The sequence below is a fragment of the Acinetobacter sp. SwsAc6 genome (assembly GCF_013391565.1).
In the GTDB taxonomy this organism is placed as follows: Bacteria; Pseudomonadota; Gammaproteobacteria; order Pseudomonadales; family Moraxellaceae; genus Acinetobacter; species Acinetobacter cumulans.
Map to the genome: position 1 here is coordinate 1 of NZ_JACAXE010000010.1, position 104742 is coordinate 104742.

Sequence of the window (104742 nt, forward strand, 5' to 3'; positions counted from 1 at the left end):
AGGCTGTTTTGGAAGCAGGAATATCAACACAAAAGCATTGAATAATTTTTTTAATCTTGTAGTGACTTAATTTACTGTTTTCTATCATGATTCTAGACTAACATAATCATTTTGCTAGTCTAGAGCCATATGTATTATGGTGATACTGTCCCCGGCCGGCTTTCCAGAGCACCCGCATACAGGATTTGAAACCATTACCTTGGTAGAGCAAGGCTTTGTCGATCACTTCGACTCTTTGGGCAATGGTGGGCGTTATGGCGCTGGCGATGTACAGTGGCTCAGTACAGGCAATGGCGTTGAACACTGCGAAATGTTTCCGCTACTCAATGAAGACCGAGACAATCCCTTTGAATTATTTCAAATTTGGTTTAATTCTTCACCCGAGCAAAAACAACAACCTGCAGACTATAAAATGTTTTGGCGCGAGCATATTCCGCATGTAAGCGCAAAAGATGACCAAGGCCGAGACACTGATATTCGTGTCATATCTGGGCAATACCAAGGTACTGAAGCGATTTCACGACCACCACACTCATGGGCAGCAGCACCAGAAAACAAAGTGAATATTTATCTCATTACCCTTGCCCCGCATGCCACATTAACCATTCCAGCAACAACAGCAACCGCTACGCGATTTGCCTATTTCTATCAAGGCGATACCCTCGAATTAGCCAAGACCCAAATTCAGCATAAACATTTGGCTGAACTAAAACCCGATGTGAATATTCAACTCCAAGCAGGCGAAGTTGAAGCACGGATTTTATGGCTTGAAGGTGAACCTATTGGTGCACCTGTCGCAATGCGTGGCCCATTTGTACTAAATACAAATCAGGAGTTAGATGACGCATTTCGTCGCTACCGCGCAACACATTTTGGTGAATGGCCTTGGCCTAGCCCAGCACCTGTTTTTTCACGTGAGCAAGCTCGCTTTGCCAGTTATGATGGTGGCCAACGCAAAGAGTTTCCAGAACAATCTTAAGCTTGAATTGGAATCACGACACCTAAATTACAGGCTTTGTCTTGACCTCTGGCGCGTACGATATCCTGCTTAAAGCGCTGTTTGGCAAATTTATACTGTTTGGGCAAAAATAGACTGATTCGGGTTTTATTTTGCCCCAAACCTTCAACCAAGGTTTTTTGTAGAAATTCACCATGCTCAGTTTTAGCAAATAATGTACCCAACTCAATCTCTTGTTCTAAGCGATTATCTGTAAATACCAAGGCTTGATCAGTACTAAACGCCACACAGCGTTGGTAAGCCTGTTTTAAATTAAAGTAGACTTGTAAGTAAGGCATGTCTAACTCAGTACTGAGCCCATTATCGTAAGCATTGGCCACCAACGATGCTTCGGTTGGATAATTAGGTTTCGTTACATACCGCACTGTTTGACATGCACTCAAAAAAGTACAAATAATCAATAAAAATAAAGCTTTATAACAATATGTTTTCATATTTTTATTCTATTTTTTAATAGTAAATTCTGCATTAATATATCCCAAATGACCATAATGCAGAAAAAAACATCACATCCCGTATCTGAGCACCAGTTATGCGCCGCTGATTGTAAGTTCAAACTGAATACTTGCACCTGCGTTTAAGCATTGTTTTGCCGATGCCATTTGACCACATTCAATACATACAAAATCACGCCATGCCTCATCTGCAACATCGGCCATGCGTTTTGCTTTGTCCACCCAAGGATTCCAAATTACTGCACTTTGCGCGGTACTTTGTATATTGATATAAGTTTGCGGACTTTGTTCTAATACAAAATTCATCTTCGTTAAAGGATAAACTCGATCTAATTCTGCATCAAACTTAATGGCATGTTCAGTTTGATGCTTTATCTGATTCTGATCCAACTGATCAATATAAAATTGTCCTTCAAGACCCGTAATTCTGGCCCCAGTGATCTGTGCAGGGAAATAACTATGCCATGCGAACGCAAAATCAAAGGCCTGATGATCTAAATTCTGTAATTTAAACTCGAGTCTTAATACCTCTTCGCAATGGATCACCATTTGCAAGTTAAACGCATAATTCCAGTATTTTCTACTCTGTTCACTATCACTTAGCTGCAAAGTAATATGATGACCAAAGTCATCCATCACAATATCTTGACACTGCCATGTTAAATTTCGAGCAAAACCATGTGCAGGAAAGTCCTGTTCAGTTTCATGTGCACCAAACCATGGAAAACAGAGTGGAATCCCACCTCGAATGGCTTTCGCAACAACATATTGATTCAGCTCAGACAACCACAACAAGTGGCGTTGCTGCATTTTTGAATAAAACTCAAGAATCTGTCCACCTTGCAATGCAATTTTTGCCTCACAAAATGCATTAGATACCTGAATATAATGCAGCTCACTCTGTGCAAATTGCCGATATTCAATTCCTTCAAGCTGTTGCATGGCGACTCTTTTAGTTATCATCTGTGTTCTATCTATTGTAATAGATAGCGAATACGTTAAGTCACCACTTTCTAAATGAATTTTACGAAGATTGTGTCTATACGGTTGGCATGATTTAATTATTTTTTGTTCATGGCTAAAGTACGATTCGATGCAACTGATTATTTTTACGGGTGTACAAGCAGCAGGTAAATCGAGTTTCTATTTACTAAATTTAGCCCATAGCCATTTGCGTATTAACTTGGATATGCTGAAAACACGGCATCGAGAAAATATCATTTTTGAAGCTGGTTTAGCCTCTCAAACCCAAATGGTCATTGATAATACCAACCCAACCAAAACAGACCGGGCACGTTATATTCAACGGGCCAAAGATGCTGGCTTTGAAGTGATTTCTTATTATTTTGAAACCGATTTAAACAGCACTTTAGAACGTAATCGCCACCGCGAAGGTAAAGCCAATATTCCTGAAGTTGGCGTTCGAGCAACTTATAAGAAGCTTGAAATACCCAAACTCGATGAAGGCTTTAGTCAAATTTTTAAGTTGAAGATTATTGGCAATGGTGAATTTTCAGTAATACCTATGTTTGATTAATCAACTTTTTGGCTACCCTGCCAAATTTTATATGCACTTTGCATAGCATAACGCTCATACGGTTTCGCTAAACGGCTTTCCATATTGCTGAAATCGCCTTTGTAGGCCTGCTCAATCATTCGCTTTGCCAATTCCTGAATACTGACACGACCACGGTGTTCATAAGCTTGTATTTCATCTTGGTTCAAAACTAAATCCCAACAAGACACTACGGAGCTCATATCCATCGCAATACTGAGATAATAGCGTTCATCATCTCGATACAGTTCCCAACTTTGAGCTTCATACGCAATCAAATTCATACTGTGCTACTTAGATGCTAAATAATTGACCGAACATACTCCAATTATTGCATAAAATATATGCAACTTTAGCCATAAAAAATAACCTTAAAGCTTTAGATAAACATTTAATTTATAGCAAAAAAAACCGCCCTTTCGGACGGTTTCTTCAATCTCAAACTGCGTCTTATTGAGCGCGGTTTTTGATTTTGCGGATTGTTTCCAACTGAGCAGCAGTTTCTGCAAGAGCAGCCAAAGCAGCAGCAGCGTCCAAATCGCTCTTTTGATTTGCTAGCAAGTTTTCAGCGTTTTTACGCGCTTCAAGAATTGCAGCTTCATCTAAGTTGTCGGCACGGATTGCAGTATCTGCAAGAACCGTAACAACGTGCGGTTGAACTTCTAGAACACCACCAGATACATAGATTAACTCTTCTGTACCATTCTCAAGCAGAACGCGGATCGCGCCCGGCTTAAGTAAAGTTACTAGTGGCGCATGGCCAGGCATAATACCTAACTCACCACCAGCACCTTTAGCAATTAGCATCGTTACAGTGCCAGAGTACAAAGACTCTTGAACACTTACAACATCACACTGCATAGTCGCCATGAGAATCTCCTAAATTAGGTCACTAATTAAAGTTTCTCAGCTTTAGCAATAACTTCGTCAATACCACCAACCATGTAGAACGCTTGTTCTGGGATATGGTCGTATTCACCAGCTAAAAGACCTTTAAAGCCACGGATTGTGTCTTTAAGAGATACTAATTTACCAGGCGCGCCAGTAAATACTTCAGCTACGTGGAACGGTTGAGAGAAGAAACGTTGGATCTTACGTGCACGGTATACAGTAAGTTTGTCTTCTTCTGCCAATTCGTCCATACCAAGAATTGCGATAATGTCTTTCAATTCTTTATAACGTTGAAGAACGTTTTGAACTGAACGAGCGATTTCGTAATGCTCTTGGCCAACTACAAGTGGATCTAACTGACGTGAAGTTGAGTCAAGTGGATCGATCGCTGGGTAAATACCAGAAGATGCGATGTCACGGCTCAATACTACAGTTGCGTCCAAGTGAGCGAAGGTAGTCGCAGGCGATGGATCTGTTAAGTCATCGGCAGGTACGTATACCGCTTGAATTGACGTAATAGAACCAGACTTAGTAGAAGTAATACGTTCTTGTAGAACACCCATCTCTTCTGCAAGAGTTGGTTGGTAACCTACAGCAGACGGCATACGACCTAACAATGCTGATACTTCAGTACCCGCAAGTGTATAACGGTAGATGTTGTCTACGAACAATAATACGTCACGGCCTTTACCGTTTTCGTCTTTCTCATCACGGAAGTACTCAGCCATAGTAAGACCAGTCAACGCTACGCGTAAACGGTTACCTGGTGGCTCGTTCATCTGACCGTAGACCATTGCTACTTTGTCTAGAACGTTAGAGTCTTTCATTTCGTGATAGAAGTCATTACCTTCACGAGTACGCTCACCAACACCAGCAAACACAGATAAACCTGAGTGAGCTTTCGCGATGTTGTTGATCAACTCCATCATGTTTACAGTTTTACCAACACCGGCACCACCGAACAGACCAACTTTACCACCTTTAGCGAACGGGCAAAGTAAGTCAATTACTTTAATACCAGTTTCTAAAAGGTCAGTAGAAGCCGCTTGTTCTGCATAAGAAGGCGCTTGACGGTGAATTGGTAAACGCGCTTCAGTCGCAACAGGACCAGCTTCGTCGATCGGGCGACCAAGAACGTCCATGATACGGCCAAGAGTCGCTGTACCAACTGGTACAGAGATAGGCGCGTTAGTATTCGTTACGTTCAAACCACGCTTAAGGCCTTCAGTAGAACCCATTGCAATAGTACGAACTACGCCATCACCAAGTTGTTGCTGAACTTCTAATGTAGTTTCAGTGCCATCAACTTGTAGAGCGTCATAGATCTTAGGAACGCTGTTGCGTTCAAACTCGACGTCGATTACCGCGCCGATGATCTGAATGATACGACCGCCAGTCATTGCTGTCTCCTCAATTCAAAATAATGTTAAACGGCAGCGGCACCACCAACGATCTCAGAAATTTCCTGAGTAATCGCGGCTTGACGCAGCTTGTTATAAATAAGTTGTAGGCTCTTGATGATTTCACCAGCGTTATCAGTTGCAGCTTTCATTGCAACCATACGAGCAGACTGCTCACACGCGATGTTTTCAATCACACCTTGATACACCACAGACTCAATGTAACGAACCAACAAGCCATTTAAAAGCTCTTCAGCTTCTGGCTCGTATAAGTAATCCCAACCGTATTGACGGTTAAGAGTCTTGTCTTCTTCAGCAGCAGCTAAAGGAACAAGTTGTTCGATTTTTTGGTTTTGAGTCATGGCGTTGACAAAGCCGTTAGACACTAGATAAATACGATCTAACTCGCCTTTATCAAATGCATCTAACATCACCTGTACAGAACCAGATAACTGTTCAAGACTCGGTGTATCGCCTACATTCGTAGTCGCACCAAGCACTTTACCGCCGTAGTTTTTAAAAAACGAAACCGCTTTTTGACCAATCAAAGCAAATTGAACTTCAATTGACTGCTCTTGTTGCTGTTGTACGTGTTTTACCACTTTTTTGAACAAGTTAATGTTCAAACCACCAGCAAGGCCGCGATCTGATGACACAATGATATAGCCAACGCGCTTAACTGGGCGTTCAACCATATAACGGTGTTTGTATTCAGGGTTCGCTTGTACCAAATGAGCAATTACACGGTGCATATTTTCGGCATACGGACGGCCTTGAGCCATGCGCTCTTGCGCACGACGCATCTTAGAAGCTGCTACCATTTGCATCGCGCGAGTAATTTTCTGCGTGCTTTTGATACTAGCTACTTTGGCGCGAATTTCTTTTAAATTTGCCATACGCTTAACCTAGTATTCGAAGGCCCTTTCGAGCCCTCGAAGGTTGATTCCGTGAACCAAACCAGAACTAAATCCAACTCAGTTGAATATTAGTAAGTTTGAGTCGCTTTGAACTTCTCAATACCTGCTTTAAATTCAGCTTCGATGTCTTTGTTGTAATCACCAGTTTCATCGATTTTTTGCATTAACGCAGCATGTTCTGAACGGAAGTAAGAAATAAGCGCAGCGTCAAAGTCTACGATTTTCTTAACGTCAACGTCAGTCATATAACCTTCGTTAGATGCATATACTGATACAGCTTGGTCAGCGATTGAGTAAGGAGCATATTGTTTTTGCTTCATTAACTCAGTAACACGTTGACCGTGTTCTAATTGCTTACGAGTTGCTTCGTCAAGGTCAGAAGCGAACTGAGCAAACGCTGCCAATTCACGGTATTGTGCAAGTGCAGTACGGATACCGCCAGACAATTTTTTGATGATCTTAGTTTGCGCAGAACCACCAACACGAGATACAGAGATACCCGCGTTCACAGCAGGACGAATACCTGCGTTGAATAATGATGTTTCAAGGAAGATCTGACCATCAGTAATCGAAATTACGTTCGTTGGTACGAATGCAGATACGTCACCCGCTTGAGTTTCAATGATTGGCAATGCAGTCAAAGAACCAGTTTGGCCTTTAACTTCACCATTCGTGAATTTCTCAACGTAGTCAGCAGAAACGCGCGAAGCACGTTCAAGAAGACGAGAGTGAAGATAGAATACGTCACCTGGGTACGCTTCACGACCTGGTGGACGACGTAATAACAATGAAATTTGACGGTAAGCAACTGCTTGCTTAGACAAATCATCGTAAATGATAAGTGCGTCTTCACCGCGGTCACGGAAGTATTCGCCCATTGTACAGCCTGAGTAAGGAGCAAGGAAAAGCATTGCTGCTGGATCCGCTGCCGCTGCTGCTACAACAGTTGTATACGCCATAGCGCCAGTTTCTTCTAGCTTACGTACAACGTTAGCGATAGTTGATTGTTTTTGACCAACTGCTACGTATACACATTTAATGCCAGAGTTTTTCTGAGCGATGATCGCATCGATCGCCATAGCTGTTTTACCAGTTTGACGGTCACCAATGATCAACTCACGCTGACCACGGCCTACTGGAATCATTGTATCTACTGATTTATAACCAGTTTGTACAGGTTCATCCACTGATTGACGCCAAATTACGCCTGGTGCTACTTTTTCAACAGCATCAGTAAGTTTTGCATCAATTGGGCCTTTACCGTCAATTGGGTTACCCAAAGCATCTACTACACGGCCTAAAAGTTCTGGACCAACCGGAACTTCTAATACACGACCTGTGCAACGAGCTTTTTGACCTTCTTGAAGGCTTAAGTAGTTACCTAAAACAACGACGCCCACTGAATCCTGTTCTAGGTTCAGTGCCATACCGTAAAGGCCGCCGTCGAATTCGATCATTTCACCGTACATTGCATCAGCAAGACCGTGAATGCGCACAATACCGTCAGATACCATAACAATGGTACCTTCGTTTTTAGCGGTTGCGCTGGTGTCCAGATCGCCGATACGCTGTTTAATGAGCGCACTGATCTCGGATGGATTCAGTTGTTGCATTGCGCTATACCTCAATCTTTATGTAAGTTCAGTCTTCTTACGCAGTAATTTTTAAAATAATTACGCTAGAAGACGAGTCCGCATTTTTTCAAGCTTATTAAGCGCAGAATCATCTATCACTTGGTCGCCTGCACGAATAACTACACCAGCAATTAACTCTGGTTTCACTTCAACAGTCACATTTACAGCTGCTTCGAATTTCTTCTCTAATGCATGTGTAAGTAATTGTTCCTGTACAGAAGTCAATGGGAATGCTGATTCAATCACAACATCCACAGTATTGTTATTCTGTGATTTGAGCTGTTCAAATTCCGCAGCAATCTCAGGAAGAAGTACCAAACGGTTGTTTTCAGCAAGCAATGTCAAAAAGTTTGACACTGCTGCAGTTTGGTCTTCACCTAAAACTTTTGCCAAAACAGACACCTGCTGTGCAGGAGTAAGCTCAGGACGATTTAAGTAAGCTGAAAATGCTTCGTCTTGTACTGTAGCACTGAGCAATTCAAGCGCAGTTGACCATGAGTCAGCTGCATTTTGCTCAGATGCGTAAGCAAATGCTGCTTTTGCATATGGGCGTGCCAACGTCAAGAGTTCAGCCATAATCTGCCTCTCTTAAAGTTTAGCAGCCAGCTGAGTCAGCATGGCATTGTGAGCTTCTGCATCAACTTGTTGGTTCAGAATTTTCTCTGCACCAGTAACTGCAAGAGCAGCAACATGTTGACGTAATTCTTCGCGTGCAGCATTGATATCTGTATCAACAGCTTCTTTCGCTTGTTGACGAATACGTTCACCTTCAGCAGATGCTTGAGTGCGAGCTTCTTCTACCAATTGTGCAGCGCGACGGTTCGCTTGTTCGATCAATTGAGCCGCTTGTGCTTTAGCAGCGTCTAATTCAGCTTTCACTTGAGCTTGCGCATCCGCAAGGTCAGCTTTTGCTTTTTCAGCCGCGTTTAAGCCATCAGCGATTTTACGCTGACGCTCACTAATCGCATTGATTAGTGGTGGCCATACAAACTTCATGCAGAATGCGACAAAAATCGCAAATGCAATCGCTTGGCCAATCAATGTGAGGTTGATATTCATTGCTATTCCTCAATAGTTTAATTTAGGAATTAAGCTGATTAACCTACAAATGGATTAGCGAAGATGAAGAACAAGCCAATACCAACACCGATCATAGGCACAGCATCAAGAAGACCCGCGATTAAGAACATACGAGTTTGAAGTTGTGGAGCCAATTCTGGTTGACGAGCAACAGCTTCTAAGAAACGGCCGCCTAGAAGACCAAAACCAATCGCAGTACCTAAAGCACCGAAAGCGATCAAGATAGCAGATGCAATTGCAACTAGACCTAAAGTGAGTTCCATGATAATTCCTCAGAGGTTAGGTTTATACCAAATTAAATTAAAAAATTGTGCGCCCAACTATCTTCGATAGTCAGGCAATACCATTAATGCTTTTCGCTAGCCATACTCATATATACGATAGTCAACATCATGAAAATGAATGCTTGTAACGTAATAACGAGAATATGGAAGATCGCCCAAGGCACAGACAACGCCCACTGGATCCAGAACGGTAGTAATGCGATTAAGATGAAGATTAACTCACCTGCATACATGTTACCGAACAGTCGAAGAGCCAATGAGATTGGACGTGCAATAAAAGTTACCAATTCAAGTAAAATGTTTACTGGAATCAGGATAGCTTTTAAAACTGGGTTACTTGGGTTAAATGGGTTAAGCGCAAATTCTGCACCAAATCCGACTAGACCTTTTTCACGGATACTATAGAAAATAGTTAACGCAAATACTGATAATGCCATACCAAGGGTAATGTTAGGATCAGTAGATGGAACGATTTTGAAGTAAACGTGGTGAGGGTCCATACCAAACACATTCGCGCCGATCAGTTGAGCTGTATAAGGAATCCAGTCAACAGGGATCAAGTCCATCAAGTTCATGAGGAAAATCCACACGAAGATGGTCAAAGCTAAAGGCGCAATCAAACGTGATTTGCCATGGAATGTGTCGCGGACACTTGAGTCAACAAACTCGATAATCATTTCGATTGCAGACTGGAACTTGGTTGGAACACCAGCGTTTGCAGCTTTCGCTACAATCCAGAACAACAAACAGAAAATAATACCAAGGCCGATCGACCAACCCATTGAATCCAAGTGAATAGCAGTGAACCCCATCTGTTGAGCTTCAGCGCCAGTCTCAGCCAACTTCCATGTACCGTCTGGCATTTTGCCATAGGTCATATTGGTCAAGTGGTGCTTGATATACTCGGTCGAAGTAAGGGCATGTTCTTCAGCAGCCATAAATCACACCTGGTCAATGTCAAAAAACTAATGGAAGTAACGAATATCGCGTGCTGCTTGATATCTCGTTAATTCCTGAAAAAACTTTTCAATTTCTACTGCGCTTAAACTCGTTTCTGTAGACGTGACGCCCAAAAAGGCGCAACCCACGACATGGCTTGAACGAGGATAAAACCACAAAACAATGCGGCCGGTGACAGTGGCTTTACATTGCTCAAAATCAAAATGAATCCAACAATCACTATTGCAAACTTGCCCATCATGCCACGATACATGTTGGACAGCACCTGCTTGGTTGCGCGGGCGCCAGCAGCTCTAAAAGACTGCCACGTAAAGTAGCAGCTAGCCAGCCAGCAGACCAGTGCACCCAAGGCTGCACTCAATGCCGCAGTAGAGTCTTTGAGGACCCACCCAATCAAGGCTGAAACAGGAATCATTACTGCTTGTAAGATGACTAAAGCTTTCGCTAATCGTCGATCAATCAAGCGACTAGTTCGGCTCATTTTTTGTACACTCACAGCAATTATGCTTGACAAGTTTAGCTGATGATTATTTTTAATCGCAGGCATTATAGAGTTACACCCTTGAACATGCAATCTTTTCCCGACCTAAGTCTGGTTTTTTTCAATCAATAATCCGCTTTTAATCTAATCAATAACTGATTATTTTTTGCATCATTTTCGTGCATTTAGCACACAATTTTGTGTTTGTTCTGCAAGTTGCTTCCAGGCGAGCAAGAAATCATTCTGACCAGCCATGCTTTCATCTACAGCCTCAAACACTGTCGCACCCAGCTTTTGGTATTGATTTTTACTGGCATGGCCTTCCGCTAGTAAGCACATTTTGCTTTGTGGTCGGCTATCGTTTAGAAATTTGATTTGTGCAAGTGTTGGCGCAATATGTGGATCATCGGTCATTGCACCCGAAAATTTTAAATTGAGTGAACGTTCGAGGTATTGATAAGCATCATGATAGGCCCAATACGGTTGAGCCTTAGCACTTTTGTTTAAACGTTGCGCATTCAAAAGCATTTCATGTGCAAAATTACGGGCATTGGCCCAATATTTTTCACGATTGGCAGGCTTCTGCTGTGAACGTAGTGCCGCAATAAAAAAGCCGATACGTACAGCGTTATTTGGCTCTAACCATACATGCGTATCAACCGTATTCGGCAATGCCTGTCCACGTGGATTTCGTAGCGGAAAAGTGGTGACTATGCCTGAATCGAGTATCGCAATACTTCGATCATTATTGGCAAGTAGTTTTTCTAAGGGCGCTTCATGTGCCTTACCTAACCAAAGCACCAATTCTGCATCTTGTACAATTTTACGGTGTGCTGGCGTTAAGCTGACATCATGACCTGTTTGGTTTTCTAATAATAAGGTTGGCTCCTCTACCCCTTGTGTGACTTCCTTTGCAATCAAATAAATTGGGTGTGTTGATACGACTAGGCCTTGAGCCCAGCTCATCGAACTAAAAAGTGCAACCGCACAAAATGCAAGGAAACGGGACATGAGGGAGACTACATAAAATCAGAAGTGTTATAATATAACAAAATTGTAAAAATACCTACGCCTGATCGTAAGTTGATGCGCTTCATGTTAAGATTTAATGTCTTTTTCAATTTTCAGTTTTGCACTTGAGGGTAGCTATGAGCACTTGTTCACACGAACATCACAATGCACTACATGGCGTTCATGACCACCATAACGTTGCACAACGTCTGGCTGAAGCTGAACAATTATGTGCTTCTACTGGTGCACGCCTCACCCCTTTGCGTAAGGAAGTGTTGGAACTGATTTTAAATGCGACTGCACCAATGGGCGCTTATGATTTATTGGCCAAAATAAAAAGTGAATCAGACCGGCCTGCTGCCCCACCAACGGTTTATCGCACCCTAGATTTTTTATTAGAAAAAGGCTTAATTCACCGTCTTACGTCAATTAATGCCTATATCCCCTGCTGTCATCCACGTGAAGGACATCAAGCTGCTTTTTTAATTTGCACCCAATGTAAAGTCGTTAAAGAAGCATCTGCTCAAGGTCTACTTCACCAATTAGAGCAATTGTCAGCATCGGACGAATTTACTGCTCACCACAGCATTATTGAAATTTCAGGACTTTGTCAGCAGTGTCGTCTTCAACATTAAGCCCAGCTATTCTGGCAGAGCTCAATCAAGTTTCTGTTCGCATTGATGAACGCGATATTTTAAAACATGTCGATTTCACCTTGCATCAGGGTGAAATTGTGACCTTAATTGGTCCCAATGGCGCAGGAAAATCGACCTTAATTAAAGTACTTTTAGGGATTATTCAACCGAACTCAGGCAAGATTCATACACAGCCCAAGTTAAAATTTTCCTATGTACCCCAAAAATTTAACCCCTCTCATAGCCTCCCCTTGCGTGTTTGCGACCTACTTGCTTTAGAAAAATGTGACGCTACCACCAAGCAAGAGATTATTCGGGATACAGGCATCGCCAAGTTACAACAGTCCAAAGTTCAACAGCTCTCAGGTGGTGAACGTCAACGGGTGTTACTCGCACGTGCGCTCTTACGTCGTCCTGATGTATTGGTTTTAGATGAACCGATGCAAGGCTTAGATATTCAATCCGAAGCAGAACTCTATGACTATGTACGGAGTTTACCTGCTAAATATGGCTGTGCAGTGTTAATGGTCTCTCATGACCTACAATGGGTGATGCAAGGAACACATCGAGTTGTATGTTTAAACAAGCATATTTGCTGTAGCGGTCTCCCTGAGAATGTGCAACAACATCCTGAATATCAAGCGATCTTTGGCAACAACCGTGTGTTCTATCAACATCATCATGATCACTGCGCCCATGGTGATGCAGCAACGCCTTGTCAGCATGATGCGCGCCCACATATTCACCCTGAACCTGAGGCATAACCCATGATGGAATGGCTACAACTGCTTTTACCCGCATGGATGATGGGCACGCTTTTGGTGTTTTTAACCGCACCACTCGGATGTTTGATGCTGTGGCGTCGTATGTCCTTTTTTGCAGACACGATGGCGCATGGCACTTTATTAGGTGTTGCCATTGCAGGTGCATTAAGTTTACCCCTTTGGGTTGGTGTGGCTTTATTGGCAATGATGTTGGTCGGAATTTTATGGGTTTTGCATGATCCGCGCTTACCCAATGATGCCCTACTCGCTCTATGTTCTGCGACACTACTTTGTTCGGGGCTTTTGTTCATTCAACACCTGCCGAGCTTACGTCCAGAATTACTCAGCTATTTATTTGGCGACCTACTGACCATTGGCTGGTCAGATTTACCTGTATTTGCAGTTGTGATTAGTTTGGCTTTGGTGGTGTTATTCAAGCATTGGCAAGCACAAATCCAAATTGCGATTGATCCAGACATGGCAGTCAGTGAAGGTGTTAATGCAAAATGGCAACGCCTGATTTTTATGTTGTTACTGGCTTTATTTACCGTATTGGCCTTACGTGCTGTCGGCTCGTTATTAATGGGAGCACTCTTGGTGATCCCTGCCCTTACGGCACGTTTACTCGCACACTCACCTAAACAGATGGTGATTTGGGCATTTGGAATAGCGCAAGTTGGGGTGACTGTCGGCTTATGGTCGAGTGCGGGTTTAAACATCTCAACAGGTCTGAGCATTGTGCTGACCATGTCGATATTATTTGCACTTATTTTTGCGATGCAGAAAATAAAAAAAATCGCCTAAGCTTAAATCTAAAAAAACTGCTTTCGGGCAGTTTTTTTATACCTATATAAAGGCTATAACTCTATTTATTCAAAATACAAACTTCACCGCTCATGGACATTACTGATTTTCAGTTACTTGCTCGCTATAACATTTGGGCCAACCAACGCTTATATGCCTGTTTAAATCACATATCAGATGATGACTTTTATAAAGATTGTGGCTTATTTTTTAAAAGTATTTTGGGAACATTAAATCATTTATTGGTTGGCGAGCACTATTTATGGTTTCCTCGCTTTCAAAATGGTTACTCGACTCAACTAGCGCTTCATCATATTGTGCATACAGAACGTCAGCCTCTTATTGATGAACTCAACTGGCGTGCTGAAAATTGGCTTCATTTTTTAGACCAGTTGGACCCTTTACGCCTGAGTAGTCAATTAAATTACATAAGCTCAGCCGGACATTCGATCTGCCTACCTTTTGCACCCACTTTGCAACATGTGTTTAATCATAGTACACATCACCGTGGACAAATAACTGCCGCGCTTACCAGCATGGGATATGGCTGCCCTGAATTAGATTTGATTTATATGCTACTTGAAGAATCAAAAAATGACGCATGAGCATGATTGTATTAAAGGCTATTTTTTAATTTATAGAAGCGAAATTCTGGATTAAACAACCCAATCAAAAATAAGATGGAAAAGCCTATCCAAAAGAACCATGCCATCATAATCACTTGGTCTTTGCTCCATTCTTCAGATTGAGAGGAGCTAAAGAAAAACCATGTTTTCCAGCCCTGAATATAGGCTGCACCGCCCCACGATATAATCCATTTTGTCAGGATGCAATATAAAATATAAATTAAGATCCAAAGTCCTGTAGACATTGTTTTTTCTACTTATTTTATTCAATAAACCTCAAATATATCAGCTCAATCTATACAGTAACAAGACCTTATCTTTAAAGCATAGGCGTATAAATCATTGATGTACCAAGCTGAGTAAACTAGCTGCGCAGCTAAACAACACAGCAAAAGTCCGATTCATATACTTTTGTTGCTTGGGTGATTTTAAGAGTCTTAATACTTTGGCAGCTAAACCGGTATAGCCAGCCATCACGATCAAATCGATACTAATCATGGTCATGGCCATAATGCTATATTGTGGCCACTGCGGTTGGGTTAAATCGATAAATTGAGGTAAAACTGCCAATAAAAAAACAATCGCTTTAGGATTGCTCATATTGACAAAGAAACCGTATAACACCAATTTACCGCGTGATTTATTGGGTAAATCATTTTGAATATCAATAGACTGTGTAGGTGCAGTCCACTGTAGATAAGCCAAATACAGCAAATATAAAACACCAAACCATTTCACAAGCAAAAATGCCCAAGGTGTAGTTGCAAAAAGTACCCCTGCCCCTGCAGCCACAATGCCTATTTGCACTAATAACGCAACTTGCAAGCCCAGCGCATTCCAATAGCCATGTTTAAAGCCATAGTTTAGACCGCTCGACATAGATGCGATTGCACCCGCGCCAGGAGAAATACTAATCACCCAACATGCCAGCATAAAAGCCAGCCAGATTTGGAAGGACATTGTTGATGTACTGTTTTTAAAAGTGAAACAATTATATGATATTTACAGTTTTATGGGCCGATAATCGAGCAATAAAAATACGTGATTAGGCTACCCACTCTACGGTTGATAGGGCACAATAGAATGAGCTATGCAAAAATTCAAAATTTTAGGAGCCATGCATGACCGCTCAATCTGTTATTTTACCGCTACCCTCAGATCATGCGCGTTTTATCGTTCTTCGTTTAAATGATTTAAGCATTGAAGAATTAAAAGAAAAACTAAACGATTTATTTGATACACGTGACCGCCTGATCACGCAGCATCCTCAAGCAGAAATTAAAACAGCTGTCGCATTTGGTCCTGAGCTTTGGGCAAAGCTTTATACTGAAACACCAGTAGGTTTTAAACAATTAGATCCAATTGCTGGTTCATTTAATATGCCTGCTGCACCAGCAGATGTATTTATCCATATTGCAGCACAGCGTACAGATATTTGCTTTGCGCTGAGCCAAGCATTCTTTGATGGTATTCAAGATAAAGTTGAAGTACTGGATGAACGTGTGTGCTTCCGCAATTTTGATGGCCGTGATTTAACCGGCTTTATTGACGGAACTGAAAATCCGCAATTTCCAGATGATCGTGCTGAAACAGCATTGCTAGCTGAAGATGCTGGCGTATTTGCCAATGGCTCTTTTATTTTTGCACAGCGTTATGCGCATAATTTGGATAAATGGAAAAAGCTGAAAGTCGATGCGCAAGAGCATGTAATTGGCCGTACTAAACTTGAGTCTATTGAGTTAGATGAAGATGAACAGCCTGAAAACTCGCATGTGTCACGTACAGTTGTAGAAGATGGTGAAGGTGAAGAAATGGCAATTTTGCGTCATTCACTCCCTTATGGCGATGGCCGTGGCGATCAAGGCTTGTTCTTTGTGGCATATACCAATGATTTAAGCATTATCGACAGCATGTTGGTCCGCATGTTTGGCACCAGTGGTGATGGCATTCATGACCGCTTACTTCACTTTGTGACACCAATGGATGGCGCTTATTACTTTGCACCGAGTGAAGATTTGCTAGAAGAAGTATTGGAAGGTTAAATAAATAAAGCCGACGAAAGTCGGCTTTATTATACCTCAAAATTTTAAATTTTATTGCATGCTCTTTTATTTATTAACGGTTTCAATTTCAGCTGAAGAAATCCCTATATTATCGCAACCTTGAGATGCTGCAATGCATTTTAAAGAATCATTTAATTCAACTTTGTACACTCCTAATTTCCCACTTCTAGCATATTTTATATTTGCCAAATAGGTATATGTTCCTTTTTTAGAGTTAAATATTAATTGATCACCTTGCAGTAAATCCAATTGTTTCCCAGTTAAATCACTTTCTGAATTCAAAACAGGAATAGTGGAAAATTTATTTAAATTTAAGTTGTAAATATAAGTATTAACCAAAAAACTTTTAAATGGATTTTTTATATAATCAACAGTGCTATTATCTCGAACTCTAAAAACAACAACTTTCTTATCATGATATAGTAAATTAAAATCCACACTCGAATTCAAAGTAGTTGTTGTTTTAAACACATTATAAATATTTGATCCATTTAAGATCTGAACACCATAGTTTTTCAATGTATAATTATATCCTTTTTTGTTCTTCTCAATATCTCCAAAATCAACCAATTTAATTTTTTTATTAACACCGATTACAGTATACCTACCATAGGAATCTATAAAATCAACTGGAGATTTCATCTGAATAGAATCCTGTGATATATCACTCCAGCTATCATTTTTTTTTGCGTATGTATTTGTATAAATAAAACCAAATCCGAGAATTAAAATTAAAATTTTAAGAGCTCTCATAAATCACCTACAATTATTTTGAATATTAATATGTTAAATTTTCTTCAAAATTTAAATGGGCACATTTTACTATCATTAGCATGTTCTCCGTACTTTCTGTTACACCCAACACATCTATAGTATCAACTAGATTACTTGTATCTACATCACTAACTGAAAAATCATTTTAAGAATTATCGATCGTTTATTAAGACATATGTTTGCTATTAGCAGTGATGGCATTCATGACAATTTACTATTCTTCTTCACTCTTCTGAACAGTACTTACTACTTTGCACAGAGTGAATAGTTGCTCAAAAAAGTATTGGAAGATCCAATTAAAAGAAAAGCCGACCAACTTCATAATTCAATTTGCTCTTATATTTTAAATGATGATTAGAAACATCTGCTTTATGCTCAGATTTAATAACTTTTATATCTTTATTTGAGCCGCATGAAATCAAAAAAATAATAAGGATATATATAAATAATTTATTCACAATTTAATGCCTATCATGAGACCAGTGGGGTTTATCACTACTACCAAAACCAAACACATTAAATTCTCTACTAACAGGTACCAAATCTGCCAAAGTATTTACAATAATTTTTTTACTATATTAGCTAATCCAGTTTAAAATTCTTATTTTTTCCAGATTCATCTTTATAAAACAAATTAAAATTTTTATCGATTGAATAAAAACCACCTATGTTTTTAACATCAACATTTGGTTTAATTTTTAATAAATAAAAAAATGTATTAGAACCATTATCTGTATCTTGGTATTTTTCACCAATGAGGTATTGGGAACCACCAATATTTGGAAGAAACTTAACCCCATCTAAATTCAAGTTTTTAATTTTTTGGTTATTAAAAATTCCTACAATTTCAGGTGACATACTTTTTACATCATTTAGCATATAAACGTGATTTTCAATAGAACTCAACTTTTCACACTTACTAATTGAATTCATTTTCGAACATTTTGTAAAATAATCTGAAGATGTTGGCAATATTATTTCTTTAATATCTGTATTTTTATTTTTTGCAGAACCCCTATCTAAGAGCTTCGTAGATTTCAATTTAAAATTACCATTTTCATATTGATAACATACTTTAGATTTTCTATATGAATTTTGAAATTGGTTAATATTTCCACTCAAACAAAGTACATTATTATTGTTTTCAAAATCCACATTTTTTATACTCTTCAGTGACGTTACTGAAACTGGTAATGCATACACCTTATTTTTACTCAATTCAATAACAAAAAAATAAAAATTTCCATTATATTTAAAACTATCAATATATTTATCATTATAAAAATTGAATTTATTTTCTTTTAAAATTTTATTATATAATTCTAAATATTTTTTCTCACAAAAATCCACACTATCAAAATCAAATTTACAATCATTAACATCACTTGCTTTAATAACATTAGCATTACTAATTGAAAAAGCCCCAATTGATGCTATTAATAAAGAGCATATATAGACATTCAGACTTTTAAATAATTTCATTTTACACCTTTTTTTTATTTGCATGATACGATTGAATCTTTGTCAAGATTTCAATTACTTTTTTTGTGGATTCATCAGATGAGGAGTTTTGACCTTTTTTTTCGTAGTAAGATTTCTTACCATTCGAAATAGCTCCACTACCTATTGGCTTTCCTTTTGGGACAGCTACAGATGCCCATTCTTGCGCTGCATCATATTGAGCATCAGTTAAATTACCTTTTGCATTGCGAACAAATTCATATAAACTTTCGCTTGGCATAAACCTGCTCCACCATTGGAATCCACTGACTTCTAATATCGGCTTTTCAGCCTTAATTGAAATTATCTGCTTATTATTTTCTATAATAATACTTTGCTCTGCACTTTGATTTCCATCCAAATATAGATTAACTGGTTTACCACTTTTTCCTTTATGTTTTTTTGTCATATGTCAGCATAGTAAATATAGCATCACCTACATCTACTAGATTACTTGTATCTACATCACTAACTGACAAATGATTTTAAAAATTATCAGCTGTATGTTAAGACGTATGTTTGGCACCAGCGGCGATGGTATTCACAACCGTTTACTTCACTTTGTCACGCCTATGGATAGCGCGTATTACTTTGCGCCGAGTGAGGGGTTATTGGAAGAAGTGCTGGAAGGGTGATTAAATGAAGCCGACGAAAGTCGGCTTTTATATAAAAACTACTTAAACTGATATATGATTTTTTTAGAATTTTGATAATACGTCATTATTGAATTATTATCTATTTCTACTCTATTGTTTAAATATATAAATTTTTCATCAACTAACTTATTATTTTTAACTTGCATAACTCTTAAATTTGGTCCACTTTCATCTTCAAAAGGTGAAATTATTAATTGAAATCGACCTCTATCTAGAACCATACTTGGTCCATCCGATAGGTTTACGAAGTCATACTTTTTAAACAGTTCTTTTGTTTCTATTAAATTTAGACCAGAGCACTCTTTTATCTTTTTTGAAATACATTTCAAATGCACATCAGAATCATATTTTTTTGATACTATATTTTTTTCACCACCTATAATTTCAGGATCTTTTTTTATTTTTTTAAAACTATCATTTTCAAATATATAACATTCATTTTCAACATTTATATTGTTATCATCACTAGCATAAGTAGTTCCAGAAATACAAATTTCATTTGAGGATTTAGAGAACTTAATTTCAGGATTTTCATTACTTAAAACTTCCAACCTAGAATCCACAAAATTACCAACTATTTGTTGCAAAGGGTATATTTTTCCTTTTGATGAATCTATGACAACAATTGCTTTTACATTTCTACTGTCACCTTTACCGGTATATCTATCTTCATTTAATATTATAAGTATTTTGTCATTTGAAAAATTAGCTGTGCTAGCTAATTTTTGATTATAAATTTTTATTTTTTCATTAGTACAAAAATTTACTTTAATTTTTTCTACATTACATGAACTAACATTCTCAGATTTTAGACTATCTTTAATAAATGATGATTCCTCTCTCGAATAAGAACAACTAGAATTTAATAATCCAAAAATTAAGAAAAGGAACAATTTGGTTAATTTCATTTTTAAAACCTATTTTGATGAATGATATGCTTTAATTTTTTCAAAAATTTCTTTTACCTTAGCTGTTGAATGTGAATTAGCTCTATTTGTACCAGATTGGTGATAGCCTACCGAACCATCAGAAATAACGCCAAATTTATTCTTACTACCTTTAGGTAAAGCTATTGAAGCCCATTCTCTAGAGGCATCTATCATAGCTTTTTCAACTGTTGAGCTACCACTGTGTATAAGATTGTAAATTTCAGTTCGTCCTCTTAATAAATGTTCCTTAAAAACTCTTTCCTGCATATTCGCATCGTAAAGTTCATCACCAGTGAGATTCATTCTCTTTCTTGCAGCGTCTAATGTTGATGGAATTGTTTGATATTTTCCGGTTGCAAATCTTCGCCTATTGTCTTGCCAACTATAGTTTTTTGAAGCTAGTAACAATTGATTAATTGTTTTTCCTGTAATTGTGCCTGGTAAATCATTCATTTTCCCATATTTGACTCTTTTCCCTTCAGGTGCTCCTGCATTCCAAGCCTCATAACTTCCTTCACCACTAGCAATTGCATTTCCCAACTCCACAACCAATTCATCAATTGTTTTATCAGAAGTTTTTAAATTATTACTTGTCGCAGTTAATACACCTGAACAACTTAAAATCGATACTAAATTTATTTTTTTTACTAATTCAACTAATGGACCACCATTCAATTCTGCGACACTCTTTTTGAAAAAAAGGTCATTAAAATATGGCTGAGAGAACCTCGTAACATCATAGTGCACCCAAGTTGTTGCTCCAGAACCGCCGTTATTAAAAACTTTAGGTTCAAGATATATTTTATCAGTTTGTCTTTGCTCTGAAGCTCCCATCTTAATTTCCATTATATTTTTTCTAATGAATTCCATATCTAATAATTCTTTGGTTCTTACTCCGTCCTTCTTTATATGTATATCTAGTGCTAGCCCCATATGGTTGACACTCGTTCTTTTATGCTGCTTATTATTTTCAATACATCTATATCCTGATTCGATGTATGCCACTTCTAATCCACTTGATTTAAATTCATTTTTTAAATAAAAGTTTAAAGATTTTAATATCCAAATTAGAGATCTATGTATTCCTGGATATTCATTAGCAACATTACTACCAGAAGTAACTCCTTTACGATTATTACCATAACCAGAACATTTCCCACATTTACATGAAGCTTTTGCCATAAATCCTGCAACTGGATATTCTGTATAGAACTTATCTAAAGCCAATAATAAGCTTCCACAAATTTTCCCCGTTTCAGGAACCCCCATATAATCCCTCTGAAACTGTTTGATACAAGCTTCAGTTAAAGGAGTAAATTTATCAGTAGGTAAAGCACCGCCAAAGCCAGCTAAACGGATATTAATTTCCCGTATTAATTCACTTTGCCCACTTGAAATACATTGAGGCGATGACTTGCATAAATTTGATGTATCAGATTTGGGAGTACCTCCATCCTGACTTCTGTCCTCTTTCATTTCAATTTTAACAGCTTCAGTTAAAGCTTTTTTCCCATCCTCATACCATTCATTAAGCTTTTCCAATGCCTTATTTTTATAATCATCTAACTTAGATTCTGATGATTGATTAGCTTTCTTTTCATCATGTTTAGGTGGTGCTGATTTTTGAGACTTGGTCTTCTCTGGCTGCTTTTTAATCGGCTGCGGTTTCTTATCCTGACTGCTTTTATTGCCTGTTGCTGGCGTATTAACTGGCAATTTAATAATTTGGCCTATGCTAATTTTATTTTTATTTTCAAGGTTATTTAGAACGTCTAATGCCCTAACTGTAGTCTGATACTTTTGTGCAATCGAAGTTAAGGTGTCTCCTTTCTGAACTATATGCGTCTTGCGCTTATAACCACCTTGTTTACCATTATTTTCTAAAGTTTTTAAATCTATAAGCAATTTTGGACTAATTACCTTAACTAACATTCGATCTTTTGACAGAGTAAAAGATTTGACTTTTTTCATACCATCATCAAATAGATTTTTCACATATACATCTAAAACCGTTCCTTTGTCCCGCTGAATTTCATAAAAACAGCCCTTTGAATTAGTGATACCTTTTACAACATGCTGATCTGTTTTCTGATTTCTAACTTGATAGTGAATCTTAGGTATTGGGTTACCAAGAGCATCTAGAATTTGTACTGTTACTAAAGCTTTATTAGACATATTTTTATACCTTAATTATTATTTTGATCAATGAGTTCATCTACATCATAACCATCAATACTTAACCCCCATTCATCATCCATACCTACTAAGATTTGAAGCTTTGAAGGATCAGCCGTTGAAATCTTTCCAGTTCGACCATGCTCATCAATCCCACCGCTGATCACTGCGTTCGTCTCAGGTATAAAAGCTTTGAAACTAAGCTGGCTAAAATCACTCTGCCAAAATAAGTCATACACATCTAATCTATTACTATAAATCGAAGCATTCGGCAGCTGAGGCACTTCATAACTGACTTTACTTCCCCCCACAAAACAATGCTGCCCAGCCTTACTCTCAAATTTACCGCCTGTGGTAGTAAATATGCCATCGCCATTAATTTTTAACTGTGAACCGCCTGCCGTTAGCACAATCTCTTTCGGACTGGTCAATTCAATTTTATCTTCAGTGGAAATAAGCTTAATCACTTTACGGGCTATCGCCTCAATCGCATCATCCTGTGCCTGCAACTCTACTTTGCCCTTAGCCGCATAAGCACTTAGGCCTTTTTGCGCCGCAAATAGGCTTATTTTATCTTGCGCATGATGCACAATATTTTTTTGTGCACTCACATTCACTGAACCTTGTGCACTCTCAGCAATATCCTGCGATGCCTGCATGACAATATCTTCAGGTGTGGTCATTGCAATGCCGTTGGGTGAAGCCAATAACATTAAAGCTTGCCTAAACAGCTTGCCCTGTTCCTGCTGTTTTGGGTCTGAAGAACTTTCTAAATTTTGGCTATAGCTCTCCATAAAGCCTTTCACATGCGCTAAGGCCTTTGTTGGCGTAAAAATTTCTGGCTTGCCAAAGCCACCGCCAATGATCATTTCATCTGGATTGATCTTAATATCTTCAACAATTTTGCCAATTTCTTTCAACGATTTCAGTGGATCATCTTTGAGCTGTTTTTTAATTTGCGCGACCCGATCCTTCAGCTGATCGGCACCATGTTCTTCAAGCTTTTCAATCACGCCCTTCAAGTTATCAAAAGCTTCCTCAGCATCTTCAAAATAGGCTTTGAACTGCTTCACCGTGCCTTTCACATCTTTAGTAATCGCGCCGATATCTTGAATAAATCCTTTGCAGTTTTTTAAAGCATTCAGCGGATCTTCTGTCAGTTCATTTTTAAATAAACTCACGGTTGTCATTAAAGCTTCAGAAGTACTTTTAAGCTCTAAGGACTGAATCAGCTTGGGCAAACGGCCAATGACATTCAGCGCATCTGTTTGTTGCTTCACGGCAATACTGCTGAGCATTTTCATGCTTTCCTGACCTTGACTCAGCAACGCCTGCGCTTTGGCCGCTTCCAAGTGGTCCGCAATGGCATTTTCCTGCGCATAAGTACTAATCAACATGCCACGACCCGCTCGAACAGCGCCAAAGGCATCCGTGCGTAGTTCAAAACCTTCGCCACGACCATTGCTTTGTTCTTTATCTTTAGGATGACTCAGATTACCTAAATTCAGCTGTGTCGCTGCATGGCTACTTTGTAGCTGCGTACTAATTTGCCCAGTTGTGTCATCAAAGCGCAGTTGGTTAAAGCCACTACCGCCCACTTCTTGTGAACGGATACCACTGAGCTTTTTGGTATCTGGTAGCTGACCTTTGACATCAAACATGGTCTGGTGGCGCTCAGCTTCATGGATGCGTCCAACCACAAAAGGCCGATCGACATCTCCCTCAAAAAAGTCAATTACCACGATTTCCCCAATCCGTGGGTGAAAACGTGCACCATAACCCTCGCCCGCCCATGGCGTTAATACATCCACCCAAGCAGAGTCGGTATCATTGTCATTACTGCCCGCACCGCCGTCATGACTATGATCATCCGTTCGGGTAAAGTTGAAACGGACTTTAATACGTCCCCAAGCATCAACATGAATACTTTCCCCTTCAGGTCCAACCACTTTTGCACGTTGTGGATAAGCCATCGGGCGGTGTTGTAATGGATCATATTCAGGAACGACCGCAATCGTACGGCGCACCACATACAGTTCATTGGCTTGGCGTTCATCATTTTTCGCTTGCCAACGACTACGGCTTAATAAGCTTTCAAGCTGGATTGCGATATCTTTAGGTAAGTTGTTTTGGTTATAAAACTGTTTGCCTAAAATTAAAAACTCACAATCTGAGCCCTGATGCTGATCAATTTCGGGATGATCGGTTAAACGAAACCAATATCCCACCTGTGCATCACGCACACTGCTATGCGCAACAAAATATTTGGCCGTTAATGCTTGATATTGATTCAGTTGTACGTTGGTTTGTTCTAATTGTGCTGAGTTTGTTTGCGTGGCCTGATCTTCACCATTTAAATCAGTAGTCCATGCAGAACTCAACGTCCATGCCTGCTCTAAACTGAGGGTTTCATTGTCATGTTGTTCACTATAAACATGCGCACTCAAGAGTGGATGACTCTGATCTTGTGCTAAAGACTGTGCTTGCCAACGCTGTGTTTGTATGGCTGTCGATTGTAAATAACGCTGTGCGACAAAACTGGTCACCGTATCCATACGCTCTGTCGCATGACTGCGGTGAAAGCGAATTGATTGGCGTGCTAAAGCTGAAAAAATTTGATTATGGTCGATCAAACGTAAGACCTGTGCTTGCATTGGGCTGGCAGAAACTGGCACTGTCAGCTCTTTTTCATCAATGAGCCAATTAATGCCTTCACTACGCCAAAGTCGTGTAAGAAAAGCATAATCGCTTTCATTGGCTTGCATACTAAAAGGTCGTACGGCGTATTCACGACTAAGACCATCTAAATTTAAACTTAGGCTGGATGCAAATAAGGCACTTTTTTGTTGCCATTCACTAAACAAAATTTCCGTAATGTCACGTACGCTTTTATTCATAAACACACGGCTATTACGGCGCTTATGCCATAAAGCTGTCGCATCTTCTATAGTCAACTGATAGACCGTTAGAGCCCCATCACTCTGCCCTTGACTGGCTGCAGTAATCACGCCCGTCGTTCGGTAGAGTTGCCCCAAGTCTGTCACTTGATCTATTGCGACACGACTACCAATAAACTGCTTTAATGGAATTTGTGCATTGGTAGATAGGCAAAGTAAATTCGCACTAAGGCCTTGGTTAATACGATGTTCACCATCAATACGTTGGATAAAAACTTGGCTATTGAGTGTTTCATTCGAAAAATGAATATGGAGCGCTCGCTTTTGTACACTAAGGCCAAAATTCTCAATGAGGGAATAGATTGTTTTTAGCATTTTAATTTTTGAGTTCATTTTATTTATGCGCGCATTCTAAGAAATGTACTTTTTTTAGTCTAGTGATTTTTATATGACTTTGCATTTTTATGCAGTCATTCAACGACATTTCGTTGCATAAGATTATCTTTAATTCCGCTTTTAGCCATAGATGTAGACTGCTAAACTGAGCTATCTCATTATTTATCAATGTCATCGGCATGATCCAGATTGAATCCAAACTCCCTGCGCAGGGCGTTACTATTTTTAGTGTAATGAGTGCTTTGGCACAACGCTTAAATGCGCTCAACCTGTCACAAGGCTTTCCAGACTTTCCAGCCCCACTAGCACTCTTAGATGCTTTAAGTCAGGCCACGCAGGATGGATTTAATCAATATGCACCAGGTGACGGCCTTTTGGCCCTACGTGAGCAATTGGTCAACTTATTTCAGCAACGCGATCAAATCAGCTTAGACCCCATTACGGACATCACCATCACACCGGGTGCAACGATAGGCATTTTTAGTGCAATTCAAGCTGTTGTACATGCGGGCGATGAAGTGATTATTTTTGACCCTAGTTATGACAGTTATGCGCCAAGTGTAAAATTAGCAGGTGGTATACCAATTCACATCAACCTAAAAGCGCCAACCTTTGAGGTCGATTGGTCTGCTGTACGGCAAACGATTGGCCCCAAAACTCGTATGATTATTGTGAATACACCGCATAATCCTACAGGTGCAGTTTGGGCAAAGTCTGATTGGCTCGCCTTAATTGATTTGATTCAAGATACACAGATCATTGTGCTGTCGGATGAGGTCTACGAGCACCTGATTTATGATGGGCAACGGCATTATTCTGCACTGTCTTTTGCAGAATTACGTGAACGCAGTTTTGTAGTGGGCTCCTTTGGTAAGACTTTTCATGTCACGGGGTGGAAAACTGGCTATTGTGTTGCCTGCAAGAACTTAATGACTTTGTTTCGTCAGGTTTATCAATTTACCAATTTCTGCGGGGTTACCCCCATACAACTGGCATTGGCCAACTTTATGCAAACGCATCCTGAACATATTGCAGAACTTGCAAACTTTTATCAGGCCAAACGCGATTTATTTAATGCGGGTCTGCAAAACTCACGTTTTCAATGGCATCCCGCTGCGGGCACTTATTTTCAAAACCTCGATTACAGTGCCATTCGACCCGACCTGAATGACAGCGAAATGTGCCAATATTTGGCTGAACAACATAAAATTGTGGCGATTCCTGTTTCCGTGTTTTACCAACAGCCTCCTGAAGACTTACGTTTGATTCGTTTTTGCTTTGCTAAAAAGGATCAAACACTCCGCCAAGCAGGCGAGATTCTGAGCCAAGTATAAGCTTGGCTCCAATACTGCTGGTTGCAAAACAACAAATGAAATTATTTGATCAATAAGCTTTTTTTAATCCAGACCTGTTAAGGTTAGATCCGTAGTTTAAAAAAAATACAGCACAGGATTGCACATGTCCCAACATCGGCCCATCGACAGCCAACAGACCTTATGGAAATCTTTTTTATTTTTCCTAATTCCGCTGATTGCCACCAATATTTTACAAAACCTATCTGGCACAGTGAATACGGTCTTTGTTGGGCAAATGCTGGGCGTGCATGCCATTGCTGCCGTGTCGGTATTTTTCCCAATTTTGTTTTGTCTGATGGCTTTTGTAATTGGTCTTTCTTCTGGTGCGACGGTGTTGGTCGGTCAGGCATGGGGAGCAAATAATCTAGAAAAAGTCCAACGCGTTGTGGGTACCACGCTGTTTATGACTCTGACTGGTGGAACGTTGATTGCTATATTCGGGGTCGTGTGCGCGAAGTATATTTTACTTGCACTCGGTACTGCTCCCGATGTTTTGCATCTGTCGATTCCCTATGTACAGTGGATGCTGGCAGGAAGTCCATTGCTGTTTATTTATATTATTTACAGCTCTATTTTGCGTGGTGTTGGCGACAGTACAACTCCACTGATTGCTTCAGGCATGACCATTGGTACAGGCTTAATCATTACCCCTATTCTGATTGCAGGTAAATTCGGATTTCCTCAACTGGGAATTATCGCCCCTGCCATTGCAACCTCTATCGGCTTTTTGATTGCGCTAATTTTTTTATATATTTATTTAAACAAAAAGCAACATCCGCTACGTTTAGACGCATCCTTATTGCGACATATCCGCTATCAACCAGAACTGAGCAAAATTATTTTACGCTTAGGCATACCTACGGGCATTCAAATGGTCACCACTTCCGTCGCAGGCTTGGTGATTGTTGGTTTGGTCAACCGTTACGGCGCAGATGCCACAGCCGCTTATGGCGCAGTCAATCAGGTGCTCAATTATATTCAGTTCCCAGCGCTGTCTATTTCGATTGCAGCCTCTATATTTGCAGCCCAAGCCATTGGTGCTGGGCATGCCAATTTGCTCAATAAAGTCAAACGCACCGCATTATGGATGAACTTGTTTTTTACTGGCACTTTAGTGATTCTGGCCTATTTATTCTCTAAATATTTGATGGCGCTGTTTATTACCGATCCAAAGGTGGTGGTATTGGGCCAAGAGCTGCTATTTATTGTACTGTGGTCGATTATCTTCTTTGGTGCCAGTGCAATTTTTGCCTCAATCATGCGTGCCAGCGGTACGGTAACTGTTCCTATGATCATTAATATTGTGGCTATTATTGCGATTGAAGTGCCTTGTGCTTACTTATTTAGCGAATGGTGGGGCTTAAAAGGGATTTGGTATGCTTATGCGCTGGCCTTTGTGAGTCTTTGCATTCTACAAGGCCTGTATTATCAGCTGGTCTGGAAAAAGAAAGCGGTACAAAAGCTGGTATAACACGCCTACTCTATATGGATTTATTCTGACTAAAAAACTTGTGAATCCAGTGTTCAGCGCTTCATGCATATTCTTGATAAGGATTGAATTTTATCGTATTTATCACACTATAAATTCCTTGTTATAACCCCTTGTTATCAATAGATAGTAATAATAAGGGAAGTCGCATGACGCAACGAAAAATTAAACTGGGTGCTTTTATTCCAGCAACCTCACAACATGCTGCAGGCTGGCGACATCCGCAGTCCCGCCCGCAAGATCACCTAAGTCTTGATTATATAATTGAACTGACAAAAACCGCAGAACAGGGCTTATTTGACGCTTATTTTCTTGCAGATGGCCTTTCTGTCAACTGGAGCCACGGCGCATCCCAGCATAAAGGCAGCATTGGCTATACCGACAAAGCCGTAGGCTTTGAACCTGTGACTTTATTTGCAGCCTTGGCCGCGGTCACCCAACATATCGGCTTTATTGCCACTGCATCCACCACCTATGAAGAACCGTATCTACTGGCACGGAAATTTGCCTCTTTAGACCATATTAGCAAAGGCCGTGCAGCATGGAATGTAGTCACTACCATTTCGCCCGACACTGCCCGTAACTTTGGCACACATGCCCACCCAGATGCAGCCATCCGCTATGAACGTGCCGATGAATTTATTCAGGTCACGCAAAAATTATGGGATTCATGGGAAGATGATGCCTTCAAATATGACAAAACCAGCGGACAATTTTTTGATGCCAGTAAACTGCATGAACCTTTGCACAGTGGCAAATATTTTCAAGTTCAAGGCGCATTAAATGTCCCGCGCCCACCACAAGGCTATCCAGTTATTGTACAAGCTGGGCAGTCTGAAGATGGCCGAGAGCTGGCAGCCAAATATGCCGAAGTGATTTTTACCGCGCAACAAGACTTGAGCGATGCGCAAGCCTTCTACCGCGATGTGAAATCGCGTTTAGCCAAATACGGCCGCCATGCCGATGACTTGAAAATCATGCCAGGGGTTTCAGTATTTGTAGCCAAAACCGAACAGGAAGCGCAGGAAAAATATCAGCTTTTAAACAGTCTGATTCATCCCGATGTAGGCTTGGGACTGCTTTCTGGTCTAGCAGGCCATATTGATTTATCTCAATTCGATTTAGATGCGCCCTTCCCAGAACTCAAGCAAAGTGAAATTAACTTCACCAGCCGTCAGCAAATGATGATTGATATTGCGCATAAGCATCAGTTTAGCATTCGCCAGTTATATGAATACGTTGCCTCGGCACGTGGCCATTGGACTTTAATTGGTACACCTGAACAAGTGGTCGATCAGCTGCAGGAATGGTTTGAAAATGAGGCTGCAGATGGATTTAATGTTTTACCGCCGTCTACACCTGCAGGTTTAATTGATTTTGTGGAACTGATTGTGCCTGAGTTACAACGTCGTGGCTTATTCCGCACCGAATATGAAGGAAGCACCCTGCGAGAAAACTTGGGTTTGAAACGTCCTGAAAACCAACATGCGATACAGCATCAACAAGCGCAGGCATCCTAAGCCAGCGTAAAATATAAAAAACCAATCCTCGCTGTATTAAAAGCCCGCATATTGCGGGCTTTTAAATGTGCTATCGACGTTTGGAAGAGCTGCTTACCATGCCACTTTAAACTGCTCCAATTCATGTGGCAGATGCTGTGTAACATCTTGAAAGTCCCGTAGGATGTCATTTTTAATGGCCGCCAAACGGAAATCTTCACCTTTACGTGGACGCTCCAAATCGACATTAACAATACGCTTAATACGGCCTGGATGTGGCTCCATCACCACAACACGATCGCCAAGTAAAACCGCTTCTTCAACATCGTGTGTGACCAAAATACTGGTGATCTTTTCAGTCTGCCAAATTCGTTGCAGCTCTTGCTGTAAGTTGGCACGGGTTAATGCATCTAATGCACCAAAAGGCTCATCTAATAGTAAAATTTGCGGTCGATTAACCAGACTCCGTGCAATCGCAACACGTTGACTCATCCCGCCAGAAAGCTGGCTTGGATAGGCCTTTTTAAAGCCACTGAGCTGTACCAATTCCAGATGATAATCGATTAACTCTTGCTTTTCTGCCTTAGATAGAGTGCTCTTTTCTAGGGCCAATGCCACGTTCTGCTCGACATTCAGCCATGGAAATAAACGATGGTCTTGAAACACAATACCGCGTTCTAAGCTGGTCCCCTTAACTGGCTCGCCATCAATCAAAATTTTGCCCTGAAACTCAGCGTCCAGCCCAACCAACAAGCGGAGTAATGTTGATTTACCGCAGCCACTGCTGCCCACAATACTAATAAATTCGCCTGACTGAATATTTAAATTAATTTGTTCTAAAACTTGTAATTGCTCACCCTCTTTAGGGAAAAACTTGTTGAGCTGTTGGATCTGTACCTGACCTTTGACTGAGCTGGCTACTGGGTTGGAAAAATTAACGACTTGATTCATGTATCTATCCTCATTGTTTTATTTATTGGCATCCTGGCGCCAGCGTAGGTTGTAATTTTCAAAATATTGCGCAGCTTTAGAAAACAGTAGACCGACTGCTCCAATAATCAGCATGCCATACAGCACGACTTCCATTTGAAATAGGTTTTGGCCGTCTAAAATTGGATTCACTACCCCAGGCGCGGCGATAAAAAAGTATTCCGCCCCAACTGTGGCCACCCAAGAGAACACCAAGGCAATATTCAAACCTGCAAAAATACTCGGTGCGGCCACAGGTAAAATGACTTTTAAAAAGCGTTGTAGAGGGTTAAGTTTAAAAATGAGCGCGACTTCCTTCACTTTAGCGGGCACATTTTTCACCCCATCATAGGTATTAAAAAACACGGGATAAAACACCACCAATGCAATAAAAATCACTTTCGATTTTTCAGCATTGCCAAACCACATAATCATTAAGGGAATCCATGCAAAAATCGCCACATGCTTAATGGCATTTAAAGTGGGTGAAAATATGCGGTCTAACCAAATATTGAGCCCTAATAACAAACCCAACACAGCTCCGAGCACACCGCCAATCACAAATCCCGCCGTATTACGTAATAAACTCGACCCGACATTTTCATACAGCTCACCCGATTGGACAGCCTCAATCAATACAGCTAACACAGCTTTCGGTGCAGGTAAGAGCGCTGCATCCACCCAATTTAAAGCCGAGACCAATTGCCAAATCAGTAGCAAAGCCAATGGAATGACTGCACCACGATAATCAAACTTTCTCATGCATCATTCTCCATTTAACTTTGTTGATTCCATCCGCTGAACTGACGTTGCAGTAAGCGAATCAAGGCATCAAAAACGAATCCAACCAGACCAATGACAATCACTGTTGCCAATACAACATCTAACTGAAAAATCTGCCGTCCATACACCATTACGTAACCAATGCCTTCACTTGAAGCCAACAGCTCTACGGCCACCAAGGTGCCCCACGCACTGGCAAGGGATAAGCGTAAGCCACCAATAAAACTCAGAAATGCACCAGGTAAAACTAGGTTTTTGAATTTAGACCACGGGCTTAACTGGTACACTTCAGCAACTTCACTCAGCTGTGTCGGTATATTGCGTACGCCTTTAAATACATTAATGGTCATCGGTACGAGGGTAGCTTTGGCAATTAAAATAATTTTTAAGGCTTCATCAATCCCCACCAATAAAATGAGCAAGGGAATCCAACCCACCACAGGGACTAAATTAATAATTTTAAAAGTCGGCCAAATATAAGCTTCCGCTCGACGTGATAGCCCCATGGTTAGGCCTAAGACTAAAGCCACGATAATGCCCGCACTAAAACCATAACCAATACGGCTCAGGCTGACTTTTAAATTGCTCCACAGCTCTCCACTGCTGTATAAATCTTTGAGTGCAGTCCATATCAAATCAGGTGCAGGTAAGAGCAAGGGATTAACCCAGCTTTTTTCCACTGCGATTTGCCATAAAAACAGCAACAGCACAGGGAAAATCAACCCAATCACCCAACGTAAAGCACTACTATTTTTCACAAAACTGTACAGGTTTTTAAATGCAGGTGACGCCACCTGCTCAAGTCCAGTCTTGGATGCATCCAGTTCTATGTCCTTGAGCATCATTTTTTCTCCTTCACCCGCGGGGTGATCATTTACCCCATACGTTTTGCAGATTCAGGCTCTTGATCGCATTATTGACATACTTTGGTTCAACCCATGTATCCACATCAATGTTGCCTCGAATCAGTTTTAAGTCCTGACCCGCTTTGAGTTTTTGCTTAAGCAAGCTAATACTGGCAGCATCAATCACAGGATCGCTATGTTGCTTTAAATCGACACCTTCATTGGCACGTACAAAGGTGCTATAAGACAGACCCGATTTCGACCACAGCTTGAAGAGTGCCTCACGGTTTTTCTGCTCAGACTCCCACGCTGCCTGCTTTACCAGCACATTCACAACTCGTTGCACTGTTTCTGGATATTTTTGTTCGAACTTTGAACTCACCAAAACATAGCCTGAGCTTTGTAAATTGGTCGGCTCTTTTTTAGAGCTATAAATAATTTTGGCAATGCCACGGTCCACCACAGGAAATAAAGACTGATTACTAAAAATAGCGTCTAAATCTCCACTGGCCAAAGCAGCATAGCCCACCGCACCATCCACATTGACAAAGCGAAAGTCTTTTTCGGTCAAGCCATATTTTTTAATAATTTGATACAGCGCCAAATGCAAACTTGTACCACGGAAAAAGCCAATGCGTTTGCCTTTTAAGTCGGCCCAAGTTTTGGCTTGAGAACTTGGCGGCACCGCCAAATAGGTATTGTCATGTGTGCCACCAATCGCGATCAATTTGGTATCTAAACGGCTGGCTTTACCAATTAATGCTGGCAAATCGCCAAGCCAAGTAATATCTACTAAACCATTGGCATAAGATTCATTAATGGCAGGGCCTGCGCCTTTAAAGTTGTTCCACTGGACTTTTATGCCATCTTTTTGGAATTCTTTTTCTAGTAAACCTAAAGTTTGCGTCGTGGCATAGTAACTACCATAACCAACAGGACGGTTGCCTGAGCCTACTAAAGGCGAGGCAAGGCGGATTACCGTCGGTTTTGCTTCAGCAGCAAACACCTGTACTGCAGGCACCAGCGTCGCTACAGCAATCGCACTAGTAAATAAAATTTTAGACCACGTTTTCATAGAGATGATTCCTCATTATTTTTAAAAATTTAGAAGCCGTATTGGAGCTGTGCGACCAACTCGTTATAGGTTTTATTGCTAATTTCGTTATTTACATGATTCAAATTGATTTGGAATTTCGTGGTTTCTGCAAAAAATGCATTTAAACCTAAGCTATGAATATCAATGCTTTGATTGACGGCATTCTTATCACGGTCAATGCTGTCAAAACGGTAAAAGGCTTGATAAGACTTCGGCCACCAGTCGTCATAGCGCCCTTGGTTGCGAAAACCTTTAACAAATTGCTCACCAAAGTTCCAAAACAATGTGCCAGTATGTGATTCACTTTCGCGCTTATACACAGTTGCGGATTGTGGATTAAAGGTTTGATCTTCACCCTGCACATATTCGTAGGTCACCCCAAAAGGATGATGGTTGTAATAAAGATCAAAGCCTTTACGCAGTACATCGCCTTTACCTGCAAAGGCGGCTGAAGCACCTGTGGTGTCAAACAAGTTGCTCTTACCCTGATACCACGACACCCCGAAGCTCAGTTCACGCAACCATGAGTTGTACTCAGCAGGCAAGGTATAGCGCAGACGGCCAATAAAGTTTTTGTCATCGTTATCGTCTGATTTGTTTGCACCATTGCCATTCACTAAGCCAAAGGCATAACTCAACATTGGTGAACGGTAGTTATAGCCATAATCCACGGTTGGAAAGGCATCTCCACGCACAATCAGGCCCACTTCACGCAGTGCTAAACCATAGCCATAGCCCGGCAAGCTAAACAGCGCATTATTAATGGTTGGTTTTAAGTCTTCAGTCGCTTGCACTTCTTGGCCAAATGGCAGAAGTTGCTGGCCCAAAGTCACACTCAAACGACCCGTATCGGCACTTAAAGTCGGAAGCGCGTTATAAATTAACTGTGCATCCAGCAGATTCAGATAACTGTTGTTGGTGCCCGTTTGTGGCGACGTACCAAAGCGCAAATTAAAGTCGAGGTTTTTGCCTTGCTCATAGTCTTTAAACAGATTGCCTGCAAAGCCAATTTGCACCGCACCCAAGTCAAATGACGAACGGCGGTTATTGACCGCAGCGCCGGTATTTTGCCCTTGCGGTTGCACCAGTTGTGCTTCATCGCTATAAGATGCCTTAGCTTGTACAACGCCATTGATTAACAGCTGGCGAGTAGAAAGTGCGGTTTTGGTATCTCGGTCACGTTGCACTTGGTACTTAAAGTTTTCAATATCACTTTGCAGGCCTTGAAGCTCGGCTTGGGTCACAAAATTTTGTCCAGTGGCATCATCTTCTGCATTTGAATCATCTGTTGCACTCAGCTCATCTGCACCATCCGCGGAAACCGCTTTAGGCGTAGTAGCGCTCCCCCCTTGTATACGACCCAATTCTGATTTTAATTGTTTTAAAGATTGCTCTAACTGGGCAACCTGTTGTTGTAATTGACCAATATCAGTTTCGGCATGACTGATGCCAATGCTTGCACTTAAAAGCGTTAAAGCAAATGTACCTAAACGTATCGGTTGAATAATGGACTGGCTCATAAACGATGTTCACCTACAGTTTCGCAAGTGACACATCGGTCGACTTAATCAGCACAATCACTTGGCTACCGACTTGAAGATCTAATTCCGCGACAGAGCGCGTGGTAATTACTGAAGTAAACACACCCGATGCGGTCACCACATCGACTTCAGAAACGACATCTCCTTTTACAATTTCTTGAATCGTCCCTTTAATTTGGTTACGCACATTAATGGATTGAATAGTCATTTTAAATTCCTGTTGTTTTAGTTGGAATTTAATATGACCGATTTATTAAATAATAAAAAATAATTAAAATTGATTTTTATATCTTATTTTATAAAATATAAACTAAATCCAATTTACCTGTGATTTTAAATAACCATCATCTTTCACAATAATATTTTCATACTGCCAAAAAATCACCCCACGCTCAGAAAGTTGTTTAATTTCTTTATTAATCGTTTGCCGAGAAGAAGACAATAAATCGGCCAAATCGTGTTGCGATATTTTTAATTGAATTTCGGTGCCTAAGCGATGCGCCGTACCATACTGCTGCGACAGATCAATGATGATCTTACATACTTTTTGATGTAAATTAGCAACTTGCAAAAACTTCATTTGCTCTAGTAATTGTTGCATGCGCACGCTAATGATGCTCAAAGCATCATGCATTAAGTTATTGTTATTTTTAATTTCTTGTTCAAAAAATGCCATTGGAATTTGCAATACTTTCACCTGATTAAAAGCATAAAAATTATAATCAATGGCTTGCTGATTGATGCATACCGCCAAATTCATAGGGCTTTTTTCAGAGAAATAATTAAAGGCGTGAAAACGCCCCAATGGGCTTAAATATCCAATTTGGATAATCCCATCGAGTAAAATATAAATTGATTCTTTGCAGTTTTCTTTATTTAAAATTAAATCGCCTTTTTGATATCTCTTAATCACTGAATGTCGATTTATTTCATCAATTTTATATTCAGATAATGTTTTGAAATTATTTTTTAAAACATTATTTTTAATATTTTTATTTAAATCAGAATTAAGCATAAATTAATCCATCCAATATATTTTTATTCTATATTAGATGGATAACTTAAGCTTAGCGAATCACTAATTCTGTATTGTTTTGCATATTAAATGCAAAGTTTTACATGACAACAGCTTTCTTTATGAAGCTTTTTCATAAATACCGTTTTCACTGCTATAGCGCAGATTTGAAATATCTTCTTTCACGTCTTTACGCAGCACTTTACTTGGCTGGCCATCTACACCTACTGGCGTATCCCCTTCTAAAGTGACACGGCGCACCACACGATGCTGATCGCCATAATCATTAATTGCACGGTGCTGTGTTGCACGGTTATCCCAAATGGCAATATCACCTGCATCCCAACGCCAGCTCACAATATTTTCTAATTTTTCCACATAGCTTTGGAACAAATCATATAAACGACGCGATTCAGACGAACTATAGCCAACAAAGTTTTTAAAGAAACTGCCTAGCAATAGGGTTTTTTCACCTGTTTCAGGATGCACACGTACCAAAGGGTGCTCTGTTTCATATTCTGTCGAATTGAAATAGTTTTTATAACGTGCCAGTACTTCTGGTGGAATGCTGGCTTTTGCTGCATAGTCATAGCTATTACTATGCACCGTTCGTAAACTATCCGCTAAAATTTTCAGCTCAGCTGGCAAATCATCATAAGCGGTCGATGTATTGGCCCATACCGTATTGCCACCCACCTCAGGTGCGACCACACTACGTAAAATTGATGCTTTTGGATAAGCTTCAATAAAGCTGATGTCTGTATGCCATGCATCGGCACGTGCACCACGTGAATCAATTTCTAAAATATGTGCAGAACCATCTTTTACTGGCACAGTCGGATGATTGAGTGGCGTCCCCAAACGCGCTGCAAATGCTTCTTGTGACGCGTCATCTAAATGCTGTTGGCCTTTAAAGAAAATTGCTTTATGTTGCAGTAAAGCCTGATTAATTTCGTGCACAACGGCATCTTCAAGATCAGCCGAAAGTGTCACGCCTTCAATCACCGCGCCTATACGCCCATTAATGGGTTTAACTTGAATGTGTTGAAATTGGTAGCCCATGATCAGTTCCTCATTTATTAAAATTGTTAAGACTGCTTGTCTGTGAACTCATCATGAACAGTTTGCTTATTCCAATCTGTCAATTTTTTGACATTCTTATACTCGATTTCAGATAACTAAATTCCTGTACTGCGAAAGTGGCTACATTTATACCCTCTTTAAAAACCCAAAAGCCCTGCAATTGCAGGGCTTTTATACAACATAGACTGAAAACTGGGCTTATTTACCCTTGCCTATTTTGGTCGCCAAAGCGGTAATTTTTTGGTATCCCGTTGGTAAAATACGTTGAATTAAATCTAATGTTTTTGCATCGTTACCAATCAATAAACGACGTTTGTCTTTTTGCACGGCTTCTAAAATTTGACGCGCAGCTTCTTCAGGCGGGCAGCGCAATAATTTATTAAAAGATTTTGCAGACTTTTCAGGATTCATGCCCAAGCTCTTCAAACTGTCATTCATCTTGGCTGCATTGGCGATATTGGTACGAATACCCCCTGGATGTACACACAACGCGCTCACGCCACTATTTTCCATATCCAACTCTTGACGCAATGACTCAGTAAAACCACGCACTGCAAATTTAGTCGCGTTATATGCTGATTGCGTCGGTTGTGCTGTTAAGCCAAACAAGCTTGAAATATTAATGATGTGACCATCGCCTGTTTTCTTGATCAGCGGTAAAAATTCTTTGGTGCCATACACCACGCCCCAGAAGTTGATGTCTACAATCCATTCAAGTTCTTCATAACTCGCACCTTCAACGGTCGAGCCTAAAGCCACGCCTGCATTATTAAAAATCATGTTGACTGATCCATGATTTTGCACGGTGTCTTGTGCCCAAGCACGAACTTCATCCAGTTTAGCCACATTCACTTTTTTGGTGGTTACACGCACATTGCTGTCTTTAATTAATTCAAGTGTTGTTGCCAAGCCTTGCTCATTCACATCACTTAATGAAAGATGACAGCCCTGCTTTGCCAATAAAACTGCCAGTTGTTGCCCAATACCAGAACCTGCGCCTGTAATTGCTGCCACTTTGTTTTTAAAATTTTTCATGTGTTGTCCTTTTTTTCGTGCATGCGCATAACATGATGGGCCGAATGGCCTGATCTGTACCAATTTAAATTCAATATAGTTTTGACAATTTATATTGTCAATATCATATTGGGACGCGATAGACATTCAGATTGTAAACACCAGACCATAGGTCAAATGCCAATTTGTTGTTAAGATAGCGCCAGAATAGATTGAAAATGGGCGCATGTGGCCGATGACTGAAACAGAAAAACGGGTAGCAACACCAACCATAAAAAAGACCAAAGAACGTCAATTTAAAGGCCTATCCCTATCCGAACGCAAGCAACAGCGCCGTGAAAAACTGATTGAAGCTGGAATTGAAGCCTATGGTACACAGGGCTTTTTTTCAGTGACGGTCAAAGACATTTGTAATGAAGCCAAGCTGACTGAACGCTATTTTTATGAGTCATTTAAAAAAAGTGAAAATCTATTTCAAACTATTTTTTTACAATTGATCGATCAACTACAACAAAACGTTATGCAAGCGATTGTTCAGGCCTCCGCTGATCCCAAAAAAATGATCGAATCTGGACTGACTGCACTATTAACTACACTCAAAAATGATCCACGTATGGCACGTATTATTTATATCGACGCCATGTTGGTGCAAGAACTCCACAACCAAGCCACCATTCATGAAACCATGGCGCGCTTTGACCAAATGATTCAAGCCTTTGTGATGCTGAGCATGCCACATATTAAAAAAACTGAGGACGAAATTTCCTTAGTGGCCTCAGGCTTAAATGGTTATGTCACACAAATTGCCATTCGCTGGGTCATGAGTGGCTTTAAACAATCGATGGAACAAGTTTTATCATCTTGCAGCATTGTGTTTTTATCTTTATTCGATACTTTCTCTGCCGACAAAGAAGAAAATAGCGCCGAATCCATTGATATTTAAAATATTCGTGTGATTTACAACACCCATTTTTTAGCAAACGATTGCGATACATATCGCGTGAAATCTAGCAAAATTGTATAGAAAATTGTCACAATTCTTTGCAAAAACCAGCATTTTGGGCTTTCCTGCAATGATACTGTCATAATTAATCTTTGTAATAAGCCTGTCATAAATATAAGACGGTCAGCCGTTAACACACATGAAATAGGGTATTGCGCTGTGAAAGATGACTACATTTTAATTGTTGATGATGAACTCCCGATTCGGGAAATGATCCATACCTCTTTGGATATGGCAGGTTTTCAATGTCAGCAAGCTGAAGATGCCCGTCAAGCGCATCAGATGATTGTTGACCAACGTCCTGCACTGATTCTTTTGGATTGGATGATGCCTGGCGGTGTCAGCGGTGTCGACTTATGTCGTCGCTTAAAACGAGATGAAAACCTCTCTGAAATTCCCGTCATTATGCTCACTGCACGCAGTGAAGAAGACCATAAAGTTCAAGGTCTCGATGCAGGTGCAGACGATTACATGACCAAACCATTTTCAACGCGTGAATTGGTCTCACGCATTAAAGCAGTACTGCGTCGCTCGAATGCTTTAGGTGGAGAAAAAACCATTGATGCCAATGGTTTATTATTAGACCCAATGAGCCAGCGTGTAAGCTTTGGCAATAATATTTTAGAAATGGGCCCAACTGAATACCGCTTATTGGCATTTTTCATGACTCATCCAGAGCGCGCCTATACCCGTGCTCAACTTTTAGACCAAGTTTGGGGCGGAAATGTGTATATTGAAGACCGCACCATTGATGTTCATATTCGCCGTTTACGTAAAGTGCTTGAACCGTACAATGCAGACCGTTTTGTACAAACTGTCCGTGGCACAGGCTACCGTTTTTCTACCCGTGCGGATGCTGTTTTAGGTTAATTTAAATATATGTACGAACCCTACCCGGTCCCAGAGCTTGCTCAAGAACACAAAGCGTTTCGCTATAGCAGTCTGTGGACATTTGCCAAGCAAGACATGCGCTTGCTGGCATTTTTTCTGCTTATTGCAGCCTTAATTGGCTTTGGCATCGGATATTTTTGGATTTGTATTTCGCTCGCATTTGCACTGTTTTTTGCCCAGCAAATGCGTTCCTTATATTTAGTCAATGACTGGATTTCAAACCGCCCATACGATGTGCCACCCAACCTTCATGGAATTTGGGGTGCATTGTTGTTTAATGTCTATCGAGCACAGCGCCAAGAACGGATTGTACAAGCCGAAATGGTGGGCTTGATTGATCGTGCTCAATCGTCTTTGGTCGCTTTAGCAGAAGCGGTGGTGTTAATTGATGAAATGCACCAAATTGAATGGTGGAACCCCGCAGCCGAAAAACTATTGGGCATTCAAGGACTCGACCGTGGTCGCAATATTTTGACTATTTTGCGCCAGCCTAGCTTTATTGAATATTTTAATAATTTGGACTTGGCACCCGACGGTCTAAAAATGAAATCTTCGGTACTCGAAGACCATTATGTGCAAGTCAAACTCACCCGCTTTGGTGGGGAAAGTCGTTTACTGGTGGCCTATGACGTCACTCGTATGCACAATCTTGAACAAATGCGTAAAGACTTTGTCGACAATATTTCCCACGAGCTACGAACTCCCCTCACAGTGCTCAGTGGCTATATCGAAACTTTTAATGATCAAGAAGATTTAAATCCGCGTTGGAAGCGTGCCTTAGATTTAATGCAGGCACAAACCCGTCGTATGAATGCGTTGGTCAATGATTTACTGCTGTTATCACGTTTAGAAAACGAAAAGAAAATTGCTAAAAATCAGATTATTGAAATGCCAAGCTTAATGAGCCAGCTGTATGATGATGCGCATGCGTATAACGTCGATTATGGCCATACGCTCAATTTAGACATCGATAGCCACTGCGACTTGATCGGCTCCGACAGTGAACTGTCCAGCGCCTTTAGCAACCTCATTACCAACGCCATTAAGTACACTCCAAAAGGCGGTACGGTGACCATGGGCTGGCATGATGATGGTGAGCATGGTTATTTCACAGTGGAAGATACGGGTATCGGGATTGACCCTAAACACTTACCGCGTTTGACTGAACGTTTCTATCGAGTTGACAGTGCACGTAGCCGTCAAAGTGGTGGCACAGGATTAGGCTTAGCGATTGTAAAACACGTACTGATGCAACATCAGGCCTACCTCGAAATTGAATCTAAAGAAAACCAAGGTTCAATATTTAAAGTGGTGTTTCCCAAAGAACGTCTTTATCACGTTTCTTAATCATTCGGTATCGTATAACACGGGCAGATCTCAACATAAAAAAACGGGCAGATCGCCCATTTTTTATTTCTAAATGTCTACAGTTAAAGCTTACCTGATTGCTCTAAAGCACGTTCTTTTTGTAGTGCACGCTGATACGCTGGGCGCTGTTTTAAGCGCTCAACATAGGCTTGAATTTGAGGATAGCTTCGCCCTGTCCGCTCTTGTAATGCAATCAGCGGAAAGCTCATTTGAATATCGGCAAAGCTAAAATCATCTGCAAAATAATCATGTTGTGCTAAGTGCTGTTCCATAAATTCAATATGTGCAGGCAAACGCGCCCCCACAAAACCCGCTTTTACCCCTTCGCCAATTTTCTTGGCAATCGGTCGAATCGGCCAAGGTACATGTGTCGGCATTTTTTCCATCACCAAAGTCATGACCAATAAAGGCATCAGTGAGCCTTCTGCATAGTGCATCCAATAACGGTACTGTTGCTGTGCACTGAGTTCTGTAGGCTTGAAATTTGAGGCTGTATCAAACTGCGCTTGTACATGCTCTAAAATGACAGCGGATTCCGCAATCACCACGCCATCGTGCTCTAGCACTGGTGCTTTTCCCAAAGGATGGATTTTTTTTAATTCAGGTGAGCCTGAGTAATCGGCCTGCCGAGGATAATATTTTACTTGATAGTCGAGATTCAGCTCTTCCAAAGCCCACAAAATCCGAAATGAACGTGATTTTTCTAAATGATGCAGCCTCAACATTTCACTTACTCCTCTCTCTTTTTTATTGTTAATTAAAGCCGAAAACTGGTTGCACGCACATTGGGTGCAAATACCAGTCTTTTACCCGCCTTCCAGCTTAAAGCAATACGGTGTTGATCTCTACACTACGCAGTAAAGTTTTGGTTACAGGCGTTTTCGAGCTAATGGCCAATACTTTTTGCTGTAACTCTTCACTCAATGGTGTTTGAAAATGCAATTTACGTTCAATCCATTCCTTGCCTTCTTTATTGGCATGAAACTCGGCTTCGACACTAAACTCTCCAAGCTCCAATCCCTTATGCTGTGCATACATACGTAAGGTAATCATGGTGCATGAAATAAGGCCACTACAAATAAAATCATAGGGCGCCAAGCCCGTGTCGCCACCACCAAAAGATTCTGGCTTATCTGTGAGTAAAGTATGTTGAGTACTTGTAATTTGACCAGCCCATGGTGCTGTTAAAGTCTGAACTTTGGCGCTCGCAATTAATCCCATTGTTATTCTCCAGCTGTTTTATTTGTACAAAGCGAAAGGTTCAGCCCATAGGCTGAACCTCAACACAATCAATTCATTATTTTGAAGCACGCATTTTATCTGGGAAGACAGGTGCTTCGAGACGTGGGCCTTCATAGTCTGGAATTGTGCCAAAACGAGCATCGGCATTTATCCATTGTTCACGTGCAAGGCTCAGCTCTTCTTGGGTACGACCAACAAAATTCCACCACAGTAAAATAGGTGATTCAAACGGTTCACCACCCAATAGCAACACACGGCTGTTGGCATGAATTTCAATATCCACATGTTCTAAACCTGGCTCAAGCACCACCATGTTGTCTGCAGTTAATTCATGGCCATTAATGTGTGCCGTGCCTTCCAAAGCCATAAAGCCATATTCAAATTTTGGATTTAATGGCAAACGTGTGCGGCTATTGTCTTTGGCTTCTAAATCAACACCCAAAATCTCTGTATGTACCGCCACAGGCGACTTGGTCTTTAAAAACTCACCCACTAAGACCGTGATCGCAACATCATCATGATGCACAACAGGAAGTTCAGGATAGTGATCAAATTGTGGTGCCATATTGATTTTATCATCAGGCAAAGCAATCCATAACTGTGCGGCATGCATGTGAGTTTCGGTATCGGGCGCCACTTCAGTATGTGAAATGCCGTAGCCTGCTGTCATCAAATTGACCTGACGCGGGCGAATCAACTGCTTCGTTCCTAAACTGTCAGTATGCATCATGGTCCCTTCAATCATCCAAGTGAAGGTCTGTAAGCCAATATGTGGATGTGGCCCAACATCTAAGCCATCGCCTTGTGGAAACACCACTGGGCCAGCATGATCTAAGAAACACCACGCGCCAATCATGCGTTTATGACGACTTGGTAATGCACGCTTAATGACCGTACCTTGTCCAATTTCAGCACGACGTAATGGGAAATTTTGAATAAATTGATTTACATATTTTTCACAATCATCAGAGTGTGAAATTTCATCATAATTGCTATTGCTCATAGTTCTATCCTAAAACTTACCCATTCAGGTTCAAGCGATGGTTGATGTAGCTTATATTAATGACTTATGAATCGCTCAGCTACACTCCCATTAATATGCTGAATTTTATAAATAGGACAATCTTATTTTTGTGACATCACAATCGTCTCTGAGCACAGTTACTCAAGCAAGAAGTACAGCCGTCGCATTCAGTTATTCATATAAAAACATATTTAAATTAATGCTGTATTCGGATTAATGGTCATATTGGCTACTGATTTTTTTCAGTTTTTAGATTAATATTTATGCATATATTGTTAAAAACAAAATATAAATTCCCTATTTCTAGGGATACCTTTTATTTATTATTTTCCATAATAATCAATACATCTTGCCCCACGCAGGAATAATTATATGGTGGCAAAAGCAAGGCCTATGCTGAATGGGGCTTCTCAGCCCTACCCATCAACATTACATTTACTCAAACCAGAAGAACGTAATGCTGAGCATCGCAATGTCATTGAAATGGCGTTGAGGGATAAACACGCGCCTATTCCAGACTGCTTTCGCCGTGCATATTTAGACTATCAATATTATCAACAACGCCATTTTCTGATTCAAGCCAATTACATTGCTCAGCTTGTTTTCTTGCTGTATTACTTTGCCGATATGCTGGTGATTGCAGACATGCAACTGTATTCCGCAGGCTTTCGCTTAGGACTGGCATTTTTTGTAATGAGTGCATGTTTTTATTTAATTCGTGTTCGAAAAAATATTCAAATTGCAGATATGGTACTGCCGATTGGTACAGTGCTCAGTACGGCACTGTGGGTGTATATGTTGCTTCAATCCAATAGCCCGTGGAGCGACAATTACTTATATACCTCGGTAATTTTTGTATTGATTGCCAATATATGTATACAAGTCAGTTTTAAGCCCGCAATTTATTGTTCTATTTTCATTTGCATGATTGCAGGCTTTGGTGCACTTATGCTGATGTCTGCGCCACAAGCCATTATTTTTGCGCTCACCCTTGGTCCGATTTGTCTGTTTAGTCTTTATATTAGCTGGAACAATACGCTCAATGGTCGCCGTACTTTTTTAAGAACCTTATTAGACGAATGGTATCTGAATAATTTAAATGACCTTGCACACACAGATGAGCTGACACAGCTGTATAACCGCCGCCAATTTGTGTATGCCGCCGAGCACAAAATCCATGAATGGCCTACACCGGCAGGCACCTGCTTACTGATGTTTGATGTCGATCATTTTAAAAAAATCAATGATCAGCATGGCCATGATATTGGTGACCAAGTCCTACAGATTATTGCCAATACAGCGCGTAAAGAAATGCGTCATCATGATATTTTGGCACGCTTTGGCGGTGAGGAATTTATTGCACTGATCCCCGAAACACAAATTGACGACTGTTTAATGATTGCAGAGCGAATCCGTCTCAGCATCTCTCAAGCTCAGTTATATTTAAAACCCGATGTTAAACTTAAGTTCACTGTTTCTGTTGGGGTGGCTGAACTCAGATCACCTGAGCAAAGTTTAGATGAGCTCATTAAACAAGCCGATATTGCTCTCTATCAAGCCAAAGCCAACGGTCGAAATTGTATTGTTCGCTATGATGTATCTATGACTGAAAAACCTGATCAAACCCATAGCTTTCCAAATCCTGAAGCGATAGAACGAATTAAAGCATTGAAGAATGCAAAACATAACTTTGAATTAGCCGATACAAAATAAACTCAGGGCTTTTGCTTTATATTTTTAATTTTTTAATTACAATGAATGCAAAATTTTCACAAGTTTGTAATTGAGCTGTTCATGCAATCCGATTTACTCCCAACACCTTTTCTTCAACCAGCAAATCCAAAATTCGAATTTATAGATTTGTTTGCAGGTGTCGGTGGTTTCCGTATGGCATTACAAAATCTTGACGGACGTTGTGTTTTTACTAGTGAATGGAATCAACACGCAAAAGAAACATATTTTCAAAATTATGGTGAATATCCTGAGGGTGACATCACTTTAGACGAAACTAAAGCTAAAATTCCTGAACAATTTGACATTTTATGTGGTGGTTTTCCTTGTCAAGCCTTTTCTATTGCGGGTAATCAAAAAGGGTTTAATGAAACTCGTGGGACCTTATTTTTTGATATTGTCGATATTGCAAAGAAACATCAGCCCCGTGTAATTTTTTTAGAGAATGTTAAAAATTTAGTTTCTCACGATAAAGGCAATACCTTTGAAGTAATTAAAAACACTTTAAAGGAACTAGGTTATGCCGTTTATTTTCAAGTTTTAAATAGTATGATTCATGCCAATGTACCTCAAAATCGTGAACGTATTTTTATTGTGGCATTTCATGAAACTCTAGTTCCTAATCATGCTAATTTTCAATTTCCTGAAGCGATACCATTAACGAAGACGATTCATGATTTTTTAGAAACTGAGAAAGTAGATCAGAAGTATTATTACAAACAAGATCACATGTATTATCCAATATTAAGTGAAAGCATGACTTCTCGAGACACCTTGTATCAGTGGCGTCGTGTATATGTTCGTGAAAATAAAAGTAATGTTTGCCCGACTTTAACAGCAAATATGGGTGCAGGTGGTCATAACGTACCGTTGTTGCTTGATAATAATGGAATCCGTAAACTTACACCAAAAGAGTGCTTTGCGTTTCAAGGCTACCCCGTCAATCAAATGATTTTCCCTGAAAAAATGTCAAATAGTGCATTGTATATGCAAGCAGGAAATTCCGTCACTATGCCATTGATTCAACGAATTGGGGAACAGATTTTGGAAGTTTTAGTTCCTCAAAAATAACATCAATCATTTTAATTAATTGTCGGTGGATATCCGGTATTTTCTGACTTAAATCCACCGTATAAAAATAAAGAGGAACCCCTAACATTTTTACACTCATTTCAAAATTTTCATCAACTAGAGGATAAAGTAGCATTCCAGCATAATGACTATCTGGGTCTGCAATTTTATAGCTCATTGTATAGGTATAAATTTGGCGGATATATTCACTACTAATTTGTCTTTTACCATTCCTTTCATTTTTAAGCATATCTGTAAATTTTGTATCAATAATCAATCCAAAATCTTTCGATTTTGTTTGAATCATCATATCAAGATACATATGTGGAAAGCATTTATAAACACCTCCATAAGGATTTTCTAAATCTAGATCAACTTTAGAACCTTGCTCAGAAATAAACCTATATTTTCCTTTGTCTAGATTTAATTTAAAGAATCCAGCAATCCCCTTTTCAAAGATTTTTCTTATTTTTTCATTCGTTAACATCAATTTTGGCTGTATCGAATCACCAGTTTCTGTAGATAACAATTTCATATCATGTATCAATTTTGATAAATGGATAACGTGTTTACACACATGTTCAAAACTAGAAAAATGATCCCTATCTAAGCGATATTTTGAATTTGCTATCACACCATAACTTTTCAGTTCAAATTGATCCTTCATTAACTGTTTGCGAACTGTTGTCGAAAGATCAAATGTTAAAATTAACTCTAAGGCACTCATCATATAAGCATGACGATTTGTATTGTACGTTGTTTCATTATATGAACAATAAACCCGTCCCTTCGCCAATGACTGACGGATTTCTGTTTGATAAAAATCAATTTTTCCTTTTACTACAGCAAGCTCTTTTGATTTGGCCTTTAACTGTTTTCTTAAATGTTGATGTATATAATCTGACAAATGCTGAGAAAATACTTTTCCTATCAATGCTTCCAAACCGTCCATCTGCTCCAACTGAAATTGATCAGTTAAATTTTGATGTAAGTATTCAGAAGCATACAACATTAAAAACCATAAATTTTGAATAGGAATATTTGGCATAACAACTCCCCTAATTATTCAAAACTTATACTTTGTACTTTTTCTATATCGTCATACCAATATTCTGCCAATAAAGGTTTAATCTCATTTTCCACCACGTTCTGCATCCACAGAAGTTGTTCTGCTTTATCTCCAACTTTGTCAACTGGGACAAAAAAGCTGTGGCCTAACATATAAGCGACGCCATTATTCTTTTCAATGTTTGCATTAACTTCCATCACAAAATCACGTATTTGATCTGAGAAATCTTTTTTAATACCACACTGTTTTTCTAGCCAACTTGCCCAAGCATCATTTAACAATGGCTGTAAAGTAAAGAAGCTAAAACGACGTCTAAATGCAAAATCCATATGATTAAGCGACTTATCTGCTGTATTCATCGTACCGATGATATAAAGATTATCTGGAATATAAACCTTTTCCAGTTCATGCTTCCTATATGTCAAACTAAGTGCATATTGTTCGCTTCGCTTACTATTTTCCAGTAAAGTCAGCATCTCACCAAAAATTACCGATGGGTCGCCACGATTAATTTCATCAAAAATGAACACAAAGCTATGAGCTGGGTATTGTTTTGCTAAATCAATCATTGCTAAAAAAGGTCCATCAACCAATTCCAGCTTACCATCTGAACGTGGACGCCAACCACGAATTAGGTCTTCATAAGAATAATTAGGGTGGAACTGAACATTTTGAATATTTTGCTGATTAGGATACTGAACTATAATTTTAGCTAGTTGCTGTGCTAACCATGTTTTTCCTGTTCCAGGTGGACCTTGTAAAATAATATTTTTCTTCTGCTTTAACTGTAGAAGATAGTTAGATAAAACATTTTCGTCTATGAAACATCCTTTTTCGATTACATGCTTTAACTCATATTTTTCATCTTGTATGAATTGGCCGAAATCAAACTCATCTAAAAATTTTAAATAATTATTATCCCCTAATACAGCTTTAGGAACTCCTTTACTGACATATTCACTAAATGAATTCCAGCTCTCATTCTGTTCATCACCTTCTTTCTTCAAGACTTTAACTGTCTGAATTGATTGCTTAAGATCATTAACATCAATATTAAACAATTTGCTATCAAAAAAAATCTCGTCCCAACTTAAAATGACTTTTTCCTGAATTACTCCATCATATGATTTTTTAAAGTTCTCTGGTTTATTAAACCATTTTACAAACTCACCAACCAATACTTCTCGATCTAATATTTGAGGCACTTTCTCTAAACTTTTTTTAGCATCTTTTAAGTCAGCCTTGTTTAAGCCTAGATCACTTGGAATTAAATCCAATAATTCTTGTGGTAATTCATTTGGATATAGATCATTCACTGCCTGTAGAACGCTAATACCTGACTCAATTTGTCCTAATGCTTGGTTTGGTGAGCTTTTTGTTTCAGGCCCAATACTCGGGCAATCCAATAAGTCAGGATATAAGTAAAAATCTTTTTTCGTAATAACTTTTGGCAAAAAACTGATAATTTTTAAGTGAACAGAATAAGACTTTATTTTTGCCCCCTCTTTATCTTTGTATTCATCAATCGTTTTACCTTCTACTTTTGCAATTGCTTTCAAACCATTTGAATAAGAAAATTCTTTTTTACTTTCATCCCCACTCAAAACGATAAAAACTAAATTATCATTTTCAACCTTATCAAAGAGCCATGTAATACCGGGAATAATGACCTGTTCTTCACCATCTAAAATTTTTCTTATTGAATCCTGATCATTTGTACGTATTGAAAAAAAAGACATAAGCACCCTGTAAAAATTATTCATGTTCTATCAATATTATAGACATAAAAAAGGACGCCTAAGCGTCCTTTTTTATTGAAAGTTAGAGACTAAATTTATAAATCCCTAGCTCCTGCGGGCACAGCCCTTGGCGTAAAAATGGCACGAATAAGTGCTTCGTGAAAGCCCAGCATGCCTCAAGCATAGCTTTCGGCCTAATTTAGGCAAGAAACGTTGTTTCTTGAAACCCCTAAATTACTCCCATTCAATCGTTGCAGGCGGTTTAGACGAAACGTCATAAACAACACGAGAAACTTCAGCAATTTCATTCATGATACGTGTAGAAATCTTGTCTACTAAGTCGTATGGAAGGTGAGCGAAACGCGCTGTCATAAAGTCAACAGTTTCAACTGCACGAAGTGCAATCACCCATGCATAACGGCGACCGTCACCTACTACACCAACTGATTTAACAGGTTGGAATACAGCGAATGCTTGCGCAGTTTTGTCATACCAACCGCTTGCACGAAGCTCTTGCATGAAGATGTCATCAGCTAAACGAAGAATGTCAGCATATTCTTTCTTCACTTCACCCAAGATACGTACGCCAAGGCCTGGACCTGGGAATGGGTGACGGTAAAGCATCTCAAACGGAAGACCTAAAGTTGTACCTAAACGGCGTACTTCGTCTTTGAACAAATCACGGATTGGTTCAACCAATTCAAATGCTAAATCTTCTGGTAAACCACCCACGTTATGGTGTGATTTAATCACGTGCGCTTTACCATTTTTAGTGGCAGCAGATTCAATCACGTCAGGGTAAATTGTACCTTGAGCAAGGAAGTTTACGCCGTCAAGCTTACGTGCTTCTTCAGCAAATACTTCAATGAACTCACGACCAATAATTTTACGTTTTTTCTCAGGATCAACTTCGCCTGCAAGCGCAGTTAAGAAGCGATTTTCAGCATCGGCACGAATCACACGGATACCCATGTTTTTCGCAAACATGTCCATCACTTGTTCGCCTTCGTTCAAACGAAGTAAACCGTTATCTACAAATACACATGTCAATTGATCGCCAATCGCACGGTGTAAAAGTGCAGCCACAACAGATGAGTCAACACCACCTGAAAGACCTAAAAGAACTTTTTGATCGCCAATTTGCGCGCGAAGTTGTTCTACACGTAAATCGATGATGTTTTCAGAATTCCACAAGCTACGGCAACCACAAATACCGTGAACGAAGTTCGACAGTAATTCAGCACCTTTTGCAGTGTGTGTTACTTCTGGGTGGAATTGAATACCGTAGAAACGACGCGCTTCGTCAGACACCATGGCAAATGGGCAACTTGGTGTGCTTGCAGTGACTTGGAAGCCTTCTGGAATGGCAGTCACTTTATCGCCATGACTCATCCAAACCTTAAGCTTGTCTGCAGAATCTTCAAGATCACCAATCAATTTGTCACGAACTTGAATATCTACTTCTGCATAACCAAATTCATGCACATCACCTGGCTCTACTTTACCGCCAAGTTGTTGTGACATGGTTTGAAGGCCATAGCAAATCCCTAGAACAGGAACACCAAGCTCAAACACAACTTGAGGTGCGCGAGGGCTACCATCAACATAAACGCTTTCTGGGCCACCTGATAAGATGATACCGTTTGGATTAAATGCGCGAATGTCTTCTTCAGACATATCAAAAGCATACATTTCAGAATATACGCCAGCTTCACGTACGCGACGTGCAATTAACTGACTATATTGAGAGCCGAAATCCAAAATGAGGATACGATCTTCGGTAATTTGAGTATTGGTAGTCATGACAAACAACTATGAAAGGCTAACGAAGGATTAGCGCGCCATTCTATCATTTTTCTCAGGCTAACGCACATTATTCGGACAAGCTCTAAAAACAAACAATCTCCTTGCATCACACTGCTTTTATGCTGAGACATACCGACAGTCATGATTTGCAAAAAGGTATGCTCAGCAAAGTAAAATTATCTTCAGGTCGCTTTTTCAATTTTTAGGACATGCAAACCTGTAGGCTTATAGCTATGCTTAGCAACTTCAGCATCAATATGCACTTGATCTCCAGCATGTATACCTGCTGCTTTCCAAGTTTTTTCATTCATTTCTAATAAAATTAACCCTGTCCCATCGTTAAATTCATAATTATCTAAATTCAAATGTTTAACCAACGTCCCCGTCAGCTGGACGACATCTGCATTGGCCAAATGTTTAATGTCAGCAACGTGTACCGCATGTTGCTCTGCTTGCTGAGTGGTCTGTATCACATCTTGTTGTGCCAAGGCATGTTCAGATAGAGCCAATGAACCAACAAGCACCCACGCTATTCGATATTTATTCATTATTTTGTCTCTATATTTGTATTTATTTGAAATTCTATCTAAACAAAATTCTGCCCGCTTAGATGTGCCTTTTTGTAAATGTTATACGCAAAATTAAAGCGGTCTTATGACCGCTTTATATAGCAATAAGATACTGATACTATTATGATTTTTCAAATAAAGCATCTAGACTAATTTTGCCTGCACCATGCAGTGCCAAGAAGATAAAACCACCAGACATAGCTAAGTTTTTCATCAAGTTAATGCTGTCTTCTGCACCTGAGTGGAAAATAAGCGCCGTCACTATGCTAAAACCGGCTAAACCCAATGCAACAAGACGTGTTTGTAAGCCCAGTAAAATGGCTATGCCTCCACCCAATTCCATTAAAATAGTCAAAGGTAATAAGCCACCAGGAACACCCATTGCTTCCATATAACCTTGTGTTGCTTGATAAGCCGTTAGCTTACCCCAGCCCGCAATAATAAAAATAAAAGCCAATAGTGCGCGCCCTATTACAGAACTCAATGCACTCACGACAGGATTTTCACTCGCCTGTTTCAGCACAGTATTTGGATTTAACATCTTATTCACCTGATTAAAATCTGTTCATTTGATGTGGCTATGTTATTTTGTTGCCTTTTCGGAATAAACCTGATTTCTAATAACCTTCGTCCTATAAATAGAACAAATTAATGATAAATTAGTCTGTAATTAATACTGACTTTCTATAAGGGTGCTGATAGCATCAAACCACATTTTTATGTGTTGAATATTCATGGAACTTATTGATTTTATATTGCATGTCGATACCCATTTACTCGAATTCATTCGTAATTATGGGGGATGGATTTATGCCATTCTTTTCCTGATTATTTTTGTAGAAACTGGCCTTGTGGTGATGCCGTTTTTACCTGGCGATAGTCTATTATTTGCTGCAGGGGCATTGGCTGCATCTACTGGTGCAATGAATCCTTGGGTATTGTTTATCTTATTGTTTATGGCGGCTGTGTTGGGTGATACGCTAAACTATCATATTGGTAAGTATATTGGCCCACGTGTGTTTGAAATTGAATCGCGTTTTATTAATAAACAGCATTTGATTGCAACACAAAAATTCTTTGAAAAACATGGTGGTAAAACCATTATTTTTGCGCGTTTCATTCCGTTTGCGCGTACCTTTGCACCTTTTGTAGCTGGTGCAGGCAGTATGAATTACAAATTCTTCCTGACTTATAACGTCATTGGTGCGTTCTGCTGGACAGGTTCATTCATTTTATTGGGTTACTTATTTGGCAATATGCCGATTGTAAAAGACAATTTTACTCATCTTATTTTCGGCATCATTATCATCAGTGTTTTACCCGGCATCATTGGTTTTATTCGCCAAAAGCTGAAAAAGTCTAATCCTTCAGCATAAGTGCTTGCCCTTTATGCCGAAAAAAATCGCATAATCACTGGGCACATACATAACACCAATAACATGGCCGATCCTTTATATAAAAGATCGGCTTTTATTTGCTTTAAATTTCCCGCCAAAATAGCACGACCAAAAGCCATCCAAAACATCGCAACTGGACAGAGCACTAAGCTAAAAACCGCAAATACCAAAATAAAACTGGTCGGATTGTCCCATGTATTGAGTGGAAAAATCCCGGCAGCAAAAAGCAAAGCCTTTGGATTTTTTAAGGTCGAAAAAAATAATTGATGCGGTCGAATACCATTAAAACGCGCATTATGTTGCTGTAAATGTTTGGCCGTCCATAAATGAAACGCCAGCCAAAACACATAGCCCACGCTAAAAAGATGCAAAATTAAGATTAAATGTGGCCAAGTCGGTGAACTTAGATGAATAAACAAGGCCCACAAATTAATGGCATAAAAATAACCAAAAAACTGTGCAGGAATAAACAGGCTGGTTTTCGCAACACCCTGCTGATGCGCTGAGCTTGCTAGTAAGGCATTCGTCGGTCCTGGTGTCATCAGAACGGCAATCACAGCCAATACAAAAAGCCAACTCTCAATCATAAAACCTAAGAAATTCAACAAAAATCGATCGCCATTATCTGCCAAGATTGACAAAAAACAAGTACGCATCCGATCAAAAAAATGTATTTAAGCCATCACAAAGCGAGACAATGCCCTATTCAAAAATTGAAATGAAGCAGGTGAAGAAAATATCAGAATAATTAAAAGATATTGATTTATAGAAATAATTTAAATTTAAAGCGGGGCTTTTATTTAATACTGAGCTGGCCATAAAGAGGCCAAGAGAATGTAAAGAAAAAGACAAATTTTATTACACTTTTCTCATGCTCAGCCTGTGGCACATGACAGGCCAAGCATCAGATCGAATGATTATTTTGCAGGTGTTGCTGTACGTGGAACCATTGCACAACCTTTAAAATTCGCAGCTTGTAATACCGCTTCTTGCTCCCCTTTTAAACGAGCAATTTCAGTATTTTTGGTATTAGATGATTGACCCATATTCACAGATACACTCGGTCCAATACCCCAGCCACCGCGACTTCCCCAACCACCGCCTAAACCAAGCCCGATCCCCATACCTGTACGTTTTGCTGGTTGTACACCATCATTTAAATGTTGCTGAATTCGGTTGTACTCACTTTGCAATTGGTAGCAACTCAGTGCTTGATACTGCGTTGGTGAGACATAAGTTGGTTTTACCGTCGTTGCACAAGCACCTAAGAGCATTGTACTTGTAACCAAAAGGCTGACATAGATCGCTTTCATTCTGTTCTCAAACTACTTCTTTTCAATTTCATTGAACAATAATTGATAGGCTTGCGTCAATTTATGTTCTGCAGCCAAATGAATCAATGGCTGATTTTTATGATGCGATTCTTTCATAATAATAGACGGTGGCAACATGCTCTCTAAAACAGGTAAACCTTCATCCTTTAATTGCTGTACCACCTCACGCGGTAATTTAGCCTGTGCCTGAAACTGATTGACGACAATGCCTTCAATTTCTAAGCGATCATTATGATCATCTTGAGTTTCAATCACGTTTTCAATCAGGGTTTGTAAGGCACGCTTAGAAAATACATCGCAATCAAAAGGAATTAATACACGATCCGCTGCAATTAAAGCCGATAAAGTAAAAAAGTTAAATGCAGGTGGCGTATCAATAAAGATCCGATCATATTGCCCATTTAGCTGTTGCAATGCATCGCGGAGCTTATAAATTTTATGCTTAGATTCTAATACATGCGCCAAAGCACCTAAACTTGGGCTGGCAGGAATCACGTCTAAATTTTTAAATGGCGATTGATGCACATAGCCTTCAAGACCTTTGGAACGATTTTTTAACAATGAACCAATGGCATTGCCTAATAGGCCTTTACTTTGGGGTGCGCCTAAAACGTCCTCAAAATAATTTTCAATATTTGGCTCAAGTGCAGGTTTGTCTGCCGAATAAGTTGCGTCATCGCCTAACAAATATTGACTCGAGTTGGCTTGTGGGTCTAAGTCAATCACCAAAGTTTTTAGACCTTGATGAGCACTAATGGCTGCCAAATTGACGGTAATACTGGATTTACCGACCCCACCCTTTTGATTAAATACCACGCGCGTCCGCATGTTGTCCCCTCAAATTTTATTATTGATATTCATCGATGGGTCTTAGTTTAACCAAGACCCAATTTGGCTTGCCCAATCATGTCGGACAATTAACCAAAGTTTGGCTTTAAAATCACTAAACCAATAATTGAAACTAAAGATAGCACCGCCAAAAATAGACCTGCACGGCGTTGTACCAATAAGATCTCATCTCCCTTGCGGTATGCTTTACCCAAAGAAGACAACAAAACTAAAAACAACACCACTTTGGCATAAAACCAAGGCTGTACATCAAAGTTTTTCATCCACAATAAAACAATGCCCGTCAATGCAATGAGCGTCATGGCACCATGCTGTAACGCAACAAATAATTTACGTGCTACGGGGTTTGGCTGATTGCCTTGTACCCCTTGGAATAGTGTAAATGCACGTACTAAAACAGCCAAGCACGCCAAGGTTGCGCCACTCATGTGTACAATCTTAATCAGTAAATGTGTATCCATCGTGACTTATTCCGCTTTCGGTGCATGAGCGCATTCTGGGCTCGGTGTAGCTTGTCCTGCCCATTCTTCAGGCAAAAAAGCATGAATTGCCAAAGCATGGATTTTACCTGCACCTAATAAGTCACCTGCAGCGCTATATACTTTTTGGTGGCGCTGGACTAACCGTAAACCACTAAAGGCTTCGCTCACAATGATTGCTTTAAAGTGTGACTCTTTACCTGGGAAATAACCACCATGCCCAGCAGATTCGTTCACCACCTCTAAATGACTTGGCGTTAATTGCTGTAAACGCTCAATCAATTGTTGCTCCAAGTTCAAGACCTGACTCCAAAAATCGAAATTTATCGTTTGAGTATACATGCTTCTTTCGTGGCATTGCGCCAGCGCACAGACGAAAAAAACAGTCTGCGCTGAAAAAAACAGCTTAAAATTGCAAAAATTGATTTTATTTTATGCAAACAACACAAGCTTTTGCATAATTCTATTGACCGAAAAAGGCTTTACTGTATTATACGTGGCATGCGGGAATAGCTCAGTTGGTAGAGCATAACCTTGCCAAGGTTGGGGTCGGGAGTTCGAGTCTCCTTTCCCGCTCAAAATTTTTTCATTCGGTTTTTTATTTAAAAAATTGGATAGACTCCGCGGGAATAGCTCAGTTGGTAGAGCATAACCTTGCCAAGGTTGGGGTCGGGAGTTCGAGTCTCCTTTCCCGCTCCAAATTTTTTTCGATTCAGTTTTTTAGTAAAAAAACAGGATAGACTCCGCGGGAATAGCTCAGTTGGTAGAGCATAACCTTGCCAAGGTTGGGGTCGGGAGTTCGAGTCTCCTTTCCCGCTCCAGATTCAAAAAAGCCCTGATCGAAAGATTGGGGCTTTTTTATTGTTGATTTTATTATATTTTTTAAAATAAGAAAGCTTTTTAGACTGCTTTCAAATAACGTCTATCCCAACGTCTTCAATTTGCAGGTGACCATAAGTGACCAAAAAGTGCCTTCAATAAATCAAAAAGATAAGAACCCCTTTCTAAAACTGCTTAAAAAATTATTCCACCGAAAATTTCTATGTCATTAGACTTCTATTATTTTCAATTCAATATTTTTACAAGATCAAATAGGATCGTGACCAAATTTGGTCACGCAATAAAACTCTCGACAAATACAGATCATTTTAAGTTTTTAAAATTCAGCCCTACTTAACTCAACATCTACATACTTGTCCCACAATCAAAAATACTCTAAAAAAATAAGGTGACCAAATTTGGTCACCTTAATTTCATAAATATTTCATCGTCTTAAGATTCTTCAGCTTGTAATTTCAGAAGATCTCCTACCTCTACATTTAATAATAAACAGAGCTTCTCAATAGTTTCAAAATCAATACGAGTCGATTGACCATTATAAAGTTTATGCAGAGTGGTTTTACTCATCCCTGTTTCACGCGCAACATCCGCAACCTTCATTCTGCGTTCTGCTAATAAGACTGGCAAATTGCAAACTATCATTAATTACCACCATTGTGTAATAAAGTACTTGCATGATGTATTAAATGCTTATAGTATTGCATTGTAATCTTAAATAACATCATTGTGATACTTTTTAAAAGGATATACATATGAACTTCACGTATCTTACTACAAAAGAACTTTCGGAACGAATTCATTACAACGAGCGTACTATCCGAAATCAACTCAAAGATAGCGTCTTACTTGAAGGCGTTCATTACATTCGCCCATTTGGTGGGCGCAAAATTCTTTTTGTTTGGGAACGCATTGAGGAAGATATGACAAAAACCTCGTTCGGCTCTCTTCATAGCCTACAACTACAATAGGAGTTCAATCACATGGCCTCAATCCGTACAAGATACGGCAAGCTTACAATTGATTTTCGGTACTTAAATAAGCGTTGCCGTGAAACAACTGCAATGGAAGATACACCTAACAATCGTAAAAAACTTGAAAAAGCGATTGAACGTATGGAAGCTGAAATGCTCTTAGGTGTATTTGATTATGCAAAATATTTTCCCAAAAGTGCTCGACTGGCAGAAATTAAAGCTGCTGAAAACCAAATCAATGCAGTGAGTTCTAAAGCACCTGTTTTTTCTAAGTACTGTGAAATATGGGTTGCTGATAAAGAAATAGAATGGCGTAGCAGCTATGCAGAAAAAATTAGGATTGTTATTCGAAAATATTTAACTCCATATTTCGGAACAATTCCTGTTATTAACATCAAAAAGTCAGACATCCTTGGATTCCGTTCATCCCTCGCCAAAGTGACATACGGAAATAACCAAGAATGCCTTTCACCATCACGAATCAACCAGATTATGACAGTACTTCGTATGATACTAGATAGCGCATCCGAACGATATGATTTTGATAGCCCTTACAAAAACATAAAAAGTTTGAAAGAAGGTCGGATTGAAGTCACGCCTTTCTCTCTTGAAGAAGTTCAGCGAATTATTACATCTGTTCGTGACGACTTTAAACCTTATTACACCATCCGCTTTTTTACGGGTATGCGCACCAGTGAAATCGATGGCCTTCAATGGAAAAATATCGACTTGCAACGTCGTGAGATCCATATCCGTGAAGCGTTAGTGAATGGTGTTCTTGGTGGAACCAAAACGTATGGTTCTGACCGCACGATCCAGATGAATGACCGGGTGTACCAAGCCTTTCTGCAACAGAAAAGCCTCAACAACGGAAAATCGGACTTCGTCTTCTGCAACCGTGATGGTGGTCCTCTAGACTACCGTTTAGTTAATAAGCGTGTATGGCACCCTATCCTGCGCTTTTTAGGATTAACGCCTCGTCGTGCTTATCAGACACGTCACACAGCTGCCACACTTTGGTTATCTGCGGGTGAAAATCCTGAATGGATTGCACGTCAGCTAGGTCATTCGACCACTGAAATGCTGTTCCGTGTTTACAGCCGCTACATTCCAAACGTCACACGTCGTGATGGCAGTGCTTTTGAAGCCATGCTGGAAAGACTAAATACAGAGGAGCCTGCTCATGAACAGTAAAGCTTTCTTTGGCGGTGTAGTCGTCAGTCCTGAAGCAGATTTGGTCGCTCGTGAACTCATTCATGAGTTACACATTCCCAAACTGCACAATCTGGCCTTTTTGCTGGAAATCAATAAATGCTTCGATGATCACCAAGCATTGAGACTCTGGCTGCAGCGAATGCTGGATGAAGGGCAAGCCCATTACGATGACTTGGCCCAACAGGCCCGTCTCCGCTTAATGAGTCTCGCTCACTCATAAAACAAACATACAAGGTCATCCAATTGATGACCTTAGCCCCTCTATACCCATAAAAAGGTAAACCCATGCATAAAGATATTTCAATTTGGATGCCACTCTATATTGGCGACTTACAGGCAAAATTTGCACGAATGACTGCAGAGCAAATCGGTGCAGCACTGCTGTTAATGATGGATTTCTGGAAAAATGGAGCTATTCCTCATGATTTAGCAACGGTATGCAGCATCACGAAATTACCGCAGCATACCAAGGCTAAAACTTTGTTGAATACGCTGACAGCATTGGAATTATTTGAAGTCGAATCTGAACAAATTCTTTCAAGTTTTTTAACCAGTTTAAAAAACCAAGCGCTGCAAAATCAACAGATGAAATCTGATAAAGCTAAAAATGCAGCTCAAGCACGCTGGAATAAATCCGCAAGTAATGCTCAAGCATCAACAAAGCAACGAAAAGTAAGTGCTCAAGCAGCTCCTGAGAAGAGCCCGAGTATTACTCAAGTCATGCTTGAACCATGCCCTTCATCTTCATCTTCATCTTCATCTTCATCTTCATCTTCATCTTCATCTTCATCTTCATCTTCATCTTCAAATTTTGAAGAAAAAAATGAGGTTTTTTTAGAAAATTCCAAATGGATTTAGGAGAAGGATCATGAATACCATGCTTAAAACGCTCCAGTTGAGCGTAGAAACAACAGAAACACTTTGCCCTATCCATCATATACCCCTGATGGAAATTGCCGGTCACAGGCTCTGTAAATTGTGTGCGAAAGAAACCGTCCATCACTCACATGCAGCCTATGCAGATGAGCTGCAACAGCGATTGCTACAACAGAAAATCAAAAACTCAGGGCTCAATAAACGCTACCTGGATCGTGGCTTCAAGAATTATGTAGTTGCCTGTCCTGCACAAGACAATGCCATCAAACTATGTCAGGCCTTTGCACAGCAGATTATTTCTGACCACAACCCGAACATGTTGATGATTGGTACACCGGGTACAGGTAAAACCCATCTGAGTGCATCAATTATTCGCAACATTCTGCATAACAGTACAAAATCTGCACGCTACTATACCAGTGCAGAAATTGCTCAAAAAATGATGGACACCTGGTCAGATTCTTCACGCTCTGAAAAGGAGGTTATCGAGCATTTCTCCGGTTTTGATTTATTGGTGATTGATGAATATGGCCTGCATGACCGGCATGAAAAACGTCTGGAGATGGTACATAAGGTTTTATATAGCCGTTACGACAACATGAAGTCCACGCTGCTAATGTCCAATTTCACATTACAGAATATACAGCGGGATTTAGGTGTCCGATTATGGTCACGCTTACACGAGAATAATTTAATTACGATACCATGCTATTGGGAAGACAACAGGCTTCTTCCTTAAAAGAAGCAATCATAATAAAAGTGTAAAACCATCCAATATGGTTTTACACTCTAAAATCTATTAAATCATCCATTGTAAAAATAATTATATTTAAAAAAAGTTGCTTTAAAGCAACTTTTTAAATCAACTAAAAATTAATATAATGTTTACCATATTTATAAAAATGCAATATACTTATAATATATAAAATATTAATTTCTAGGAAAAAAGATGAAATTTACTGCGAACAAACTCTTAATTCCATTAAGTCTAATTATATTACTAATAAGTTTTTTAATCATTTTATACCGACTTTCCATAAATTAGATAAAATAATTCAACATACTTAACCTGAATCTCGGATAAGGATTTTTCTTCAAAAATAAAAAGATAAACGTTATTTTAGGATTAACTTTTACAGATATTAGATTAAATTGCAGAGCTTTTTATGATCAAAATGATCGATCAGCTCAAAGATGAATGGTCTTAACTCCTTAAGCAGGATTCAGATTACTTAATTAGATCTCTTTCATAAGTCATTTTTCACTCAATTCCATATGGTAAATTCCAGCGATTAAGTTGAATCTCAGACCGAGTCTCTTACCTCTATTTCGGTAACGGTCAGCTAGAATTTTAAAGGTCTTAAGTCGACCAAATACGTGCTCAATCCCGATTCTTCTTCTGTTAATCTCTTGGTTATACATTTTAAGCTGAGGATCTAACTTACAGTGCCGTTTGGCTTTTAACGGCAATAGGCTCTTAGTGTAAAAACAGCATAAATTCCTTGATAGCCTTTATCTGCAAGGATAAAAGTCCCTTCAGGAATTTGATTTAAATTGCGTTTGAGCAACTCGAAATCATGCACTGCACCGGGACTGCTACATAAACTCAGAATTTGCTGAGTTTTATAGTGAATCATGGCCTGTACTTTAAAGGTATGCGTCTTTTTCTTGCCACTATAGCTTTTCTTCTGTTTTTTTAGGTCTTTGTATTGGAATTTCTGTGGCATCCACGATGACAACATTCCAGTCTATACCTTCACCTGCAGGTAAATTCTTCGGTAAATTGAACAGGTTTGACTGAATTAAGCAGTCTTCCACATGACGTACAATTCGCGAAACTGTTGGCTCTGAAACACCATAGCTTGTTGCAACGTGAAATAAAGTTCGATACTCGCCCCAATAGCTCAGACACAGAAGAACCTGGTCTTCGAGACTTAGCTTGGATGGTCTACCTTTAGCAGGAACCTGCTTCTGTAATTGTTCCACCATTACATAAAAGGTTGACCATGAGATGCCTGTATATCGCTTAAACTGTGTTTCAGAAAGCTTCTTCGAATCGATGTGTTTCATCAGCAGATTATGCATTAATGCTAAAAAATCCGGGGTACAAATATTAATCAAAAAGATGATCGCTTTTTTGATTTATGAAAGAGATCTATTAACTTGAAATTTTTACGCATCTTAAATTGAAAAAATCCGATTTAACCAATTTAAAACCGGATTTTTTCATCAAATAATATCACCTAATAACGTCTGTTGTGCATTATGAGGCTTTTGATCTTCTGTCGAGATGTTACGACACCAACTACCATCACTTTGCAATAACCATGATTGCTGATTATCCATTAAATAATTTTCTAACCCTTGCTGATAAATTCTTTTTTTGAGTCCAGTATTTTCAATAGGAAAGCACACTTCAACACGTTTAAATAAATTACGCTCCATCCAGTCAGCACTAGAACAATACACACGTGTATCACCATTATTGTAAAAATAATAGACACGAGTATGCTCAAGAAAACGCCCTACAATTGAGCGAACACGAATATTTTCTGATAAGCCAATTAGGCCTGGACGTAAACAACAAATAGAACGAATGATTAATTCTATTTGCACACCAGCTTGAGAAGCTTCGTATAATTTATTAATCAATTGAACTTCGGTTAGTGCATTGACCTTAATGATAATTTTTGCCGGTTTCCCTGCTTTCGCAAGCACAATCTCATTTTCAATAAAATTCATCAACTGACTATGCAAAGTAAATGGTGCATGTAGAAGTTTCTTTAACTTCACCATTTTGCCCATACCGGTTAATTCTTGAAAAATACGATGTACATCTTCACACAAATCTTGATTGGTCGTTAATAAACCGTAATCAGTGTAAATTTTGGCATTGCCAGCATGATAATTTCCTGTACCTAAATGTGCGTAGCGCACCAGTTTTTGATTTTCTCGGCGTACCACCAAAATCATTTTGGCATGAGTTTTATAGCCGACAATGCCATATACCACCACGGCACCCGCTTCCTGTAAAACATTGGCAACAGCGATATTGGACTCTTCATCAAACCGTGCCCGTAATTCAATCACTGCGGTGACTTCTTTACCATTTCTTGCCGCCTCAGCCAAAATTTGCACAATTTCTGAATTTGCACCGCTACGGTACAAGGTCTGTTTAATGGCCAAAACATGCGGATCTTGCGCGGCTTCACGTAATAATCGAATTACAGGGGAAAATGATTCAAAAGGATGATGCAATAAAATATCTTGTTTCTGCATCGCACTGAAAATATTTGCAGATTTTTTCAGTATTTTTGGAATCACAGGAGTATGTGGCTCATAGCGTAAATATGGGCGTTTAAAATCCGAGACCAATCGAGCCAAATTAACAGGCCCGTCGACACGATACAATTGATGTGCATGTAAATCGAATTCTTTGAGTAAGTATTCATAAATATGTGTTGGACAATTTTTATTGACCTCCAAACGTACTGCCCGACCAAAACGGCGTGAACTGAGTTCGTCTTTTAAGGCTTCCGCTAAGTCTTCAACATCTTCAGTTAACGTTAAATCTGCATTTCGGGTTACTCTAAATTGATAGCAACCCGTTGCCGTCATTCCCGGAAATAAATCAGACACATGAGTATGAATAATTGAAGAGAGCATCACATGATGCTCTTTGCCTTCGGTCAACTCATCTGGCAAACGCACCACACGTGGCAATGAACGTGGTGCAGGAACCACTGCCAAATCGATCTGACGGCCAAAGGCATCCTTACCTTCCAAAGTCACAATGAAATTAAGTGATTTGTTGACCAAGCGTGGAAAGGGATGCGCAGGATCTAAACTTATTGGTGTTAAGGCTGGTGCAACCTGTTCCTGAAAATATTTTTTGACCCAATTAGATTGTGCTTGAGTTAACTCTCCACGTCTTAAAAAGCTGATGCCTTCTTCTCTTAACTGCGGAAAAATTTGCTCATTTAAAATTTGATATTGGCGTTCAATCGCAGCATGTGCTGTCTCCGAAATTTGATGTAAAATTTCTTGTGGGGATAAACCATCAGCCGTTTGTATGTCTCGCTCTTGAACAAAATGTTCCAACATAGTTGCAACACGAATTTCAAAAAACTCATCTAAATTTCTAGAAAAAATTAATAAAAAATTCAATTTTTCTAAGAGTGGATTTAAAGGATCGACCGCTTGTTCTAAGACACGTAAATTAAAATCTAAAATTGACAACTCGCGATTAATATATCGCTCAACTTGACCATATACCGGGGGGGAGGCTTGTGTAACTACGGAATTCATATACTACCCATATTTCTTAAAAGCAATGCCATTTTTAGTTGGCTAAAAATAAATAGAATTACAAAACAAAAACTTAAATACCATTCTAAAATATTGAAAATAAATCCTAAATTTACTGAATAACCATCCAAAGTACCGCCATTAAAATCGCCATATGCAGCATTTGTGCGGGGGCAAAATATAGAAAATATTTCCCGCCACCAGTTAAAAATGCATTGATGCTTTTAGAAAATGCATGTGCAGCCAAACCAATCATCATAGCGTAGACCAACGTCATCTGCTGTGGTGTTCCTTGCATCACCACCGTTGCCATGGCGGCATGTACTTCAAATAAAGAAGCGAAGAATGCCCCAATAATCAAACCGCTATCACCCAACACTACATTCAAGCCATATACCGCTGCTTGAATCACTGTCAGTGTTACCACAATGATTAAGGCTTCCTTAATGCTGAACATACGACTGTCCATATGCGTAATATCATTTTGTGGTGTAGCCTGTTGACCCATCGTCGCTTTGGATGAATGAATTAACATCAAGGCAATGATCAAAAGCACTGCAATGCCAATACTGCAAGGCAACAATAAAACCTTAAACCAAGCAAAATTAATCCCTGCGACAATAATCAGCAGCTGTAACAGGGTCGCAATACAGGAAATTAAGCCTGCACCAGCATTAGATTTGGCTTCTGCTTTGCCTGAACGGACTTCCATGCCCAAACTGGCAATAGTTGCGGTGCTAGAAACAAAACCGGATGCCAAAGATGACAACATCAAGGCTTTATTGTTTGGCAAGAGACGTTTAGCAATATGTGCCAAGGACTGTACGCCTAAAATCATGATCAGCAGTTTTAGAATCACATATGGATTGAGTACTGTGCCCCACATTGCCTGATCCGGCATCAGTGGCAAGGCAATTAAAATCAGTGCCAGTAAAAACAAACCGTCACGCAGTTCAAAATGCTGAATCCAATTGCCAGCAAAATAATGCAATGACTGCTTGCCCATTAAAATCAGACACAACACTACCGCTAACCCTGCAGCAAGCGGCACATTAAACACACATAATGCACCAATCAAATAGGTCATCAAAAATGCCAGTTCAGTGGTCGCACCAATATCCTGTTTTTGTTTAATCAGGCTATAAACACAAAAAGTCGTGACTGAAAATGCACCTAAGATACCTACTGCAAGATGTAGTAAAAAACATACTGCCCCAAGCAAGGCGCAAATGGTAAATGAACGCAGTCCGGCAAAACTGGGTTCACTTTCTTTACGATTATGCCTTTCCCGTTCTAAACCGATTAATAAACCGCAGCCTAATGCAGATACCATGACTCTCAATAATTCTTGAAAGGACAAATCTAGTAATACAGTATTCAATTTCTTAGCCTCAACACAGCTGGATAAAAAATGCGATGAACCACATTCATCAAGACTCCTCTAAAAGACGCTCATACATCACGTTAGAGAAACGATAGCTATGTGCAATTAAGCGATCCATCCAACGCTGTGCAGCTAATAATTCCACCCCTTTGGATGCGCTTAATTGATTTACTTCGGTATATTCCATGACTTTTTTACGCGTTTCGGCACGATGGCTACTGGTCCATTTTTTTAACTGATTTAAATCGGCTCTAAGATTTTCAATGACTGACCGATCTGCTAACTGTTCTATATGTGAAAAGTAACTTTCTAAAATATTGCAATAATCTAGTGCTAACTGAAAAATTGCCGGCTGTGTTCGTAGCAATATGGCATTATCTAAACGCTCTAAATCATTATGTAAGACACGTACATAGACCATTACTCGCAGTAATGATAAGAATTTTTGTTTGAGTGCAGGATGCTCAGGAATCGCTATTTTTTCTAAATACTGCTCAATATGCTGAATAATCTCATTCAGCGTATTCAACTGTTGCTGTCTAGGTAATGTACCGGTCTGAAAAACCATTTGTAGAATTTTAAAAATCTCAAATATGCTGAAATATACCGCCTTTTCCGCGGCCTGTACTGCAATGGCAGGTACTTGCAAACTTGCATCATCCAGACTGTCTAAAATGGCAGGATTATTACTTGGCAACCATTGGATAATTTTCTGTTCTAAAAATTTCAGACTTGGCATAAACATACATGCCCCCAACACACTGAATGCTGTATGAAACATCGCGAGCATAATCACTTGATCAATGCTGCTGAAAAATGCACTGTGTTTAATCAACCAAAGAAAAAACGGTGCTAACAGGAAAAATGCAGCAATCGCACTCACGAGATTAAAAATCACGTTCACAGCAACTGTTCGTTTGGCATTGATCGAAGCGCCAATCACCGAAATCACGGTAATGCTGACTGCACCAATATTTTGCCCAATCACCATATATAGCGCCTGCGGCAAGTCAATCGCACCACTGACTAAGGCAGCCATAGTCGCTGTAATAGATGCACTAGAGGACTGCAGCAGCATTGCCATAATGATGCCGATCAGCACCAAAACCAATTGTGACCACAAGCTGTCATAACCAAAAAAGGATAAATCTGAGTGTACAGCAAACCCCGCCATGGCTTTTTGCAAAACATCGATGCCAAAGAAAATCAGACCAAAGCCTGCAATCACAAGGCCCAATAAGGCCATTTGGCCTTTAGCGATGAGTTTAAGCAGAGCGCCTAAAGCAATCATCGGTAATGCCAACATGGAAATGGAAAATTTCATGCCCAAAAATGCCACAATCCAACCAGTACTGGTTGTGCCGATATTGGCACCAATCACCACACTCATGGCTTGCGTGAAACTGAGTACCCCTGCTCCGACAAAACCAATGGCGGCGACAATTGTTGCTGTAGATGAATGCACCAGCAATGTCATACCCAAACCTGACAGCATGGCTTTAAACGGCGTTGCCGTAAACCTTGTCAGTAACTCCTTCAAGGTCTGACCTGCAATTTCTTTAAGGCTATCAGTCAGTAACGTCATACCAATTAAAAATAGACCGACACCGCCACATAGTTCAGAGAGAATTTGAAGCACTACATTCCCCTATAAATTTCAAAAAAATTATGCTATTCAATGACATTTATTTAAATCTTGCGCCATTGAATTATTATCAAAGAATAAAAAAAAAGCAGGCAGACTATTCGGGGAGTCATCTGCCTGCAAAAGGGAAACCCTTTACGCCATGGTATGAATCGTGTCTTTAAAGCGCTTCCAAGACACATAAAAAAACACTGACGCAATACCTAACAACCATACAAATGATGGCCACACCACATCGAATCCTGCATTACGGTATAAAATGGCCTGAGCCAAAGAGACGAAGTGTGTAGTTGGGGCAATCATCATGACCTGCTGCACAATTTCCGGCATGCTTTCGCGTGGAGTAGATCCGCCTGACAGCATTTGCATTGGAATTAGTACCAGCATCATTAACAAACCAAACTGCGGCATAGATTTTGAAACGGTTGCCATATAAATACCCATCGAAGTGGTTGCAAACAGTGTGAGTAAGGCGCCAAAGAAAAAGAGCGGCAAACTACCATCAATCGGGACATGCAATACACCCTGAATCACGACTTTTAAGCCAACAAATACTGCGATCAATACCACAAGACTCATTGACCAGACTTTGGACATCATGATTTCAAATACCGTTACTGGCATCACCATCAAATGTTCAATGGTGCCATGCTCACGTTCACGAATCAGCGCTGCACCAGTCAGAATAATTGAAAGCATTGCCACGTTATTAATAATCCGCATGACACTCATAAACCATTGATTTTCCAGTGTTGGATTAAAACGGGAGCGTATCGCCAAATCTATAGGCAGATTAGTAACTTCACGGTTACGCAGCACATATTCATTCACTTCAGACTGAATCATCTGCTGAATATAGCCTGCGCCCGACATGGCTTGAATCATACTAGTCGCATCAACATTCACTTGAATCTCTGCACTTTCGCCAGACAATACATCTTGCTGAAAATTGGGTGGAATATTTACTGCAAAAGTAAACTCACCTGCATCCATACCCGCATCCATCGTGCTAAGCGTTGTGGTTTTACTGGTAAAATTCGGAGGATAAAATGTTGAAGAAATCCGTTCCGACAAAGTTGAATGATCCTCATCAATAATCGCAATCGGCGCCATATTCAATGTTTCTTTTACAGCAGTTGATGATGTGTAAACTGATACAGTAAAGGTGTAAATAATTAACACCAACATGATTGGATCGCGCCAGAGACTCCAAAGCTCTTTACAGCCGAGCTGGTAGATATTCTGTAATTTTGTGAACATCTTATTGCTCCTGTTTCTTCAGCAAGGCAATAGCAGCAAACATTACTACCGGAACAGCCATGGCCATGATCCAAATGGCCTGTTTCAAATCATCAAAGCCCAAACCTTTATTAAAAATTCCACGACTGATATTGACCATATGCGTTGCCGGATAAATTTCCCCAAACCAGCGTCCAAACCCATCCAAAGACGATACAGGATTGATAATTCCAGCAAACTGCATAACTGGTATCAAAGTCCCAATCATGACTAAAAACATTGAAGCAATCTGGCTTTTGGTAATAGTAGATGCCAATAGGCCCATACCTGTGGCAAAAATTACAAACAAAAAAGAAGCTAAGGTCAGAGCAAAGAAGCTACCTTTTACAGGTACATCAAATAAAGTAACCATGACCAAACACATAAGGAAATAGTTCAACATTGCCAACAAGATATATGGAATCTGTTTACCAATTAAAAATTCTGTCCGCGTCACTGGTGTGACATACAAATTCACAATCGAACCTAATTCTTTTTCTCGCACCACAGATAAAGCAGTCAACATGGCAGGAATCAACAGTAATAATAAAGGCAATACTGCGGGGGTCATCGCAGGTAAACTTTTAATATCTGGGTTATAGCGGTAACGAGTTTCAACACTCACAGTACTAGATGTTTTATAACCACTTTGTTCCAATGCTTTTTGCATCAGCCAATACGTGTGAATCCCCTGCACATAACCTTGCACAGTTTCTGCACGCTGTGGCATCGCACCATCAATCCACGCAGCGACTTGCACCTGTTCACCACGAGCAACATCACGAGCAAAATTTGGCGGAATTTCTATCGCCAAGGAAATATCCCCACTACGCATACGCTGATCAATATCATCATAGCTTTGCAGCGCTGGCTGTTCGATAAAATAACGCGACCCTGCAATACTCATGCTGTAGTTTTGACTTAAGCTCGTTTGGTCACGATCCAACACAGCGAATTTGAGGTCTTCAACATCCATGGTGATGCCGTAGCCCATGACCAGCAGTAAAATTAATGACCCCATTAAAGCCATGGTGGCGCGAATCGGATCACGCGCCAACTCCAAAGATTCACGCCAGGCAACACTCAATAACCGGCGCAAACTGAATTTTTTTGGCTTGGCATTCAGTTCTTTACTGCCATTTGTTTCAGCAATACTTTTCGCCAAATCATTGGGCTGATCTTTAGTGCCTGCACCAGCATCAATCAAATAACCGATAAAAGCTTCTTCAAGTGTTTCAGCATGGCGGTTTTTTATCAGCTGTGCTGGTGACGCACTGTCAAGCACTCGTCCAGCGTGCATCATTGACATTCGGTCACAGCGCAACGCTTCGTTCATAAAATGAGTTGAAATAAAGATCGTGACCCCATCATTACGCGACAAATTGATTAAATAGCGCCAGAAATTATCACGCGCAATCGGGTCAACCCCAGATGTTGGTTCATCCAGAATTAAAATTTCAGGATTATGCACCAGTGCCACTGCGAGTGATAAACGCTGACGCACGCCCAAAGGCAAATCATCGGGCAGTTTTTCTTTGACTTCTTCCAGGTCAAAACGCTCCAGCATGAGCTGTACACGTGGCTCAATCTGTTCTTTTGGTACATGAAATAATTTGGCATGTAAGACCAAATTCTGCACAATGGTCAGCTCGCTGTATAGGGAAAATGCCTGCGACATATAGCCGACACGGCGACGAGTTTCAATATTGTTGCCCTCTACAGGCTCACCAAACAGCCACGCCTGACCTTCTGAGGCTTCTAAAAGTCCCGTCAGCACTTTCATGGTGGTGGATTTACCACAACCATTCGAGCCTAAGAAACCAAATATTTCACCACGCTTAATTTTAAAATTAACATGATCTACCGCAGTAAAATCACCAAATTTCACTGTTAAATCTTGCGCTTCAAGAGCATAGCTTTCTGAACCGTAGTCAGGTAAAGGCGGAATCACCACAGGCTCATAGCCGAGCTTTTTTTCTTCTGGCAATAGTTGAATAAAAGCATCTTCTAAACTGTTACATTGCGTTTCAGTCAATAATTCTTGTGGTGTGCCAGTTTTTAAAATCTGCCCATCATCCATCATCGCCAGCCAGTCAAAGCCTTGTGCTTCATCCATATAAGCAGTAGCAACAATAACACTCATCTGTGGACGAACTTTGCGAATGCGGTTAATCAGTTCCCAAAATTGCGCCCGTGCCAAAGGGTCAACCCCTGTGGTCGGCTCATCTAAAATCAGAAAATCGGGATCATGAATCAAAGAACAGCACAGACTTAATTTCTGCTTCATCCCACCCGATAATTTACCCGCAGGACGGTCGAGAAAATTGTACAAGCCTGTGCTTTTGGTCAGATCATCAATCCGTTTGCGTCGCTCGGCAGCATCATGCCCAAACAGACGTGCCACAAACTGTAAATTCTCTTCAACCGATAAAGTTTTATATAGGTTTTTCCCTAAACCCTGCGGCATATAGGCAATATGTGGGCAAACACGGGTACGGTGTTGTTTATCGGCAATATCACCGCCCAACACCTTTAAGCGACCTTGCTGTACAATTTTCGCCCCTGACAGCAAAGCCAATAGACTGGATTTCCCCACCCCATCTGGACCGATTAAACCGATCATGCAGCCTGCTGGTAAGGATAGCGACACTTGATTCAGTGCAACCGTTTTTCCATATTTCAGACTAACATTTTCAATTTCTGCAACAACCGATCCTTTTTCAGATTGTTGTGTCATCATTTAACTGTGTTCTCTAAAAATGTCGGCCAAGCTGCCTGATCATCAATTTTGATATATGCCACACCTGGCAAACCTGTTTTGACTTGTTCGATATATTTGTTCAATAAAGTTGGATCAATTTTCGCTTTAACACGGAACATCAGTTTTTGACGTTCGCTTTCCGTTTCCACCGATTTTGGTGTGAACTGTGCAGTATCGGCAACAAAAGACACTGTAGCTGGAATCACCACATTTTTCGCAGCATCCAATACAATACGTACTTCTGTTCCAATAGCAATTTTACCTGCAACGGTTTCAGGCAAAAAGAACGTCATATACACATCAGATAAATCAATCAGATTGAGCACACGCCCGCCCGCTGCCACCAACTCACCCGGCTGCGCGACACGGAACTGAACACGTGCTTTTAATGGTGCACGTAACTGTGCATCATCCATATCAAATTTAATCCGTTCCACCGAGGCTTTGATGGCATCGACTTGAGAATGTGCGGCTGACACTTGGCTTTTAGACGCAACAATTGCCCCTTGGGCACTTTGTACCTGTGCTTTGGCTGCGCTTAATACCGCAATGGCTTGCTGTGCTGCGGCACGTTCATCATCCAGTTGTTGCTTGGACGATGCGCCTTCTTTGGCTAAAACTTCGGTACGCGCTAAACGATTTTTAGCCGCCATCAGTTCTGTTTCACGCTGTTGTACCATGGCTTCAGCGGCGGCTTTTTCGCTGATCCGCATCGCCACTTGTGCTTCCGCTGTCGCAATCGCATCCTGGGCTTGACGCTGTTGTGCTTCCAATTCACGTAACTGGGCTTCTAAAGTCGAAATTTTAACCCGCGCCAAGATTTGACCAGGCTCGACAAAGTCACCTTCTTTAACCAAAATTTCTTCTAACTGGCCAGATAGCTTACTAGATACGTTAATTTCAGTGGCTTCAATACGTCCATTGCCACTGACTAAGGCATCAGTGTCTGGCTTATTCATATTTTTCCAGATCAGATAAGCGACCAACCCTAAAACAACGATGAACCCAGCAATGGTTATTTTCTTAAAATTCATGTTTAATTACCCAATATTTTAAATTTTTTTTGCAAATGCGGTGTCACCACCCAAGGCAAAATAAAGACTGACATAGGACTGCATTAAGCTACTTTGCGTTTCAATCAATTGCTGTTCTGCACTAAGTAAATTGCGCTGTGCATCCAAAACGTCTAAATATCCCACAGCACCGTTGTCATAACGCAGTTGTGCCAGCCGTGCAGTTTCCTGGAAAGCACTGAGTCCTTGTTTCTGAATCCGTAATTGTTGATCTAAATATTTCTGTTGAACCAGTGCATCAGAGACTTCACGGAATGCGTTCTGTACCGTCTTTTCATACTCTGCCACTGCAATCTCTTTACGCACTTCTGCTAAGGTCAAATTATTTTTTAGACGACCCGCAGTAAAAATAGGCACACTGATACTAGGAGCAAACGACCAAACACTGCTGCCAGATTTAAATAAATCGTCTAAATCTGCACTGGCTGTTCCAAAACTGCCCGTCAGTGCGATACGTGGAAAAAATGCTGCGCGTGCCGCATAGATATTGGCATGCTTAGATTTAAGCATTGCTTCCGCAGCATGAATATCAGGACGGTTCAACAATAAGTCTGAAGGCAAACCCGTTTGTAGCATACTTGTTTTAAAAGTCACTTGATCTAAATCTGTTTTAGGCAAAGAAATCGGCTGTCCCACCAATTGCACTAAATAGTTTGCAGTCAGTGCACGGGATTTCTGTAATTCAGCCACTAAAGCTTGACCATTACTGAGCATTGTTTTTGCTTGCATGTATTCCACTTTAGAGCCTGCACCCACCTCAAAACGGCGCTTAAAAATTCGTACTGATTTTTCATAATTCTGTACAGAACGCTGAGCAAAATGGATACGTTTATCCAGTTCAGACAGCGTTAAATAACTTTGAACAGTCTGCTGCATAATACTATTGCGTGCTGCATGCACATTGCTTTCAACTGCAAGAAATTGCTGCAAAGCCGCTTCATTCAAGCTGCGGATACGACCCCACAAATCCAGCTCCCATTGGTTCATGCCAAGACCCACAGAATACTGACTGGATGTCACTTCTCTACCGACATAAGATAAGTCGGCAGGCACATGACTGCGTTCCATGCTCGCAGTACCACCTATATTCGGAAAAAGTTCAGCACGTTGAATGTTATAAGCCGCTTGTGCTTCATGCATACGTAATGAAGCAATCTTTAAATCCTGATTCGCCACTAGTGCCAGATCGACAATATTAATAAGTTGTTGATCTTTGACATAATCAATCCAAGAAAGTGCTTGGTAAGAGTGCTGAGTTTGAATCGGATAATTATGAGATAAAGAAATTTTAGGCTGTTGATAAGGATCTATTTGTTGACAACCAGTAATACTGAATATAATTAAAAAACTACTATATTTTAATTGGGTAAATTGCATAATATTATTCACCCCAAAAATTAACAGAATGATACAAATGAGAATTTGAAAACATATTTTTCAAATGAATATAAACTAACTGCTTCAATCTAATTTCAATATTAAAATTAGGATCTACCATCCAGTTATGAACTAAACCCATCAATGATGTTTTAAGAAAATCATGTACCATTTCAATATCTACATTTCGTGATAATTCCTCTAGAGCTAATGCTTCTTTAAGCCATTTAATAGTGTTTTCCTCACGAATATTACGAGATTTTACCAGACATTCATTTAAAATTTTATTTTGTTCTAAACTATAAAATCTCAACCAAAAATATGCTCTATATTTTTCACGATACAAATAAAAATCATCTGAAATACTTAAAATTAATGAATTAATAGCATCTAAACCATATTTATTATTAGTTGCAATTTTAGATTTCTCATTTAACCAGTTTTCCAAATAATTTAAAACTCGAACAAGTAATTGATCCTTAGAACCATAGCGCCTAGAAACCAAACCGCGACTGTATCCTGCATTCACACCTACTGCCTCTAATGTAACTGCATTAACGCCACCTTCTGATAGAAGCTTAATAGTCTGATTCACCATCTTAAAATCAGATTCAATTGCTCTAACCTGTGTCTTTTTCTTAAAAAAAGCATTATTCAAGTTTTCTTTATGTTCTAAAACAGTTGAAATCTCAAGACTCACAACAGCCCCCCTCCAAAGACATATAAAAATATTGCTATTAACAACTTTTTCTTATAAAGAATATAAACTTAAAATAAAAAAAGGTCAAAAATTAATTTTTTAATATTTTAATATTTTAAATACTAATAAATATTAATAAATAACAATAACTTATATTAATAACACTAATAAAAATAATAATTAAAAAAATACCGATCTTTTTAGTCGGTTTTGTTTTACTGGCACAAAAAAAAGTTGTTGCAAAACAACTTTAATCATAAAACAATAACATTGACTACAACTGAATTTATAATTATTTTATTAAAAATTTTTTAAACGAGACTTAAAATGAATTATCAAGACCTCTCCATTAAATTAATTCAAGAACAATATAAACTCAAGAATTCTAAATCAAAAAGTATATTAGTAATAATTGGCGGAATTGAACTAACGCGAAAAAATGAATCAATCAAAAAGCTAAGTGAATTAATGGATCCTAGATATTTAAAAATTAAGGCTGAAACCCCAAATAGAGTCAAAGAAAATAAATTAATTTGGCAACCATACATAAATGACATTCCAAAAAAAGGACAAATCATGTTTTTTTATGGAAATTGGTATACTGATTTACTAGCGTCAACTATATTAAATGATGAAGAAATACAAAATAATACATTCAACGAACACTTAAAGCGTATATATGAATTTGAAAGTTACTTAAAAAATAATAATGTAGATATTATTAAAGTTTGGTTTGAAGTTTCATGGAGCAAAGTAAAAATTCGCACAAAAAATATTGATATTATTGATAAAATCCAAAGAGTTCCACGTTTTACATGGGATGATTTTCCACAAAAAAAATGGAAAACTAAAACCTTATACAATCAAATTAAAACTTTAAGAAATAGATTCACCCACGATTGGGTAATCATTAATAGTGAAAACAATATAGAAAGAAATACACAGTTTTCTCAATTAATACTTAAACATCTAAAACTACCACCTGTACAAATTAAGAATAAATTAAAATATCAGGCGGCACCTATTCCTTCAAGTTTAACTCAAATAAAAAAAAGTGAAATTAGCCACATAGAGTATAAAAAAACCATTAAACAACTAGAAAGGAAAGTCGCAGATGTTCTACGTTATTCATCACATAACGTTGTATTAGTTTTTGAAGGTATGGATGCCGCAGGTAAAGGCAGTTCAATTAAGCGCATCATTAAATTTCTAGGGCTACACGAATATAATATTCATAGTATTTCAGCACCAGAAAATTTTGAACGATTACGTCCTTATTTGTGGCGTTTTTGGAATAAGCATTCAACGAATGGGGCACTTAATATTTTTGATCGCAGCTGGTATGGACGTGTACTTGTAGAACGTGTAGAAGATTTAATTAACCCAATAGAATGGCAAAATGCTTATGAAGAAATAAATCAGTATGAAAAACAACTGTCTGATACGAATACAATTGTTATAAAATTTTGGCTAGCAATTTCAAAAGATGAACAATTACGTCGTTTTTACATGCGAAAAAATACACCTCAAAAAAACTTCAAATTAACAGAAGATGATTGGCGTAATAGAGAAAAGTGGGATGCCTACTTACAAGCAGCTTCAGATATGTTCAAATACACGAGCACAGATATTTCTCCTTGGTACATCATTGCCAATGATAGTAAATATGCTGCACGAATTGAAATTTTGCAAACTATCCTTCATAGCGTACAAAATAAAAATTTAGGTCACTTAGAAAACTTATAAGATTATATAAAGATATTTTATAATCAAATCAGGTGCCATTAGCATCTCTAAAGAATGAGTCCAAAAGCATTTGAAACAGCTTCAAAATGAGGCTGTCTCATACTGGGATAACTAGAGCTGTCCCCTATGAACTCAAAATAATAGCCCTCTAGGTAAAGAGGTCCATTTTAATTTTGAGGCTGTATTAATTTAATATTCAACTTCTTTCAGTTCTTTAGCTATTAAAAATTTTCAAGCTCCGTTTTTATCAGGCTTGAAACTATACCTCTAATGTGTAAATAAGGCTGAAAACTCGAGTGGGAGATTGATTGCTTAGAATATTTGTAACAATTTCTACCTGTTTCAATTTTTTAATTTCCTAAGTAAGAACCTCTATATCTTTAAATATACAGCATGTTATAGATTGTTATTTAGTTCTTAAAATTATATAAAAATAACAACATATTGTATATTAATTGTAAATATACACAAAATATAGGGTGAATCAACCTTGTTTAATATTTCAAAAAATTATAAGAATATTCACTTGATTATTTTTTAAACTTTTTGGGGACTCTCATTTTTATGGGAACAACTTTTGATTTTGATGAAGAATTTGGCATACCAAAAAAATTGTTGTGCAAAAATTTTAATAAAGTCCAAATCAGTGTACATCCTTATTTTTCTGGAATTTATCTTTGCTATCAAGAGGCTTTTAAATCCTTAAAAACTGATTTGTCTACATTAAATCCAAGTCTCGAACTTCATGTATGGAAAGATCCTAATATCTCTAGTTTTACCATTACAAATAATTTTCAGTGGTTTATATATTGGTCTCAGCACATACCAAAAAGTATTAACTTACTTGTTCATTCTTTCCCTCAAAATGAGGAGAAAGTTGAACTATTAAAAAAAGAGGCAAGTTTGGAATTCATGAAATTTCTGTCCTCTTATCATCATGATCTGGATCGAATGAACCCTGCAAAAATGCAATCGCTGATCAATGCCCATATTTCATCTGAAGTTATCCTGGCTTTAAACAAAGAAAATTCTTTCAAACCTCACCGTACTATGAGCTTAGACCTGCTAGCAAAACTACTCTCATACACACGAAATCAACTGAATTACCGCAATAAAGTTATAAACCGGAAAAGACAAAATGTGCTTGATCAACTACAACAAACCAGTGGGATTGTGCAACAGCTTTTAAACAATGTGGACTTCGTTCTCACGCCAGACCAGCTATGGAAAACATAATGTCAGAACCTAACCCAAGCCGTCAAAATGCTGCTGATATTCCGCGGGTATCATTAAAACAGACACTGGAAAAACTCTTTGATGATGAGCAACTCCAACGTACCGAACATATTCAATATGTTGCTGATTTACTGATTTCACACCCAACTGATCAATGTTTGGAAGGGCTGAATCTCGATCTATTAGATTTTGATCTAGAAACCAATTCTGTTGTTGCTAGACCCGCTGCCTTGGTCTCTTCTCGGAAACATACTGTTAGCGCAACACCAGTCATTTGGTATGTGAACTCAATTGCACAATTAGCAGAGTCAGAAGAAAATGCTTTAATCTGGAATATCCTAGTCTTAAAAGCAGCAATCTATTTAATTGCACTACCAGACATTAAACCTGAACTTTTTGAAGAGGATCACACTGAACATTTCAATACTGTAAAACGTTTATTCCAGCGCTTCCGTACCGCCAATCGGGTTCTGAGTTCCGAAAAAGAATATCAAAATACTCCTGAATATAGACTCCTTTGGGAAAAGTATCTTAAAGATCCCTCCCTTTCCTTAGTTGAGTTTATTCGGTATTTGAATGAGGTTATTGATGAAGAACGTGATAAAGAGCCGTCTCATGATTTTATGCAAAACCTGCTAAAAGTGATCCGCATCACCTTTAATTATGTTTTGGAAAAGAGGGCAAAAATTGCCAAAGCGAGTATTGAAACTACACTGCAACATGAGTTTTTAGACGAAGATCAGCTGATTGTAGAAAGTTCAGAAATTAAAAAAGGGCAAAAGTCCAAAGCTCTCAATATAGAAAAACAACTAGATGACCAAGATACACGTCAAATACTTGTAGACCCAACTATCGTTACCCCTCTTGCTGCATATTCAGAATCCAGCCAGAGCTATGTGCTGCCTCTGGTTGCCAAGCATATTCAACGAAAAGAACATTTGCTGCCATACAGCAGCCTCTTTCCTAATATCACAAGTATAAGTGCTCTACTTACTGAACTATATAAAAATTACATTGTTGAAATTGAAGAGGACTGTAACGACAAAGATAAAGAAACCAAAAAAAAGAAGGCCTCCTTGATCCTGATGCTGTCATTTCTGACCGGAAATAAAATCCAGGAGTGGCTACGTCTACAAAGTAAACGTGCTAAAAATTTAAATGCTCGCCAACAGATCCGTCAAAGCAATGGACAATATTTTCTGAGGAGTAAATTTTCAATTTTTGAAAATAAGGATTTTGCTTATCCAGATGGTTTGCTCAACCAAACAGTCTATCTAGATATCCCGATTCCAAATTCATTTATTGCTTCGCTACGAGATGGTAACAGCGTTACGGAAGAGGATCTTCAGCAATATTTGAAACAGCTGAGAACCAAACTTTATATTCCAAAATTATCATTAATAAGAATTAGCTCTCTTTTACATCAGACTATTTTGCAACGCACTGGAAATAAACAGCTTGCTGACCTTCTCACCGGTATTGATGCAAACAAGTCTTCTTCTACTTCTTATTGCCATCAGAATATTCAGGCTTTACAGACCGAGTATGTCTCAATTTTAAAAGAGCTGTGTGAGTCGTTATCCGATGACTACAAGAATATCGAATATGCTGCAGAAAAAAACTTTGGCAGCCGCAAAGCACCTACTTCAAATGTGATTCAAAATATTTTTGCCACACTCAAATTCAGAATAATTTCACAAAAAGAAGACGACTGGATAGCAATTTTTAATCATTACAATCTGTGGATGTGGCATTTCTTGTTGCTCTTTACTGCCGCACGACCCGTCGCTGAATTTCCAGGTTTTTTAAAAAGTTTTAACCTGAAAAGAAAAATATGCATGGTTTCCGATAAAGAAGTGGGGGGGCGTCAAGGCTATGGACGTTTAATTCCACTGGGTCATTTTGTCGCACAAGAACTCCAGAAATTTATAGATTTTTTACATTATTTTAAAATTCAAATTGCTCCTAGTCAGCCAGAAATTCCACAACATATTCAACAAATTTTAGAGAGCAAGCTCCCACTGTTGAATATCTTTCAGGATGGTCAATGGAAACCCTTAAAGCCATCGATTATAAAAAAATTTAATCCTGAGTTAGATTTGCACCATGAAAACTGGCACCGGCATACTGCCCGTGCGTTTCTCTGCCATAAAATTAGCGAAATTGAAATTTTAGCTTTATTCGGTCATGAACCGATGCAGCAAGAAGCTGCTCATCCTTATTCCAGCTTATCTATTTCACAATATTCAAGCATTGCTCATATTCTTGAACAAATGAAAGATCATTTTAATATTACCGGTATTGAACTCGATGTCCTCACTCAATAAACGTACTAAGCAAATTCAACCACTATATGCAGAAGAACGTAGAAAACGAGACCGACTCGATCAGGAAAAACAGCTTCGAGCAGATGTAGAACAGGAACTAATTCAATATTTCCAAGAACAAGATTTGGAACAAAAAGAGCACCTTGAATCCTTCTATCCAGCAATTTATGAGTTTATTAAACGCAAAGCTCCAAGCTTGGCATGGAAAAAATATGCGCATGAATTTTTTCGATCGTATATTAAAAAAATCAATCTAAATCGTCGTGAGACTTTGCCCCTACCGAATCTGACATTTGAGATGCAGCGTGATCAGCCGGTTTTTACCATGGACTGGATCGAGAAGGGACATCAGGTTGATGAAGTTCTTGATAAGCTTTGGGACTACTGGATTCTAGCGAAAGATAGCAAGACATTTTCTGATGATGAAATCATTGGGAATATTGTTATTTCTGCCCTGCTTTACTCAGGCTTAAATCAAAAATCCTCTTTAGAAGCTTTGCTTGAACATTTAAAAGATCCGGCAAAAATCAGAAAGATCGAAGATCTGAACATTATATTTTTAGAACCGCTCTCCCCCTCTTATGGAGATCTCTTTATTGACGAAAAAACTATTCGTAAATCGCGTAATTTTATTCCTGATCAAATTACCCGCTTATGGTTAATTCATTTTAATAGCAGAAATATTCGTACAGTAAACCAGAATGTAGAAGATTATCTACAGCTTATTTTTAATAAGATTAAGTTACCATTTAATCTCAAAACTTATAAATTATTACGCGACTACGCCAGCTTTAACTGGATGCAACTCCCAAAAGTTGATATTGATCCTGCTCTCTCACAATGTCTCATTGAAAATACTGCAACCTGTGGCTTATCAGAAATAGAATTTGAAAGATTTCTTCATCCAAAATTTAAATATCAGCAGGACACTCTTACTGATTCAAATGTAGAAAAATCACCATCTATTGCGGGTCAATCCTACTCCAATGATGATATTCAGCAAGCCTTGAATGATGTTATAAAGATTCACAAAGACCTTTTACAACTGATTCGTACATCACAAACCGATCAAAGCATTGATGCACTAATTATTGAATATTGTCTTGAAAATGCTGATAAATTTAATGAGTATAGTAAACGTGTCGCCTTATGGCTCATCAGCCTTTATAAACCAGAATTAGCACAGATTCAGCCACTGGCTGAACGTTTTAATTTTTGCGTAAACAAATTTCAAAAAGCGTTTCAGAAGAATAGACCGTTAGCAGATAGTTCCATTTACACTTATTACTCCCGTATTGCTGAGCCCTGGCTCACCCATTCTTTACAATATCTAGATAGTGAAGATGATTTGAATACGAACCTAGCGAAGATCTACCCACAAATCATCACGAATACCCGACTCGCAGATGAAGCAGGCCAACCTGAGTTTAAAAAATCCAGTGGTCAGACCGTCAGGATGTTGAAGCGCTTCCAGAGCTTTCAACAAACAGTTTTCGAAGCTGAATCTCTCGAATTAGAGTCAATTGCCATACAAAATAGGCCTAGAGCCCGTATTATTGGTCCTTTGACTTATCAAGCTTTCATGAACAAGTTAGATACCTTATTTTCAGGTCCTAATAGTCAAGAAAACACTTACAAGACATTAAAAATCATCTATATCTTAGCTTACCGAACCGGTATGCGTATTAATGAGATTCTAGGCTTACGTGTGCGGGATATCGAGGGCTTGAGCTGTCTATCAGTATGGATTCAGCCCTACGGCTCAAAAAAGAAAGGAAACTTACATCAACTTAAAACAGATAGTGCTGAACGCAAAGTCCCTGTACATTGCTTATTAAAAGCTGATGAATATCACTTATTCCATAGCTATGTGGTCGAACAACGTCTACTCAATCAACAAAACTTATACCTATTCCGTAATTGGAATGAAAATAGCAAGCTGAACAAACATACGGTGACAACACCTTTTAGAATGCTTATGAACGAGCTTTTCAAGCATCATGATTATTCTTTTCACTCATTTCGACACACGGCTGCCAATCACCTATCCGTTGTTCTCAACTGTAATTACGCTCCACTCGTCAAGAATCTGACGGATTATACCGAAGAAGAATATCAATCTATCCGAACAGAATTACTCCGTCATACGCATGGTCAAAATCATTGGTTTATGATTGCCCATTTATTGGGTCACATTGATCCTACAGAAACCTTTAAAAGCTATATTCATCTGAGCTACCTGATCGCTGGGCATAAAATACTGCAATATCATCCAAACATCGATACTCAATTAGCAAAGAAGATGATGGGCTACCTACCTTCTTTCAAATTTTTAAACACAGTAAAAGATTCTTCTCCATTCAATTTTGAAAAGCATGCTATGCATTTAAGTCAACAGTTACTCAACGATCAAACTGACTGGTTAAAAAGTAATGTAGAAGATATTCTAAATGAAAGTTCTTGTAACACTCCTCCTCATGACTTTTTTAAATACTTCGCGGGAACAAAAGAATCTAAAGTTTCATTTGCCCGTTTTTTTAAGTGCCTAAATTTACTGGAAATTCATAATGATCCAGATCAGGTCTCAAAGAAAATGTGTTTACCTGTAGAACTGGTTAACTATTGGTATGAAAATGCAAAACTATTAGGCCAACTCAAGTCTCAAAAAAATAACCCAAGATTATTTGATCTCAATAACACAAATCATCTAAAAAATCCTCTGAAACCAGCCATGATCGATACTGTTGAAGAGCGCACAGCAAGAAATTATTTCTTTGAAAATATTCAAAATGTATTTGAAAAGAAACCAGATCAAATCAAAGTTGTGCTTGAGACGTTTTTAAGTCGTGTAACAGTCTCTCATACAGGTATTCATTATCGATGGAATAAAATCGATCAATTAGAATCATTTTATTTCAAGGTAAAAGACCTGTTTCCCCGTCAATTTTGGCATTTGCTTGGACAAGACTTGTTAAAATTGTTAGATACCAAAAAACAGCCTTTATTACTGAAGCTGGCTAAATCAAGCACAACAGAGCATCCTACAACTCAAGAAGATTATGTCCGCCTCCAGCTTTATTCCACTAAAGAGCGTAAAGCACTTGCAGCTTTTAAATTCTGTTTACATTTAGCCTGTATTGGCAAACCTCAATCTCTTGAACTGCAAGTTGAAGGTCTAGAAATCACTACATGCTGTTAAAATAATTTAACCGTTGTTTCCTTATCTAAAGTCAAATTTAATATATCTTTAGTAAAAATTGGATGTCTAATCAACGATGATTAAATCGTATAAACTCTATGAATTAGCAGCGTCTGAAATAGGGATCGGTCATGCTTATAACATCAGAAAAAACTGCAAAATAGAAACCGTAGCCCCCAGACAACACCACTCTCATCACAAAATTATACCAATCAGTAAAATACCTTTAGATTAAGCATTTGTATGTTGGTTATTATTGTTGATTATCACAATAAATTAGTGACCAAAAATCAAAGTACCCCACCCTACCTTAAATTACACCACACAAAATCAAAAACTCTATATAACTGTTATATATAGAGTTTATTGAAATATCAATTATGTTATTTAGTGTATTTTTAGGGGGGATTGCCAAGTGACTTAACTATTTGCACGAGTATTATCATTACACTCTCCAAATCCAAACTTAAAAAGTATCAACTTTTTAGAATAAGATAACCATATGAATAAAACATAAATCATGCCATCCATAAAGTAATATTTATTACAAAATTACTCCATTTATTTGACTTTATTTCAATTGAATCATCTGACAATGAGACATTTGCCCAATATGATCAACTGTTACCGCTAATCCAATTTCAATACTATCTGGTGACATAATTCGTCCGAATACTTTTTTACCTTGTATATCACTGCCTGAAAACTCAATATCCTGTTCCTTCAAACCATTCGTACCTCGCTCTATACCGCTCAATGCTTGAGATTGAGTGGTATAGAGCAATGGGAATACTCCTGCACGTATAGGCCCTAATTCCTGCCATTTTTCATAAGCATCACCACGTTTAATTGATGCAGTAAACATCCCTCTACGATGAGTACCAACAAAAAATTGGAATGGACTATCAACATTATTTTGTTGAGCATGATTAATCACTTTGAGTGTTTCGCCAGGCGATACACGTAATAATCCTAATGCAACGCCAGTTTTTGTTGTTGGTTTAAACGGATTTGTTTCATCTGTCTGTAATGGCAAGTGCACTTCAAATGCTGGAACATTTTCCCAAAATATTTCAAGTAAATCATGTTGAAACAACTCTTTTAAAGTTTGAGCTTCATCATCTTCTAAGCAACCCAACAATCCCAAAACAATTCTTGAACGACTTGAATTACCAGCCAATAAAATATGAATTTCATCGGGTAAATACTTTAGATGGTTTTCAAATGAGGTTTTAAGTGCCGTAAAGAAATTCTTTAAACCATCACGAATTCGAGCAATTAACCACTCTATTAATTCATGTTGAGGAATTTTTATTTCACACTCAACTCTTTGTCCATCACGATTCAATAAAGTAAGTGATAGTACTCCACTATCATCCTGATTAAATATCCCACCTTCCCATAATGGACGTAATTTTGACATAAGAAGTGTCGTGTTGGTATAAGCTGCCTGAGTCTGCATAATCAATAGTTCTGAACCTACAAATCGATCGGCATCTATTGGCTTAGTAAAACTGATTTCCTTTTCACGACATAAATTTTGATTATACTTAAATACTTGGTAAGCCATATTTTCCAATAAGTTTTCACCACCTAAATATTTGTCTCCTGCTGATCCAAAGTGTTCAAGCACATCATCTGTACCTTCATCTTCTTCTTCTAATGTTGCTAAGCGGTAAATTCCGTAATCAAAATCAGTTGTTCCCCCACCAAAATCAAAAACAGCATAAGGTGTACCATTTTCAGTAGGCTCTATATTTAATGCATTTAATGCAGATGCAGCAAAAGCAGCAGGTTCAGACGCGAGCTCTAGGACAGAAAACTCATTAAAACGTTCTGAATACATTAAACTTTCAGGAAAACTTCTGACTAAACCTCTTCTGAAAGAGGCAAGAATTTTTTCTTTTACTTCATTTGGATATGCAACTGGAAATGTCATAAAGTATTTTAGATAAATACCACGTTCTCGCCAGTTTATATTCATTCCTAAAAACCAAGCATATAACTCAATAGGATCGAGCTGAGGATAGTCTTTTTGAATATTCAGTGATTGTCCCTTGATTGGATTCAGTTCAAATAATGGCTTAAATTCATATTCATGATTCTTTTGATCTGTAATTCTAACTCTAGCTTGCTCTGCTTCACGTAATGCCCATTGTTTTAAACGTGCAAAAATACTGCTAACAATTTTAGGATCACTGTCATTATCTCTAAATCGCAAACGAGCTTCATGTGAACAATGTACAGTATTCCAATCTATCAATGGGCGATATACTTCACTTCCCCATGCATTTAAGACTTCTTGAATATCAAGAAATTCTAAAATAGTCGGATTTTCAAAATCATTATCAGAAATCGAATGCTTTTTAAAATCTTCTTCTTGTAAACCTATTCTCAGTAGCTCATCTTTACCATTTGAACGAATTGCAACAACAGTACTACTTGTACCAAAATCAATTGCAACCTTAGCATTTCGGATATCAAGTTCAGGATTACGATAGCGTATTGCTTGCTCTGTATCTACTTGTAGATATTGCTCTTGTAAACTTTGATTTTGTGTATAAAACTCCCACATTCCCTGATCAATGTCAGTAAAGCGTAAATTTTCAAGTTTAGGGAGACGAGTAGAAATATAATCTACATTTTCCCAAATAGAGCTTAAATCAATTTTGGGTTCAGCATTCTCATAAGTATTTTTATACCAAATTATTTCTTCTAAATTTGCAAGAAAAAATTGATAATCTATTTCAGATTCATTTACTGAACACGGTAGTAAATTCCATCCAAATTGATCTAAAGTTAGTAAAATTTCAGTAATATTTTTATTTCTAAAATATGAACTAATTGCTAGGATTAAAGTATCCCCCTCGAAGGTATTTGGATAATCTCGATCAAGCCACATACCATTTGAATCAAGTTGTATTGCGCTATATCCTAAAATATATTTAGCACCAGATCCTTTTAATAAAGGAAATGTTCTATCCTCTACAACATTTTTGACGTCGTCAATATTAGGCAATCGCCAAATAATCGAAGGTTTTAAATTTTTATCTTTTATATATTTTTTTGCTACTATACGACTCCCTGATATCACAGCTTTAGGATTTTCCCATAATAGTCCTGTTGTAAAGTCTAAAATCAGTTCTCCATCTAAGATACTCCACCAACGATGTTGCTGAATATATTTTTCAACAGCAGTTTGGACCGTTTCAAAATCTACTTGATTTTTTTCTTTATCAATTCGTATAGCCGATTCTAATAATTTCTGGTGTTTTAACTTTGGTACAAAAATCATATTAGTCACAAATATTCCCCAACACTTAAACTGTAATCACTAAAGCCGATTTAACTTTCTCACCTGATGCATTATATAATCCAGCGAGTAATACTTGTTTAATTTGACTACCTGAACCTGCGATCTGATTATGAATGTTATAGTCATACTTTGTATTTAAATCAGGAAACTTCAACTCTGCTTTAGAACTTGAAAGTGTGAGGTTATAAAGATTAATTGCATTTTCTAATAATTTAATTTTTTCAGGTTCAATCTCTTTTTGAGAGCTTTTACATTGCTCAGCTAATCTATCCCACAAGCGGACAATATTGGGCCACTGTGAACTAGAGCTTATAAACGCTAAAATTTTTGTAGTAACATCTTGCTGATCAGTATTAAAAATACTTTGTAGTTCATGAAATTGTACTAAAGAATCTAAATATGTTTTCTGTTCTTCCAAACCCAATGTCCAAATCGGTGGGACTTCGATTTTTTTTTCAACAATTTTTTCAATCGGAACTTCAACTACTTTTTCTTTATAAACAATTTTTTCAACTGGAACTTCTATTATTTTCTCAACAATTTCTTGTCGCGCAATTATTTCCTGTAGTTGATGATCTACTTTTTGTGAAGATTGCGATATTTGTTCAGCCCCTCCCCCATCCCAATGACGTTTGATTGTCTGAATCAGCTTTTTCAGCATGTTACTACTCTCTAATTGCTCTAATAATTTATCAATATCAGTAAATTTAGCCATCAGTCCAATGCTCCAATAATTGGTTGAAATTCAAGATGAAGATGCAAATCATATTGCTGCTTTAATTGCTGACAGAAACCAATAATTTTTTGTTGTTCACTTTCTTCCAATATTAAAAATTGCCGTTTTTTTGTCCTAACTGCTGCTATACTTGGATTATGAAATGGTGATGAAACTTGTGGAACATCTAATAAGCCAACGATATTTACTAGCTCATCCGGGCGAACTGTATTCCAAAAATTTTTGAATATGCTCGGTAAAAAACTTAAAAGATTTTCTAAGTTGGGGCGTTGCACAGAAACCAGTTGTTGCTGAATTTGCTGCAACTCAATCTGTAATTTTTGACGCTCTTGCTGTAAGTCTGCAAGTTTTTTGGCAAAATCAGTTTCTATTAGACTTTGATCTTGTTGTTGTTGTGCCTGTTTAAGTTGCCCTTGTAATTGAATCGCATCAAGTAACTTTTGATGCTCTTTCCAACTATTTTCTAAATTTGTTAGAGGCAAAATTCGTTGTCTTATCCAATCTGAACTCAGTGAATCGGGTTGCTTTACATTTAAACTTCTACAAACATAATCCACTAAATTATAAAAATTTAAAATTTGAAAACTAGTATTTTTAAAAGCATGTAATTGTATAATTGTTTCATTAAGCCAAGCGGAGTTTGTATATAAAATGCTAACGTCTACAAAAGCTAATCCATCATCATTTAAATATTTATTCACTTCATCTAATACAGCTTTTATATTCGACTGATCATTATGATGAATAAATGTGTCCTCTCCTTTTATTGGTATAATAGACCAATCTATTTGATTCTGACTTTTATAGACCTGTATTTCATTTTCCAATAAACAAAGACTTAAGTTTGTATTTGACACGTTTCCCTCAATTTTTCCATTTACACAGCTAAAGTTATAAAATATATACAAAAAAAAGAGAATGAAAATATAAATATTTTCATTCTCTTAACTTTCTATTCAGATTTATGTTTATCAAGTTCTTGATAAATCTCTTCAACTGATTTTTCAGGACTCAGATTTTGCTCTGCTTTAACAAGATCTTGCTCAACTTCATTATTTTTATCAGGATTTAACTTGTTACTAAAATATTTGGCTACATCAGAAATGTCCTTTATTTTTCCAATGATATTTTGAACACGAGTTTCAGTAAAATACCCCTCGCCTTTTAATACATTAGGAGCATCTTTTAAAATATGAACCAATAAATCACTTGTACCTTGACCTATTTTTTCTTCTAAGCCCCAAGCCTGCACGGTAATACCTGCACTCACTTTTTCACCAAAGTTAAATTTCGCTGATTTCTCTGGATCAAGCTTAAAGTTACGTAGTGTCATTATATAATCATCATAAGATGAAAAATCTGCAGGTTTAATATCAGCCTCATACGCTTGTAAAGCCATATCACCGATATCTTCTGTTGTTTCATTTTCTTTCAACAATCCCAAAACTACCAAAGCACTATCAATCACTTTAACTGCTAAACGTAACTGAGGATGGGGAATCACAACACTTAATGCTGTGAGTATTGCACTTGCTGTCGTTAGAACACTCCCTAAATCATTAATTGTCTTATTAAAAGTATCTGTCACATTACCAAATGTATTTGAAATCGCATTTCCCACTGCACTGCATGCAGACGAAAATGCACCACTTATTGCACTACCCACTGAGCTCCAAAATCCCATACTATTTTCCTTTTTAGATTGAATTTAACTTTTGTAACATTGCTTGAAGAGCCCCTGCAATGAGTCTTCCTGTATCCTGACCAAAAATCGTATCAGATGTAATTTTTTCATTTAATTGATCATGCTCATATAATCCAAATAAAAAGATAAGATACTGTTCAACAGGATATTTTGTTGGTAATTTATCTTCTATATAAGCAATCGGTGCAATGTCTAAAAATAACTGTGCAAGTGCCAATTTAATATCACTTTTTGAATCACCCCATACTTGATTCAGTTTTTCCATTTCTTTAGATAAGCGCTGCGTAATAATTAATTTGTGCCCTTGTACCTCATTTTGTGATAAGGCATACCATTTCAACCATAAATTTAAAACAAAACTACCCTCTTGAATAAATTGATTAAATTGTTCAGCTGTAATTTCTGAATCAAATACGCTTGATAACCTAGGATATAACTGTGTTCTTTGGCTAAAAATTCTTCGTTGACTATGACTTGCAATAATTTGGATATCCAAAGGTTTCGAATTGGTATTATGAAGTTGTCCAACTTGTGTACGGACGGCTTCATGCCAACCTGCACTATAAACAACTGCTTCACCCGCTTTCAACATAGGTAAAAAATCAATTTGTTCTTCGGTCAAACCAACCGTTTCACCAATCGCTTGTCGATCATCAGCAGCAAATAGACGGTGAATAATCTTTGTATTGGTATTCTTTAATACTTCTGGAGCAAGTTTATTTGGAATTTGATCCGCAATAATCAACCCTTCACCATATTTACGAACTTCTGCAAGCAGATTTGCAAATAAACTAACACCCAACTTTTTAGCACCATCATCATGACCTTGTGGTTTTTCTAATAGACGATGTGCCTCTTCAATCAATGTTAAGTGCTGGAAAGTAGGATCTGAATAATGACGCTGCTTCATTGCTTCAGCTACACGGCCAATGAGCAATCCCATCATTAATGCCTTATCTTGTTCATCTTTCAGTTCATCTAACTCAATAACGACTTTCTGATCAAGTAATTTTGATACATCAATAGAAACACGCGTATTTAGCATCCTTCCCTTACTCCCAATCGTGAGATTATCTAATCTCGAAATGAGAGAGCCTTCATACTTTTGCTGTAAATCGTCACCAAACCCCTTGCTTTTAATTACAATTTTTAATTGTTCAAGCATTTCAGACATGATCGGAAAAGCTTGTCCTTGACAATTAAATGGATTTTCAAAAAGAAAATTCTTAGATGTATGAATATCCCAACCTTTTGACTCATAACTACGAACAATCGCTTCTTCAATCAGATAAGGCATAGAAGCTTCCATAGGGAATACTGCTGCGAAAGTCGCTTTTAAGGTATCTATATGTCCGACTAATTGCTCATTTGGTAAAAGTTCAAATGGATTTATACGAAATGGCGAAAGTTGTTCATTATTTAAAGTATAAAATTGAATATCTTCATCAAGTTCATATAGACCTCGATATTCTGTTTTAGCTGGTTCAATGACTAGAAATGGCAATTTAGATTGCAGTAAGATCTGCTGACAAGTCGTTGTTTTACCAGCACCAGTAACACCACTAATAAAAATATGCTGATTAAGCAACTTTTTATCTAATAAGACTTTGCTTTTTTCTAAGATTCGACCATTTTGAATAATCCGTCCTAGCTCAAATGATGCAGAGTCTTTGGAATTTAAAGGATTAACCGCAAAATCTACATTTTTTCTTAAACGAATGCCACAAACCTCACGACTTGGCAACCCTGCCAAAATTGACAACTCTGAAGCATTTAACCAAGTTGCAAGTGCTACATGTCTAGCGGCAGAAGGGGTACTTTGCAGTAATAAAGCATCTTTATTAATATCATTTTTTTCCCAGTGAATTTTAAATAACTGATTAATATCTTTCTTTTTCATGTGCAATTTTTGCACTTGTAGTGGGCTAAAAACTGACTGATTTCCTTGAAAAGTAGATCTAACTGCTAAAACTAGACTTTCATAAGTTCTTTTATTATATGCAGATAAATAAATCGCAGTCTTAAAAAGACCTTTACTTCGTCCTAGTTCGAAACGAGGAAGCTGCTTTTCTGTAATATATTTTTCTATTCTTTCGATTTTTTTGTCTATAAATTCTCTGCTTTCTGTTGTGTTTTTCCCTTCAGATCTACTAGAAGAATTTGAAGAACCTTTAGTGTCACTTTTACTCACAGATTTACTTTCACTTGTACCACTCGAATCTGATGTACCACTACTGGTTCCATTGGTTTTACTTTCACCCTTTGTCCAACCTTTATTCTTACTGTCACTAGTACTCGTTGAACTATTATTCTTAGAATTACTTGATGACTCCCCACCACTTTCTGAAGTTTGATTTGTTATCGAATCATTTAAACCATGTTGCTTTGTACGCGATTTATTTGAACCTGTTTGATCTGTTAAACCATGGCTTATAGAAGTACTCGAGCCCTCTGTGAGTGAAGTACCTGTGTTTGTACCAGATTGGATAGACTTTTTAATACCAGGATGTAAATCAGAAGATAAATTTAAAAATTCTTCAATGGTTTGATTTATTTCATGTAATTTGGCTGGTTGTGCAACGAGCAATAATTGCCATGTTTCCCCAGTTAAGCTGCGAGCTAAACGATCAATACCTTGATTAATGTTAGAACCTTTACTTTGAGCTTGCTGATCGATTGTCAAAGAGGGAACGCCTGTTAATAATCCAAAATGCTGAGAATTATTTAATGGCGATAAAATATGATCTTGTAAGTTTTTAGAAGATACATCTTCTAATAAAATTCCAGAAATATTACCTAGTAATTGACTTTCTAATAATTTTTTTTGATTAAAAACATCTCCCTGATCTAACAATAGTACGGTTCCAATATATATTTCAATACCTGTTTCAGTACCAGATAAATAATAGACCCAATTAAAATGAACATTATTCATACTTGCAATTACATTTTCTAAATCTTGCCGTAATATAAACTGCTCTTGCGCTGATAATTCCGTAATACGGAAAAACCTTGAATTCATATTATTAATTTCAAAATTTTCATCCGCACTTAATGAATCTATTTGTTTGATTTCTTTTTTGTTCAAAAAAACTGCATCTTTAAATGCATTAATATCAAATATGGATTTTGAATATTCATCAATTACTACTTTTTCCTTTAATAACGAATCCATAAAACCTATCATCCACTCAATTTATTGATTTTTAAAAAGTCTGTTATTTCTAAGATCATACTTTTAAAGCTTTTGCCAACTCAGGCATTTCATATAATTCAAGTAATGTACTTAATGTTTTTAAGTTCTTCTTCATCACTTGCTCTTCATTATTGAAGATATCTTGATAAACTCTTGTTACTTTATCGCTAATACTCAAAGCCAACTCCTGCATCAAGGAAGGCTGCACAAAACCAACACTTTTTCTTCGATCCTTAGTCAAAATATCAAGAAGAGCTGACTCATCTCCTGTATAAGCATTAGAGGTAATCAATCTTGCTTTTTGAAATAATGGTAATAGTTCTTGCTGTGTATGCTCAGGTAAAATATCACTTAATTGATCATCAACGAGTCTTAGAATCAAAGCTTGAGATAAACTCAAACCCTTTACTGACTGTTCTATCTTTTTCCAACGCCAATTATAAGGCATACAATCTCGACGACATTCCAATGGAAATAATGTTTCCAATAAATTTAAATCCCGTTGAATCGTACGTTGAGTAGTAATTATCCCTTTACTTTGTAAATGGTTTTCAATTTCTGCTGTACTGACATATTTACTATTTAATAAAAACTGAATAATCATCCATTGACGAGTGATGACCTGTGATGACCCTTGGCTCATTTCGATCTCTTGAGAGTTCCTATGACGTAAGTATATATTTTTTTTATTCATATTTATAAGTAGCTATTTATCAAGTGCGTCATAGTTTGACTAAGTCATTGTTTATGAGCTAGTACAGCTAATTGAATTTTCATCAGATAGACTCCTTTGAAAGAATCTGAATACATCCTCAACAATCCATTACTCCTCTAGATTAGACTCTTCTACTTTATAGTTAGACATTAAGATGAGAATAAGTTTACTAAATGGTAAAATAATATAAATGTATAAATATCTATGTTGGTAATTATTGTTGATTATCTAATTAAAATTAGTGACCACAAATCAAAGTACCCTACCCTATCTTAAATTACACCACACAAAATAATAACCCCATATATATGTTATATATAGGGTTTATTGAAATACCATTTATGTTATTTAGTGTATTTTATGTCGGTGAATCTTGCCAAGGTTGGGGTCGGGAGTTCGAGTCTCCTTTCCCGCTCCAAATTCAAAAAGCCCTCATCGAAAGATGGGGGCTTTTTTATTGTTGATTTAATTAATGTTTTTTAATCTAATTAGAATTATTTACTAAAGCCTACTTATAAGTTTTATTAGTCGTCCCTATCTTCGGTGACCAAGATGTGACCATTTTGTGCCACCACATTATAAATAACTTTAAATAACTTTAAATAACTTTAAATAACTTTAAATAACTTTAAATAACCTCAAATTTCACCAAATTATATGTACTTTATAACTCATCCAAAACCAAAAACTGGACCTAGAAAATAGAATTTTAGTTCAAGGTTTGAACTAATTTTCTTAAATTTGTGACCAATCAATTTTTTCATGTGACCATCGGTGACCAAAAAATTACAATAAAAAAGTGAGTTCTTTCACCATCGAAGTAATTATTCAAAAATATAATCGACCCCTTAATAAAAAATTTTAACGATCATCCTAATCATAGACTGAATTTGTGACCAACTGACATTTTGATGTGACCATCTGTGACCAAAATACAATATATATTATTGATTATTTTCATTTTGTTTAAAAATTAATAAATCACCAACTTCTACATTTAAAGCCACACAAATCTTATCAATTGTCTCAAAATCAATTCTGACTGATTCATCGTTATAGAGCTTATGCAATGTAGATTTATTTATTCCTGTACTTCTAACTAAATCAGCTACTTTTAACTTTCGCTCAGCTAGTAAAACTGCCAAGTTTGAAATAATCATAAAATCTCCTACTTAAATGGTAAAAAGTACTTGTAAAGTAATAAAAATATGATAAATTACGCCTAAGGAATAATTTTTCCTAGTTACCTGGTAAAAATCAGAGGCTTTATTATGTCATATACCTATCTTACAGCCCAACAACTGGCTGAAAAAATTCAGTACGACGCTTTTACTATTCGCAACCAACTGAAGGATAGTGTCTTTATTGAAGGTGTGCACTACATCCGTCCTTTCGGTGGTCGTAAAATTCTTTTTGTTTGGGAACGCATTGAAACTGAAATGCTTAAATTTACTGGTTTAAGCATGGATGCTTTGCAATAAGTTTCAGGAGGTCTAACTGATGGCTACCATCCGAGAACGAAGCGGCAAACTGATTGCCGATTTCCGCTACATGGGCATTCGTTGCAGAGAAACACCCAATCTTGAAGACAACGCCTATAATCGTCGCATTTTGAAAAAACGTCTCGAGCAGCTTGAAGCTGAAATTACTTTGGGAACTTTCGAATATGAAAAGTACTTCCCCAAAAGTAAACGTGTCGAGCAGTTTAAGGAAAAAAGAAGTCAGCAAATCGCTGTACAAACTAAAGTTCCTCTTTTTAAAGAGTTTACTGAATTATGGTTTAAACAAAAACAGATTGAGTGGAGAACATCTTATCAACATAAGATTTCAATCATTATTAAAAATTATTTGATTCCTGCTTTTGGTAATCAGGTTCTCTCGAAAATCAAGAAGTCAGACTTGCTGAACTTCCGTGCTTCCCTCGCCAAAGTGACTCACGGAAAAGATCAGACAAGTCTAAAAGCATCGAGGATCAATCAAATCATGACGCCTTTACGTATGATACTCAATGATGCGGCTGAACGATACGAGTTTGAGTCGCCTTATAAAAATATTAACAATCTGAAGGAAAGCAAGATTGAAGTCACACCTTTTTCTCTGGAAGAGGTGCATAAAATTCTTACCACAGTGCGTGAAGACTTCCGCCCCTATTACACCATTCGCTTTTTTACGGGTATGCGTACCAGTGAAATCGATGGTCTGCAATGGAAAAATGTGGACTTACAACGTCGGGAAATCCACATTCGTGAAGCGTTAGTGAATGGTGTGCTTGGTGGAACCAAAACTTATGGTTCTGACCGCACGATCCAGATGAATGACCGGGCGTACCAAGCCTTTCTGCAACAGAAAAGCTTAAATAATGGTAAATCCAGTTTTGTCTTCTGTATGGCAGTGAACCTGGACAGCAAATCAAGGTTGATAAGCTTAAATTTCTAAGCTGCCTATATGGCAGTGAACAGCAAGGCCACACCACCGACAATAGCGATATTTTTCTAAGCTGCCTATATGGCAGTGAACAATGATTTGCCCTGTGAGCTGTATATTTTTATTTTCTAAGCTGCCTATATGGAAGTGAACTGTTTCCTTTTGGATTAATTAAGAGTTGATATTTTCTAAGCTGCCTATATGGCAGTGAACCGCCGTGCTGTTTTTAGTCTGACGCTTTTTATTTTCTAAGCTGCCTATATGGCAGTGAATATTGAGATCTCACACCGTCATCGCATTCCGCTTTTCTAAGCTGCCTATATACGATCTAGCTGCAATTTCCTATGATGGATTCATCAGGAACAGGAAGTTCCACACAATAATAAGAACATAGATACGCACAAGGACTGTAAGGTACGACAGGAGTTATACCGAGCGAACCCATACGAAAAAGCCCAACAGGATGTTGGGCTTTTTATTATCTACATTTAAGGGTTAATCAATCTTAGTCGATTCATTTTGGTTGATAAATTTAATCAGCGCATTTTGGACAAACTCATCAAGTTCAATCTCTTTTTCTTTTATGATGGTTTCTATCTTTGCTATAGTTTCGCTTTCTAAATCGAACTCTATTTCAGCTGATGTTTCCATAAGTAAATCATAGTTATTTTCGACCATCTTTTTAAAGGTTTCTTTTAGATCATTTTTCGATGGAATATTGAAAGATAAGCGTAATGAGCTATTGATAATTTCAACATGGGTATACCCTAAATATTCAGTACTTTTTCCAACAAATCCTAAGTGCTTCATAAAAAACATTAAATGAATATAGTAAATAGCTCTCAAAGGAGAGCCATTTAAATTAAGCCAGACTCTCTTTTACAAATTTTGGATCAACAATAAATAATCGAATAAGCGATGTTGCTGCTCCTGATGGTCTTCTCGCACCTTGTTCCCAGGATTCAAGGGTACGTCTTGATACGCCAAGAATCTTAGCAAACTGATCTTGTGTTAGTTGAGCCTTTCTACGAGCTAACGCAACATCTGTCTCAGTGATTACTGTTCTTTTCGCTGCATTATTAGCAAGCATATCGTCGATGCCTTGTAATATTTCAGCTTCAATATCCCTAGTTTCTTCAAAAGATTGCAGTTCTTTTTCAGTCATTAAACGAGTCATTTAGTTTCTCCACCAATGTTTGAAGAGTCTTCTTACTAAGCTGTACAGTTTGCTTTTTACTGTACAAGGTTAATAACCAAATCTCTCCATTTGCTAAACGATTAAAGTAGATGACTCTGACACCACCACTTTTACCTCTACTACCGCTAGTCCATCTAATCTTACGAATACCGCCTGCATTAGGCTCAACATCTCCTGCTTCAGGGTTTAATGCTAAAAATGTTTTGAATTCCTCATATTCTTCCTGAGTCCAATAAACAAGACAGTATTTAGTAAATAATGGGGTCTCACATATTGTATACATTTCTTGCATTCATACTACCTTGTAGTAGTTTATTTTATACCACTTTGTGGTATTTTTAAATACTAATTTTTAATTCATAGGATTAAAGACGATGTACTATTTTGCAGAGGATCCCTTCTAGGTAATGTTACCTAGGAGGAACAATGAAAAGACTAAAACATCAATACAGGCAATCAATACAAAGTACTCGACATGATTATCTTTGGAAAATTTACCCTAATGTCAGAAGCTCTATATTTAAGAAATTCAGTACTCAGCAAGAACGTAGCTTTTATTTCTTACATCGTATTGAATACAAAAGCTATTCGCTTAAAATTCGTGTAGCACGTGGTACAGGCTTACCTCATGTTTGGGATGATTTTCCGACTTACGTTTATAAAGTTGCTAAAAGTTGGAAACATAATTCTAAGAGAGCACATCAGTACTACAAAGAACATGAGCAAAAATAAAAAATGGGAGCTGATAGCTCCCATTTTTTTATGTTATTCCCAAGTAGAAATGTCCTACCTACTAACCAAATAGAAATGTCCTATATGGACATTTCCAAGTCAAGCACAGGATTTAGATTTCGTTCTTTGATTGCTGTTTTCTGTGCACGTCTGCTTGGCATCTTTTGAGAACGATTACGTTTGTTTTGCTGTTCCAGTTCTTCATGCTGTTGTTGGACATGATTCAGAACAGCACTCAACCGTTTATTCTCAACAATCTCTCGCTGATTCAGCTGACTTAATTTATCGAAGAGGCTGTAATTGATCTTTCGGCTATTATGCATGATGGCTACAGTACCATCCGGGTATTCCAGGAACTCAAGATACTTACCGATCAACCTCTGATTTTCTTCGGTGTTTTCCAAGAGATATACGCATTTATCATAAGTAATCGTCAGGCTATTCGTGACTCTGCGGGGTTCACGCCAGGTAAAAACATCATCTAATTCTTCGGCTGTTTCAGCGATAGGTCGATGTAGATCCTTGGGATTAAAAGCCATCTTGGCGAATTTACGATTAAATTGCTCAATAAAGCACGGCAGCCACTTATTGGCATCTGCAATTGAACTGATGCCTTCTAGACGCATCTCCTTAATCAGACGATCCTGAAGTGTTCTATTCGCTCGTTCTACACGACCTTTGGCTTGAGGGGAGTTAGCGAAAATGATATCGATGTTGAGAGTGCTCAGAACACGTCCGAACTGGGTAATCTTGGTGTCTTTCTTGCTACTTTGATTCACCCTAAAAACTGAATGTTTGTCACTGTAAAATGCCAATGGCTTACCATGCTGTTCGATATATAAACGTGTTGAAATCATATAGTCAAAAGTTGATTCTGACTCACAAAAGCGTAAATGCTGTAATTTGCCTGTGGCATCATCAATGAACACCAGTAGACAGCATTTAGTAGCGCGTCCTTCAAACCCGTCATGGTGTGAGCCATCAATTTGGATCAGTTCACCAAAGCAATCCCGGTTGTAACGAGGCTGATACAGGCGCTTGGATCGAGGAATCCATAAGTCAGCTGCAATCATCCAGGAACGCAGGGTTTCTACTGAAAGATCGAATCCATGTACGGTGGTGAGCTTTTCATGCGCTAAAGTGGGTCCGAAACCATGGAGTTGGTCAGAAACAATATTGAGGCATTTGAGTCTGAGTTCTTCAGGAAGTTTGGAATTGCTGATTTGGCCACGACCGGCATGGGCTAATGCAACTGGACCTTGGGCTTTGTATTTCTGCAGTAAGCGTCTGATCTGACGTTCTGAAATATGAAGTAGCTGAGCAGCCTGAGATTGAGTTATGCGTTGATCGCAGATTTCCTGCAAGACCGACAATCGTTTAAGTTCTTTATCCGACATAGACACCAACATATCAAACCGTCCGCTAAGGAAATTGCAAAAGTGCATATTCTAAAAGCGGACATTTTTATTGGTGAGAATATAGACACTTTAAATGGGTTCTAACAATGGAAATTCGTATAACAGCCATTATGTTAAATGGATTTAATCAGGTGTTTTATTTTTTTCAAAAATTTTGAAAGATATATGGAAAGCAATAGCCCAAAAAAACCAACCAAAAATATTTGAACCAATAGTGTCATTGTAATTTAGAGGAACTAGTAAAAACTTGATGATTAGACCATATATACTATAGATGACTATCCAGGCTAATAAGACTTGAGATAATTTTTCAAATTTCAGATTCAATTTTTCATATTTATTTTTTGATAGATATTTGAAATTTATAGCTCCAAAAAACATTCCAGAAAGGATGCAGATGATAAGAAACACAGGAAGTGAACCAAAGGCCATCGACTTACCTTCAATTTCTCGAATAACATACATGATGCATGCAAACGGTATGCCCCACCCTAATCCACCATACAAAAATATCCACTTGAACTGATTGCTCATACAATTCCTATTTTTAATTGTATACACATCTTAAATGCATTCATTTTGAATCTAATCTTTGAGCAAGTTTAATGCCCAAAAATATTGCTAATATTAGGAAAATAAGATGGATATTTTCTACCATGAAAGGGCTTTGTTGCACAAACTTATCTGTAAAGGCTTTTTCAGCGATATAATTTTCAAATGAAGAAGCCTACACACAACATCTACCGCACAACCAATTGGCCCGCATATAACCGAGCACTCATGAGTCCCGGAAATATTGCCATTTGGTTTGATCCTGCTACGCAATGGTATGCGCCATCAAAAGGCAAACAAGGGCGAAATCAAACCTACTCCGACGCAGCCATCCAATGCTGCTTAATGATTAAATCCTTATTCCGTCTGTCTTTACGTATGGTTACTGGCTTTGTGCAAAGTCTGATTATACTTTGCAGATTAAATTGGACAGCACCAGATTACAGTACGCTTTGTAGAAGACAAAAGCATATTGATATTGCAATCAGCTACCAAAAAAGTAGCGATGGGCTGCATCTACTCATGGACTCTACAGGCATGAAGTTTCTAGGTGAGAGCGAATGGAAGCGCAAGAAACATGGACCTGAATATCGTCGCCAAGGGCGTAAACTTCATATTGGTATAGATGCTAAAACCCTACAAATACGAGCAGTTCAGCTTACAACCAATAATGTCAGTGATTCACAGGTGCTTGGTGATTTACTTAATCAGATTCCACAAGATGAGCAGATTGACTCTGTTTATACCGATGGAGCTTATGACACCAAGCAATGCCGTCAGGTCATTGCAGATCGGCAAGGGCATGCGGTGATTCCACCTAGAAAAAATGCGAAACCATGGAAAGATACAAAGAGTAGCTCCCTAGAGCGAAATGAATTACTTCGAACAATTAAACGTTTAGGCAGGACACTATGGAAAAAATGGTCAGGCTATCATCGGCGAAGTTTGGTTGAAACTAAGATGCATTGCATCAAATTATTAGGAGATAAACTCAGTGCAAGGAGTTTTGATAGCCAAGTGAATGAGATCCATGCACGTGTAGCAGTCCTTAACAGATTTACGGAATTAGGTCGACCACTTACCCAAGTTACGCCTTAAATTTAGCTCAATTAGGGGCGCTTTGCATTTCAAATCTTTGTGCAACAAAGCCGTGCAAAAGTGTTTTGAGGAAGCAGTATTCTGGTGCAATTACAGAAGACACAAGGCAATTATGAATACGTGCTATCTGCCCTGCCTTCTGAAGCTAGAAAGAAGGAATCATGTTTTTCAAAATTAATGATAATTATTATCAATTAAAAATTAAGATTTATCAAGCTTGTGTTTCAAACATCTTTGCCTTAGCAGCATGACATAACACTATGTTTTAAAAAATTTTAATTGTTGTTTAATTTAATATAAATCTTCTAAAGTCAAATATTTAAAAAACATTAGATATAAATTTTCTTTGCCAAGAATAAAACCTTATACATGGTAGGTCTTTGGTAGGTGTATTTTTTTTAAGTGCTATTGAATACTCATTTTAGGGTAAGCATCACCCATAACAATGATGATAAATAATGGTAGAAGGAATCGCACCATGGCTTTTAAAAATATTGCAGATCAAACAAACGGTTTTTACATCCCTTGTGTTTCACTTTTCGGCCCAGGCTGTGCCAAAGAAATTGGTGCAAAAGCACAAAATCTCGGTGCCAAAAAAGCATTGATCGTCACCGATGCTGGCCTGTTTAAATTTGGCGTCGCGGACACCATCGCAGGCTATCTGAAAGAAGCTGGCGTAGATAGCCATATTTTCCCTGGCGCAGAACCTAATCCGACCGACATTAACGTGCATAATGGCGTAAAAGAATATAACGACCAAGGCTGTGATTTTATTGTGTCACTGGGTGGTGGTTCTTCACATGACTGTGCCAAAGGCATTGGCTTGGTAACCGCAGGTGGTGGCCATATCCGTGATTATGAAGGCATTGATAAAAGCACCGTGCCTATGACACCGTTGATTGCGATTAATACCACTGCGGGTACGGCTTCAGAAATGACACGTTTCTGTATTATTACCAACACAGACACGCACGTAAAAATGGCTATTGTGGACTGGCGCTGTACCCCACTCATCGCAATTGATGATCCAAAACTCATGATCGCAAAACCTGCTGCGCTTACAGCAGCAACAGGTATGGATGCCCTTACACATGCGGTCGAAGCTTATGTATCTACAGCAGCCAACCCAATTACCGACGCTTGCGCAGAAAAAGCCATCAGCATGATCAGTGAATGGCTGAGCCCAGCTGTGGCAAATGGTGAAAACCTAGAAGCACGTGATGCGATGAGCTATGCACAATATCTTGCAGGTATGGCTTTTAACAACGCATCATTAGGTTATGTACATGCAATGGCGCATCAATTAGGCGGTTTCTACAACCTACCACATGGTGTCTGCAATGCCGTATTACTACCGCATGTATGCGAGTTTAATTTAATCGCTTGTCCAGACCGCTATGCCCGTATTGCGCAGTTGATGGGCGTAAATACAGACGGACTGACTATCAATGAAGCAGCCTTTGCAGCCATTGATGCGATACGTGCACTGTCTGCATCTATTGGTATTCCTTCTAGCTTGTTAGAGCTTGGCGTAAAAGAACAAGATCTCAGCGTTATGTCTGAAAATGCGCAAAAAGATGCCTGCATGCTGACCAACCCACGCAAAGCAACACATGCACAAGTGGTCGATATCTTTAAAGCCGCATTAAAGCCAAGCGCAACTGTACAGAGCTTTAAAGCAGCAGGCTAAGCAATAAGTACTCTCCCACCCCAACTGCACTTTAAGCGCTTAATCCATTCATCGCGCGCTTAAAGTGCTTTTTAGCTTTGCTGTTGACAAAATTCCATAGTTCATCAAGGATGAGAGGCATCCGCGGCAATAAAAACAGAGCAAAATATGTCAGCAGTCCACACCTCTCCAACCTATCAGCCCGATCACCTTGGTACAGGCTATGAGCAAACCACTTTAAACTTTCCAGACGATTTTGAAGGTGCTGTTACAGCGACTTTAGTTTGAAAAAAAGCCGACACAGCTACAAAAAAAGCCGTTTTATACATTCATGGTTTTATTGATTATTTTTATCAGACTGAAATGGCTGAGCAGTTTAATCAGCACGGTTTCGATTTTTATGCACTGGATTTACGTAAATACGGGCGCTCAATTCTGCCACATCAAAAATATTATAATGTGCGTGACATTAGCGAATATGAGGCGGAAATTGATCAAGCGCTCGAGATTATTGGCACCGAAGGCCATGATGAAGTTTTGCTCTGTGGGCACTCTACAGGTGGTTTAACTACGACCTTATATGCATCACATCATCCGAATCATCCGCTGATTAAAGCGCTCTGGGTCAACAGTCCTTTTTATGATTTCAATATGAATCCAATTAAGCGCAAATTGGGTGTGCCACAGTTGAGCCGTGTTGGAAAATTATTTCCAGATTTACAATTTCCCAGCGAACTCCATAAATGGTATACCGCTAGCCTACATAAGGATTTAAAGGGCGAATGGGGCTTTAGCCTTGACTGGAAAAAAAGCAAATATCCAATGGTTCGTCTGAGTTTTGTGACTGCTATACATGAAGCGCAAAAAGAAATTCATCAAGGTGTGCAAATCGATGTACCAGTATTGGTGATGCACTCACATCAAACCAAGAATCCACGTAAATGGGGCAAAGATGCGCAAAGTAGCGATGTGATTTTAGGCGTCAAAGACATTCAAAAATATGCTGAGAAAATTCAGGGTGATGTCAGTATTCAAAGCATTAAAAATGGCTTGCATGATTTGGTGCTGTCCGAAAAATCCGTACGACACAATGTCTATCAGCAACTATTCAACTGGCTGGACAGCAAAGGGCTGTAATACTACAACTTAGTTACCGTTGAATGCTTTGCTCCGAAGTAGATGCTGATGCACGGGATGATTCTTCGGCATCAACTCAATCAATCTTTCTACTGCATCAACGGCTTCTGGAAAACGCGCGACGTGCTTGAGCAACACATCGGTTTCATCGGCCTTAAAAATTGCATCACTCAAACGTGACTCTAAGCAGTCACGCCATGTACATAAAAACGGGCTTTCAGTTTTTGCTAAAAATACGCCCGAACATAACTTTAAAGCCGACTCAGTATAGCCTGCATCCAGTGCTTGTTCTGCCTGTAAAAAATCTGCCTCCACGTTGGCTAAAATTCGATATGGCCGTGAGCCCAGCATGCCTCCCAGCACATCACGTAGCTGTGACATTTCGGCCTTTAAAGTGCCTATACTAACTTTGCGCTCACCATATAAAGCCTGATGTAAAGTATCTAAGGTCATGCCCTGCGGACAGAGTGCAAGAATGGTTAAAATTTCAATTTGGCGCGGTGTCATCACCAGCATTTTGCCGTTAAACAAAACCTGTGAAGCTGCGAATGCACGGATATATAACTGCTGTTGATGTTGTTCGAGTAATGCCGCCTGCACAATGGACGCACAGCGTTCAGCAGCCAGCAAACCTAAGCTGTTGTGATGTTGCCATGTGGTCGATAAGTCAATCACGCCCAACACTTGTTTTGAATAGGGATCAATAATTGGTGCTGCATAGCAGACCCAGTCATGAATGGAAGTCATATAGTGTTCATTGGAAAACACACAGCTGGATTGTTGCGTCTTTAGCGACAATGCCAAAGCATTGGTTCCAACCAATTCTTCTTTCCACTGTCCGCCCTGCATAAAGTGCACGCTTTCGGCAGCGCTTTGCATTTGCCGACTGGATGCACTCCAGACAATGGTGCTCCCCACATCGCCCACAGCCACAACCATTGATGACTGCTCAGCAATATGTTTCAAGTCATCTGCGCAGCGATTTAGAGCGCGTTGCAATGCATCGGGCACTTGCTCCCTATCTTGTTGCAGTGGCGCTGCAATTCTGTCTTTAGGAATAGCTGCAGAATGTGATCTGCGCCACGAACTATGAATACTCTGTCCCAGCTGTTCCGCATGCTGTGGCGAGAGGCTATTACTTTGTCTAAACTGTTCTATTTGCTTACGTTTTTCAATTAAATTTTTCATCTCTGCCATCCTAGAGTTTCTCAACTCGGGTTGATTATTGTTATGCCATCCTCTTTGCCTTGTAACGTTTTTTGTCAGCCACTTGTAAACAGACCAACAACCAACCTTTTTCCAACCTTATAGTAAGTATGCTAATCAAATAATGTGCAAAAGTACCTTATACCAAAGCTGTATACGCTTGGTGACAGAAAACATCATAATAAACAAAGGAATATATGTATGCGTTACGCAGATCCAAATACAGACGGCTCAAAAGTTCAATTTAAATCACAATATGAAAACTTTATTGGTGGCAAATGGGTCGCACCAGTAAAAGGCGAATATTTTGACAACATCTCCCCAGTTGACGGCAAAGCATTTACCAAAATTCCACGTTCATCGGCTGAAGATATTGAGTTAGCGCTCGATGCTGCGCACGCAGCCAAAGCCGAATGGAACAATACATCACCGACTACTCGCTCTAATCTGTTACTGAAAATTGCAGATCGCTTAGAAGAAAATCTAGAATTATTGGCCGTTGCAGAAACATGGGACAACGGCAAACCTGTACGTGAAA

97 protein-coding genes, 3 tRNA genes, 5 pseudogenes and 1 CRISPR repeat array are annotated in these 104742 nt (G+C 38.7%); of the genes and pseudogenes, 36 read left to right on the forward strand and 69 right to left on the reverse strand.

Translation table 11 applies throughout. The features are described from left to right. Window positions 1–88, reverse strand: a pseudogene (locus HYG93_RS08810) (IS1595 family transposase); the annotation flags it as partial. Between the two features lie 41 nt (window positions 89–129). On the opposite strand from HYG93_RS08810, the pseudogene HYG93_RS08815 reads away from it, so the two are divergent. Continuing rightward, window positions 130–979, forward strand: a pseudogene (locus tag HYG93_RS08815) (pirin family protein); the annotation flags it as partial. On the opposite strand, the gene HYG93_RS08820 reads toward HYG93_RS08815, so the two are convergent. Together HYG93_RS08820 and HYG93_RS08825 are read right to left on the reverse strand one after the other, a co-directional pair. Beyond that, window positions 976–1383, reverse strand: coding sequence for a hypothetical protein (locus HYG93_RS08820; protein WP_322898996.1), 408 nt, complete (start codon window positions 1381–1383; stop codon window positions 976–978). The pseudogene HYG93_RS08815 and the gene HYG93_RS08820 sit on opposite strands and share 4 nt — an antisense overlap. A 165-nt stretch (window positions 1384–1548) precedes the next feature. Then, entirely contained in the window at window positions 1549–2415 is an 867-nt protein-coding gene (locus tag HYG93_RS08825) for a D-hexose-6-phosphate mutarotase (protein WP_165382498.1), read from the reverse strand. Between the two features lie 151 nt (window positions 2416–2566). On the opposite strand from HYG93_RS08825, the gene HYG93_RS08830 reads away from it, so the two are divergent. Further along, window positions 2567–3010 (forward strand): AAA family ATPase, encoded by a 444-nt coding sequence (locus HYG93_RS08830; protein ID WP_120364768.1) that lies wholly within the window; start codon window positions 2567–2569, stop codon window positions 3008–3010. Here the strand turns inward: HYG93_RS08830 and HYG93_RS08835 are convergent. The 11 genes from HYG93_RS08835 to HYG93_RS08885 form a co-directional block, all read right to left on the reverse strand. Next, a complete protein-coding gene (locus HYG93_RS08835; protein WP_106985315.1) occupies window positions 3007–3312 on the reverse strand; it encodes a hypothetical protein in 306 nt (101 codons plus the stop codon). The two genes, HYG93_RS08830 and HYG93_RS08835, sit on opposite strands and share 4 nt — an antisense overlap. Before the next feature lie 166 nt (window positions 3313–3478). After that, on the reverse strand, window positions 3479–3898 hold the full coding sequence (locus HYG93_RS08840) for a F0F1 ATP synthase subunit epsilon (RefSeq protein ID WP_120364769.1): 420 nt from the start codon (window positions 3896–3898) through the stop codon (window positions 3479–3481). Window positions 3899–3924: 26 nt separating this feature from the next. Next, window positions 3925–5319: a F0F1 ATP synthase subunit beta gene (gene atpD / locus HYG93_RS08845; RefSeq protein ID WP_106985313.1), complete on the reverse strand. Its 1395-nt coding sequence runs from the start codon at window positions 5317–5319 to the stop codon at window positions 3925–3927. 26 nt (window positions 5320–5345) lie between these two features. Continuing rightward, complete coding sequence (gene atpG / locus HYG93_RS08850; RefSeq protein WP_106985312.1) at window positions 5346–6215, reverse strand: F0F1 ATP synthase subunit gamma; 870 nt, start codon at window positions 6213–6215, stop codon at window positions 5346–5348. Between the two features lie 89 nt (window positions 6216–6304). Further along, window positions 6305–7849: a F0F1 ATP synthase subunit alpha gene (atpA, locus tag HYG93_RS08855; protein ID WP_117007815.1), complete on the reverse strand. Its 1545-nt coding sequence runs from the start codon at window positions 7847–7849 to the stop codon at window positions 6305–6307. 60 nt (window positions 7850–7909) lie between these two features. After that, window positions 7910–8446, reverse strand: coding sequence for a F0F1 ATP synthase subunit delta (locus tag HYG93_RS08860; RefSeq protein WP_106985310.1), 537 nt, complete (start codon window positions 8444–8446; stop codon window positions 7910–7912). Between the two features lie 12 nt (window positions 8447–8458). Continuing rightward, complete coding sequence (locus HYG93_RS08865; protein WP_106985309.1) at window positions 8459–8929, reverse strand: F0F1 ATP synthase subunit B; 471 nt, start codon at window positions 8927–8929, stop codon at window positions 8459–8461. A 38-nt stretch (window positions 8930–8967) separates the two neighbouring features. Further along, window positions 8968–9213: a F0F1 ATP synthase subunit C gene (gene atpE / locus HYG93_RS08870; RefSeq protein WP_000424060.1), complete on the reverse strand. Its 246-nt coding sequence runs from the start codon at window positions 9211–9213 to the stop codon at window positions 8968–8970. A gap of 83 nt (window positions 9214–9296) precedes the next feature. Continuing rightward, window positions 9297–10172 (reverse strand): F0F1 ATP synthase subunit A, encoded by an 876-nt coding sequence (gene atpB / locus HYG93_RS08875; RefSeq protein WP_106985308.1) that lies wholly within the window; start codon window positions 10170–10172, stop codon window positions 9297–9299. A gap of 104 nt (window positions 10173–10276) precedes the next feature. Next, the gene (locus tag HYG93_RS08880) at window positions 10277–10675 is read right to left on the reverse strand and encodes an ATP synthase subunit I (protein ID WP_106985339.1); all 399 of its coding nucleotides are present in this window, start codon (window positions 10673–10675) and stop codon (window positions 10277–10279) included. A 171-nt stretch (window positions 10676–10846) separates the two neighbouring features. Then, complete coding sequence (locus HYG93_RS08885) at window positions 10847–11686, reverse strand: metal ABC transporter solute-binding protein, Zn/Mn family (protein WP_106985307.1); 840 nt, start codon at window positions 11684–11686, stop codon at window positions 10847–10849. 137 nt (window positions 11687–11823) lie between these two features. On the opposite strand from HYG93_RS08885, the gene HYG93_RS08890 reads away from it, so the two are divergent. The 4 genes from HYG93_RS08890 (at window position 11824) to HYG93_RS08905 (ending at window position 14494) form a co-directional block, all read left to right on the forward strand. After that, a complete protein-coding gene (locus HYG93_RS08890; RefSeq protein WP_106985306.1) occupies window positions 11824–12321 on the forward strand; it encodes a transcriptional repressor in 498 nt (165 codons plus the stop codon). After that, on the forward strand, window positions 12303–13085 hold the full coding sequence (gene znuC / locus HYG93_RS08895; protein ID WP_106985305.1) for a zinc ABC transporter ATP-binding protein ZnuC: 783 nt from the start codon (window positions 12303–12305) through the stop codon (window positions 13083–13085). The genes HYG93_RS08890 and znuC overlap by 19 nt, the downstream gene beginning before the upstream one ends. 3 nt (window positions 13086–13088) lie before the next feature. Further along, window positions 13089–13889, forward strand: coding sequence for a zinc ABC transporter permease subunit ZnuB (gene znuB / locus HYG93_RS08900; RefSeq protein ID WP_120364770.1), 801 nt, complete (start codon window positions 13089–13091; stop codon window positions 13887–13889). 92 nt (window positions 13890–13981) lie between these two features. Next, window positions 13982–14494 carry a DinB family protein gene (locus HYG93_RS08905; RefSeq protein WP_117007814.1) on the forward strand — a complete coding sequence of 171 codons (513 nt, stop codon included), beginning with the start codon at window positions 13982–13984 and terminating at the stop codon, window positions 14492–14494. Between the two features lie 11 nt (window positions 14495–14505). Here the strand turns inward: HYG93_RS08905 and HYG93_RS08910 are convergent, their stop codons facing one another. Then, a complete protein-coding gene (locus tag HYG93_RS08910) occupies window positions 14506–14760 on the reverse strand; it encodes a hypothetical protein (protein WP_120364771.1) in 255 nt (84 codons plus the stop codon). Window positions 14761–14854: 94 nt separating this feature from the next. Then, a complete protein-coding gene (locus HYG93_RS08915) occupies window positions 14855–15475 on the reverse strand; it encodes a LysE family transporter (RefSeq protein WP_117007813.1) in 621 nt (206 codons plus the stop codon). Between the two features lie 161 nt (window positions 15476–15636). On the opposite strand from HYG93_RS08915, the gene HYG93_RS08920 reads away from it, so the two are divergent. Beyond that, window positions 15637–16557 (forward strand): Dyp-type peroxidase, encoded by a 921-nt coding sequence (locus HYG93_RS08920; protein ID WP_120364772.1) that lies wholly within the window; start codon window positions 15637–15639, stop codon window positions 16555–16557. A gap of 66 nt (window positions 16558–16623) precedes the next feature. Here the strand turns inward: HYG93_RS08920 and HYG93_RS08925 are convergent, their stop codons facing one another. From HYG93_RS08925 to HYG93_RS08935, 3 genes are all read right to left on the reverse strand, one after another. Further along, window positions 16624–17331, reverse strand: a complete 708-nt coding sequence (locus HYG93_RS08925) for a hypothetical protein (RefSeq protein ID WP_120364773.1) — start codon at window positions 17329–17331, stop codon at window positions 16624–16626. A gap of 603 nt (window positions 17332–17934) precedes the next feature. After that, on the reverse strand, window positions 17935–18834 hold the full coding sequence (locus HYG93_RS08930) for a hypothetical protein (RefSeq protein ID WP_120364774.1): 900 nt from the start codon (window positions 18832–18834) through the stop codon (window positions 17935–17937). Window position 18835: 1 nt separating this feature from the next. After that, window positions 18836–19261, reverse strand: a complete 426-nt coding sequence (locus HYG93_RS08935; RefSeq protein WP_120364775.1) for a hypothetical protein — start codon at window positions 19259–19261, stop codon at window positions 18836–18838. A 76-nt stretch (window positions 19262–19337) separates the two neighbouring features. Between HYG93_RS08935 and HYG93_RS08940 the strand changes: the two are divergent. Continuing rightward, window positions 19338–19487, forward strand: a pseudogene (locus tag HYG93_RS08940) (peroxidase); the annotation flags it as partial. A 38-nt stretch (window positions 19488–19525) separates the two neighbouring features. Here the strand turns inward: HYG93_RS08940 and HYG93_RS08945 are convergent. From HYG93_RS08945 to HYG93_RS08955, 3 genes are read right to left on the reverse strand one after another with little or no spacing between them, the layout of a single operon-like run. Then, complete coding sequence (locus HYG93_RS08945) at window positions 19526–20416, reverse strand: hypothetical protein (protein WP_120364776.1); 891 nt, start codon at window positions 20414–20416, stop codon at window positions 19526–19528. Window positions 20417–20425: 9 nt separating this feature from the next. After that, the gene (locus HYG93_RS08950; protein ID WP_178962373.1) at window positions 20426–22612 is read right to left on the reverse strand and encodes a LysM peptidoglycan-binding domain-containing protein; all 2187 of its coding nucleotides are present in this window, start codon (window positions 22610–22612) and stop codon (window positions 20426–20428) included. 11 nt (window positions 22613–22623) lie between these two features. Then, window positions 22624–25884, reverse strand: coding sequence for a type VI secretion system Vgr family protein (locus HYG93_RS08955; protein ID WP_178962389.1), 3261 nt, complete (start codon window positions 25882–25884; stop codon window positions 22624–22626). 200 nt (window positions 25885–26084) lie between these two features. Here HYG93_RS08955 and HYG93_RS08960 point away from each other — a divergent pair, with 200 nt between their 5' ends. The 3 genes from HYG93_RS08960 (at window position 26085) to HYG93_RS08970 (ending at window position 30269) form a co-directional block, all read left to right on the forward strand. Further along, window positions 26085–27239 (forward strand): methionine aminotransferase, encoded by a 1155-nt coding sequence (locus tag HYG93_RS08960; protein WP_178962375.1) that lies wholly within the window; start codon window positions 26085–26087, stop codon window positions 27237–27239. Between the two features lie 124 nt (window positions 27240–27363). Beyond that, a complete protein-coding gene (locus HYG93_RS08965) occupies window positions 27364–28731 on the forward strand; it encodes an MATE family efflux transporter (protein WP_106985293.1) in 1368 nt (455 codons plus the stop codon). Window positions 28732–28898: 167 nt separating this feature from the next. Continuing rightward, the gene (locus tag HYG93_RS08970) at window positions 28899–30269 is read left to right on the forward strand and encodes an LLM class flavin-dependent oxidoreductase (protein WP_178962377.1); all 1371 of its coding nucleotides are present in this window, start codon (window positions 28899–28901) and stop codon (window positions 30267–30269) included. Between the two features lie 93 nt (window positions 30270–30362). Here HYG93_RS08970 and HYG93_RS08975 read toward each other — a convergent pair whose 3' ends face one another. The 9 genes from HYG93_RS08975 to HYG93_RS09015 form a co-directional block, all read right to left on the reverse strand. Continuing rightward, window positions 30363–31199 (reverse strand): ABC transporter ATP-binding protein, encoded by an 837-nt coding sequence (locus tag HYG93_RS08975; protein ID WP_120364780.1) that lies wholly within the window; start codon window positions 31197–31199, stop codon window positions 30363–30365. A gap of 18 nt (window positions 31200–31217) precedes the next feature. Beyond that, a complete protein-coding gene (locus HYG93_RS08980; protein WP_120365955.1) occupies window positions 31218–31979 on the reverse strand; it encodes an ABC transporter permease in 762 nt (253 codons plus the stop codon). Between the two features lie 14 nt (window positions 31980–31993). Then, complete coding sequence (locus HYG93_RS08985) at window positions 31994–32845, reverse strand: ABC transporter permease (RefSeq protein ID WP_228198800.1); 852 nt, start codon at window positions 32843–32845, stop codon at window positions 31994–31996. A gap of 25 nt (window positions 32846–32870) precedes the next feature. After that, on the reverse strand, window positions 32871–33920 hold the full coding sequence (locus HYG93_RS08990; protein WP_106985289.1) for an ABC transporter substrate-binding protein: 1050 nt from the start codon (window positions 33918–33920) through the stop codon (window positions 32871–32873). Window positions 33921–33949: 29 nt separating this feature from the next. Next, window positions 33950–35461: a hypothetical protein gene (locus HYG93_RS08995; RefSeq protein ID WP_120364781.1), complete on the reverse strand. Its 1512-nt coding sequence runs from the start codon at window positions 35459–35461 to the stop codon at window positions 33950–33952. A gap of 13 nt (window positions 35462–35474) precedes the next feature. Continuing rightward, entirely contained in the window at window positions 35475–35690 is a 216-nt protein-coding gene (locus HYG93_RS09000) for a molybdopterin-binding protein (protein WP_106985287.1), read from the reverse strand. A 102-nt stretch (window positions 35691–35792) separates the two neighbouring features. After that, window positions 35793–36497, reverse strand: a complete 705-nt coding sequence (locus HYG93_RS09005; protein ID WP_120365957.1) for a Crp/Fnr family transcriptional regulator — start codon at window positions 36495–36497, stop codon at window positions 35793–35795. 120 nt (window positions 36498–36617) lie between these two features. Continuing rightward, on the reverse strand, window positions 36618–37559 hold the full coding sequence (locus HYG93_RS09010; protein WP_106985285.1) for a TauD/TfdA family dioxygenase: 942 nt from the start codon (window positions 37557–37559) through the stop codon (window positions 36618–36620). A 219-nt stretch (window positions 37560–37778) separates the two neighbouring features. Beyond that, the gene (locus HYG93_RS09015; protein ID WP_106985284.1) at window positions 37779–38615 is read right to left on the reverse strand and encodes an SDR family oxidoreductase; all 837 of its coding nucleotides are present in this window, start codon (window positions 38613–38615) and stop codon (window positions 37779–37781) included. Window positions 38616–38829: 214 nt separating this feature from the next. Between HYG93_RS09015 and HYG93_RS09020 the strand changes: the two genes are divergently transcribed. The 3 genes from HYG93_RS09020 to phoR all read left to right on the forward strand — a co-directional run bounded on the left by HYG93_RS09020 (window position 38830) and on the right by phoR (window position 41835). Next, the gene (locus tag HYG93_RS09020) at window positions 38830–39537 is read left to right on the forward strand and encodes a TetR/AcrR family transcriptional regulator (protein ID WP_120365965.1); all 708 of its coding nucleotides are present in this window, start codon (window positions 38830–38832) and stop codon (window positions 39535–39537) included. 219 nt (window positions 39538–39756) lie between these two features. Then, window positions 39757–40467, forward strand: a complete 711-nt coding sequence (gene phoB, locus HYG93_RS09025; protein ID WP_106985283.1) for a phosphate regulon transcriptional regulator PhoB — start codon at window positions 39757–39759, stop codon at window positions 40465–40467. A 9-nt stretch (window positions 40468–40476) separates the two neighbouring features. Beyond that, window positions 40477–41835, forward strand: coding sequence for a phosphate regulon sensor histidine kinase PhoR (gene phoR, locus HYG93_RS09030; RefSeq protein ID WP_178962379.1), 1359 nt, complete (start codon window positions 40477–40479; stop codon window positions 41833–41835). 83 nt (window positions 41836–41918) lie between these two features. Here the strand turns inward: phoR and HYG93_RS09035 are convergent, their stop codons facing one another. The 3 genes from HYG93_RS09035 to HYG93_RS09045 form a co-directional block, all read right to left on the reverse strand. After that, entirely contained in the window at window positions 41919–42581 is a 663-nt protein-coding gene (locus tag HYG93_RS09035) for a glutathione S-transferase family protein (RefSeq protein WP_120365959.1), read from the reverse strand. A 97-nt stretch (window positions 42582–42678) separates the two neighbouring features. Continuing rightward, window positions 42679–43077 carry an OsmC family protein gene (locus HYG93_RS09040; protein WP_120365960.1) on the reverse strand — a complete coding sequence of 133 codons (399 nt, stop codon included), beginning with the start codon at window positions 43075–43077 and terminating at the stop codon, window positions 42679–42681. A gap of 76 nt (window positions 43078–43153) precedes the next feature. Continuing rightward, a complete protein-coding gene (locus tag HYG93_RS09045; RefSeq protein WP_120365961.1) occupies window positions 43154–44101 on the reverse strand; it encodes a pirin family protein in 948 nt (315 codons plus the stop codon). A 393-nt stretch (window positions 44102–44494) separates the two neighbouring features. Here HYG93_RS09045 and HYG93_RS09050 point away from each other — a divergent pair, with 393 nt between their 5' ends. Together HYG93_RS09050 and HYG93_RS09055 are read left to right on the forward strand one after the other, a co-directional pair. Then, entirely contained in the window at window positions 44495–45835 is a 1341-nt protein-coding gene (locus tag HYG93_RS09050) for a GGDEF domain-containing protein (protein WP_117007798.1), read from the forward strand. A gap of 81 nt (window positions 45836–45916) precedes the next feature. Next, window positions 45917–46924, forward strand: coding sequence for a DNA cytosine methyltransferase (locus HYG93_RS09055; RefSeq protein WP_117007797.1), 1008 nt, complete (start codon window positions 45917–45919; stop codon window positions 46922–46924). Here HYG93_RS09055 and HYG93_RS09060 read toward each other — a convergent pair. From HYG93_RS09060 to HYG93_RS09080, 5 genes are all read right to left on the reverse strand, one after another. Further along, window positions 46863–47972: a hypothetical protein gene (locus HYG93_RS09060; RefSeq protein ID WP_106985277.1), complete on the reverse strand. Its 1110-nt coding sequence runs from the start codon at window positions 47970–47972 to the stop codon at window positions 46863–46865. The genes HYG93_RS09055 and HYG93_RS09060 overlap by 62 nt on opposite strands. Window positions 47973–47986: 14 nt before the next feature. Beyond that, complete coding sequence (locus HYG93_RS09065) at window positions 47987–49756, reverse strand: McrB family protein (protein ID WP_178962381.1); 1770 nt, start codon at window positions 49754–49756, stop codon at window positions 47987–47989. A gap of 210 nt (window positions 49757–49966) precedes the next feature. Beyond that, the gene (gene guaA, locus HYG93_RS09070; RefSeq protein WP_117007794.1) at window positions 49967–51535 is read right to left on the reverse strand and encodes a glutamine-hydrolyzing GMP synthase; all 1569 of its coding nucleotides are present in this window, start codon (window positions 51533–51535) and stop codon (window positions 49967–49969) included. A 185-nt stretch (window positions 51536–51720) separates the two neighbouring features. Continuing rightward, window positions 51721–52086: a NirD/YgiW/YdeI family stress tolerance protein gene (locus HYG93_RS09075; protein ID WP_117007793.1), complete on the reverse strand. Its 366-nt coding sequence runs from the start codon at window positions 52084–52086 to the stop codon at window positions 51721–51723. Window positions 52087–52228: 142 nt separating this feature from the next. Further along, window positions 52229–52648: a DoxX family protein gene (locus tag HYG93_RS09080; protein ID WP_117007792.1), complete on the reverse strand. Its 420-nt coding sequence runs from the start codon at window positions 52646–52648 to the stop codon at window positions 52229–52231. Between the two features lie 193 nt (window positions 52649–52841). Here HYG93_RS09080 and HYG93_RS09085 point away from each other — a divergent pair, with 193 nt between their 5' ends. Then, on the forward strand, window positions 52842–53483 hold the full coding sequence (locus HYG93_RS09085; protein ID WP_106985272.1) for a DedA family protein: 642 nt from the start codon (window positions 52842–52844) through the stop codon (window positions 53481–53483). Between the two features lie 11 nt (window positions 53484–53494). Here HYG93_RS09085 and HYG93_RS09090 read toward each other — a convergent pair whose 3' ends face one another. The 5 genes from HYG93_RS09090 to HYG93_RS09110 all read right to left on the reverse strand — a co-directional run bounded on the left by HYG93_RS09090 (window position 53495) and on the right by HYG93_RS09110 (window position 56466). Continuing rightward, window positions 53495–54091 carry a LysE family translocator gene (locus tag HYG93_RS09090; protein ID WP_106985334.1) on the reverse strand — a complete coding sequence of 199 codons (597 nt, stop codon included), beginning with the start codon at window positions 54089–54091 and terminating at the stop codon, window positions 53495–53497. A 330-nt stretch (window positions 54092–54421) separates the two neighbouring features. After that, window positions 54422–54817, reverse strand: coding sequence for a hypothetical protein (locus HYG93_RS09095; protein ID WP_106985271.1), 396 nt, complete (start codon window positions 54815–54817; stop codon window positions 54422–54424). A 12-nt stretch (window positions 54818–54829) separates the two neighbouring features. Continuing rightward, a complete protein-coding gene (locus HYG93_RS09100; RefSeq protein WP_106985270.1) occupies window positions 54830–55666 on the reverse strand; it encodes a ParA family protein in 837 nt (278 codons plus the stop codon). Between the two features lie 89 nt (window positions 55667–55755). Next, window positions 55756–56148, reverse strand: a complete 393-nt coding sequence (locus tag HYG93_RS09105) for a SirB2 family protein (protein WP_106985269.1) — start codon at window positions 56146–56148, stop codon at window positions 55756–55758. A 6-nt stretch (window positions 56149–56154) separates the two neighbouring features. Then, a complete protein-coding gene (locus HYG93_RS09110; RefSeq protein WP_106985333.1) occupies window positions 56155–56466 on the reverse strand; it encodes a BolA family transcriptional regulator in 312 nt (103 codons plus the stop codon). Between the two features lie 203 nt (window positions 56467–56669). Here HYG93_RS09110 and HYG93_RS09115 point away from each other — a divergent pair. The 3 genes from HYG93_RS09115 to HYG93_RS09125 all read left to right on the forward strand — a co-directional run bounded on the left by HYG93_RS09115 (window position 56670) and on the right by HYG93_RS09125 (window position 56987). Beyond that, window positions 56670–56742: transfer RNA gene (locus HYG93_RS09115), tRNA-Gly, on the forward strand. Window positions 56743–56789: 47 nt separating this feature from the next. Further along, window positions 56790–56865, forward strand: a tRNA-Gly gene (locus HYG93_RS09120). 46 nt (window positions 56866–56911) lie between these two features. Next, window positions 56912–56987, forward strand: a tRNA-Gly gene (locus HYG93_RS09125). A gap of 451 nt (window positions 56988–57438) precedes the next feature. Here HYG93_RS09125 and HYG93_RS09130 read toward each other — a convergent pair. After that, the gene (locus HYG93_RS09130) at window positions 57439–57648 is read right to left on the reverse strand and encodes a helix-turn-helix transcriptional regulator (protein WP_084792783.1); all 210 of its coding nucleotides are present in this window, start codon (window positions 57646–57648) and stop codon (window positions 57439–57441) included. Window positions 57649–57758: 110 nt separating this feature from the next. Between HYG93_RS09130 and HYG93_RS09135 the strand changes: the two genes are divergently transcribed. The 5 genes from HYG93_RS09135 (at window position 57759) to HYG93_RS09155 (ending at window position 60807) form a co-directional block, all read left to right on the forward strand. Continuing rightward, window positions 57759–57974 carry a hypothetical protein gene (locus HYG93_RS09135; protein ID WP_004684369.1) on the forward strand — a complete coding sequence of 72 codons (216 nt, stop codon included), beginning with the start codon at window positions 57759–57761 and terminating at the stop codon, window positions 57972–57974. A gap of 12 nt (window positions 57975–57986) precedes the next feature. After that, window positions 57987–59171, forward strand: a complete 1185-nt coding sequence (locus HYG93_RS09140; RefSeq protein ID WP_104441253.1) for an Arm DNA-binding domain-containing protein — start codon at window positions 57987–57989, stop codon at window positions 59169–59171. Beyond that, window positions 59161–59412: a hypothetical protein gene (locus HYG93_RS09145; protein ID WP_104441254.1), complete on the forward strand. Its 252-nt coding sequence runs from the start codon at window positions 59161–59163 to the stop codon at window positions 59410–59412. The genes HYG93_RS09140 and HYG93_RS09145 overlap by 11 nt, the downstream gene beginning before the upstream one ends. Before the next feature lie 65 nt (window positions 59413–59477). Further along, window positions 59478–60050 (forward strand): DUF1376 domain-containing protein, encoded by a 573-nt coding sequence (locus HYG93_RS09150; protein ID WP_178962382.1) that lies wholly within the window; start codon window positions 59478–59480, stop codon window positions 60048–60050. 10 nt (window positions 60051–60060) lie between these two features. Next, window positions 60061–60807: an ATP-binding protein gene (locus HYG93_RS09155; RefSeq protein WP_005137612.1), complete on the forward strand. Its 747-nt coding sequence runs from the start codon at window positions 60061–60063 to the stop codon at window positions 60805–60807. Window positions 60808–61322: 515 nt separating this feature from the next. Here HYG93_RS09155 and HYG93_RS19380 read toward each other — a convergent pair. The 11 genes from HYG93_RS19380 to HYG93_RS09210 all read right to left on the reverse strand — a co-directional run bounded on the left by HYG93_RS19380 (window position 61323) and on the right by HYG93_RS09210 (window position 74594). Further along, the gene (locus HYG93_RS19380; RefSeq protein WP_252149998.1) at window positions 61323–61490 is read right to left on the reverse strand and encodes a transposase; all 168 of its coding nucleotides are present in this window, start codon (window positions 61488–61490) and stop codon (window positions 61323–61325) included. Window positions 61491–61528: 38 nt separating this feature from the next. Next, on the reverse strand, window positions 61529–61810 hold the full coding sequence (locus tag HYG93_RS19385; protein ID WP_252717864.1) for a transposase: 282 nt from the start codon (window positions 61808–61810) through the stop codon (window positions 61529–61531). Beyond that, window positions 61743–62138: a transposase family protein gene (locus HYG93_RS09170; RefSeq protein WP_178962383.1), complete on the reverse strand. Its 396-nt coding sequence runs from the start codon at window positions 62136–62138 to the stop codon at window positions 61743–61745. Before HYG93_RS09170 ends, HYG93_RS19385 begins: the two co-directional genes overlap by 68 nt. A gap of 159 nt (window positions 62139–62297) precedes the next feature. Continuing rightward, entirely contained in the window at window positions 62298–64376 is a 2079-nt protein-coding gene (gene ppk1 / locus HYG93_RS09175; RefSeq protein WP_114392921.1) for a polyphosphate kinase 1, read from the reverse strand. 112 nt (window positions 64377–64488) lie between these two features. Next, window positions 64489–65757, reverse strand: a complete 1269-nt coding sequence (locus tag HYG93_RS09180) for an MgtC/SapB family protein (protein WP_004907087.1) — start codon at window positions 65755–65757, stop codon at window positions 64489–64491. A gap of 49 nt (window positions 65758–65806) precedes the next feature. After that, window positions 65807–67399 carry a Na/Pi symporter gene (locus HYG93_RS09185; RefSeq protein WP_178962384.1) on the reverse strand — a complete coding sequence of 531 codons (1593 nt, stop codon included), beginning with the start codon at window positions 67397–67399 and terminating at the stop codon, window positions 65807–65809. Window positions 67400–67540: 141 nt separating this feature from the next. Continuing rightward, window positions 67541–68665, reverse strand: coding sequence for an ABC transporter permease (locus HYG93_RS09190; RefSeq protein ID WP_120366258.1), 1125 nt, complete (start codon window positions 68663–68665; stop codon window positions 67541–67543). A gap of 1 nt (window position 68666) precedes the next feature. Next, window positions 68667–71423, reverse strand: a complete 2757-nt coding sequence (gene rbbA / locus HYG93_RS09195; RefSeq protein ID WP_004907095.1) for a ribosome-associated ATPase/putative transporter RbbA — start codon at window positions 71421–71423, stop codon at window positions 68667–68669. Beyond that, the gene (locus HYG93_RS09200) at window positions 71420–72478 is read right to left on the reverse strand and encodes an HlyD family secretion protein (protein WP_004907097.1); all 1059 of its coding nucleotides are present in this window, start codon (window positions 72476–72478) and stop codon (window positions 71420–71422) included. Before HYG93_RS09200 ends, rbbA begins: the two co-directional genes overlap by 4 nt. Window positions 72479–72496: 18 nt before the next feature. Beyond that, window positions 72497–73894, reverse strand: a complete 1398-nt coding sequence (locus HYG93_RS09205; RefSeq protein ID WP_100243230.1) for an efflux transporter outer membrane subunit — start codon at window positions 73892–73894, stop codon at window positions 72497–72499. Window positions 73895–73898: 4 nt separating this feature from the next. Next, window positions 73899–74594: a TetR/AcrR family transcriptional regulator gene (locus HYG93_RS09210; protein WP_120366259.1), complete on the reverse strand. Its 696-nt coding sequence runs from the start codon at window positions 74592–74594 to the stop codon at window positions 73899–73901. Between the two features lie 327 nt (window positions 74595–74921). Here HYG93_RS09210 and HYG93_RS09215 point away from each other — a divergent pair, with 327 nt between their 5' ends. From HYG93_RS09215 to HYG93_RS09230, 4 genes are all read left to right on the forward strand, one after another. Further along, window positions 74922–76340 carry a phosphate--AMP phosphotransferase gene (locus tag HYG93_RS09215; RefSeq protein WP_121594233.1) on the forward strand — a complete coding sequence of 473 codons (1419 nt, stop codon included), beginning with the start codon at window positions 74922–74924 and terminating at the stop codon, window positions 76338–76340. A 564-nt stretch (window positions 76341–76904) separates the two neighbouring features. Continuing rightward, window positions 76905–77576: a hypothetical protein gene (locus HYG93_RS09220; RefSeq protein ID WP_005137638.1), complete on the forward strand. Its 672-nt coding sequence runs from the start codon at window positions 76905–76907 to the stop codon at window positions 77574–77576. Continuing rightward, complete coding sequence (locus HYG93_RS09225) at window positions 77576–79903, forward strand: hypothetical protein (RefSeq protein ID WP_121532971.1); 2328 nt, start codon at window positions 77576–77578, stop codon at window positions 79901–79903. Before HYG93_RS09220 ends, HYG93_RS09225 begins: the two co-directional genes overlap by 1 nt. Next, the gene (locus HYG93_RS09230) at window positions 79887–83102 is read left to right on the forward strand and encodes a tyrosine-type recombinase/integrase (RefSeq protein ID WP_178962385.1); all 3216 of its coding nucleotides are present in this window, start codon (window positions 79887–79889) and stop codon (window positions 83100–83102) included. Before HYG93_RS09225 ends, HYG93_RS09230 begins: the two co-directional genes overlap by 17 nt. 571 nt (window positions 83103–83673) lie before the next feature. On the opposite strand, the gene HYG93_RS09235 is transcribed toward HYG93_RS09230, so the two are convergent. The 7 genes from HYG93_RS09235 to HYG93_RS09265 form a co-directional block, all read right to left on the reverse strand. After that, entirely contained in the window at window positions 83674–86406 is a 2733-nt protein-coding gene (locus tag HYG93_RS09235; RefSeq protein WP_158654336.1) for a hypothetical protein, read from the reverse strand. Window positions 86407–86422: 16 nt separating this feature from the next. Further along, a complete protein-coding gene (locus tag HYG93_RS19230) occupies window positions 86423–87133 on the reverse strand; it encodes an IMCp domain-containing protein (protein WP_218646803.1) in 711 nt (236 codons plus the stop codon). Then, window positions 87133–88011, reverse strand: coding sequence for a hypothetical protein (locus tag HYG93_RS09245; protein ID WP_104441263.1), 879 nt, complete (start codon window positions 88009–88011; stop codon window positions 87133–87135). The genes HYG93_RS19230 and HYG93_RS09245 overlap by 1 nt, the downstream gene beginning before the upstream one ends. A gap of 95 nt (window positions 88012–88106) precedes the next feature. Then, the gene (locus tag HYG93_RS09250; protein ID WP_104441264.1) at window positions 88107–88838 is read right to left on the reverse strand and encodes a hypothetical protein; all 732 of its coding nucleotides are present in this window, start codon (window positions 88836–88838) and stop codon (window positions 88107–88109) included. A 13-nt stretch (window positions 88839–88851) separates the two neighbouring features. Continuing rightward, window positions 88852–92034, reverse strand: a complete 3183-nt coding sequence (locus HYG93_RS09255; RefSeq protein ID WP_158654337.1) for an ATP-binding protein — start codon at window positions 92032–92034, stop codon at window positions 88852–88854. 55 nt (window positions 92035–92089) lie between these two features. Further along, window positions 92090–92698 carry a hypothetical protein gene (locus HYG93_RS09260; protein ID WP_104441266.1) on the reverse strand — a complete coding sequence of 203 codons (609 nt, stop codon included), beginning with the start codon at window positions 92696–92698 and terminating at the stop codon, window positions 92090–92092. A 1016-nt stretch (window positions 92699–93714) separates the two neighbouring features. Next, on the reverse strand, window positions 93715–93930 hold the full coding sequence (locus HYG93_RS09265; protein WP_106985268.1) for a helix-turn-helix transcriptional regulator: 216 nt from the start codon (window positions 93928–93930) through the stop codon (window positions 93715–93717). Window positions 93931–94041: 111 nt separating this feature from the next. Between HYG93_RS09265 and HYG93_RS09270 the strand changes: the two genes are divergently transcribed. Next, entirely contained in the window at window positions 94042–94251 is a 210-nt protein-coding gene (locus HYG93_RS09270; RefSeq protein ID WP_106985267.1) for a hypothetical protein, read from the forward strand. 19 nt (window positions 94252–94270) lie between these two features. Continuing rightward, window positions 94271–95155: pseudogene (locus tag HYG93_RS09275) on the forward strand (Arm DNA-binding domain-containing protein); the annotation flags it as partial. A 43-nt stretch (window positions 95156–95198) separates the two neighbouring features. After that, window positions 95199–95519: a CRISPR direct-repeat array (repeat unit 21 nt; unit sequence TTTTCTAAGCTGCCTATATGG). Between the two features lie 170 nt (window positions 95520–95689). Here HYG93_RS09275 and HYG93_RS09280 read toward each other — a convergent pair. Genes HYG93_RS09280 through HYG93_RS09290 form a run of 3 tightly spaced genes read right to left on the reverse strand, consistent with a single transcriptional unit; the run spans window position 95690 to window position 96675 of the window. Next, window positions 95690–96004, reverse strand: a complete 315-nt coding sequence (locus HYG93_RS09280) for a hypothetical protein (protein WP_106985266.1) — start codon at window positions 96002–96004, stop codon at window positions 95690–95692. Between the two features lie 52 nt (window positions 96005–96056). Continuing rightward, entirely contained in the window at window positions 96057–96371 is a 315-nt protein-coding gene (locus tag HYG93_RS09285) for a DNA-binding transcriptional regulator (protein ID WP_078390454.1), read from the reverse strand. After that, a complete protein-coding gene (locus tag HYG93_RS09290) occupies window positions 96352–96675 on the reverse strand; it encodes a transcriptional regulator (protein WP_078390456.1) in 324 nt (107 codons plus the stop codon). The genes HYG93_RS09285 and HYG93_RS09290 overlap by 20 nt, the downstream gene beginning before the upstream one ends. Window positions 96676–96818: 143 nt before the next feature. On the opposite strand from HYG93_RS09290, the gene HYG93_RS09295 reads away from it, so the two are divergent. Next, window positions 96819–97124: a hypothetical protein gene (locus HYG93_RS09295; RefSeq protein ID WP_106985265.1), complete on the forward strand. Its 306-nt coding sequence runs from the start codon at window positions 96819–96821 to the stop codon at window positions 97122–97124. Window positions 97125–97204: 80 nt separating this feature from the next. Here the strand turns inward: HYG93_RS09295 and HYG93_RS09300 are convergent, their stop codons facing one another. Next, on the reverse strand, window positions 97205–98521 hold the full coding sequence (locus HYG93_RS09300; RefSeq protein ID WP_120365963.1) for an ISNCY family transposase: 1317 nt from the start codon (window positions 98519–98521) through the stop codon (window positions 97205–97207). A gap of 144 nt (window positions 98522–98665) precedes the next feature. Continuing rightward, window positions 98666–99076 (reverse strand): hypothetical protein, encoded by a 411-nt coding sequence (locus HYG93_RS09305; RefSeq protein WP_178962386.1) that lies wholly within the window; start codon window positions 99074–99076, stop codon window positions 98666–98668. A 183-nt stretch (window positions 99077–99259) separates the two neighbouring features. Between HYG93_RS09305 and HYG93_RS09310 the strand changes: the two genes are divergently transcribed. The 3 genes and pseudogenes from HYG93_RS09310 (at window position 99260) to HYG93_RS09320 (ending at window position 102998) form a co-directional block, all read left to right on the forward strand. Next, the gene (locus HYG93_RS09310) at window positions 99260–100192 is read left to right on the forward strand and encodes an IS5 family transposase (protein ID WP_178962387.1); all 933 of its coding nucleotides are present in this window, start codon (window positions 99260–99262) and stop codon (window positions 100190–100192) included. 478 nt (window positions 100193–100670) lie between these two features. Beyond that, a complete protein-coding gene (locus tag HYG93_RS09315; protein WP_106986755.1) occupies window positions 100671–101882 on the forward strand; it encodes an iron-containing alcohol dehydrogenase in 1212 nt (403 codons plus the stop codon). Window positions 101883–102029: 147 nt separating this feature from the next. Further along, window positions 102030–102998: pseudogene (locus HYG93_RS09320) on the forward strand (alpha/beta hydrolase). Window positions 102999–103007: 9 nt separating this feature from the next. On the opposite strand, the gene HYG93_RS09325 reads toward HYG93_RS09320, so the two are convergent. Continuing rightward, window positions 103008–104195, reverse strand: coding sequence for a transcriptional regulator (locus HYG93_RS09325; RefSeq protein WP_106986754.1), 1188 nt, complete (start codon window positions 104193–104195; stop codon window positions 103008–103010). A 210-nt stretch (window positions 104196–104405) separates the two neighbouring features. Between HYG93_RS09325 and HYG93_RS09330 the strand changes: the two genes are divergently transcribed. Then, on the forward strand, window positions 104406–104742 hold a 337-nt coding region (locus HYG93_RS09330; RefSeq protein WP_178962388.1), incomplete at its 3' end, for an aldehyde dehydrogenase family protein.

Excerpts from the sequence above, each read along its gene's own strand:
- HYG93_RS08825 (WP_165382498.1), bottom strand. The coding sequence starts at position 2,415 with ATGCAACAGCTTGAAGGAATTGAATATCGGCAATTTGCACAGAGTGAG.
- HYG93_RS08830 (WP_120364768.1), top strand. The coding sequence starts at position 2,567 with ATGCAACTGATTATTTTTACGGGTGTACAAGCAGCAGGTAAATCGAGT.
- HYG93_RS08835 (WP_106985315.1), bottom strand. The coding sequence starts at position 3,312 with ATGAATTTGATTGCGTATGAAGCTCAAAGTTGGGAACTGTATCGAGAT.
- HYG93_RS08840 (WP_120364769.1), bottom strand. The coding sequence starts at position 3,898 with ATGGCGACTATGCAGTGTGATGTTGTAAGTGTTCAAGAGTCTTTGTAC.
- atpD (WP_106985313.1), bottom strand. The coding sequence starts at position 5,319 with ATGACTGGCGGTCGTATCATTCAGATCATCGGCGCGGTAATCGACGTC.
- atpG (WP_106985312.1), bottom strand. The coding sequence starts at position 6,215 with ATGGCAAATTTAAAAGAAATTCGCGCCAAAGTAGCTAGTATCAAAAGC.
- atpA (WP_117007815.1), bottom strand. The coding sequence starts at position 7,849 with ATGCAACAACTGAATCCATCCGAGATCAGTGCGCTCATTAAACAGCGT.
- HYG93_RS08860 (WP_106985310.1), bottom strand. The coding sequence starts at position 8,446 with ATGGCTGAACTCTTGACGTTGGCACGCCCATATGCAAAAGCAGCATTT.
- HYG93_RS08865 (WP_106985309.1), bottom strand. The coding sequence starts at position 8,929 with ATGAATATCAACCTCACATTGATTGGCCAAGCGATTGCATTTGCGATT.
- atpE (WP_000424060.1), bottom strand. The coding sequence starts at position 9,213 with ATGGAACTCACTTTAGGTCTAGTTGCAATTGCATCTGCTATCTTGATC.
- atpB (WP_106985308.1), bottom strand. The coding sequence starts at position 10,172 with ATGGCTGCTGAAGAACATGCCCTTACTTCGACCGAGTATATCAAGCAC.
- HYG93_RS08880 (WP_106985339.1), bottom strand. The coding sequence starts at position 10,675 with ATGAGCCGAACTAGTCGCTTGATTGATCGACGATTAGCGAAAGCTTTA.
- HYG93_RS08885 (WP_106985307.1), bottom strand. The coding sequence starts at position 11,686 with ATGTCCCGTTTCCTTGCATTTTGTGCGGTTGCACTTTTTAGTTCGATG.
- HYG93_RS08890 (WP_106985306.1), top strand. The coding sequence starts at position 11,824 with ATGAGCACTTGTTCACACGAACATCACAATGCACTACATGGCGTTCAT.
- znuB (WP_120364770.1), top strand. The coding sequence starts at position 13,089 with ATGATGGAATGGCTACAACTGCTTTTACCCGCATGGATGATGGGCACG.
- HYG93_RS08905 (WP_117007814.1), top strand. The coding sequence starts at position 13,982 with ATGGACATTACTGATTTTCAGTTACTTGCTCGCTATAACATTTGGGCC.
- HYG93_RS08910 (WP_120364771.1), bottom strand. The coding sequence starts at position 14,760 with ATGTCTACAGGACTTTGGATCTTAATTTATATTTTATATTGCATCCTG.
- HYG93_RS08915 (WP_117007813.1), bottom strand. The coding sequence starts at position 15,475 with ATGTCCTTCCAAATCTGGCTGGCTTTTATGCTGGCATGTTGGGTGATT.
- HYG93_RS08920 (WP_120364772.1), top strand. The coding sequence starts at position 15,637 with ATGACCGCTCAATCTGTTATTTTACCGCTACCCTCAGATCATGCGCGT.
- HYG93_RS08925 (WP_120364773.1), bottom strand. The coding sequence starts at position 17,331 with ATGAGAGCTCTTAAAATTTTAATTTTAATTCTCGGATTTGGTTTTATT.
- HYG93_RS08930 (WP_120364774.1), bottom strand. The coding sequence starts at position 18,834 with ATGAAATTATTTAAAAGTCTGAATGTCTATATATGCTCTTTATTAATA.
- HYG93_RS08935 (WP_120364775.1), bottom strand. The coding sequence starts at position 19,261 with ATGACAAAAAAACATAAAGGAAAAAGTGGTAAACCAGTTAATCTATAT.
- HYG93_RS08945 (WP_120364776.1), bottom strand. The coding sequence starts at position 20,416 with ATGAAATTAACCAAATTGTTCCTTTTCTTAATTTTTGGATTATTAAAT.
- HYG93_RS08950 (WP_178962373.1), bottom strand. The coding sequence starts at position 22,612 with ATGTCTAATAAAGCTTTAGTAACAGTACAAATTCTAGATGCTCTTGGT.
- HYG93_RS08955 (WP_178962389.1), bottom strand. The coding sequence starts at position 25,884 with ATGCTAAAAACAATCTATTCCCTCATTGAGAATTTTGGCCTTAGTGTA.
- HYG93_RS08960 (WP_178962375.1), top strand. The coding sequence starts at position 26,085 with ATGATCCAGATTGAATCCAAACTCCCTGCGCAGGGCGTTACTATTTTT.
- HYG93_RS08965 (WP_106985293.1), top strand. The coding sequence starts at position 27,364 with ATGTCCCAACATCGGCCCATCGACAGCCAACAGACCTTATGGAAATCT.
- HYG93_RS08970 (WP_178962377.1), top strand. The coding sequence starts at position 28,899 with ATGACGCAACGAAAAATTAAACTGGGTGCTTTTATTCCAGCAACCTCA.
- HYG93_RS08975 (WP_120364780.1), bottom strand. The coding sequence starts at position 31,199 with ATGAATCAAGTCGTTAATTTTTCCAACCCAGTAGCCAGCTCAGTCAAA.
- HYG93_RS08980 (WP_120365955.1), bottom strand. The coding sequence starts at position 31,979 with ATGAGAAAGTTTGATTATCGTGGTGCAGTCATTCCATTGGCTTTGCTA.
- HYG93_RS08985 (WP_228198800.1), bottom strand. The coding sequence starts at position 32,845 with ATGATGCTCAAGGACATAGAACTGGATGCATCCAAGACTGGACTTGAG.
- HYG93_RS08990 (WP_106985289.1), bottom strand. The coding sequence starts at position 33,920 with ATGAAAACGTGGTCTAAAATTTTATTTACTAGTGCGATTGCTGTAGCG.
- HYG93_RS08995 (WP_120364781.1), bottom strand. The coding sequence starts at position 35,461 with ATGAGCCAGTCCATTATTCAACCGATACGTTTAGGTACATTTGCTTTA.
- HYG93_RS09000 (WP_106985287.1), bottom strand. The coding sequence starts at position 35,690 with ATGACTATTCAATCCATTAATGTGCGTAACCAAATTAAAGGGACGATT.
- HYG93_RS09005 (WP_120365957.1), bottom strand. The coding sequence starts at position 36,497 with ATGCTTAATTCTGATTTAAATAAAAATATTAAAAATAATGTTTTAAAA.
- HYG93_RS09010 (WP_106985285.1), bottom strand. The coding sequence starts at position 37,559 with ATGGGCTACCAATTTCAACACATTCAAGTTAAACCCATTAATGGGCGT.
- HYG93_RS09015 (WP_106985284.1), bottom strand. The coding sequence starts at position 38,615 with ATGAAAAATTTTAAAAACAAAGTGGCAGCAATTACAGGCGCAGGTTCT.
- HYG93_RS09020 (WP_120365965.1), top strand. The coding sequence starts at position 38,830 with ATGACTGAAACAGAAAAACGGGTAGCAACACCAACCATAAAAAAGACC.
- phoR (WP_178962379.1), top strand. The coding sequence starts at position 40,477 with ATGTACGAACCCTACCCGGTCCCAGAGCTTGCTCAAGAACACAAAGCG.
- HYG93_RS09035 (WP_120365959.1), bottom strand. The coding sequence starts at position 42,581 with ATGTTGAGGCTGCATCATTTAGAAAAATCACGTTCATTTCGGATTTTG.
- HYG93_RS09040 (WP_120365960.1), bottom strand. The coding sequence starts at position 43,077 with ATGGGATTAATTGCGAGCGCCAAAGTTCAGACTTTAACAGCACCATGG.
- HYG93_RS09045 (WP_120365961.1), bottom strand. The coding sequence starts at position 44,101 with ATGAGCAATAGCAATTATGATGAAATTTCACACTCTGATGATTGTGAA.
- HYG93_RS09050 (WP_117007798.1), top strand. The coding sequence starts at position 44,495 with ATGGTGGCAAAAGCAAGGCCTATGCTGAATGGGGCTTCTCAGCCCTAC.
- HYG93_RS09055 (WP_117007797.1), top strand. The coding sequence starts at position 45,917 with ATGCAATCCGATTTACTCCCAACACCTTTTCTTCAACCAGCAAATCCA.
- HYG93_RS09060 (WP_106985277.1), bottom strand. The coding sequence starts at position 47,972 with ATGCCAAATATTCCTATTCAAAATTTATGGTTTTTAATGTTGTATGCT.
- HYG93_RS09065 (WP_178962381.1), bottom strand. The coding sequence starts at position 49,756 with ATGAATAATTTTTACAGGGTGCTTATGTCTTTTTTTTCAATACGTACA.
- guaA (WP_117007794.1), bottom strand. The coding sequence starts at position 51,535 with ATGACTACCAATACTCAAATTACCGAAGATCGTATCCTCATTTTGGAT.
- HYG93_RS09075 (WP_117007793.1), bottom strand. The coding sequence starts at position 52,086 with ATGAATAAATATCGAATAGCGTGGGTGCTTGTTGGTTCATTGGCTCTA.
- HYG93_RS09080 (WP_117007792.1), bottom strand. The coding sequence starts at position 52,648 with ATGTTAAATCCAAATACTGTGCTGAAACAGGCGAGTGAAAATCCTGTC.
- HYG93_RS09085 (WP_106985272.1), top strand. The coding sequence starts at position 52,842 with ATGGAACTTATTGATTTTATATTGCATGTCGATACCCATTTACTCGAA.
- HYG93_RS09090 (WP_106985334.1), bottom strand. The coding sequence starts at position 54,091 with ATGATTGAGAGTTGGCTTTTTGTATTGGCTGTGATTGCCGTTCTGATG.
- HYG93_RS09095 (WP_106985271.1), bottom strand. The coding sequence starts at position 54,817 with ATGAAAGCGATCTATGTCAGCCTTTTGGTTACAAGTACAATGCTCTTA.
- HYG93_RS09100 (WP_106985270.1), bottom strand. The coding sequence starts at position 55,666 with ATGCGGACGCGCGTGGTATTTAATCAAAAGGGTGGGGTCGGTAAATCC.
- HYG93_RS09105 (WP_106985269.1), bottom strand. The coding sequence starts at position 56,148 with ATGGATACACATTTACTGATTAAGATTGTACACATGAGTGGCGCAACC.
- HYG93_RS09130 (WP_084792783.1), bottom strand. The coding sequence starts at position 57,648 with ATGATAGTTTGCAATTTGCCAGTCTTATTAGCAGAACGCAGAATGAAG.
- HYG93_RS09135 (WP_004684369.1), top strand. The coding sequence starts at position 57,759 with ATGAACTTCACGTATCTTACTACAAAAGAACTTTCGGAACGAATTCAT.
- HYG93_RS09140 (WP_104441253.1), top strand. The coding sequence starts at position 57,987 with ATGGCCTCAATCCGTACAAGATACGGCAAGCTTACAATTGATTTTCGG.
- HYG93_RS09145 (WP_104441254.1), top strand. The coding sequence starts at position 59,161 with ATGAACAGTAAAGCTTTCTTTGGCGGTGTAGTCGTCAGTCCTGAAGCA.
- HYG93_RS09150 (WP_178962382.1), top strand. The coding sequence starts at position 59,478 with ATGCATAAAGATATTTCAATTTGGATGCCACTCTATATTGGCGACTTA.
- HYG93_RS09155 (WP_005137612.1), top strand. The coding sequence starts at position 60,061 with ATGAATACCATGCTTAAAACGCTCCAGTTGAGCGTAGAAACAACAGAA.
- HYG93_RS19380 (WP_252149998.1), bottom strand. The coding sequence starts at position 61,490 with ATGTATAACCAAGAGATTAACAGAAGAAGAATCGGGATTGAGCACGTA.
- HYG93_RS19385 (WP_252717864.1), bottom strand. The coding sequence starts at position 61,810 with ATGTTGTCATCGTGGATGCCACAGAAATTCCAATACAAAGACCTAAAA.
- HYG93_RS09170 (WP_178962383.1), bottom strand. The coding sequence starts at position 62,138 with ATGAAACACATCGATTCGAAGAAGCTTTCTGAAACACAGTTTAAGCGA.
- ppk1 (WP_114392921.1), bottom strand. The coding sequence starts at position 64,376 with ATGAATTCCGTAGTTACACAAGCCTCCCCCCCGGTATATGGTCAAGTT.
- HYG93_RS09190 (WP_120366258.1), bottom strand. The coding sequence starts at position 68,665 with ATGTTCACAAAATTACAGAATATCTACCAGCTCGGCTGTAAAGAGCTT.
- rbbA (WP_004907095.1), bottom strand. The coding sequence starts at position 71,423 with ATGATGACACAACAATCTGAAAAAGGATCGGTTGTTGCAGAAATTGAA.
- HYG93_RS09200 (WP_004907097.1), bottom strand. The coding sequence starts at position 72,478 with ATGAATTTTAAGAAAATAACCATTGCTGGGTTCATCGTTGTTTTAGGG.
- HYG93_RS09205 (WP_100243230.1), bottom strand. The coding sequence starts at position 73,894 with ATGCAATTTACCCAATTAAAATATAGTAGTTTTTTAATTATATTCAGT.
- HYG93_RS09215 (WP_121594233.1), top strand. The coding sequence starts at position 74,922 with ATGAATTATCAAGACCTCTCCATTAAATTAATTCAAGAACAATATAAA.
- HYG93_RS09220 (WP_005137638.1), top strand. The coding sequence starts at position 76,905 with ATGGGAACAACTTTTGATTTTGATGAAGAATTTGGCATACCAAAAAAA.
- HYG93_RS09225 (WP_121532971.1), top strand. The coding sequence starts at position 77,576 with ATGTCAGAACCTAACCCAAGCCGTCAAAATGCTGCTGATATTCCGCGG.
- HYG93_RS09230 (WP_178962385.1), top strand. The coding sequence starts at position 79,887 with ATGTCCTCACTCAATAAACGTACTAAGCAAATTCAACCACTATATGCA.
- HYG93_RS19230 (WP_218646803.1), bottom strand. The coding sequence starts at position 87,133 with ATGGCTAAATTTACTGATATTGATAAATTATTAGAGCAATTAGAGAGT.
- HYG93_RS09250 (WP_104441264.1), bottom strand. The coding sequence starts at position 88,838 with ATGGGATTTTGGAGCTCAGTGGGTAGTGCAATAAGTGGTGCATTTTCG.
- HYG93_RS09255 (WP_158654337.1), bottom strand. The coding sequence starts at position 92,034 with ATGGATTCGTTATTAAAGGAAAAAGTAGTAATTGATGAATATTCAAAA.
- HYG93_RS09260 (WP_104441266.1), bottom strand. The coding sequence starts at position 92,698 with ATGAGCCAAGGGTCATCACAGGTCATCACTCGTCAATGGATGATTATT.
- HYG93_RS09265 (WP_106985268.1), bottom strand. The coding sequence starts at position 93,930 with ATGATTATTTCAAACTTGGCAGTTTTACTAGCTGAGCGAAAGTTAAAA.
- HYG93_RS09270 (WP_106985267.1), top strand. The coding sequence starts at position 94,042 with ATGTCATATACCTATCTTACAGCCCAACAACTGGCTGAAAAAATTCAG.
- HYG93_RS09280 (WP_106985266.1), bottom strand. The coding sequence starts at position 96,004 with ATGAAGCACTTAGGATTTGTTGGAAAAAGTACTGAATATTTAGGGTAT.
- HYG93_RS09285 (WP_078390454.1), bottom strand. The coding sequence starts at position 96,371 with ATGACTCGTTTAATGACTGAAAAAGAACTGCAATCTTTTGAAGAAACT.
- HYG93_RS09290 (WP_078390456.1), bottom strand. The coding sequence starts at position 96,675 with ATGTATACAATATGTGAGACCCCATTATTTACTAAATACTGTCTTGTT.
- HYG93_RS09295 (WP_106985265.1), top strand. The coding sequence starts at position 96,819 with ATGAAAAGACTAAAACATCAATACAGGCAATCAATACAAAGTACTCGA.
- HYG93_RS09300 (WP_120365963.1), bottom strand. The coding sequence starts at position 98,521 with ATGTCGGATAAAGAACTTAAACGATTGTCGGTCTTGCAGGAAATCTGC.
- HYG93_RS09305 (WP_178962386.1), bottom strand. The coding sequence starts at position 99,076 with ATGAGCAATCAGTTCAAGTGGATATTTTTGTATGGTGGATTAGGGTGG.
- HYG93_RS09310 (WP_178962387.1), top strand. The coding sequence starts at position 99,260 with ATGAAGAAGCCTACACACAACATCTACCGCACAACCAATTGGCCCGCA.
- HYG93_RS09315 (WP_106986755.1), top strand. The coding sequence starts at position 100,671 with ATGGCTTTTAAAAATATTGCAGATCAAACAAACGGTTTTTACATCCCT.
- HYG93_RS09325 (WP_106986754.1), bottom strand. The coding sequence starts at position 104,195 with ATGGCAGAGATGAAAAATTTAATTGAAAAACGTAAGCAAATAGAACAG.